Raw genomic sequence first — 104,525 nt, 5'->3', positions numbered from 1 at the left:
GCTAGCGATCAGCGCCCGACCACCTTGGGCTTGTAGGCACAAAACCCCGGCCGCGGCCCGACCTTGGGGTGGTTGCGGCAGGTGTCCGGCCGCTTGTCATAAATGGTGCACAGCCGGCTTTTACGATCCAGGTACAGGCAGTCGTCGTTGCTCATGCGGGTCAGGGTGAAGATTCCCGATTTCTGGTTGAAGCGTTCGATGATGCCTTCTTTCTGCAGGCGCTTGGCGATGTTCTTCGGCGGTTCGTCTTTTTCGAATTCGTCGACCACGCCGATACGGATCAGATCCTTGATCTTCACCTCCACTGGCAAGGTGCAGCAGGTCGAATGGCAGCCATGGCACATGTTGCTGGTGTAGCGCTGCCAGGTCTCCAGGCGGTCGACTTCGGCCGCAGCGATCAGGGTCGTTTTCATCATCGTTATGAGGGTGTATCACGGTCTTGGGCGCGCGATCATACCGGAATTGTTCAATTTATGAACAACCTTTTGCCGGAATCGCAGAGTGGGCATGAAAACTGCGAACGGTAACTGTCACTCCCTGTCGAAGGGTCTAGGCTCAGAAGTCTCCCTCCGTTTTCGTCAACTTGCCCGAGGATGCCGCATGTCCCAGGAACCCAAAGCTCGTGACGCCGAGGTGGCCGAATTTCGCGCCGCTGTACTGGACAAGCTGACCTACGCGGTCGGCAAGGACCCGGAACATGCCTTCGACCACGACTGGTTCGAAGCCATCGCCCTGGCCGCGCGCGATCACATGGTCGATCACTGGATGGACCACACCCGGCAGGCATATCGCCGTAGCCAGAAGCGGGTCTATTACCTTTCCCTCGAATTTCTCATCGGCCGCCTGTTGTATGACAGCCTCAGCAACCTGGGCCTGCTCGACATTGCCCGCGATGCGCTGGAAGGCCTGGATGTGGACCTGGAGCGGATCCGCCTGCTCGAGCCCGATGCAGCGTTGGGCAACGGCGGCCTGGGCCGCCTTGCAGCGTGCTTCATGGAGAGCATGTCGACCCTCGGTATTGCTGCCCACGGCTACGGTATCCGCTATGAGCATGGGCTGTTCCGCCAGGCCATGGTCGATGGCTGGCAGCAGGAACAGACCGAGAACTGGCTGGATTTCGGCAACCCCTGGGAATTCGAGCGCGCCGAGGTGATCTACCCGATCAGCTTTGGCGGCAGCGTCGAAACGGTGCATGACAGCCACGGCCAGCAACGCCAGGTATGGTGGCCGGGCGAGACCGTGCGGGCGGTGGCCTATGACACCCCGGTGGTCGGTTGGCGCGGGTCCAGCGTCAATACCCTGCGCCTGTGGCGTGCGCGGGCGCTGGAAGAGCTGCACCTGGAGCGCTTCAATGCCGGTGACCACCTCGGCGCGGTAGCCGAGGTGGCCCGGGCCGAAAGCATCTCGCGGGTACTTTACCCGGCCGACAGCACCGAGGCCGGCCAGGAGCTGCGGCTGCGCCAGGAGTACTTTTTCGTCTCGGCGTCGCTGCAGGACCTGCTGCGTCGTCACCTGAACATGCATGACAACCTGCTCAACCTGCCCGACGCGGCGGCCATCCAGCTCAACGACACCCACCCGTCGATCGCCGTGGCCGAGCTGATGCGCCTGTTGGTCGACCAGCATGAAATTCCCTGGGATACCGCCTGGGAACTGACCGTGGGCACCCTGGCCTACACCAATCACACCCTGCTGCCGGAAGCCCTGGAAACCTGGCCGGTGGCGCTGATGGAGCGGATGCTGCCACGGCACATGCAGATCATCTACCTGATCAACGCCTACCATATCGATGCGCTACGGGCCAAAGGCCTGCATGACTTCGATGTGTTGCGGGCGGTGTCGCTGATCGAGGAAGACAACGGCCGTCGGGTGCGCATGGGCAACCTGGCATTTCTCGGCTCGCACAGCGTCAACGGGGTTTCGGCGCTGCACAGCAAACTGATGAAAAGCACGGTGTTCGCCGAGCTGCACAAACTTTACCCGCAACGGATCAACAACAAGACCAACGGCATCACCTTCCGCCGCTGGCTGTACCAGTCCAACCCGCAGCTCACGGCCATGCTGGTCGAGGCGCTGGGCCCTGAGCTGCTGGATGACCCTGAGGGACGCCTGGCCGGCCTGGTGCCGTTCGCCGATAAAGGCGCTTTCCGCAAGCAGTTCGCTGCCCAGCGCCTGCACAGCAAGCGTGCCCTGGCCAGCATCATCCAGGACCGCCTGGGCGTCACGGTGAACCCCGAGGCGCTGTTCGACGTGCAGGTCAAGCGCATCCACGAGTACAAGCGCCAGTTGCTCAACCTGCTGCACACCGTGGCGCTGTACCAGGCCATGCGCAACGACCCGGGTAGCGACTGGGTGCCGCGGGTCAAGATCTTCGCCGGCAAGGCCGCGGCCAGCTATCACCAGGCCAAGCTGATCATCAAGCTGGCCAACGACATCGCCCGGGTGGTGAACAACGACCCGACGGTGCGCGGCCTGCTGAAGGTGGTGTTCCTGCCCAACTACAACGTCAGCCTGGCCGAATGCATCATTCCGGCGGCGGACCTTTCCGAGCAGATTTCGACCGCCGGCTACGAAGCGTCCGGTACCAGCAACATGAAGTTCGGCCTGAACGGCGCGCTCACCATCGGCACCCTGGATGGCGCCAATGTGGAAATGAGCGAGCAGGTCGGGGCCGACAACATGTTCATCTTCGGCCTCACGGCGCAGCAGGTGGAAGCGCGGCGGCGCGCCGGGGACTTCGGCGCCACTGCGGCGATTGCCGCGTCCAGCCGCCTGAACGATGTGCTGCAAGCCATTCGCAGCGGGGTGTTCTCGCCGGATGATCCGTCGCGCTACACCGCCCTGATCGATGGGCTGGTGGCCTATGACCGCTTTCTGGTGTGTGCCGATTTCGACGCCTACTGGGACGCCCAGCGCCGGGTCGAGGAGTTGTGGCACAAGCCGCAGGAGTGGTGGCGCATGGCGGTGCTGAACACCGCGCGGATGGGCTGGTTCTCGTCGGACCGGACCATTCGTGAATATGCCAGCGAGATCTGGAAGGCTCTGGATTGATTCAAGCCTGAATGGCCTGTTCGCGGGCATGCCCGTGAACAGGCCCATGACCAGACCGTCGGCCTGGCGCACGCTGAACTACCGACCTATTGTGCCGTCTGAGAGCCGTGGCGAATCTCATCACTCGCTAGCCTGCAACTCTCCCTGTAAACTGCGTGGGTTTTTTATCCCGCCAATCCTTTCGGAGCCATACATGTCCCGCGTTACCCTGAGTCGCTATCTGATTGAGCAGACCCGCAGCAACAATACCCCTGCCGATCTGCGCTTCCTGATCGAGGTGGTGGCGCGTGCGTGCAAGGAAATCAGCCATCACGTGTCCAAAGGCGCCCTCGGTGGTGTGCTGGGCAGCATGGGCACTGAAAACGTGCAGGGCGAAGTCCAGAAGAAGCTGGACGTGATTTCCAACGATATCCTGCTGGAGGCCAACGAGTGGGGTGGCCACCTGGCCGGCATGGCCTCCGAAGAAATGGACAATGCCTACCAGATCCCGGGCAAGTACCCGAAAGGCGCCTACCTGCTGGTCTTCGATCCGCTGGACGGCTCGTCCAACATCGACGTCAACGTGTCGGTCGGCACCATCTTCTCGGTACTGCGTTGCCCTAACGAGTACCTGAGCCAGAACGAAACCCTGAACGAAAAAGCCTTCCTGCAGCCAGGCACCCAGCAGGTCGCCGCCGGTTATGCCATCTACGGCCCGCAGACCATGCTGATCCTGACTCTGGGCAACGGCGTCAAGGGCTTCACCCTGGACCGCGAGCTGGGCAGCTTCGTCCTGACCCACGAGAACATCCGCGTGCCGGAAAGCACCGCCGAGTTCGCCATCAACATGTCCAACCAGCGCCACTGGGAAGCACCGGTCCAGCGCTACGTGGGCGAACTGCTGGCCGGCGAGACCGGCCCGCTGAAAAAGAACTACAACATGCGCTGGATCGCCTCGATGGTGGCCGACGTGCACCGCATTCTGACCCGTGGCGGCCTGTTCATGTACCCACGTGACGCCCGCGAGCCGAGCAAGCCGGGCAAACTGCGCCTGATGTACGAAGCCAACCCGATGTCGTTCATCATCGAACAGGCCGGCGGCGCCTCCACCAACGGTTACGATCGCATCCTCGACATCCAGCCTGAGAGCCTGCACCAGCGCGTGTCGGTAATCCTCGGCTCGAAGGAAGAGGTCGAGCGCGTCACCGCCTACCACAAGGAGTAAGTCATGCTCGCACCTTGGCAGCCGTTGCTGGAGTGGTGGTTCGGTTGGGGCACCAGTCCCCAGGCCGTGGCTGACGAGAAGAGCACGCTGTGGTTCGGCAAGCATCACGATGCCGAGGCCCATGCGCTGTTTGGCGAACTGGTCGAGCACGCCCTGGCCGGCGGGCTCGACGAGTGGCAGCAGAGCCCGCAGGGCTGGCTGGGCCTGCTGATCCTGCTGGACCAGCTGCCGCGCATGATCTATCGCGACACGCCACGCGCCTTCGAGGGTGACCGGCGCGCTCAGGTAGTGGCCATGCAGGGCCTGCAGAAGGGCTGGGACTACCAGTTGCTGCCGATCCAGCGGGTGTTCGTGCTGCTGGTGCTTGAGCATGCCGAAGTGCTGGATTGGCAGAACCTGTGTGTCGAGCGCTACCAGATGCTGCTGGACGAGCAGCCAGAGGCCAACCGCCGGTTGTTCGAAGGTTTTCTCGATTATGCCGAGCAGCACCGGCGGGTGATCGAGCGGTTCGGGCGCTTCCCGCACCGCAACCTGGTATTGGAACGGCCCAGTACCAGCGAAGAGATGGACTTTCTGCTGGAGCCCGGGTCGAGGTTCTGAGGCCACGGGGCGCACTGCGCAAGCCGTCACGACGCAAGGCCGCTTCTGCACAGAAGCGGCCTTTTTATTGCTCGCGCGACTAATGCTTTGTGATTAATCGCACATTAGTGGCCATCCGACCAATGGTGTAGGGGGAAAGGGGGTAGGGCAGGGAACCTGGGAGGGATTTTTCCGTCGAAGGTCACTGCAGGCCACTCGCCTGTATCCCCTGTCCAGGAGTGTCCTTCATGTCGTTGCGTTCCCTCGCCCTGTTGTCGCTGTGCGTCGTCCTGACTGCCTGCAGCAAGATCAATCAGGAAAACTATTCCAAGATCAAGGCCGGTATGAACAAGGCCGAGGTCGAGCAGTTGCTCGGCACGCCGACCGAGTGTTCCGGCGCACTGGGCATGAGCAGCTGCACCTGGGGGGACGAGAAGAGCTTCATCAGTGTGCAGTACGCGGCTGACAAGGTGCTGATGTATTCCGGGCAGGGCCTCAAATGAAGCACCTGTACCTGCTGATGGGGGTATGCCTGGCGTTGCTGCTGGGTGGCTGTGCCGGCTCGGTGCACGACCCGCTTGCGCCGAAGACCGCTGGCAATGTCGACCTCAAGCGCTACCAGGGAAAATGGTACGAGCTGGCACGCCTGCCGATGCAATACCAGGACGGTTGTGAGCAATCCGAGGCGCACTACAACCTCAGGGTCGATGGCAGCCTGGGCGTGCTCAACCGTTGCCGCACCATGGGTGACGAATGGCTGCGTGCAGAAGGGCACGCGAACATTCAGGAGCCGGGCCACACCGACAAGTTGTGGGTCGAGTTCGACAACTGGTTCACCAAGCTGGTGCCAGGCGTGGCCAGGGGCGAGTACTGGATTCTGTATGTGGACGAGCGTTACCGCACGGCGGTGGTTGGCAGCCCCGACCGCAAGCACTTGTGGCTGCTGTCACGGACGCCGACACTGCCGGCCTGGGAGCGCGAGAACCTGATGTCCAGGGCGCGACAACAGGGGTATGACACCAGCCGCTTGATCTGGCGCGCTTCGGACCAGCAGATCGTCAAGATGCATTGAATTCCGGGGCTGCGAGGCAGCCCCGATTCACCGCTACCGCAACAGCTGGCGCAACACCCCGGCGAACGCCCGCCCGCTTTCCTCTTCCTGCGCATGGCGCCCCTGGCGCACCACCCACTGTCCGTTCACCATCACATCGCGCACCTGCCGGTCACCGCCAGCAAACAGCCAGCGGTTGAGAATGGCATCACCCTCGGCCACGGCGATGTAGGGGTCCTGCCCATCGAGCACCAGCCAGTCGGCACGCTTGCCCACTGCCAGCTCCCCGACCGCCTGCCCCAACGCCTGTGCGCCACCGCTCAGGGCGGCGTCATACAAGGTGCGCCCGACCATCGGCTGGTCGCCGCGATACAGGCGGTTGCGCCGCTGGTCACGCAGCCGCTGGCCGTATTCCAGCCAGCGCAGCTCCTCCACCACGCTGAGCGATACATGGCTGTCCGAGCCGATGCCCAGGCGACCGTCCTGGGCCAGGTAGTCCACCGCCGGGAAGATCCCGTCGCCCAGGTTGGCTTCCGTGGTCAGGCACAGCCCCGCCACCGCGCCGCTGCGGGCCATGGCGGTGACTTCATCCGGCTCGGCATGGGTGGCATGTACCAGGCACCAGCGCGGGTCGACGTCCACATGCTGGTACAGCCACTGCAACGGGCGCTGGCCGCTCCAGGCCAGGCAGTCATCGACTTCCTTCTGCTGCTCGGCGATGTGGATATGTACCGGGCAGTGCTTGTCGCTGGCTGCCAGCACCTCGGTAATCTGCCCAGGTGTCACCGCCCGTAGCGAGTGGAAGCACAAACCCAGTTGCTGTGCCGGTTGGCCGGCCAGCAGCGGGGCCAGTTGTGCTTGCAGCTGCAGGTACCTTTCGGTGGAGTTGATGAAACGCCGCTGCCCGTCATTCGGCGCCTGGCCACCAAACCCGGCATGGCTGTACAGCACCGGCAGCAAGGTCAGGCCGATACCGCTGTCGCTGGCAGCCGCGCTGATGCGGCGCGACAGCTCCGCCGGGTCGGCATAGGCCTGGCCGGCCTGGTCGTGGTGCACGTAATGGAACTCGGCCACCGAGGTGTAGCCAGCCTTGAGCATTTCGATGTACAGCTGGCGGGCGATGACCTGCAGTTGTTCCGGGCTGATCTGGCCGACCAGGCGGTACATCAGGTCGCGCCAGGTCCAGAAGCTGTCGTTGGGGTTGCCGGCCACCTCTGCCAGGCCCGCCATGGCCCGCTGAAAGGCGTGCGAGTGCAGGTTGGGCATGCCTGGCAGCACAGGGCCGCCAAGGCGCTCTGCGCCTTCGGCACTGGCCTCGGCTGCGACTGCCGCCAGAGTGCCGTCGGCGGCTACCTCGAAACGGACATTGTGAACCCAACCGCTGGGCAGGAGGGCACGTTCGGCGTAATAGGCGGGCATTGCGCTATCCTGTTATTGTTCAACTTGTATATACATATACAGGCGTTTGCCTGCCGGGTAAACTGCGGCAAGCTACCATCAATCTATTCGCACAAGGATCAAAGCCGTGCCGACACCTTCTGTTTCCGCGCTGGTGGCCCAAATGGGCGAGGGCCCGGCGCCGCTGTACGCCCGGGTCAAGCAGATGATCGTCCAGCAGATCGAGAATGGCAGCTGGCCGCCGCACCACCGCGTGCCGTCCGAAAGCGAGCTGGTCAGCCAGCTGGGCTTCAGCCGCATGACCATCAACCGCGCATTGCGTGAGCTTACCGCCGAAGGGCTGTTGGTGCGCATGCAGGGGGTCGGCACCTTCGTTGCCGAGCCCAAGACTCGTTCGGCGCTGTTCGAAGTCAACAACATCGCTGACGAGATTGCCGCCCGTGGCCACCAGCATAGTTGCCAGCTGATTACCCTGGCCGAGGAGACCGCCGGCTCCGAACGCGCCCTGGCCCTCGATATGCGTGAAGGCCAGCGGGTGTTCCATTCGTTGATCGTGCATTACGAAAACGGCGTCCCGGTGCAGATCGAAGACCGTTACGTCAATGCCCAGATCGCCCCGGACTACCTCAAGCAGGATTTCACCCTGCAGACGCCCTATGCCTACCTGTCCCAGGTAGCGCCGCTGACCGAGGGCGAGCACGTCGTCGAAGCCATCCTCGCCGAGCCTGACGAATGCAGGCTGCTGCAGATCGAGCAAGGTGAGCCGTGCCTGTTGATCCGCCGCCGCACCTGGTCCGGCCGCCAGCCTGTCACCGCGGCGCGGTTGATCCACCCCGGTTCCCGTCATCGCCTGGAAGGACGTTTCAGCAAATGAGCCAAATGCACTGGTTGCGTGCCAAAGACTACCCGCGCATGCCGTGGAAGAACGGTGGTGGCTTCACCGAGGAAATCACCCGCGATGCCGGTGACGGGCTCGAGGGCTTCGGCTGGCGCTTGTCGATAGCCGATATCGAGGCCTCTGGTGGGTTCTCTACCTTTGCCGGTTACCAGCGCATCATCACCGTGCTGCAAGGCGATGGAATGCGCCTTACGGTGGATGGCCAGCCCAGCCGGCCGCTGGTGCCCTTCGATGCCTACGCGTTCAGCGGTGAAAGCCAGGTGAGCTGCGCGCTGCTGGGCGGGGCGATTCGCGACTTCAACCTGATCTACGCACCACTGCGTTACCGTGCGCGACTGCAGTGGTACCACGGCGACAGCCGGCTGTTCAGTGCCGCCGGCACCGTGCTGGTGTTCAGTGGCCAGGCGCAATTGCAGGTGAGTATCGACGGCCAGCTGCAGCCGGCGCTGGGGCTGTATGACTGCTTGCAACTGAGCGGTAACGACCACCTGCTGGAAGTGGAAGTGCTCGGACGTTGCTGTGTGATCGAGCTGACTGCGCTTTCGTAATACCCACCGGCCCTTTGCAACCCGGCGAAAGGGCCGCACCACCCCACCAGGAGTTACCCGGTAACGCCCCGAAAAGGTCTGGCCTGTTACCGAATGCCCCAAGTTGGCGCAATGCCCACGGGCCCTCATCCTCCTCGCCAATTGCCTCGCCAGGTTTTTTCCATTTTCTGCAGCCCTTGCGCCATGCGGCCTGCAACGCCATGAGCCGGCCCATGAACACGCCCGGCGAAGCGACTTGGCCGTTCAATTGCATATGCTTGTATGTACAAGTAAAGCCAAGTAGGCGAAAGTGGATAGGCCGTCCACTTCGCGCTGTACAGACCGCACCACTGGCCCGCCGATCGCGTCGGGTTTTGGATAGATCGCTCGAGGAGCACTTTTCGTGACTGACAACAAGCTGAACAAATTCCGTGACGTCGAGATCCGCGCCCCGCGTGGCAACAAGCTGACCGCCAAGAGCTGGCTGACCGAAGCGCCGCTGCGCATGCTGATGAACAACCTCGACCCGCAGGTTGCCGAAAACCCGAAAGAACTGGTGGTGTATGGCGGCATCGGCCGCGCCGCACGCAACTGGGCTTGCTACGACAAGATCGTCGAGAGCCTGACCCAGCTGAACGATGATGAAACCTTGCTGGTGCAGTCCGGCAAACCGGTCGGTGTGTTCAAGACCCACGCCAACGCCCCGCGCGTGCTGATCGCCAACTCCAACCTAGTACCGCACTGGGCCAACTGGGAGCACTTCAACGAGCTGGATGCCAAGGGCCTGGCCATGTACGGCCAGATGACCGCCGGCAGCTGGATCTACATCGGCAGCCAGGGCATCGTCCAGGGCACCTACGAAACCTTCGTCGAGGCTGGCCGCCAGCACTACGGGGGCAGCCTCAAAGGCAAGTGGGTGCTGACCGCGGGCCTGGGCGGCATGGGCGGCGCCCAGCCACTGGCCGCCACCCTGGCCGGCGCCTGCTCGCTGAACATCGAGTGCCAGCAGAGCCGAATCGATTTCCGCCTGCAGACCCGCTACGTCGACGAGCAGGCCCACGACCTTGACGACGCCCTGGCGCGCATCGCCCGGTACACCGCCGAAGGCAAGGCCATTTCCATCGCCCTGCACGGCAACGCCGCAGAAATCCTGCCCGAACTGGTCAAGCGCGGCGTACGCCCGGACATGGTCACCGACCAGACCAGCGCCCACGACCCGCTCAACGGCTACCTGCCGGCGGGTTGGACCTGGGAACAGTATCGCGACCGTGCGCAGACCGAGCCGGCCGCCGTGGTCAAGGCCGCCAAGCAGTCGATGGCCGTGCACGTGCAGGCCATGCTCGACTTCCAGAAGCAGGGCGTGCCGACCTTCGACTACGGCAACAACATCCGCCAGATGGCCAAGGAAGAGGGCGTCGCCAATGCCTTCGACTTCCCGGGGTTCGTCCCGGCGTACATCCGCCCACTGTTCTGCCGCGGTATCGGCCCGTTCCGCTGGGCCGCGCTGTCCGGCGAGGCCGAGGACATCTACAAGACCGACGCCAAGGTCAAGGAACTGATCCCGGACGACGCCCACCTGCACCGCTGGCTGGACATGGCCCGCGAGCGCATCAGCTTCCAGGGCCTGCCGGCCCGTATCTGCTGGGTTGGCCTGGGGCTGCGGGCCAAGCTGGGCCTGGCGTTCAACGAGATGGTGCGCAGTGGCGAGCTGTCGGCACCGATCGTGATCGGTCGCGACCACCTCGACTCGGGTTCGGTGTCCAGCCCCAACCGCGAGACCGAGGCCATGCAGGACGGTTCGGATGCCGTGTCCGACTGGCCGCTGCTCAACGCGCTGCTGAACACTGCCAGCGGTGCCACCTGGGTTTCGCTGCACCATGGTGGCGGCGTGGGCATGGGCTTCTCCCAGCACTCTGGCATGGTCATCGTATGTGACGGCACCGACGCGGCGGCCGAGCGTATCGCCCGCGTGCTGACCAACGACCCGGCCACCGGGGTGATGCGTCACGCCGACGCGGGTTACCAGATCGCGATCGATTGCGCCAAAGAGCAGGGTCTGAACCTGCCGATGATCACTGGCTGACAGGCCATGGGGTGCTGCGGGCTGAGCCACGCAGCACCTTCATGGCGCCAGCTTTTTTCTTGCAAGGACTGCCGAATTCCACTTTCAAGTTTGGGAGCGTCACGCAATGAAAACCAACAAGACCTTGCTTGCTTCGCTGTTCGCCCTTGGCCTGCTCGGTGCTGCCGGTAGCAGCCAGGCCGCTGGCTGGTGCGAGTCTGGCAAGCCGGTGAAGTTCGCCGGATTGAACTGGGAAAGCGGCATGCTGCTGACCGACGTGATGCAATTCGTGCTGAAGAATGGCTACGGCTGTTCGACCGACAGCCTGCCCGGCAACTCCATCACCATGGAGAACGCGCTGGGCACCAATGACATCCAGGTGTTCGCCGAAGAGTGGGTTGGCCGCAGCGAGGTCTGGAACAAGGCCGAAGCCGCCGGCAAGGTGGTCGGCGTCGGCGCTCCGGTCGTGGGCGCGGAGGAGGGCTGGTACGTACCGCGCTACGTGATCGAGGGCGACGCCAAGCGCAACCTCGAGGCCAAGGCACCGGACCTCAAGCGTGTGGCCGACCTGGCCAGGTATTCCAGCGTGTTCAAGGACCCGGAAGAGCCCAGCAAAGGCCGCTTCTACAACTGCCCGGCGGGTTGGACCTGCGAGCTGGACAACACCAGGATGCTCAAGGAATACGGCCTGGAGAGCAGCTACACCAACTTCCGCCCCGGCACCGGCCCGGCGCTGGATGCCGCCGTGCTGTCGAGCTACAAGCGCGGCGAGCCGATCCTGTTCTACTACTGGACACCCACCCCGCTGATGGGCCAGGTCGACCTGGTCAAGCTGCAGGAAAAGGACGGCGTGGACAAGACCGTGTCGATCAAGGTCGGCCTGTCCAAAACCTTCCACGACGAGGCGCCGGAGCTGGTCGAGGTGCTGCAGAAGGTCAACTTGCCGATCGACCTGCTGAACCAGAACCTGGCGCGCATGACCAAGGATCGGATCGAGTCGCCTGCGCTGGCCAAGGCGTTCCTCAAGGAACATCCTGAAGTCTGGCAGGCCTGGGTCAGCGAAGAGGCTGCCAAGAAGATCAACGCGGCGCTCTGAGCGTCCTCAGCTGATGAGTGGAACCTATGTTTCCTGACAACCTGACATTCTCCATTGCCGATTGGGTCAACGGCTGGGTCGACGCCCTGGTGACCAACTATGGGGATGTGTTCCGGCACATCTCCGACACCCTGCTGTGGGCGATCGTCAGCCTCGAAGGCGCGCTGCGTGCAACGCCGTGGTGGTTGATGCTCGGCGTGGTGGCTGTCATCGCCTGGCACGCCACCCGGCGTGTCCTGCCGACCCTGGTGATTACCGGCCTGCTGTTCCTGGTGGGTGCCGTCGGCCTGTGGGACAAACTGATGCAGACGTTGGCGCTGATGCTGGTGGCCACGCTGATCTCGGTCCTGGTGGGCATCCCCCTGGGCATCCTGTCGGCGCGCAGCAACCGCCTGCGCGCGGTGCTGATGCCGCTGCTGGACATCATGCAGACCATGCCCAGCTTCGTGTACCTGATCCCGGTGCTGATGCTGTTCGGCCTGGGCAAGGTGCCGGCGATCTTCGCCACGGTGATCTACGCGGCGCCACCGCTGATCCGCCTGACCGACCTGGGTATCCGCCAGGTCGACGGCGAAGTGATGGAAGCGATCAACGCCTTCGGCGCCAACCGTTGGCAGCAACTGTTCGGCGTGCAACTGCCGCTGGCGCTGCCGAGCATCATGGCCGGTATCAACCAGACCACCATGATGGCCCTGTCGATGGTGGTGATCGCCTCGATGATTGGTGCCCGTGGCCTGGGCGAGGACGTGCTGGTTGGTATCCAGACCCTCAACGTCGGCCGTGGCCTGGAAGCGGGCCTGGCCATCGTGATTCTCGCGGTGGTGATCGATCGCATTACCCAGGCCTATGGCCGGCCACGCCATGAGGTGAGCAAATGAGCATGCAGCCGATCAGCAAGATCGAAGTGAAAAACGTCTTCAAGATCTTCGGCGACCGTGCCGACGAGGCCCTGCAGTTGATCCGCAACAACCACGGCAAGGACCAGGTACTGGCGCAGACCGGTTGCGTGGTGGGCGTCAACGACCTGTCGTTGTCCATCGGCAGTGGCGAGATCTTCGTGATCATGGGCCTGTCCGGTTCGGGCAAGTCGACCCTGGTACGCCATTTCAACCGCCTGATCGACCCCACCAGCGGGCAGATCCTGGTCGATGGCGAGGACATCCTGCAGTACGACATGGACGCCCTGCGCGAATTTCGTCGACGCAAGATCAGCATGGTGTTCCAGAGCTTCGGCCTGCTGCCGCACCGCAATGTGCTGGACAACGTCGCCTATGGCCTGAAGGTGCGCGGCGAGAGCAAGCAGCTGTGTGCCGAACGCGCCCAGCAGTGGATCGAGACCGTCGGCCTGAAGGGCTACGAGAAGAAGTACCCGCACCAGCTGTCCGGCGGCATGCGCCAACGCGTCGGCCTGGCTCGGGCGCTGGCGGCGGATACCGACATCATCCTCATGGACGAGGCATTCAGCGCCCTCGACCCGCTGATCCGCGCCGAAATGCAGGACCAGCTGCTGGAGCTGCAGAAGACCCTGCACAAGACCATCGTGTTCATCACCCATGACCTGGACGAGGCCGTGCGCATCGGCAACCGCATCGCCATCCTCAAGGATGGTCGCCTGATCCAGGTCGGCACGCCGCACCAGATCCTCCACGACCCGGCCGACGAATATGTCGACCGCTTTGTCCAGCGCCGCGCGGTCGCGGTATGAGAGGCAGCATGTCGCAGCTCGATACGGTCATTCTCAGCGGTGCTGCACTGCGCTGGCAGGACATCGCTGCGGTCGCCCGCCAGGGGGCACGCCTGGAGCTGGCCCCGCAGGTGTGGGCGCGCATCGACAATGCCCAGGCGATCGTCCGCCATATCGTCGCCAGCGGTGAACGCGCCTATGGCGTGAACACCGGGCTGGGCGCGCTGTGCAATGTGTCGCTGCAGGGCGAGCAGCTCAGCCAGCTGTCGCGCAACACCTTGCTCAGCCATGCCTGTGGCGTCGGCCCGGCGCTGCCCGATGAACAGACCCGGGCGATCATCTGCGCGGCCATCTGCAACTACAGCCATGGCAAGTCCGGTATCCAGCGCAGTGTGGTCGAGGCATTGCTGGCATTGCTCAACCACGGCATCACGCCGCAGGTACCGGCACAGGGCTCGGTAGGCTACCTGACCCATATGGCCCATGTCGGCGTGTGCCTGTTGGGCATCGGCAAGGTCAGCTACCGGGGGCAGGTTGTCGACGCCGCACAGGCGCTGGCCGATGAAGGCCTGGCGCCGGTACAGCTGGGCGCCAAGGACGGCCTGTGCCTGGTCAATGGCACGCCGTGCATGACCGGGCTGGCCTGCCTGGCCCTGGACGATGCCAGCCGGCTGCTGCAATGGGCCGACGTGATCGGCGCCATGAGCTTCGAAGCGCTGCGCGGCCAGATCGATGCCTTCGATCCCGAGATCATTGCCCTCAAGCCGCATCCGGGCATGCAGGTGGTGGGCGCGAACCTGCGGGCGCTGCTGGCCGACAGCGAAGTGATCGCTGCCAGCAAAGGTATCCGTACCCAGGACGCCCTGAGCATCCGCTCGATCCCGCAGGTGCACGGCGCCGCCCGCGACCAGTTGGTGCATGTGGTGCAGCAGGTCGAGGCCGAACTCAACGGCGCCAACGACAACCCGCTGCTGCTGGGCACGCCGGACGACTTCCGGGTGGTCTCCCAGGCCAACCCGCACGGCCAGTCGGTAGCCCTGGCGGCCGACCTGCTGGCGATTGCCATGGCCGAGATCGGTGCCATCGCCGAGCGCCGCCTGGACCGTCTTGTCAACCCGCTGGTCAGCGGCCTGCCGGCGTTTCTGGTCAGCAACCCAGGGGTCAACTCTGGGATGATGATCGCCCAGTACGTGGCCGCCGCGCTGTGTGCGCAGAACCGCCAGCTGGCGCAACCGGCAGTGCTCGACAACTACGTCACTTCCGGGTTGCAGGAAGACCATCTGAGCCTGGGCACCAATGCCGCGCTGAAACTGCACCAGGTGCTGGAGAACTGTTTCCAGATTCTGGCCATCGAGTACCTGCTGGCCGCCCAGGCCTTCGAATTCTTCAATGGCCAGCGCTTTGGCGTTGGCACCCATGCCGCTTGGTGCCTGCTGCGAGAGCAGGTGCCGGCGTACCTGGAAGACCGCTGGCTGGCGCCGGACATCGCCCGCGCCGCAGCCCTGTTGAAATCCTCGTTCGCGCCGCAGCCTGTGCTGCCGGCCGCGCACTGAACAATAAAAAGGAGACTCTACGTGGAAGCCCTTAACCTCATTCCTGGCCAGCTGACCCTGGCCCAGCTGCGCCGTATCCACCAGGCGCCACTGCACTTGAGCCTGGATGCCAGCGCTGCGCCTGCCATCGACGCCAGTGTTGCCTGCGTCGAGCAGATCATTGCCGAAGACCGTACCGCCTATGGCATCAACACCGGTTTCGGCCTGCTGGCCTCGACCCGCATCGCCAGCCACGACCTGGAAAACCTGCAGCGCTCGCTGGTGCTGTCGCACGCTGCCGGTGTTGGCGCGCCGCTGGACGATGACCTGGTCCGGCTGATCATGGTGCTGAAGATCAACAGCCTCAGCCGTGGTTTCTCCGGCATCCGCCGCAAGGTCATCGATGCGCTGATCGCCCTGGTCAACGCCGAGGTCTATCCGCATATCCCGCTCAAGGGCTCGGTGGGCGCCTCCGGCGACCTCGCCCCGCTGGCGCACATGTCGCTGGTCCTGCTAGGCGAAGGCAAGGCCCGCCACAAGGGCCAATGGCTGCCGGCCACCGAAGCCCTGGCAGTCGCCGGCCTCGAACCGCTGACCCTGGCCGCCAAGGAGGGCCTGGCCCTGCTCAACGGTACCCAGGCTTCCACCGCCTATGCCCTGCGTGGCCTGTTCCAGGCCGAAGACCTGTATGCCGCGGCCATCGCCTGCGGCGGCCTGAGTGTCGAAGCGGCCCTGGGCTCGCGCTCGCCGTTCGATGCGCGTATCCACGAAGTGCGTGGCCAGCGTGGCCAGATCGATACCGCTGCCTGCTTCCGTGACCTGCTGGGCGATTCCAGCGAAGTCTCGCTGTCGCACAAGAACTGCGACAAGGTTCAGGACCCCTACTCGCTACGCTGCCAGCCACAGGTCATGGGTGCCTGCCTGACCCAGCTGCGCCAGGCCGCCGAAGTGCTGGGCATCGAGGCCAACGCCGTGTCGGACAACCCGCTGGTGTTCGCCGCCGAGGGTGACGTCATCTCCGGCGGTAACTTCCACGCCGAGCCGGTGGCCATGGCCGCCGACAATATCGCCCTGGCCATCGCCGAAATCGGCTCGCTCAGCGAGCGCCGCATCTCGCTGATGATGGACAAGCACATGTCCCAGTTGCCGCCGTTCCTGGTGGAGAACGGCGGGGTCAACTCCGGCTTCATGATCGCCCAGGTCACCGCTGCCGCCCTGGCCAGCGAGAACAAGGCCCTGTCGCACCCGCACAGCGTCGACAGCCTGCCGACCTCGGCCAACCAGGAAGACCACGTGTCGATGGCCCCGGCCGCTGGCAAGCGTCTCTGGGAAATGGCCGAGAACACCCGTGGCGTGCTGGCCATCGAATGGCTGGGTGCCTGCCAGGGCCTGGACCTGCGCAAGGGCCTGAAGACCTCGGCCAAGCTGGAGCAGGCACGCCAGGCGCTGCGCAGCGAGGTGCCGCACTACGACCGTGACCGTTTCTTCGCGCCCGACATCGAAAAGGCCGTGGAACTGTTGGCCAAGGGTTGCCTGACCGGGCTGCTGCCGACGGGTGTGCTGCCAAGCCTGTAATGCCCCTGGGGCCGCACAGCGGCCCCTTCGATCTCACGACCACAAAAACAACTCAAGGACGTGACATGCAACAAGCTCAAGGTCTAAAGCGCGGCCTGTCAGCCCGCCATATCCGTTTCATGGCCCTCGGTTCCGCCATCGGCACCGGCCTGTTCTACGGTTCCGCCTCGGCCATCCAGATGGCTGGCCCGGCCGTGCTGCTGGCCTACCTGATCGGTGGCGCCGCCGTGTTCATGGTCATGCGCGCGCTCGGTGAAATGGCCGTGCACAACCCGGTTGCCGGCTCGTTCGGCCATTACGCCAGCACTTATCTGGGCCCCATGGCCGGCTTCATCCTTGGCTGGACCTACGCCTTCGAGATGGTCATCGTCGCCATTGCCGACGTCACCGCCTTCGGTATCTACATGGGCTTCTGGTTCCCGGAGGTGGCCCGCTGGATCTGGGTGCTGGGCATCGTCTTTGTGATCGGCGGCCTCAACCTGTGCAACGTCAAGGTGTTTGGCGAGATGGAATTCTGGCTGTCGCTGCTCAAGGTCGGCGCCATCGTGGCGATGATCCTGGCCGGCCTCGGCATCATGGCCTTCGGCTTCAGCCAGGCAGGCAGCGCGCAGGCGGTGGGCATCGGCAACCTGTTCGAGCACGGCGGCTTCATGCCCAATGGCGTGGGTGGCCTGATCGCCTCCTTTGCGGTGGTGATGTTTGCCTTCGGCGGCATCGAGATCATCGGCGTCACCGCCGGTGAGGCCAAGGACCCGCAACGCGTGATCCCCAAGGCGATCAATGCCGTGCCGCTGCGCATCCTGCTGTTCTATGTGCTCACCCTGCTGGTGCTGATGTGCCTGTACCCGTGGCCGCAAATCGGCAGCCAGGGCAGCCCGTTCGTGCAGATCTTCAGCAACCTGGGCATCGGCTCTGCCGCCGCGGTGCTGAACGTCGTGGTGATTTCCGCGGCGATCTCTGCCATCAACAGCGACATCTTCGGCGCAGGCCGCATGATGTATGGCCTGGCCCAGCAAGGCCACGCCCCGCGCGGCTTCGGCAAGCTGTCGAAACATGGCGTGCCGTGGATGACCGTGGTGGTGATGGGCGCTGCACTGCTGATCGGCGTGTTGCTCAACTACCTGATCCCGGAAAACGTGTTCCTGCTGATCGCCTCGATTGCGACTTTCGCCACTGTCTGGGTGTGGCTGATGATCCTGCTTACCCAGGTGGCCATGCGCCGCAGCATGAGCCGCGACCAGGTGGCCAAACTGCAATTCCCGGTACCGTTCTGGCCTTACGGCCCGGCCATGGCCATTGCGTTCATGGTATTCATCTTTGGTGTGCTCGGTTACTTCCCCGATACCCAGGCGGCGTTGTTCGTCGGCGTGCTGTGGGTGGTGTTCCTGGTGGCGTCCTACCTGCTGTGGTGCAAGCCGCGCGCCGGGCAGGGCCAGCCGGCAGCGGAGCCGGCCGAGCTACACCGTTAGCAAAGGAGATTGTGCATGACAACCCTCTGGCAGCACTGCCATGTGGCAACCATGGCCGAGGGCCGTTACTCGGCCATCGAGGACGCGGCCATCGTCACCCGTGACGGGCTGATCGAATGGATCGGCCCGCGCGCCGAGCTGGCGCCGGTCGAGGCTGAGCGCACGGTGGACCTGGGCGGCGCCTGGGTCACCCCCGGGCTGATCGACTGCCACACCCACGCGGTGTTCGGCGGCAACCGCAGCGGCGAGTTCGAGCAGCGCCTGCAGGGCGTGAGCTATGCCGAAATCGCTGCCCAGGGTGGTGGTATCGCCAGCACCGTGCGGGCGACCCGCGCAGCCAGCGAAGACGAGTTGTTCGCCAGTGCCCGTCAGCGGGTCCAGGCGCTGATGGGCGATGGCGTGACCACTATCGAGATCAAGTCCGGCTACGGCCTGGACCTGGCCAACGAACGCAAGATGCTGCGCGTGGCCCGGCGCCTGGCCGACGAGCTGCCGCTGGCAGTGCGTACCACCTGCCTGGCGGCACACGCCCTGCCGCCAGAGTATGCCGGTCGGGCCGACGACTATATCGCCCACATTTGCGACGAAATGCTGCCGGCCCTGGCCGCCGAAGGCCTGGTGGATGCAGTCGACGCCTTCTGTGAGCACCTGGCGTTCTCCCCGGCGCAGGTCGAACGGCTGTTCATCAAGGCCCGCGAGCTGGGTCTGCCGGTCAAGCTGCACGCCGAACAGCTGTCATCGTTGCACGGTTCCAGCCTGGCGGCGCGCTACCAGGCGCTGTCGGCCGACCACCTGGAGTTCATGACCGAGGAAGATGCCATTGCCATGGCCAGGGCTGGCACGGTCGCCGTGTTGCTGCCGGGGGCGTTCTACTTCCTGCGCGAGACCCAGTTGCCGCCGATGGACGCGCTGCGCCGCCACGGGGTGAAGATAGCTCTGGCCAGCGACCTCAACCCCGGTACCTCGCCAGGGCTGTCGCTGCGGCTGATGCTGAACATGGGCTGCACCTGCTTCCGCATGACCCCGGAAGAAGCCCTGGCCGGCGTCACCCTGCACGCCGCCACGGCGTTGGGCCTGGGCGACAGCCACGGCTCGCTGGAAGTGGGCAAGGTGGCCGACTTCGTCGCCTGGCAGATCGACCGTCCTGCCGACCTGGCCTACTGGCTGGGCGGCGACCTGCCCAAGCGCGTGGTGCGCAAGGGCTTCGAGATTACCCACTGAGAGAGGCACGATGGACAAGGTACTGAGTTTTCACCAGGGCCACCTGCCGCTGCTGGTCAGCATGCCGCATGCCGGCCTGAAACTGTCGCCGATGGTACGTGATGGCCTGGTCGAACAGGCACGCAGCCTGCCGGACACCGACTGGCATATTCCACGGCTGTATGACTTTGCCCGTGAGATGGGCGCCAGTGTGGTGGCAGCGGAGTACTCGCGCTTCGTCATCGACCTGAACCGCCCGGAGGACGACAAGCCGCTGTACGCCGGTGCCACCACCGGCCTGTACCCGGCCACGCTGTTCGAGGGCGAGCCATTGTTCAAGGACGGGCTGGAGCCGACTGGCGAGGAGCGCAAGCAGTATCTGGAGCAGATCTGGCGACCCTACCACGACACGATCCGTCGCGAGCTGGCGCGGCTGCGTGAGCAGTTCGGCTACGCCCTGCTGTGGGATGCCCATTCGATCCGCTCGCGGATCCCGCACCTGTTCGAAGGCAAGCTGCCGGACTTCAACCTGGGCACCTTCAACGGCGCCAGTTGCGACCCGGCTCTGGCTGAACAGCTGAAGGGGGTCTGCGCCCAGGCCCAGGGCTACAGCCATGTGCTCAATGGCCGCTTCAAGGGCGGGCATATCACTCGGCATTACGGCGATCCGGCCAACAACATCCATGCGGTGCAGCTGGAGCTGGCGCAAAGCACCTACATGGAGGAAGTCGAGCCGTTCGCCTACCGCGAGGACCTGGCGCCGCTCACTCAAAAGGTGCTGGCCCGGCTGTTGGATTCTGCGCTGGGGTGGGGAAAGGCGCGATACGGCGTTTAGCCAGGTATCGCGCCTTGGGTTCAATCGTCAGATTCGGTCTGGGTTGGCAAGCTGGGTGAGTTCACGGATCAGTTGTCTTTCCTGCTCGATCTTTATGCGTTGCAGCGCATCGAACTCGGCAGACAGGTCTTCGATGGGGGTGTCTGCCGGGTAATGGCTGGGCAGGTCGATCACGTTCGCCTGGTACGTCCGCTCGATGGCGTTGAACCGATCTGCATGGGCATGACGCAGATAACGCCCCCACTCCTGATTGTTCACCGCATACTCCAGGAAGCCTTCGCCCCGCTCGTCCTGCAGCACCTGCTCGATCACGCGTGTCAGCTCATTGTGGCTGACCTCGGCGATAGCCTCGAAGAGCATGTTGTCGTTGGGTACGCCTAGCTTCAATGGCTGGTTCGCACCCCGGCGATAAGCCAGGCGTACTTCCGCCTCGTCGCGTTCGCGGGTGCCGTCACGGGCCATTTCATCCAGGCGGCTCAGGCGGTAAAGCCGCCTGAGCTCCTGATACAGCATTGGCTCGGTGTCGGCATGTTCGCTGAGCAGTCGCCGTTCGGCGATGAGAAACTCCAGGTTCTGGAAGACCAGCAGTACGCCGTCGTGGCAGGTCTGGTTGCCAGTGTCCTGCTGGACCAGCCCCTCTTGTGCAATGTGCTCGAACAAGGCGCGCTCTTCCTGGTTGACCAGGGCTTGTATCAGGACCAATCGCACCCGTTCGGCAAACGCCACGCGGGTGTCGCCATTACGGTATGGCGCCGACTGTTGCAGACGCCCCACCAATGCCAGCAAGTTGCTTGCATCACCTGCCTCTTTAAGTCGCTGCCAGGCATCGCGCAGCGCTTCTTTCTGCAATGGGTTGCCGAGCAGCCAGCGTGCCAGGTCTGGCCTGTCTTCAGTGTCGATGGGGAAGGGATCATGCATGTGTCCCCCCGCGGGAGCATCTCCAGGCGGGCTGAAGGCGAAGGTGAACCGCCGCTGGGTCGCTGAGGACCTCCTGGCTCGGTCCATGGTCTCGGCGTTGAGTGGGTTGTCGAATAACGCAATCGACGTTACCTGAGCATCGGTGTCAGGGTTGCTGAGGATGTGTTCGGGCAGATTGGTCAGCTGATTGTCGCTGAGGTCGAGCACTTCCAGGGGTAACAGGGCATCGACCCAGTTGGGCCACTGGGTCAGGCCCATGTTGTTCAGGTCGAGACGGCGGAGGTTGCGCAATGCTCGCGGCACTTGTGTGATGTCGCCCAAGTGGTTGCCAGACAGTTCCAGCGTCTGCAGATTGCTCAGCTGGCCGAAGATGGCGAGGATCTGGTTATCGATCGTCAGGCCCATTTCATTCAAGGAAAGGTAGGTGAGTTGCGGTAGGTGCAGCAGGGTCGCGGCGAGTGCCTGGTCCGGTTGCAGGTAATTGCCCAGGGTGAGAACTTCTACCGAGCTGAAGCGCTGGAAGAATGCACTCAGTTGCGCAGCCGTGCCGCTGTTCCGCTCCATGGACAAGGCGCGAACCTGCGATTGAAAGAATGACGGTAGCCGTGGAGGAAACTGATCCAACGCGACGTCATGCAGACGTAGCGGGCTCCGCGAACCGAGTTCCACGCCGTGCCAGTAGGCATTGAGGGTCATGGCGATGCGATTGCGCATCTGCATGACCAATGGGCTCAGCGGTGCCGTCGAGGTCGATGCATTGGCCCAGCTGTGAGTGGCCCCGTGCAATTGCTCGCGTTGCTCGGTATAGGGGCGCATGCGTTCGTTCAGGGATGGCGACCGATCGAAGTGGATACGTTCAGGGCTGCGCTCGTGGTTGAGCAGGATGCGCAGCAACTGATCTTCCATGATGTCATTCCCTTCCAGGTGAACGACGGTATGGGTGAGTGTGGACTGCTCGTTACCTATGAGAAAGCCGGGCAGTGACCGGATTCGGTTGTTGCGCAGTGAAAGCTCACCGATTTGCCGCAAGGTTCGTTGAGTCAGGCTTCGAGGCCAGCTATCCAGCGACATGCTTTCAAGGCTGAGGTAGTCGAGGGTGAATCGTCCGAATTCCTCCATCACGAACGGCGAAATCTGGTTGCCATCAAGTGTGAGTCGACGCAGCTGACGCATTCCCAACAGCGCCTCGAAATCCTGGCCGGTCAAGGTCAGGCCTTGATAAGGCAGACTGAGCGACTCCAGCTGCGGGAGGTTTACGGCGATCAATTCCACGGTATGGAGGGGTGCCCTGACGCTTGCTCCATCTTCGTCGGTGCTCTGGGTGATCTCCAGTGAGCGCAGCCCGGGGAACTGCTCCAGCAGTCTTGCAAGGTTACGCTGGCGTCGCTGCATGCCTGTGGTGGCGTTGTAAAAGGGGGCGATCAGCTCAAGGCGTGTGACCCGTTCGCCAAAAAAGGTGGGTAGATTGGTTGGGAACGTGCCCATCGGGAAATGTTCCAGGCGCAGGCTTGGCGATTCGTTATTCGCCAGTTGCGGCGCATGATCATACCAGCACTGCATGAGCCGCTCGCGCAGTGAAAGGATCGCTTCGGCGTTCGCTTCTGAGCCGCGCAAGGCGGTTTGCCATGCGTCCAGGTACAGGGTCAGCGTATTCCGCTCTCGGAGCAGATCCAGCAGCAGGTCATTTACCTGACGTAAGCTCAACCCCCTTCGCTCCAAGGTATCAAGTATGCCTTCGGCAGTATTTGACGTGTGCCGAGGCAGGCCTAGCTGGTTGATCATGCGCATCAAGGTAGGCCTTCTGATGTAGTTCCCGGCTCCGCTCCCCCCTCCCAGCGGGTAACCCAGGCGACCATCAGCCAGGCGCATCGGCGATTGGTAACCCGGACGCACAGGCTGCATGCGTAACAGCTGTCTCAGCTGCGCGCGCTCAGGCAGTGGCCTCGTTTGTAACATCTGCTTGAGCGCCTGGGTATTTTTCACACCTGTTATCGCGATTGCCTGGCGCACCGAGGCAGGCAGGGCCGCTGCAAGCGCGCTGAACAGGGAATCATGAACCCGCGCCGGGTCAATCGCGTGGGTGTCGCCGACCACCACGTAGCCGTCCTTCGCGCTGAGAATGCTGGTTCGAGGCGCGCCGTTGCTATCGCCTATGCGCATGATTTCAGCGGGCATGTGACCAACTTGCTGCAGCTCGATGATCATGTCCGCTGGCCATTCGGGTATCTGCCCGAGCGTGTGCAGAATCAGCCGGTCGGCATCCCAGCTGCGTACCGTGTCCAGGTAAAGCCCCTCGCAGGCACGTGCCAGGCGCACTTGTTGCTGGTAGTGGCGCAGCTCTTGACCCATGCGCGATGGCATCCTGCCTTCGTTCAGTAGCTGAATTTCAGAGGTGGAAGCATGGCGTAGCAACTCATCGATCACAGGCTCTGGCAGACCGGGATAGATACGCCGAATCAATCGTGCCTGCGGTGCCTGGCTGCCGGGAAGTGAGCGATACTGGCGCAGGAACTCGCTGTGCAGCCTGCTGGCCGGCCAGTCGGGGTGCATCGTCCTGATATCCTGATCCAGCTTGAAACGCTGCAGGGTGTCTTGCAACAAGGCTGGCAGCCGCCCGTTTTCCACCAGGGTGCGGCGCAGGGTGTCTTCATGAAGAGCACTGACTTCGAGTATTCGCTGCAAGGTCGTTTCGTCGAAATGCGCGCTCAGGTGTCCCATGCGGTGCAGCAGGCGCGGGGCGCTCCAGCTTAGCGGTCGTTCGGTTTCGAGTAGCCAGGCACCGGCACCATTATGCAAGGCCTTGGGTTGGTAGCCCTGGGGGCGGTTCGGGTGCTCCAGGCGATAGCCATTCTCTGCCCGCTTGACCGAGAACACCCGGTCCTCGACGGGTAACCAGCTTTTGCCATCGTGGTGGAGCAGGCCGAACTCATCGGCCTTGAGCCCTGCCGGTAGTACCCGGTCATGGGCAAAGGGTGTCAGGTCGGGATACCACAGTCGGCGGTCACCGTTGGGCAACTCGACGGGCTTGAGCTCTTCGATGAAAGACGGGGTCTCGACTGGTATACGCTCGATCACGGGGCGGCCGTTGGCGGTGGAGGCCGCCGCGAGCGCAGCCATGATGCCAACGTTTTCTATCACATCCATCAGGTAGTCGAACGCTTGTTGGCGGTCGCCGTCGAGCCAACTGCCGATCCCTTCGAATGTTTCATTGGCCAATTGCACTGTCGCTACGCTGAACATCACGGCGGCTAACGGCGGTATGTAAAGACTCGCTATGTTAGCGATGGTGAGCGAGATGAACTTGAAATAGCCAAGCTGCCGCTTGGTGGTCTGGTCGTCCAGCGTCGCTGTTGGCGCGGCATGGAAAAGGCCATCATCCCTCAGGCGCTCTTGTCTTTGGGTGACTCGTTGTTCAAGAAATGGCTGTGTGAAAGGGTGCACGTATAGGGTGACCCGTGCATTGGGGTCGGGCACGCGTTCCTGGTACTGCCCATTCGCGACCCAGGTAAAAGGCTCGAGCGTGTCGGTGAGCTTGTCGAGAAAACTGTGCTTATGCCGCTCTGGTATCAGCTGCAGGCCTGCTGCGCTGCGAAATGCTGGCAGCTGTTTGAGCAGGAATGCTTCAGCATCAGCCCTGGAGGCGTGCTGGCTCAACGGCTCGGGCATGCCTGGGAGATAGAGGACCAGCCAGCCACCATAGGGGTAAGAGGCAGGCGGGAATCGCCCTGCTCCCCTTGGGATACGGGTATCGACGCCAATCGCCATCGCGCCGGTGAGCGAAGCGTGCAGCAGCTCGACGCTAGCACATAGCACGGGGTGCCCGTCGTGTTCGACCTTACTGTCGCTGTCGAGCTTGAGTAATGTTTCATGGATGGCCTTGTCGATCTTGCCCAAGAGCAGGGCCTGGTGGACGTGAAGGCGGAAAGTCGCGCGTTCTGCGGCAGCAAACACCGAGTAGACAGTCTTGGCATCAGCATGGGTGGCAGGAGGATCGAGCGAATCGAGCAGCACCTGGTACTTGCCGCCGATATCAAGCTCGCGTGCCAGCGCCGCGAAATCCTCTGCGACGATGGGCAGCTTGGCTGCCGTGGATAGCAGACTGACGTCCTGGCGATCCAGGATGGCGGATTCGTTGCTACCGGCGCTCAAGCCGCCAGGCTCTGCCTCGTAGGCCTCGAAGTTCTGCAAGGCGCTGTGCAGCAATGATTGAGTCGCCAGCTTCAGCGCGCTGGAGGAGGTTGCTAACGGATCTTCGCCGGGGCTGGAGAGCGCCTGCCTGAACGTTTTGGCCCGGTTCAGGTTCATCAGGTAAGTCTGTGAAACATCAAGCGTCGTGCCGAAGCGCTCGCTGATCGCTGTCGACAGCAGGTCTGTGGCGTACTGTTGCAGTGGCGGCACTGTCGCCAGGAGTGCCTGCAGCCTCGTTTCGGCCTGCAGGTGGTGGCCATAGGTCTGCACCAGCGCCTGGGCGACCTCCGGGTGCTCCTGGCATGCACGTTCGATCTGTGAGTCGCGCCGGGTCGCCTGGGCGCGCATGAGTTGTCGCTGTGCTGGCGTAGCATTGACAACCCAGTCGGGTAACTTGCTGGCAACAAGTTCATAGTGGAGCGGCGGGGCAGTGGTGGAAGGCTGGGTCGGGTCGATCATGGGGAAACCTCGTTTCTACAGGGATCCCCGATGCTAGTGGGCCGAGTCTGCGGCCTGTACATAAGATGATCTTGCTTATACACATGCTCTGAGGGCAATTCAGGTTTATGATGGCCCACGGCCGAATAATCCTCACACGGAGTGCGTAATGCAGACCCTGTACCCGCAGATCAAACCCTACGCCCGGCACGATCTGGCCGTGGAAGCGCCGCATGTGCTGTATGTCGACGAAAGCGGCTCGCCAGAAGGTCTGCCTGTGGTGTTCATCCACGGCGGCCCTGGGGCCGGCTGCGACGCCCAGAGCCGCTGCTACTTCGACCCCACGTTGTACCGCATCATCACCTTCGACCAGCGCGGCTGCGGCCGCTCCACGCCGCACGCGAGCCTGGAGAACAACACCACCTGGCACCTGGTCGAGGACCTGGAGCGTATCCGCGAGCACCTCGGGATAGACAAATGGGTGCTGTTCGGCGGCTCGTGGGGGTCTACCCTGGCCCTGGCATACGCCCAGACGCACCCCGAGCGGGTGCACGGCCTGATCCTGCGCGGCATCTTCCTGTGCCGGCCGCAGGAAATTCACTGGTTCTACCAGGAGGGCGCCAGCCGCCTGTTCCCCGACTACTGGCAGGACTATATCGCGCCAATCCCGCCGGAAGAGCGCGGCGACCTGGTCGCGGCCTTCCACAAGCGCCTGACGGGCAACGACCAGATCGCCCAGATGCACGCCGCCAAGGCCTGGTCCACCTGGGAAGGCCGCACTGCCACCCTGCGCCCCAACCCGCTGGTGGTCGACCGCTTCTCCGAGCCGCAACGCGCCTTGTCGATCGCCCGCATCGAATGCCACTACTTCATGAACAACGCGTTCCTCGAGCCGGACCAGCTGATCCGCGACCTGCCGAAGATCGCCCACCTGCCGGCAGTGATCGTGCATGGCCGTTACGACGTGATCTGCCCGCTGGACAACGCCTGGGCATTGCACCAGGCCTGGCCGAACAGTGAGCTGAAGGTGATCCGCGACGCCGGCCACGCGGCTTCCGAGCCTGGTATCACCGATGCCCTGGTGCGCGCTGCCGACCAGATGGCTCGGCGCTTGCTCGACCTGCCCCTGGAAGAAGCATGAAGGGCCTGCTGCAGCGTGTGCGTGGCGCACGGGTCGAAGTGGCAGGGGAAGTCGTCGGCGCCATCGACCAGGGGTTGCTGGTGCTGGTGGCGGTCGAGCCTGAAGATTCACGTGAAAAGGCCGACAAGCTGTTGCACAAACTGTTGAACTACCGCGTGTTCAGCGACGAGCAGGGCAAGATGAACCTGTCGCTGAAGGATGTTGCCGGTGGGCTGTTGCTGGTTTCCCAGTTCACCCTGGCAGCAGACACCCGCAATGGCATGCGCCCGAGCTTCTCGACGGCGGCACCACCGGCCCTTGGTGCCGAGTTGTTCGACTATCTTCTGCAGCAGGCGAAGGCCCTGCATGGTGACGTCGCGAGCGGGCAATTCGGCGCGGATATGCAGGTGCACCTGGTCAATGATGGCCCCGTAACATTTATGTTACAAATATGAGGTCGAAAAACCCCGTGTTCACAGGAAAACAAGGGGTTTTGTACGATAAATAGTTGTTCCAGCCTGATGCGTTGTAACGCGACCTGCTGGATAATCGCGCGCTGCATGGACCTGCGTTCGCAGGTTCGTTTCACTCTGACTCGAGCATTGTCTGGATCCGTTTGGGGAATCATTACGCCCTCACGGGGTCCGAACAGTGCTCGCCAACCCGGCATTTGTCGCTGGCCGTTGGTTTCATGATCTGTTTTCGGCGAGGGTTGCTCGTGATTGTTAGTCCCCAAAAAGCATCAAGAATCCCCGGTGTTCGGTTACGCAAGGCCTTGATGGCCGGCGTGGCAGTGGTCGGCCTGATGAGCGCGGGCCAGCTGTGGGCATTCAATCTTGACGATGTTGCAGCCAAGGCAAAGGATCTGGCCGGCCAGAAGTACGAAGCACCGAAAAGCAACCTGCCGGCGGTGTTCCGCGACATGAAGTTCGCGGACTACCAGAAGATCCACTTCCTGCAGGAAAAGGCCGAATGGGCCAAGGACAAGACCCCGTTCAAACTGTCGTTCTATCACCAGGGCATGCATTTCGACACGCCTGTGAAGATCAACCAGGTCACCGCCACCAAGGTCGAGGAAATCAAGTACGACCCGAGCCGCTTCGAGTTCGGTGACGTGCCGCACGACCCGGAAACCACCAAGAACCTCGGTTACGCCGGTTTCCGCGTGCTGTACCCGATCAACAAGGCCGACAAGCAGGACGAGATCATGACCCTGCTTGGCGCCAGCTATTTCCGTGTGGTCGGCAAGGGCCACGTGTACGGCCTCTCGGCCCGTGGCCTGGCCATCGACACGGCGCTGCCGTCGGGTGAGGAGTTCCCGCGCTTCACCGAGTTCTGGGTCGAGAAGCCCAAGCCGGCCGACAAGCACCTGGTGATCTACGCACTGCTGGACTCGCCACGTTCCACTGGCGCCTACAAGCTGACCCTGCGTCCGGGCAACGACACGGTGGTCGACGTGCAGTCCCGCGTGTTCCTGCGTGACCACGTCAGCCGCCTGGGCATCGCCCCGTTGACCAGCATGTACCTGTTCGGCCCCAACCAGCCGTCCAAGGTCCTCAACTATCGCCCGGCCCTGCATGACTCCGAAGGCCTGTCGATCCATGCGGGTAACGGCGAGTGGCTGTGGCGTCCGCTGAACAACCCGAAACACTTGGCCGTCAGCAACTTCAGTGTCGAGAACCCGCGCGGCTTTGGCCTGATGCAGCGTCAGCGCGCCTTCAGTGACTACGAAGACCTCGATGACAACTACCAGAAGCGCCCGAGCGCCTGGATCGAGCCGAAGGGTGACTGGGGCAAGGGCACCGTCGACCTGGTCGAAATCCCGACTGCCGACGAGACCAACGACAACATCGTGGCGTTCTGGAGCCCGGAAAAGCTGCCTGAGCCAGGCAAGCCGTTCGAGTACGCCTACCGCTTGCACTGGACCATCGACGAGCCGAAGTTCCAGGCGCCTGAGCTGGGCTGGGTCAAGCAGACCCTGCGCTCTACCGGTGACGTCAAGCAATCCAACCTGATCCGCCAGCCTGACGGTAGCGTGGCCTTCCTGGTCGACTTCGCCGGCCCGACGCTGGCGGCCTTGCCGGAAGACACCGCGGTGCGCAGCCAGATCAGCGTCGGCGACAACGCCGAGGTGGTCGAGAACAACTTGCGCTATAACCCAGAGACCAAGGGCTGGCGCCTGACCCTGCGTCTGAAGGTCAAGGAAGCCAACAAATCGACCGAAATGCGTGCCGCGCTGGTGCGTGACGTGCCGGTCGAGACCGCCAAGCCTGCCGCGGATGCCAAGCAGGACAAGGCCGCAACCAAGCATGCCAAGGCCGACAAAGCCGCCAAGGCCGAACAACCTGCCGCCGATGCGGCACCCACCAACGGGACCCCGGCCACCACCGAGAAGGTGCTGACCGAGACCTGGAGCTATCAGTTGCCTGCCGATGAGTAACTCAAGCGCAAGGCCGGAATCGCTGCGCGAATATCTGGCCCACCTACCACTGAGCGACGAGCAACGGGCGGAACTCGCCAGTTGCACGTCCTTCAGTGAGCTGCACCAACGCCTGGCGGCCAACCCGGCCGCCAGCTCTGCCGAGGCCGTGCAGGCCTCGGTGGGCCCGCGCCTGACCGTAGGCAGCGCCGCCGAGCTGGAAGACGCCGAAATGCTCGGCGTCGACGGCAGCGGCCGGCTGTGCCTGAAGATCGCCCCGCCGATCAAGCGCACCAAGGTCGTGCCCGAGCCATGGCGCACCAACATCCTGATCCGCATGTGGCGACGCATGACCGGCCGTGCCAATGCGCCACAGCCGCCCAAGCGCGAGCTGCCGCCGGCACGCTGGCGCACGGTCGGCTCGATCCGCCGTTACATCCTGCTGGCACTGATGATCGGCCAGACCATCGTCGCCGGCTGGTACATGAAGGGCATCCTGCCTTACCAGGGCTGGTCGTTCGTGGACTTCGACGAAGTCGTCAACCAGCCGCTGTGGGACACCGTGGTACAGGTGTGGCCGTACGCCTTGCAGACCTCCATCCTGGTACTTTTCGGCATCCTGTTCTGCTGGGTGTCGGCAGGTTTCTGGACCGCACTGATGGGCTTCCTCGAGTTGCTCACCGGGCGCGACAAATACAAGATCTCGGGGAGCAGCGCCGGTAATGAGCCGATTGCGCCCGAGGCGCGTACCGCGCTGGTGATGCCGATCTGCAACGAAGACGTCCCGCGGGTGTTTGCCGGCCTGCGCGCAACGTTCGAGTCGGTAGCCGCCAGCGGCAACCTCGACCGCTTCGACTTCTTCGTGCTCAGCGACACCAACGACACCGACATCGCCGTGGCCGAGCAACAGGCCTGGCTGGACGTGTGCCGCGAAACCAAAGGCTTCGGCCGCATCTTCTACCGTCGCCGCCGGCGCCGGGTGAAGCGCAAGAGCGGCAACCTCGACGACTTCTGCCGTCGTTGGGGTGGCGAGTACAAGTACATGGTCGTGCTTGACGCCGACAGCGTCATGAGCGGTGAGTGCCTGAGCAGCCTGGTGCGTCTGATGGAGGCAAACCCGGACGCCGGTATCATCCAGACCGGGCCGAAGGCCTCGGGCATGGACACCCTGTATGCGCGCCTGCAGCAGTTCGCCACCCGCGTGTATGGCCCGCTGTTCACCGCCGGCCTGCACTTCTGGCAGCTGGGCGAGTCGCACTACTGGGGCCATAACGCGATCATCCGCATGAAGCCGTTCATCGAGCACTGCGCCCTGGCGCCGTTGCCGGGCAAGGGCGCGTTCGCCGGTGCGATCCTGTCCCACGACTTCGTCGAGGCCGCGCTGATGCGCCGTGCCGGCTGGGGCGTGTGGATCGCCTACGACCTGCCGGGCAGCTACGAAGAATTGCCGCCGAACCTGCTCGACGAGCTCAAGCGTGACCGCCGCTGGTGCCACGGCAACCTGATGAACTTCCGCCTGTTCCTGGTCAAGGGCATGCACCCGGTGCACCGCGCGGTGTTCCTGACCGGGGTGATGTCGTACCTGTCGGCGCCGTTGTGGTTCCTGTTCCTGGTGCTGTCGACCGCGCTGCTGGCGACCAACACGTTGATGGAGCCGCAGTACTTCATCGAACCGTACCAACTCTACCCGCTGTGGCCGCAGTGGCACCCGGAGAAGGCCGTGGCGCTGTTCTCCACCACCATCGTGCTGTTGTTCCTGCCCAAGCTGCTCAGCGTCATCCTGATCTGGGCCAAGGGCGCGACCGAGTTCGGTGGGCGGATCAAGGTCACCCTGTCGATGCTGATGGAGATGTTGTTCTCCATGTTGCTGGCGCCGGTGCGCATGATCTTCCACACCCGCTTCGTGCTGGCCGCGTTCCTCGGCTGGGCAGCGACCTGGAACTCGCCGCAGCGTGACGACGACTCCACGCCCTGGAGCGAAGCCGTGCGCCGCCACGGTCCCCAGACCCTGCTGGGTATTGCCTGGGCGGCGCTGGTGGCCTGGCTGAACCCTAGCTTCCTGTGGTGGTTGGCGCCGATCGTCGGTTCGCTGGTGCTGTCGATTCCGGTTTCGGTGATTTCCAGCCGCACCCGCCTGGGCCTGGCGGCCAAGGATGAGAAGCTGTTCCTCATCCCTGAGGAATACGCAACGCCGCAGGAGTTGCTGGCCACCGACCAGTACACCCACGAAAACCGCTGGCATGCCCTGCATGATGGCTTCGTGCGCGCTGTGGTCGACCCGCGGCAGAACGCCCTGGCCTGCGCCATGGCCACGGCCCGTCACGGCCAGGCGGCACCGATCGAGGCGCTGCGTGCCGAGCGTGTGGCCAAGGCGATGGAGGTAGGGCCGAAGGGGCTGGACCTTAACACCCGCCTGGCCCTGCTCAGCGACCCGGTGGCGTTGAGCCGCCTGCACGAGCAGGTGTGGGCCGAGCACAACGCGGCGTGGATCGATGTGTGGCGTGCATCGATAAAGAACGACCCGCATTCGCCGCTGTTGCCGCTGCATCCGGAGAATGAAGGCCAACCGGCACTCGTCGGCGCCTGATCGGGCCTCTTCGCGGGCACGTCGGATCGCCGCACCGCCGCTCCCACAGGTACAGCGCATGCCTCAAAGGCTGTGCAGTAACTGTGGGAGCGGCGGTGCGGCGATCCGACGTGCCCGCGAAGCTTTTAAGGCCTTGCCTCGATTTTGGCCAACAAAGTCCCCCCCAGCTCTAGGTCCCCGGGCCGCCATGCGTTAGCATCCCTCTCCGACATGCCGCATCGGCCAGTACGGCCGTGCCAACAATAAGATTCGCTACTTTTCTTGCTAGGGGACCTGGTGATGATCAAGAAATACCTTTCGCGACTGCTGGTCGGTGTCACCGCCCTGGTCGCCGTGACTGCGGCCCAGGCCGGAGCCATTGATGACGCGGTCAAGCGCGGCACCCTGCGGGTGGGCATGGATCCGACCTACATGCCGTTCCAGATGACCAACAAGCGTGGCGAGATCATCGGCTTCGAAGTGGATATCCTCAAGGCCATGGCCAAGTCCATGGGCGTCAAGTTCGAGCCGGTGTCCACCGCCTATGACGGCATCATCCCGGCCCTGCTGACCGACAAGTTCGACATGATCGGCAGCGGCATGACCCTGACCCAGGAACGCAACCTGCGCCTGAACTTCAGCGAACCCTTTATCGTGGTCGGCCAAACCCTGCTGATCCGCAAGGAGCTGGCGGGCGAGATCAAGTCGTACAAGGACCTGAACAACGAGAAGTACCGCCTGACTTCCAAGCTGGGTACCACCGGTGAAATGGTCGCGAAGAAGCTGATCGGCAAAGCCAAGTACCATGGCTACGACAACGAGCAGGAAGCGGTGATGGACGTGGTCAACGGCAAGGCCGATGCCTTCGTCTACGACGCGCCTTACAACGTCGTGGCAGTGGAGAAAGCCGGTGCCGGCAAGCTGCTGTTCCTCGAAGAACCCTTCACCTACGAGCCGCTGGCCTTCGGCCTGAAGAAAGGCGATTACGACAGCATCAACTTCATCAACAACTTCCTGCACCAGATCAAGCATGACGGGACCTACGATCGTATTCACGACAAGTGGTTCAAGAACAAGGACTGGCTGAAGGAAATGGAGTAAGGCCCAGGCCACAAGCCCGGCTTTATGACCCCGACGCGCAGGCAAACCCTGCGCGTTCGCATTTACGGAAGTACCCCACGTGATCAAACACAAGAAAGCCCAGTGGCCCTGGCATGGGCTGACCGCCCTGGTCCTGGTGGGCCTGGCGTTCAGCCTGTACCTGGCCACCTCGATGATTTCCTACGAGTGGCGCTGGAACCGCGTCCCGCAGTACTTCGCCTACAAGGCCGAGGAAGCACAGCGCGCCGCCGGTTACGGCACCGTTCAGGAGATCGTCGTCTCCGGCGACAATGCCCGTGTCACGCTGAAAGACGAGAACGGTGGCGAGCAGGTGCTCGACGTGGCCAAGGACAGCCTGCAACTGAGCCGCGGCGACGACGTCTCCGAAGGCGACCAGATTGGCGTGACGCGCCATTGGGCTGCCGGTCCGCTGGCCTGGGGCCTGTGGACCACGCTATGGATTTCGGTGGTATCCGGTGCCCTGGGCCTGGTGATCGGCCTGTTTGCCGGCCTCTGCCGCCTGTCCAGCAACCCGACCCTGCGTGACTTGTCGACGGTATACGTCGAACTGGTGCGCGGTACCCCGCTGCTGGTGCAGATCTTCATCTTCTACTTCTTCATCGGTACGGTGCTTAACCTCTCCCGCGAGTTTGCCGGGGTCGCCGCGCTGGCGCTGTTCACCGGCGCCTACGTGGCGGAAATCGTGCGTGCCGGCGTGCAGTCCATCGCCAAGGGCCAGAACGAAGCCGCCCGCTCGCTGGGCCTGAACGCGGGCCAGTCGATGCGTCATGTGATCCTGCCGCAGGCGTTCAAGCGTGTGCTGCCGCCTCTGGCCGGGCAGTTCATCAGCCTGGTCAAGGACACCTCGCTGGTGTCGGTGATCGCCATCACCGAACTGACCAAGAGCGGCCGCGAGGCCATCACCACCTCGTTCTCGACTTTCGAGATCTGGTTCTGCGTGGCAGGCCTGTACCTGCTGATCAACCTGCCGCTGTCGCACCTGGCCAGCCGGCTCGAGCGGAGGCTTGCGCAAAGTGATTGAAGTCCGTGACCTGCTGAAAGTCTTCGACACCCGTGGCCACGTGGTACGCGCTGTGGATAACGTCACCACCCAGGTCGCCAAGGGCGAAGTGGTGGTGGTGCTCGGCCCGTCGGGTTCGGGCAAGTCGACCTTCCTGCGCTGCCTCAACGGCCTGGAGCATTTCGACGAAGGCCATGTGGCCATCGATGGCCTGCAACTGGCCGACCCGAAGACCGACATCAACGCCTACCGCCGCGAAGTCGGCATGGTGTTCCAGCACTTCAACCTGTTTCCGCACATGACCGTGCTGGAAAACCTGTGCCTGGCGCAGAAAGTGGTGCGCAAGCGCAACAAGGCCGAGCGCGAGGCCAAGGCCCGAGCGCTGCTGGAGAAGGTCGGCATCGCGCAGAAGGCCAACGAATATCCGTCACGCCTGTCCGGCGGCCAGCAGCAGCGGGTGGCGATCGCCCGCGCCCTGGCCATGGACCCGAAAGTGATGCTGTTCGACGAGCCGACTTCGGCGCTGGACCCGGAAATGGTCGGCGAGGTGCTGGACGTGATGAAGACCCTCGCTCAGGAGGGCATGACCATGGTCTGCGTGACCCACGAGATGGGCTTTGCCCGCGAAGTGGCGGACCGCGTGCTGTTCTTCGACCATGGCAAGTTGCTGGAGGACTCGGCGCCAGCGGCATTCTTCGCTGCGCCGAAGGACCCGCGCGCGCAGGCCTTCCTGCGTCAGGTGCTGTAACCACCAGGGGCGCTTTGCGCCCCTTTCGCGCCGCAAGGCCAGTCCTGCAGAGGTAGGCGATCTCGTGCAGGAGCGGCCTTGCGTGGCGAAAGGGCTGCAAGGCAGCCCCGGCAAACTCAAATGCTGAACCGCCTCACCATCCCCCGCAGCTGTTGCCCCAACTGCTCCAGTTCCCCGCTCGAAGCCGCCGTCTGCTCGCTGGCCGCGCTGGTCTGATCCGAAACGTCCCGCACATTCAGCACGCTACGGTTGATCTGTTCGGCGACCACGCTCTGTTCTTCACTGGCCGTGGCGATCTGCTGGTTCATGCCCTGGATGCTCGATACCGTGTCGGTAATCTGGCCTAACGCATGCCCGGCCCTGCGGCTCAGTTCCACGCTTTGCTCGGTCAGGCTCTTGCTGTTGTCCAGCAGCCGGGTCACTTCATCGGTACCGCTGTGCAAGCTGTCGATCAGTTGGCCGATTTCTTCTGTCGCGGTCGAAGTGCGCTGGGCCAGGCCACGGACTTCGTCGGCCACCACGGCAAAGCCGCGCCCGGCTTCACCGGCCCGTGCCGCTTCGATCGCTGCGTTCAGGGCGAGCAGGTTGGTCTGTTCGGACACCGACTTGATCACATCGAGGATGCTGCCGATGCGCTGGCTTTCGCCGGCCAGGTGCTGCATGGCCGCCAGGCAGTGGTCCATCTGCCTGGCCAGTTGCTCGATCCGGCCGATGGCCTCTGCCACCACCTGGTCGCCCATCTGCGCCTGCTGATCGGCATTTGTCGCGGCCAACGAGGCCTGTTCGGCGTTCTGTGCGACTTCTTGCACCGTGGCGCTCATCTGGTTCATGGCGGTGGCCACCTGGTCGGTTTCCTCGCGCTGCTGGTTGATGCGCAGCTTGGTATCCTCGCTGCTGGTCGCCAGCTCCGAGGCGGCCTGTGAAAGCTGGCCGACGCCTTGGTCTATGCCGCCGATCAGCTCGCGCAGGCTCAAGGTCATGTCGCGCATGCTGCCTTGCAACTGGCCCATCTCGTCACGTCGCTGCACGGCTTCGACCTGGCTCAGGTCGCCTTTGGCAATGCGCGCAGCCACGCCCAGGGTCTGGCGCAGGGGCTGGGTAATCTGCAAGGTGATCAGCCAGCTGGCCAGCACACCCACCACCAGCGCCAGCAATGCCACGCTGGTCAGCAGCGAGCGGGCGGCCAGGGCTTCGCTGTCGCGTTGCTCGATCTTGCGCTTGCCCAGTTCCAGGCTTACGGCACGCAGCTCGTCGCCCATTGTTTCCAGGTTGTTCTGTAGCTGCTCGACGCGCACGGCGGCGCGGCGGTATTGCTCCAGGCTGGTGCGGTACCTGGCCAGTTCGGCTGTCGGCTGTTCGGTCAGGGTACGGGGCAAGCCTAGCGGGACAAGGCCTTTGAGCAACTGCTCAAGGCTGCTGTCGGCGGCAGCCAGGGCGCTGTTTCCGACCTTGGCGAAGTCTTCGACAGGGGAAAAGGTGTAAGCCGGCACCAGGCTCTGCTGGTTGGCGCCGTCGATGTGCCGGCTTACCGTGTCCATCAGGCCGAGTATGCCTCTTTGCTGGCTGTCGGCGCCCATCCTCAGCAAGGCCTGGGTCTGCAGTTCGTCGATCGCGTCGTTGAGTTTCTGCTCCTGGGCCTGCATGGCCTGGCGCAGGGCGGTACGGGCGGCGACGCTGCGTTGCAGTTCGCTGAAGTCGTCACGCAGGCGCTGCAACAGTGCCAGTTTTTCACTGAGTATCTGCCGGGATTCGTTGACGTTGCTGCGTTGCAGCAGGGTGGTCAGCCTGTTGTTCAGCTGGTCGAGGATGGTGCTGATCTGTGCTTTGCTGGTGTCATCGCTGAGGACGCGGTAGGTAATGCGTTCCGCGCGCAGGTCCTTGGTCAGGTCGTTGATCAGGCCTATTTCGCTGAGTTGCTGCGAGCGCACGATGGCGCCATCCAGCGCGCGCCAGCCGCTGATCGTGGTTGCCATGGTAAGCAGCAACACCACGGCGAAGCCGAGGGCGAGCTTGGCACCGACACTGATGTTGCCGAGCTTGCGGTTGAGGTAGCCGAGCATGGTGAGTCTCCGTGCAATTGGGGAGGGGATGCGGGCGCAGTGCCACATCACACCTCTGCCAATCGGCAGCGGAGTTGTAGGACTTGACCTGAAAATCAGGTAGGAAATTTCACCCTAGCAGGTAGGAATGATCAGCCTGCGCTGGCCCCCTCGTGGGTAAACCCACTTCCACAGGTACAGCACAGGCTACTCATTCACCCAATCAGAGCTTGAATCGCCCCACCAACCCCTGCAGGTGGGTACCCAGCCGCGCCAGCTCCACGCTTGAGCTGGCCGTCTCTTCACTGGCTGCCGAGGTCTGGTCGGAAATGTCCCGCACGTTCATCACGCTGCGGTTGATCTCCTCGGCCACTGCCGTCTGCTGTTCCGCGGCGGTGGCGATCTGCTGGTTCATCGCCTGGATCGACGACACGGTCCGGGTAATGGTCTCGAGTGAACTGCCGGCGCGGCGGGTCAGTTCGACGCTGCTGTCGGTCAACTGGCGGCTGCTGTCCATCACGCTGGCCACACGCTGGGTGCCGCTCTGCAGGCCGGCGATCAGCTCTTCGATTTCCTCGGTGGATTGTTGCGTTCGCTGGGCCAGGCTGCGCACCTCATCGGCAACCACGGCAAAGCCACGCCCGGCCTCACCGGCACGGGCGGCCTCGATCGCCGCGTTGAGGGCCAGCAGGTTGGTCTGCTGGGCTACCGACTTGATCACATCGAGCACGCTGCCGATCTTGTCACTCTCGGCCTTGAGCTGGTTCATGGCCTCGCTGGAGTTGACCACTTCGCCCGCCAGGCGCTCGATCTGCGCCACCGCTTCGCCCACCACGCGGTCGCCTTCGCGGGCCTGCTGGTCGGCTACCAGCGCGGCTTCCGAGGCCTGCTCGGCATTGCGGGCCACTTCGTGCACGGTCGCGGTCATCTGGTTCATGGCGGTCGCCACCTGGTCGGTTTCGACCTTCTGGTTGTTGACCCCGGCGCTGGTCTGCTCGGTCACCGCCGACAGCTCCTCTGCGGCGCTGGCGATCTGCGTGACGCCATCGCCGATGCCGCCGATCAGTTCGCGCAGGCCCTGGGTCATGCGCTGCATGCTGGCCTGCAGCTGGCCGAGTTCGTCGCGGCGTTGCACCTGGGGTTGCTGGGTCAGGTCGCCACTGGCCACCTGTTCGGCGGCGCGCAGGGTCTGGCGCAGCGGGATGATGATCTGCCGGGAGATGGTCCAGGCCGCCAGCAAGCCCAGGGCCAGGGCCAGGGCGGTGGCCAGGGCGAGCAGGCTCTTGGCCTGGGCGGCGCCGGCGTTGCGTACCTCGGTCTGCGAAGCGGTCATCGCCTGGCTGGTCTGCAACAGCACCGTGCCGTGCGCGACCATGTCTTGCAGGGCCTGCTCGGTAGCGGCCTGGGCGTTGCCGAACTGGGTTACCGCGTCACGGTAGCCAGCCATGGCAGTGGCGGCGTCGTCCAGGCTGGCGGCATGTTCGGCAGGCACCTTGGCCGGCAACGCGCGCAACTCGGCGAGGGCCTGGTCGATGGCCTTGAGTGCGGTTTGCTGGAAGTCGGCATTGCCGCTGTAGGTGTAGCCGCGCACCTGGAAGCGCGCCTGTTGCAGCAAGGCACTGACCTCAACAGCGTACTGGTATTGGCTGATATCGCCACCTTGCAGCAGGCTACGCTGTACGCGGCCGACCAGTTCCGTGGCCTTGTCGGCTGTGTCGCCAAGCAAGCTGCGGCTGGCCTCGCGACGTTGCCCGGCCTGTTTCAGCTCGCTGAATGCCTGCTGGTAGCCGCGCACGGCCTCGCGCTGTTGCTCCAGGCGCTGGCGGTCGGCGGGTTGTTCGATCTGCGTGAGCATCAGCTGAACCTGGCGGTCGAGGTTGGCCAGGGCTTTTTCCAGCTCTGCCACCGACGCGTCGTCACGCTGGCGCTGGTATTGCTGGCGGGCGATGCGCAGATCCTGGGTATATTCCAGAATGACCGAGATGTTACCCAGCTTGTCGCCACGGTTGACGATGCTGTCCATGCCGTACCAGCCAGTCAGGGTGGTGGCCAGGGTCAATAGCAGCACGAGACCAAAGCCCAGGCCCAGTTTGCGACTGACGCTCACGTTGCCCAACGATTGGGCGATCCATTGATACATGTGAAATCCCCTGGCCGGCTTGGCAGCACGAATATGTGTTGTTGTTGCCAAGGCCATCGGCGCGGGGGAGGGAAACTTTATGGGTAAAAGTTGACTTGTTTGTCAGAATATCCGTGAAAGCAGGGCGGTCACAGCGGTCTCTACCCGCAGGATGCGCTCACCCAGTTGCACCGGCGTCAGGCCGGCCTGGCCCAACAGCTCCACTTCGTAGGGGATCCAGCCGCCCTCCGGGCCGATGGCCAGGGTCACGGTTTGCTCCACGGCACGTGGGCAGGCAGGGTAGGGGCCGGGGTGGCCGACCAGGCCCAGGGTGCCTGCGGCGATGGATGGCAGGCGATCTTCGACGAACGGTTTGAAGCGTTTCTCGATGATCACCTCGGGCAGCACAGTGTCACGTGCCTGTTCCAGGCCGAGGATCAGGTTCTCGCGAATGCTGTCGGGGTGCAGGAAAGGGGTTTGCCAGAAGCTTTTCTCGACCTTGTAGCTGTTCACCAGGATCAGCCGCGGTACGCCCAGGGTGGCTACGGTCTGGAACAGCCGACGCAGCATTTTCGGACGAGGAACGGCCAGCACCAGGGTCAACGGCAGTTTGGCCGGTGGCTGCTGGTCGAAGACGACTTCCAGTTCGGCCTCGTGGGTTTCCAGGCGCAATACCGTGGCCTTGCCCATCAGGCCGTTGATACGGCCAACGCGCAGATTGTCGCCCACCGTCACGCGGTGGATCTCCTGCATGTGGGTGAAGCGCCGGTCAGCAAGAACGACGCGGTCGGCCGCGACGAAGTCGGCCTCTTCAAGAAGCAACAGGTTCACGGCTGGGTCGCTGGCGGCTGGTCGTTGTGGTCATTGGCGGCGTTGTCGTCGGCTTCGCTGCGCTTGCGGATCAGGCTGCCGCACAGCACGCCGATCTCGAACAGCAGCCACATGGGTACGGCCAGCAGGGTCTGGGAGAAGATGTCCGGCGGGGTGAGAACCATGCCGACCACGAAGCAGCCGATGATCACGTAGGGGCGGATCTTCTTCAGGTATTTCACGTCGACCACGCCGATCCACACCAGCAGTACCACCGCCACCGGGATCTCGAAGGCCACGCCGAAGGCGAAGAACAGCGTCATCACGAAGTCCAGGTAACTGGCGATGTCGGTCATCATCGATACGCCTTCCGGCGTGGCACTGGCGAAGAAACCGAAGATCAGCGGGAATACCAGAAAATAGGCGAAGGCCATGCCGGCGTAGAACAACAGGATGCTCGACACCAGCAGCGGGATGGCGATGCGCTTTTCATGACGGTACAGCCCGGGTGCGATGAAGCCCCAGATCTGCTGGAGGATGAACGGGATCGCCAGGAACAGCGAGACGATCATGGTCAGCTTGAACGGTGTCAGGAACGGCGAGGCCACGTCGGTGGCGATCATCGTCGCATTCGCCGGCAAGTGCTCGCGCAGCGGCGCCGAGACCAGCGTGTAGATCTGCTGGGCGAAGGAGAACAGCCCGGCAAAAATGAGGAAAATGACGGCAACGCAGCGCAACAGGCGCGTGCGCAGTTCGGTCAGGTGCGATACCAGCGGCATCGGCTGGTCGTGTTCCGGGTTCTCGCTCATGGGGCTCGCGGCGGTTGGGGCGGTTCGGAAGGTGTGGCCGGGGCGGCAGCTGTCTCGACTGGCCGGGCTTCAAGCCCCGCAGGGGGCTGCACGACTGCAGTGGTGACCGGCGGCTGTGCCGGTGGGGTCATCGGGTTGAGGATGCGTCTGGCTTCCTCTTCCATCTGCAGGATGTGCTCGTTGTGCAGCTGGCGACGGATTTCGTCGGCGCCGATTTCGCGCTCTACTTCCATCTTGATGCTGTTGAAGCTGCGCTTGAGCCGACCGACCCACAGGCCCGCCGTGCGCGCGGCACCGGGCAGGCGCTCGGGGCCGAGCACCAGCAGGGCGACCAGGCCGACGAGCAGCAGCTCGCTGAAACTGATGCCGAACATGGGTCAGTCTTTCCGCTGCGGCTCTTGGACCGGCTGGGCCTGGCCTTCGATGGTATGGCCCTGGTTCGGCTGGGCAGTGTTCTGCACCGGTGGGACGGGCTGGGCTGGCGGCGGAGTCTGCTCGGCCGGCTTGTTCTCTTCGTCGCTCATGGCCTTGCGGAAGCCTTTGATCGACTCGCCCAGGTCGCTGCCGAAGTTCTTCAGCTTCTTGGTGCCGAACACCAGGACCACGACGACCAGCAGGACGATCCAGTGTTTCCAGTCAAAGATACCCATTTCGTACTCCTGAAAAATGTGTGTACAGCAAATCGATCCGGCAACACGCTCCCACAGGCGCCCGTCAGGCAGAAGGCGTTCGTGCTGCCTTCTCATCGTGCCCGGACAGCCCGAAACGGCGTTCCAGTTCATCGAGCACGGCTTGCGGATGCTGGCCCAGCGCGCTGAGCATTACCAGGCTATGAAACCACAGGTCGGCGGTTTCATAGATGACATCGCTGTAATCCTTGCTGACTGCAGCATCCTTGGCGGCAATGATCGTCTCGACCGATTCTTCGCCGAGCTTTTCCAGAATCTTGTTCAGGCCCTTGTGGTACAGGCTGGCCACGTAGGAGCTGTCGGGCGCCGCTTGCTTGCGTTCTTCAAGCACGTCGGCCAGGCGATTGAGGGTGTCGCTCATGTCAGTGTCCTACGCTGTAGATGGCATCCGGGTCCTTCAGGACCGGGTCGACGGTTTTCCACCGGCCGTCTTCGAAAACGCGGTAGAAGCAGCTTTCACGGCCGGTATGGCAGGCGATATGGCCCAGTTGCTCGACCATCAGGATGATCACGTCGGCATCGCAGTCCAGGCGCATTTCATGCAGCTTCTGCACATGCCCGGACTCCTCGCCCTTGCGCCACAGCTTGCCACGCGAACGCGACCAGTAGATGGCACGCTGTTCGGCGGCGGTCAGGGCCAGCGATTCGCGGTTCATCCAGGCCATCATCAGCACGCGTCCGGTCTTGTGGTCCTGGGCGATCGCCGGTACCAGGCCTTCGCTGTTCCACTTGATCTCGTCCAGCCAGTCTTTCATCGTCGACTCCAAAGCGGGCCCGCTCCTGTGCCGGGCCCTTTGCGCTAGTGTGCCAGCCATGCGCGCGGCTGGCTATTGGCGCACGATCAGGTAAAGGCCAGCAGCCAGCATCAGCCAAGCCGGCCAGGCAGTCGGGGCGGCCAGGCTGGCGGCCTCGGCAGGACCCGCCGCCAGCACCGCACCGCCGCCCAGCAGGCCGGCACCCAGCAGGCGCAGCGGCCAGCGGTCGCCCTGGCGCCGGCGCTCGGGGAGTTGCGGATCGTGCAGGTGCGGTTGTGACAGGCGTTCGAGCACGTCACGGGCCATGTCGGCCAGGTGCGGCAGCTGTTCGACCTGGCTGTGGATGTTGCCTAGCACGGCTTTCGGGCTCATGCGCTCACGCATCCAACGTTCCAGGAACGGCTTGGCGGTGCTCCACAAGTCCAGGTCGGGGTACAACTGGCGGCCCAGGCCTTCGATGTTGAGCAGGGTTTTCTGCAGCAGTACCAGCTGCGGCTGCACTTCCATGTTGAAGCGCCGGGCAGTCTGGAACAGGCGCATCAGCACCTGGCCGAAGGAAATATCCTTTAACGGTTTTTCGAAGATCGGTTCGCACACAGTGCGGATCGCCGCTTCGAATTCATTGACCTTGGTGTGCGCCGGGACCCAACCCGAGTCGATGTGCAACTGTGCAACGCGGCGGTAGTCACGCTTGAAGAAGGCGATCAGGTTGCGCGCCAGGTAGTCCTGGTCCTCGTCCGTCAGGCTGCCGACGATGCCGCAGTCGATGGCAATGTACTGTGGGCTCCAGGGCCGCACCGTGCTGACGAAGATGTTGCCGGGGTGCATGTCGGCGTGGAAGAAGCTGTCGCGGAACACCTGGGTGAAGAACACCTCCACCCCGCGCTCGGCCAGCATCTTCATGTCGGTGCGTTGATCGGCGAGGGTCGCCATGTCGGTTACCGGGACGCCGTAGATGCGTTCCATCACCAGCACCTTCGGCCGGCACCAGTCCCAGTACACCTGCGGCACATACATCAGCTCGGACCCTTCGAAATTACGTCGCAGCTGGCTGGCGTTGGCCGCTTCGCGCAGCAGGTCGAGTTCGTCGTAGATGGTCTTTTCATAATCGCCGACGATTTCCACCGGATGCAGCCGGCGGGCATCGGCAGAGGCACGCTCGGCGCCTTTGGCGATCAGGAACAGCCAGGCAATATCCGCAGCGATTACCGGCTTGAGGCCCGGCCGAACCACCTTGACCACCACCTCTTCGCCGCTTTTCAGGCGGGCTGCATGCACCTGGGCTACCGAGGCGGAGGCCAGGGGCTCGACGTCGAAGCGGCTGAACACTTCGCCCACCTTGGCACCGAGCTGTTCCTCGATCAGCGCCACGGCGTGTTGCGGGTCGAATGGCGGGACGCGGTCCTGCAGCAACATCAGCTCGTCGGCGATGTCGGTTGGCAGCAGGTCACGCCGGGTCGACAGCAACTGGCCGAACTTGATGAAGATCGGCCCCAGGTCCTGCAGCGCCAGGCGCAGGCGTGCGCCACGGCTGAGTTCGGACGGCTTGCGTGGCAGCCAGCGCCACGGCATCAGCAGCCGCAGGCTCATCAGCCACCAGGGCAGCGGGTAGTCGAACAGCAGGTCATCCAGCCGGTACCGGATGACGACGCGCTGGATGCGGAAAAGACGGCGGACGGCGAGCAGCTTCATGCGTTATCGCTGGTATCAAGGGATCGGGAGAGGCGCTTGATGCGCGCCTCGAGGCGTTCGGTATCAAGCTTGAGGGCATCGAGTTCGCTGAAGGCGGCTTCGGCTTCGCGTCTGCCGACCAGGGTGCGGGACTCTTCGGCCAGGTACTCGGAAAGGTTCTGGCTGAAGCGCGCCAGGCCCTGGCGGGTCCAGCGCGCACGCAGGCGGATGTGCCCGGCCAGCATGGCCGTGGCGACCGGGCCGAGCCAGCGCTGCAGCTCGTGTTCCCAGTCCAGTTCCAGGTCCTGCAGCACGCCGAACAGGTCGAGCAGCACGGCACTGTCGCCATGCAGCTCGACCTGAGGGCTGTGCAGCACCGCCGTCTTGTCCCTGGCCAGCGCCAGTTGCGCCAGGCTGCCGGCCGGGGCGCGCAGGCTGCAGTCGACCTCGCCTTCCCAGTGGGCGGCCAGCATCAGGCCCTGTTCATCGGGCAGGATGAATACCTGCAGGGCCGGTTGACGGCAGTCGATCTCGATGACCTTGCCTTCCAGCGCGGCCAGCCGCGGCAGGGCCGTGCTGTCCATGCGCAGGACGCGGTTCAGGCCATGTTCGACGCTGGCGAACAGCCCGGCCAGCAGCATCAGGGCTTGATTCCCCGGTGTACGGCGACAATGCCGCTGGTCATGTTGTGGTAGGTGACGCGGTCAAAGCCGGCGTCGACCATCATGGCCTTGAGGGTTTCCTGGTCGGGGTGCATGCGGATCGACTCGGCGAGGTAGCGGTAGCTGTCCGCGTCGTTGGTGATCAGCTTGCCGGCCAGGGGCATGAAGGCGAACGAGTAGGCGTCGTAGGCCTTGGACATCAGCTTGTTGGTCGGCTTGGAGAACTCCAGCACCAGCAGGCGGCCGCCCGGCTTGAGCACACGCAGCATCGAGCGGATGGCCTCGTCCTTGTGGGTGACGTTGCGCAGGCCGAAGGCGATGGTCACGCAGTCGAAATGGTTGTCCGGGAACGGCAGCTTCTCGGCATCGGCCTGGACGAACTCGATGTTGCCGGCCACGCCACGGTCGAGCAGGCGGTCACGGCCAACCTTGAGCATCGATTCGTTGATGTCGGCCAGCACCACCTGCCCGGTCGGTCCGACCAGCCGCGAGAACTTGGCGGCCAGGTCACCGGTACCGCCGGCGATGTCCAGTACGCGGTTGCCGGCGCGTACACCCGACAGCTCGATGGTGAAGCGCTTCCACAGGCGGTGCATGCCGCCGGAAAGCACGTCGTTCATCAGGTCGTACTTGGCCGCCACCGAGTGAAACACTTCGGCGACTTTCTTCGCCTTCTGGCTTTCAGGGACGTCCTGGTAACCGAAATGGGTGGTGGGTTCGGCTTGGTCGCCTTTGCGCTGGTCGTTCATATCGCTTCACCGGAAAAAATTACCGCCATTCTAGGGCGAACGGGCGGATTTGTCTTGGCGGGGTGTGCCAGTGGGCAGGGGCGGGCATAATGCCGATTATGTCTTCATCTCCAGGAACACCTGCATGACTCAGATCAGCGTCGAACGCAAACATTCCCTCGGCCGTGATGCCGCCCGTGCCAAGGCCGAGGCGCTGGTGGAAAGGCTGGTCCGTGAATACGACCTCAAGGCTACCTGGAACGGTGACCGGGTCGATGTGGCGCGCAGCGGTGCCAACGGCAGCGTGCATATCGGCGAAGACAGCATCCGCGTGGAGCTGAAGCTCGGCATGATGCTGTCGATGATGAGCGGCACGATCAAGGGCGAGATCGAGCGGGCACTGGACAAGGCCCTGGCCTGATCCCGTGCCGTGCTCTGCCTTCACCTTAGGGTGAAGATTCTAATTTCCCTCTCTACCTTGTGCTCAAGCCCAACCTCCATGGGCGGTTCCTCCTCCACTCATGAGCATGAGGTACAGAGCATGGCCAAAGTGACTGTGAAGAAAAAGGACGACGCCCCGGGTACGCTGGGCGAGGTGCGCGGCTACGCGCGCAAGATCTGGCTGGCGGGTATCGGCGCCTATGCGCGCGTGGGCCAGGAAGGCTCCGACTACTTCAACGAGCTGGTCAAGGCCGGTGAAGGCGTCGAGAAACGGGGCAAGAAGCGTATCGACAAGGAACTGGATGCGGCCAACAGCCAGATCGATGAAGCGACCCAGGCCGTTAGCCGCGTCCCGGGGCGGGTCGAAATTCAACTCGACAAAATCGAAAAAGCTTTCGACGCACGGGTAGGGCGCGCCTTGAATCGCCTGGGCATTCCGTCTAAACATGACGTTGAGGCGTTGTCCATCAAGCTTGAACAGCTGCACGAGCTGCTTGAGCGCGTCGCGCACAAACCATAAGGAGAGCAGGATGGCTGGCAAGAAGAATTCCGAGAAGGAAGGCAGCTCCTGGGTCGGCGGGATCGAGAAGTACTCCCGCAAGATCTGGCTGGCAGGGCTGGGTATTTATTCGAAGATCGACCAGGACGGCTCGAAGCTGTTCGACTCGCTGGTGAAGGATGGCGAGAAGGCCGAGAAGCAAGCGAAGAAGACGGCTGAAGACGTGGCGGAAACCGCCAAGTCGTCGACCACTTCGCGTGTGTCTGGCGTCAAGGACCGTGCCCTGGGCAAGTGGAGCGAACTCGAAGAGGCCTTCGACAAGCGCCTGAACAGCGCCATCTCGCGCCTTGGCGTGCCGAGCCGCAACGAAATCAAGGCGCTGCACCAGCAGGTGGACAGCCTGACCAAGCAGATCGAGAAACTGACCGGTGCGTCGGTTACGCCGGTCTCGTCGCGTGCGGCCGCCAAGCCGGCTGCGAGCAAGGCAGCGGCCAAGCCACTGGCCAAGGCGGCAGCGGCCAAGCCTGCGGCGAAAACCGCGGCGGCCAAGCCGGCAGCCAAGGCAGCCGCGGTAAAACCGGCAGCCAAGACGGCAGCGGCGAAGCCTGCAGCCAAACCAGCGGCAACCAAGCCCGCAGCAAAACCGGCAGCGGCCAAGCCTGCGGCAGCGAAGAAGCCAGCGGTGAAAAAGGCTCCGGCCAAACCGGCCGCCGCCAAGCCGGCAGCGCCTGCCAGCAGTGCTGCGCCAGCTGCAACCGCCGCCCCGGCACCTGCCGCCGCCCCAGCCAGCAGCACGCCGTCGGCAGCCAATGGCAGCGGTACCCTGATCTGATACCGCGTCACCTGCTTCGCGGGCTCGCCCGGTCCCACAAGTATCGCGCCGATCATCTGCTCAGCGCAGGCCTTGTGGGAGCGGGCTTGCCCGCGAAGGCCGTGGTGCCGAAACACCAGGCCTACCCCTCCAGGTAGCGCACCGCCAACTGCTCTGCCGCCGCCCGCGCCTGGGCGTGCAGATGCGGCGCCACCAGCATCATCACCTGGTACACCACGATCCCCACATCCCCCTCGCGGCCAAGCACGCGCTGATAATCCAGCGAGAACATCAGGGTCAGGGTGATCTGTTCCACAAGTTGGCCCAGCGCCTGGGTTTCGCTTTCCACCTGCCCCTGGCCCTTGAGGCTGGCCAGCAACGCTGCCAGCGTACGCTTCAGCGCGTTGATCAGGCTGCGTATGCCGCGTGCCAGCTTGGGCAGGCGCCCGGTCAGGTTCGACAGGTCCTGGAACAGGAAGCGGTACTGCGCCATGCGTTCGACGATCAGGTGCAGGAACAGCCAGTAGTCTTCCGCCTCCAGGCGCACCTCGAGCGGTGGGTCGAGCAAGGGCATCAGCGCCTCTTCGAAGCGCTCGAACAGGCCCAGTACCAGTGGCTCCTTGCCGTGGAAGTGGTAGTACAGGTTGCCCGGGCTGATGCCCAGTTCATTGGCGATCTCCAGGGTGGAGACGTTCGGCTCGCCCTGCTGGTTGAACAGCTGCAAGGCGCATTCGAGGATACGGTCGCGAGTCTTCATCCCGTCGGCAGGCTCAGCGGGTCATCACGTAGGTACCCGGTGCGGGCCCCAACGGAGGATAGGTGGCATTGCCCAGCTCGCTGCGCGGTGCCTTGAGCGGGCCGGAGCGCTGGGTGATCCAGTCCAGCCACAACGGCCACCAGCTGCCCTCGCTGCGCTTGGCGTCGTGGAACCAGGCGCGCGGGTCACCGGGCAGCTTGGGGTTCGCCAGGTAATAGGCCTTGGGGTTGCCAGGCGGGTTGATGATGCTCTGGATATGCCCGCTGTTGGCCAGCACGAAGCGCCGGTCGCCACCCAGCAGCAAGGCCGAACGGTACACCGCGTCCCAAGGGGTGATGTGGTCGTTGCTGCCGGCGACGGTGAAACTGTCGAGATCGACCTTCTGCAGGTCGATGGGAGTACCGCACACCTCCAGGCCGGCCGGATAGGTCAGCGGGTTGAGCTTGAAGAAGTCCAGCAGGTCACCATGCAGGGCAGCGGGCAGGCGCGTGCTGTCGGCGTTCCAGTACAGGATGTCGAAGGCCGGTGGCGTCTTGCCGAGCAGATAGTTGTTGACCCAGTAGTTCCAGATCAGGTCATTGGGCCGCATCCAGGCGAATATCCGTGCCACCTCGGCGCCGTCGAGCACGCCACGCTGGTAGGAGCGGCGTTTGGCCGCCTCGATGGTCTGCTCGTCGGCGAACAGGCTGGCCGGGCTCTCGAACTTGCTGTCCAGCAGGCTGACCAGGTAGGTAGCGCTGCGCACCCGGCGCAGTTGCTGCCTGGCCTGCAGGTGGCCTTGCAGCGCGGCCATGGTCAGGCCGCCGGCGCAGGCGCCCATCAGGTTGGGGTCGCGGTTGCCGCTGATACTGCGGCAGGTGTTGAGCGCTTCTTCCAGCGCTTGCACGTAGCTGGACAGGCCCCATTCGCGGTGGCGCGGGTCGGGGTTGCGCCAGCTGATCATGAATACCTGCAGGCCGCTCTTCAGCATGTACTGCACGAAGCTGTTGGTCGGGCTGAGGTCGAATATGTAGAACTTGTTGATTTGCGGCGGCACCACCAGCAGTGGCCGGGCGTGCTGCTTTTCGCTCATCGGCTTGTACTGGATCAGCTCCAGCAGCTCGTTGCGAAACACCACTGCGCCTGGGGTCGCGGCCAGGTTGCCGCCCACCTCGAAGGCACGCTCGTCGACCTGGCGCGGCAGGCCGTCGTTGTGGCGCAGGTCGTCGAGCAGGTGAGCCACGCCGCGCAGCAGGCTCTGCCCGCCGGTGTTGAACAGCTCCTTGACCGCCAGTGGGTTGAGCAGCGAATTGCTAGGCGCCAGGGCGTCGTTGATCAGGTTGAACAGAAAGTGCGCCCGGGCCCGGTCATCGTCGTCCAGGTGGCTTTCCTCGATCCACAGGCGGGTCTGCTTCTGCCAGGCCAGATAAGCCTGCAGGCCGCGGCGGTAGAACGGATTCTGGCTCCACGTAGGGTCGTTGAAGCGTGGGTCGCGCGGGTTCGGCTGGTGCGGTGTGTCGCCCAGCAGCACGCGGCCCAGTTGGCCGCCCAAGGCCAACAGATGGTGTGCGGTATGCAGCGGGTGACGCAGGCCATGACGGCTGACATTGCGCAACGTGGACAACAGGTCACGCCCGCGCAGGCCGAGGATGGCGTTCTGTACGTTCATGCGGGTGGCGGGAAGCGTTGGCGTTCCTTTGGCCGGCTTGTCTTTCATGGCAACACTCCCTCGTCTGAGCCGTTCCGCTGTCGAGACCTTCGCGGGCATGCCCGCCCCCACGGGGTCAGCGCCGTCCCTGTGGGGCGCGGGCGTAACCGCGCAGAAGGCCGCGTCGATCTACCCGCCCGAAACCGGGCGAGGGTGCATGACGGCGCGCTGTCGTTCTTGCTGAAGGAAATTCATGATGATCGGGGCGACGGCCTCGGCCCGGGTGATCAGGAACAGATGGCCGTCGTCGATAATGTGTAGCTGGGCATTGGGAATCCGCCAGGCCAGCAGGCGCATGTTGATCAGCGGGATCAACGGGTCGTCGTCGCCGGCCAGCACCAGGGTTGGCTGCTGGATCTTGTGCAGCCAGTGGATGCTGGTCCAGCCAAGCCCGGCGAACAGCTGCCAGTAGTAGCCCATCTTGCCGCCGGAGCGCACCTTGGCGGCATGTTTCATGGCCAGCTCCGGGTCGCGTCGGAAGCCGCCACCATAGATCAATGGCGCAATCCGGATGACGTGCGACGGCTGTACGTAGCGCCGCGGGCTGGCCATCATCCACAGCACCTTGGGCTTGCCGGGCACCATCACCGCACCGGCTGCGGTGGCGGCCAGCACCAGCTTCTTGCAGCGCTCGGGGTAATCGTGGGCGAACTGCTGGGCCAGGGCGCCGCCCCAGGACACGCCAATGACATTGACCTGGCCGTAGTCGAGGTAATCCAGCATGCGTGCGGTCAGCTTGGCCAGCCCGGGAAAGCGGTACGGGTGGCGCGGGGTTGACGAGCCGCCGACCCCGGGTACGTCGAAGGCGATGACTTCCAGGTCCGGGTCCAGTGCTTCGATGAACGGGAACACCAGCTCCAGGTTGGCGCCGATACCGTTGAAGATCAGCAACGGCGTCAGGTGTGGCTTGCCCGGGCGGACGGCGGTGCGGATGGACTGGTCGTCCAGTTCGACGGTCCTGAAGATATAGGGTTGCGGCATGCGCGTGACTCTTGGGTGAATGAACACCGTGGCGCCCCGCAGGTGGCCACGGCGCTGCAGCTTTATCGCTCGTGGACGTAAGTCCCCGGTGCAGCCTCGCCGGCACCGTAGGCCCGGTTGCCCAGGCGTGTCGGTGCCTTCTTCAGCTCACCGGCCCGCTCGGCCAGCCAGCTTTGCCAGTGCAGCCACCACGAGTCGGCATGCTTGGTGGCGTTTTCCTGCCAGGCCACCGGGTCACCCGGGCGATCCGCACCGGTCATGAAGCGCGCCTTGGGGTTGCCTGGCGGGTTGAGGATGCTCTGGATATGCCCGCTGTTGGACAGCACGAACTCGATCTTGCCACCGAACAGGTGTGCCGAACGGTAGCACGACTGCCACGGGGTAATGTGGTCGGCGGTGCCGGCCACGCTGAAGATGTCGCACTGCACTTGCTTCAGGTCGATCGGCGTGCCGCACACTTCCAGGGCACCGGGGCGGGTCAGCGGGTTGGTCTTGAACATCTCGATCAGGTCACCGTGGAACGCGGCCGGCAGGCGCGTGGTGTCGTTGTTCCAGAACAGGATGTCGAACACAGGGGGCTCGTTGCCAAGCAGGTAGTTGTTGACCCAGTAGTTCCAGATCAGGTCGTTGGGGCGCATCCAGGCGAATACCTTGGCCATCTCGCTGCCTTCGAGCACACCGGCCTGGTAGGAGTGGCGCTTGGCGGCTTCCAGGGTCTGCTCGTCGACGAACAGCGCGACCTGGGTATCCATGGTCGTGTCCAGCACGCTCACCAGCAGGGTCAGGGCATTGACCTTGTGCTCGCCAAGGGCGGCATAGTGGCCCACCAGGGCGGTGCAGGTAATACCGCCTGAGCAAGCACCGAGCATGTTCAGGTCCTTGCTGCCGGTAATCGCCAGTACCGCGTCGACGGCTTCCTTGAGCGCATCGATGTAGGTCGACAGGCCCCACTCACGCTGGGCCTTGGTCGGGTTGCGCCAGCTGATGATGAAGGTCTGTTGCTGCGAGCGCAGGCAAAAGCGCGCCAGGCTCTTTTCCGGGCTGAGGTCGAACACGTAGAACTTGTTGATCTGCGGCGGCACCACCAGCAGCGGACGCGCATGCACCTGCTCGGTGATGGGCTTGTACTGGATCAGCTCCAGCACATCGTTGCGGTACACCACGGCGCCTTCGCTGGTGCCCAGGTTCTTGCCCACTTCGAAGGCGTCCATGTTCACCTGGCTGGGCATGCCACCGTTGTTGACCATGTCCTTGGCCAGGTTGGACAGGCCGTCGAGCAGGCTCTTGCCACCGGTTTCGAAGAAACGCTTGATCGCCGCGGGGTTGGACAGGGTATTGGTTGGGGCCATGGCTTCGGTCATCAGGTTGATGACGAACTGGCCGCGGCTGATGTCCTGGGGCGACAGGTCGCTGCTGCCGATCCAGTCTTGCAGCTCCTTGCGCCAGGCCAGGTAGGTTTGCAGGTAGCGGCGGTACAGCGGGTTGTGGCTCCAGGCCGGGTCGGTGAAGCGACGGTCGTCGCTTTCCGGGGCCAGGCTGGACTTGCCCAGCAGCACATTCTTCAGTTCCAGGCCAAAGTGGGCCACATGCTTGGCGCTGTGCAGCGGTTGGCGCATGGCCTGGCGCAGCACGGTACGTGCCGAACTCAACAGGTCCTTGCGGCGGATACCGATGACCGGGTTGAGCCCCAGGGTGTTTTCCGAGGCTTGCCGCTGCAGCTCATCGTTGTTCTTGTTACTCATCTACGACGCTCCGTTGTCCTGAGACGAGTACCGGTTTGCTGTGGCGGGTGCACAGTGCTGAGCCCGGTACTGCTACTCGGGTGACCAGTGATAAGGAACAGCGGTGCTGCGAGGGTTGTTGCTACCTGCAAAGTGATGCAGGGAACTTGCCACTCCCCATTGGTTACCCGACTTTCATGTAATGCGCAAGACAGCCCTTCACTGGGTGTCTATAAGGCATTCAAACAGATGATTCTAGAAAATGCGCTCTAAACGCTGGGGGCCTTGCGCTAGAGCATGAGTTTCACCACCGATTCGGCGGGGTCGCGGGATTTTCCGGCCTTGTGCAGTTCGTCGAGGTACTCGGCCCACAGCTGTTCCTGGCGCAGGCACAGCTGTTCGAGGTATTCCCAGGTGAACAGCCCGCTGTCATGGCCATCGTCGAAGACCAGTTTCAGTGCATATTGGCCGGCAGGTTCCAGGCCGCTGAGGCCGACATTGATCTTGCCGAACTGCAGGATGGGGTTGCCATGGCCCTGGACCTCGGCCGAGGGGGAGTGCACGCGCAGGAATTCGGCGGGCAGGTGGTAGACCTCGCCAGGGGCATAGGTGAGGCTGAGGGTTTTCGAGGCTTTGTGCAGGTTGATGGCGGTGGGCAGGCGGGCCATGGGCGGAATCTCTCGGGAGCTGATGAAGCAAGCTTCCAGCTTATGATGGAGGGATTCAAGGGCCTCTTCGCGGGCACGCCCGCTCCCGCAGGATCATCACATGCTCTGGGTCTGTGGTGATCCTGTGGGAGCGGGCGTGCCCGCGAAGCAGTCGACGCCGTTTTTACAGGATGTAACGCGACAAGTCTTCGTTCTGCGCCAGCTCACCCAGGTGGCTGTTCACATACGCTGCGTCGATCTGGATCGGCGCTTCGTCATGGGTGCTGGCCAGGTCGCCGGCACTGAACGACACCTCTTCGAGCAAGCGCTCGAGCAGGGTGTGCAGGCGGCGGGCGCCGATGTTCTCGGTCTTCTCGTTGACCTGGTAGGCGATCTCGGCCAGGCGCTTGATACCGTCCGCCAGGAACTCGATGTTCAGCCCTTCGGTCTTCAGCAGGGCCTGGTACTGTTCGGTCAACGACGCGTGCGGTTCCTGCAGGATGCGCTCGAAGTCTTCCGGGGTCAGGGCCTTGAGTTCCACGCGGATCGGCAGGCGCCCTTGCAGCTCGGGCACCAGGTCGCTCGGCTTGCTCAGGTGGAACGCACCCGAGGCAATGAACAGGATATGGTCGGTCTTGACCATGCCCAGCTTGGTGTTGACGGTGCAGCCTTCGATCAGTGGTAGCAGGTCGCGCTGCACGCCTTCGCGGGACACGTCGGCGCCGCCAACGTTGCCACGCTTGGCAACCTTGTCGATTTCGTCGATGAACACGATGCCGTGCTGCTCGACCGCTTCCAGGGCCTTGGCCTTGAGTTCTTCCTCGTTGACCAGGCGGCTCGCTTCTTCATCGCGAACCATCTTCAGCGCTTCCTTGACCTTCAGCTTGCGTGCCTTGCGCTTGCCTTTGCCCATGTTGGCGAACAGGCTCTGCAGCTGGTTGGTCATTTCTTCCATGCCGGGTGGTGCGGCAATCTCGACGCCCACGGCATCGGCCACTTCGATCTCGATTTCCTTGTCGTCCAGCTGGCCTTCGCGCAGGCGCTTGCGGAACAGCTGGCGGGTGTTGGAATCGGTGCTGGTCTGCGCGGCTTCCTCGGCGAAGCTGCTGACCCGCGCCTGCGGCAACAGGGCGTCGAGAATGCGGTCTTCGGCAGCGTCTTCGGCGCGGTGGCGCACGCGTATGATTTCTTGCTCACGGAGCATTTTCAGCGCGGCATCGGCCAGGTCGCGGATGATCGACTCGACGTCGCGGCCGACGTAGCCCACTTCGGTGAACTTGGTGGCTTCGACCTTGAGGAACGGCGCGTTGGCCAGCTTGGCCAGGCGGCGGGCGATCTCGGTCTTGCCGACGCCGGTAGGGCCGATCATCAGGATGTTCTTCGGCGTGACTTCGGCACGCAGCTCGGCAGGCAGCTGCATGCGCCGCCAGCGGTTGCGCAGGGCAATGGCCACGGCGCGCTTGGCGTCATCCTGGCCGATGATGTGACGGTTGAGTTCGTGGACGATCTCGCGGGGGGTCATGGACATGATCAGTTGGGTCCTTGGGCAGATGAGTCAGCGTGGAAAAGCCCCCGCACCGGGCGGGGGCGCCAGAACAGCTGAATCACTCGGCCAGGTCCTGCTCCTCGATGGTCAGGTTGTGGTTGGTGAAGACGCAGATGTCGCCAGCGATGTTCAGGGCGGTCTCGGCGATTTCCCGGGCGGAAAGGTCGGTCTTGTTCAGCAGGGCGCGTGCAGCGGCCTGGGCGTACGCACCGCCGGAACCCATGGCGATCAGGCCGTCTTCCGGTTCGACCACGTCGCCGTTGCCGGTGATGATCAGCGAAGCATCCTTGTTGGCTACCGCCAGCATGGCTTCCAGGCGGCTCAGGGAACGGTCGGTACGCCATTCCTTGGCCAGTTCCACGGCAGCACGAACCAGGTGACCCTGGTGTTTTTCCAGCTGGCCTTCGAAGCGCTCGAACAGGGTGAAAGCATCGGCGGTAGCGCCGGCGAAGCCCGCGATGACCTGGCCGTGGTACAGGCGGCGCACTTTCTTGGCGTTGCCTTTCATCACGGTGTTGCCGAGGGATACCTGGCCGTCGCCGCCCATGACGACTTTGCCGTTACGGCGGACAGAAACGATGGTGGTCAAGGGGAGAGTCTCCACGCAGCGGGGCGAAAGTGCCTGATGCAGACTCATATGGGGGTGGGGGGAAGGATTTCAACCGCAGGGGATGAATGGTCGCGCTTGGCAGGGGGCACCGTGCAAGAGCGTTCGCGGGCATGCCCGCTCCCACAGGGGACAGTGATCTGCTGTGGGAGCGGGCGTGCCCGTGAATGGCTTTTACTCAGGCCTCGTGGCAGACATGCCCGTCGACCAAGGTGTAACGCACCGCACCCGGCAGGCAGTGGCCGATGAACGGGCAGTTCTCGCCACGCGAGAACCACTGCTCGCCGGCCACGGTCGAGGCTTGCGGGTCGAACAGCACCAGGTCGGCGGCGCCGCCCGCCTTCAGCTCACCGGCCGGCAGGCGCAGGGCTGCTGCCGGGCCGCTGCTCAGGCGCGCCAGCAGGGTTGGCAGGTCGAGCAGACCGTCCTGTACCAGGGTCATGGCCAGCGGCAGCAGCAGCTCGACGCTACTGATGCCCGGCTCGGTGGCACCGAACGGGGCCAGCTTGGCGTCGCGCTCGTGTGGCTGGTGGTGGCTGGAAATCGCCTGGATCACCCCCGACTTCACGGCCTCGCGCAGGCCGTCACGGTCGGCGGCGGTGCGCAACGGCGGCTGCACGTGGTACAGGCTGGAGAATTCACGCAGCGACTCGTCGGTGAGTATCAGCTGATACAGCGCGACATCGGCGGTGACCGGCAGGCCCAGGGCCTGGGCCTGGGCAATCAGCCGCGCGCCACGGGCACTGGTGATCTGGCTGAAGTGCGCACGTACGCCGGTCTGTTCCACCAGCAGCAGGTTGCGCGCCAGGGCCACGGTCTCGGCGGTTTCCGGGATGCCCGGCAAGCCGAGGAAGCTGGCCATGGCGCCTTCATGGGCCAGGCCGCCCTGGGCCAGGTCGCGGTCCTGGGAGTGGAACACCACGGTCAGGTCGAAGGTGGCGGCGTATTCCAGGGCACGCGCCAGGGTACGGTTGTTGGGGATTTCCTTCAGGCCGTTGCCGAAGGCCACGCAGCCGGTGTCGCGCAGGGCCACCAGCTCGGCCAGCTGCTCGCCTTCCAGGCCCTTGGTCAGCGCACCGATCGGGTAGACCTTGCTGTTGGCGGCCTCGCGGGCGCGGTCGAGGATCAGCTCGGCCACCGCCGAGGTGTCCAGCACCGGCTTGGTCTGCGGTGGGCAGCACAGGCTGGTGACGCCGCCGGCCACGGCGGCGCGGGTTTCGCTGGCGATGTTGCCTTTGCGGCTGTAGCCCGGCTCGCGCAGCGACACGCCGAGGTCCACCAGGCCTGGCGCGGCGACCAGGCCGGCGGCGTCGATCGTGCGGCTGGCGCTGAGCCCGGCCGGGGCGGCGCCGATGGCGGCAATGCGGCCGCCGTCGAGGTGCAGGTCGGTGACCTGGTCGAGGCCACTGTTCGGGTCGATGATCCGGGCGCCAAGAATACTGACGGTCACTGGGCGTTCTCCTGGTCGAATTGACGTTGCGCGTTCTGCCCGCTCATGGCCATGGACAGCACGGCCATGCGCACGGCGATACCATAGGTGACCTGGTTGAGGATCACCGAATGCTTGCCGTCGGCCACCGCCGACTCGATTTCCACACCGCGGTTGATCGGGCCAGGGTGCATGACGATGGCATCGGGCTTGGCGCCGGCCAGGCGCGCGGTGGTCAGGCCGAACAGGCGGTAGAACTCGCCTTCGCTGGGCAGCAGGCCGCCGGCCATGCGCTCACGCTGCAGGCGCAGCATGATCACCACATCGACGTCTTTCAGGCCTGCAGCGAGGTCGGTGTAGACCTTCACGCCATACTGCTCGATACCGACCGGGATCAGGGTTTTCGGGCCGACCACGCGAATGTCCGGGCAGCCCAGCGCTTTCAGCGCGAGCATGTCGGAGCGGGCTACGCGCGAGTGCAGGATGTCACCGACGATGGCCACCGACAGGTTCTCGAAGCTGCCCTTGTGGCGACGAATGGTGAGCATGTCGAGCATGCCCTGGGTCGGGTGCGCATGGCGGCCATCACCGCCGTTGATCACTGCAACCTCGGGGCACACGTGCTCGGCGATGAAGTGCGCGGCGCCGGAATCCGAGTGGCGTACCACGAACATGTCGGCGGCCATGGCTTCGAGGTTGCGCAGGGTGTCGAACAGGGTCTCGCCCTTGCTGGTCGAGGAAGTCGACACGTTCAGGCTGATCACGTCGGCCGACAGGCGCTGGGCTGCCAGTTCGAAGGTGGTACGGGTACGGGTCGAGTTCTCGAAGAACACGTTGCACACGGTCTTGCCGCGCAGCAACGGGACTTTCTTCACGGCCCGGGCACCGACTTCGAGGAACGAGTCGGCGGTGTCGAGGATCTCGGTGAGCAGTTCGCGGGGCAAACCGTCGAGCGAGAGGAAGTGGCGCAGCTGGCCCTGGTCATTGAGCTGCAGCGGGCGCTTGGCGTCGATTGGCGTCATCGCGGGGGGACTCTTAAAGGGCGGAAGCGTTGGCGAGGTCCTGGCGCTCGAGGGCGAGCGGTGCGGGTCCGGTCAATTTTACCCGTTCATGGGCGGCCAGCGACAGGGTGGCGCCGAGTACATTCGGGCGGATTGGCAGTTCGCCGGCATCCAGGTCCAGCAGGCAGACCAGGGTAACGCTGGCCGGGCGGCCGTAATCGAACAGTTCATTGAGTGCGGCGCGGATTGTGCGGCCGCTCATCAGCACGTCATCCACCAGTATCAGGTGCTGGCCCTCGACCTCGAACGGCAGCTCGGAAGGACGCACCTGCGGGTGCAGGCCGTTCTGGCTGAAGTCGTCGCGGTAGAACGAGACGTCCAGGGTGCCCATCGGGCTGCTGTCGCCCATGGCTTCCTGCAGGGCCTGGGCAACCCAGACGCCGCCCGTGCGGATACCGATATAGCGTGGCTCGGTAATTGCCCGGCGGGCCAGGTGGGCGCGAAGGTCGACAGCCATCTGCCGGATCAGCTCGGCGGGATTGGGTAGGCTCATTGCGGGCTCCTTGGAAGGGTGCGCCGGGCGGGGCCCGGCGGCAAAGATGATCAGGTGTTGGCCTCCAGCCAGCCTTGCAGCAACAAGGCGGCGGCAATGGCATCGACCGGGTTGTCACGGTAACTGCCGCGCTGGCCGCCACGGGCCATGCGTTCGCCCTTGGCCTCGAACGTGGTCAGGCGCTCGTCATGGGTGTGTACCGGCAGGTTGAACCGGCCGTTCAGGCGGCGGGCGAACTTTTCGGCGCGGGCGCTCATTTCGCTGGGGGTGCCATCCATGTTCAGCGGCAGGCCGACAACGATGGCGTCAGGCTTCCATTCGGCAATCAGCTTCTCGACCTGAGCCCAGTCCGGCACACCGTTCTGCGCCTTCAGGGTGCACAGCTCGCGGGCCTGGCCGGTAACCACCTGGCCAACGGCCACGCCGATCTGTTTGCTGCCGTAGTCGAAGCCCAGCAGCAGCCGGGGTTCGCTCTGCACTTCGGCCATCAGGCGTGGCCCGCCTGGCTGGTCAGCAGGTTCAGGTTGATACCCAGGCTGGCGGCTGCGGCTTCCAGGCGCAGGTCGCTGGCCAGGCCGAAGATGATTTCCGGGTCGAACGGGCAGTTGAGCCAGGCATTGTCGGCAAGCTCGGCTTCCAGCTGGCCCGCTTCCCAACCGGCATAGCCCAGGGTGATCAGGCTCTTCTGCGGCCCCACGCCTTCGGCGATGGCGAACAGCACGTCCTGCGAAGTGGACAATGACAGGCCCTGCAGTTCGACGGTGGCCTGGTAGCTGCATTCGCTGCTATGCAGCACGAAGCCACGGTCGGTCTGCACCGGGCCACCTTGGTAGATCGGCACCTGCAGGGTGCTGGCTGGGGGGGCTTCGTCCGGGCGCAACTGCTCGAGGATGTCGGCCAGGTTGAGTTCCTGTGGCCGGTTCACCACCAGGCCCATGGCACCATGGGCATTGTGCTCGACGATGTAGGTGAGGGTCTGGGCGAAGTTCGGATCGGCCATGTGCGGCATGGCGATCAGGAACTGATGCTTGAGGTAGCTCGGCGTGAGGGTTTTCATGGGGGATAGTGTGGCGCCAGGTGGCGAGGCTGACAAGGTGCGGTTTTGTGTCGATCGTGCAGGCCTCTTCGCGGGCACGCCCGCTCCCACAGGAACCTCACAGTAGCTGAACCCAGCGGAGATCCTGTGGGAGCGGGCATGCCCGCGAAAGGGCCGGTACAGCCAGCAAATCAGTTACTGGACAAACGGTCCCCACGGGCAAAGCGCCAGGTACGGATGATCTCCAGCCGGTCGAACTCGGCCAGGTCCCCGGTAAACGGCGCAAACGGCGCCGCCAGCCGCACGATGCGCTGTGCCGCCTGGTCGAGCACCGGCTGCCCGGACGATTCCAGCACCAGCACCTCGTACAACGAGCCATCGCGGTTGATCGACACCATCATCCGCAGGTTGCCGTAGATCTGCTGCCGACGCGCCTCCTCGGGGTAGTTGAGGTTGCCCACCCGTTCGACCTTCTTGCGCCACTCTTCCTTGTACCAGGCGCCCTTGTCACGCATGGTCGATGCAGCATTCAGGCGGTGGATGCGTGGGCGCTTGGCGTACATCTGCTGTTCATTGGACAGCTCGGCTTCGAGGCTGGCGATCTGGCTCGACAGCTGCGAACTGTCGAACTCCGGCGTGGCGGCCGCAGGTTTGGGCTGCGGCTTGCTTTCCTTGGGCTTGGGCTCGACCTTCTGGGCTTTCGGCGCCTTGGTCGCCACGGCGGACTTTTCCGGCACAGGCGGTGGCGTCACTTCGGGCTTGGCCGCAGGCGGCGGGGTGACCTTGTTGATCTTGCTGTCCTGGAACGGTGCCACCTCGGTGGTGGTGGGCACTGCTTTCTTGTCCAGGGTGCCGCTACCCTGCTGGTTGTCCTGGGCCTGGAAATCGGCCTTTTCCGGCCGCTTCTCGCTCTTGAACGTGGCCAGGGTGATGTCCATGGTCTGACGGATTTCCGCCGGCTTGACCACGGTGAAACCCACGCCAAGGATCAGCGCCAGGTGCACCAGGGCAGCCAGGAACAGGGTAAAGCCAAGCCTGTCCACCGGGCGAACGCGCGGTGGCAGCAAGTCGGCGGGGATGTCGGCAGGCAGCGTCATCGGGTATCCAGCAACCGCGGGGCGGGGCAGCAGCTCAGTCGAAAAGGACCGGCATCATACCCCACTCCGCAAATTTGCTCCGCGTCGGCGGTCAGCGCGCCTTGAGCTTGCGATCAATGGCATCCATCAGCTTGCCGCCAATGTCGGTGTTGTAGGCGGCGTCGATCTCACGAATGCAGGTGGGGCTGGTGACGTTGATTTCGGTGAGGTAGTCGCCGATCACGTCGAGGCCGACGAACAGCAGGCCCTTCTCGCGCAAGGCCGGGCCGACCTGGGCAGCGATCCAGCGGTCGCGCTCGCTCAATGGGCGCGCCTCGCCACGGCCGCCGGCCGCCAGGTTGCCACGGGTCTCGCCGCTGGCCGGGATGCGCGCCAGGCAGTAGTCGACCGGCTCGCCGTCGATCATCAGGATGCGCTTGTCGCCGTCCTTGATCTGCGGCAGGTATTCCTGGGCCATGATCTGCTGGTTGCCATGCTGGGTCAGCGTTTCGAGGATGACCGACAGGTTGGGGTCGTCCTTGCGGTGGCGGAACACCGAGGCGCCGCCCATGCCGTCCAGCGGCTTGAGGATCACGTCGCCGCGGCTGTCGGCGAACTCGCGCAGGATGTCCACGCGGCGGCTGACCAGGGTCGGCGCCATGCACTGCGGGAACTGCGTGGCGAACAGTTTTTCGTTGCAGTCGCGCAGGCTCTGCGGGCGGTTGACCACCAGCACGCCTTCGCGCTCGGCCTGCTCCAGCAGGTAGGTGCTGTAGACGAACTCCATGTCGAAGGGCGGGTCCTTGCGCATGAGGATCACGTCCAGCTCGGCCAACGCACTGTCCTGCTCCTCGCCCAGCTCGAACCAGCGTGCCGGGTCGGCGAACACTTTCAGCGGGCGCATCTGCCCGCGGGCCTGGCCGGCACCCAGGTACAGGTCGCGCTGCTCCATGTAGAACAGGCTCCAGCCGCGCGCCTGGGCGGCCAGCAGCATGGCCAGCGAGCTGTCCTTCTTGTAGGAGATGGACGCGATGGGGTCCATGACAATGCCGAGGCGAACGCTCATGGGGTGGTTCCTCTTGGCGGCGTGCGGCCGCGGTGGATCGAAAGTAAAGTGGCTCAGGGTGGCGCCGTGAACGCCGCTGGTCAAGGGGCGCGGCAGATGGAACGGGCACCCGGAGTGTGCTAAAAATGCCAGTCATAGTGCTGTACAACAGGCCTTTGCGGCTGCTGCGCAGCCCGATCGCGACGTAGCGGCCCTACGATTTCGGCATTATCAGCGACGGTAGCCCAACAGATGGAACAACCCCTGAAGGTGATGGTGATCGACGATTCGCGCACGATCCGCCGCACCGCGCAGATGTTGCTCGGTGAAGCGGGCTGCGAGGTGATTACCGCCAGCGATGGCTTCGATGCCCTGGCCAAGATCGTCGACCACCAGCCGAGCATCATCTTCGTCGATGTACTGATGCCGCGCCTGGACGGCTACCAGACCTGTGCCGTGATCAAGCACAACAGTGCCTTCAAGGACACCCCGGTCATTCTGCTGTCATCGCGCGACGGCCTGTTCGACAAGGCCCGCGGCCGGGTGGTCGGGTCCGACCAGTTCCTGACCAAGCCGTTCAGCAAGGAAGAGCTGCTCGATGCGATCCGGGCCCACGTGCCCGGTTTTGCCGCAACCCAACAACACGCACCCTGACCGCGCCTCGCCATGGCACGGTCTTTCTTTCCTGATGGGGAAACAGCATGGCCCGAGTTCTGATTGTCGACGACTCGCCGACAGAGATGTACCGATTGACCGGATGGCTGGAAAAGCACGGCTTCCAGGTGCTCAAGGCCAGCAACGGTGCCGATGGCGTGGCCCTGGCCCGGCAGGACAAGCCCGATGCGGTGCTGATGGACATCGTCATGCCCGGCATGAACGGCTTCCAGGCTACCCGGCAGCTCAGCAAGGACCCGGAAACCAGCGCCATCCCGGTGATCGTGGTCACCACCAAGGACCAGGAAACCGACCGGGTCTGGGCCACGCGCCAGGGCGCCCGTGACTTCCTGACCAAACCGGTGGAAGAAGACGCCCTGATCGCCAAGCTCAAAGAGGTGCTGGGGGCTTGACCACCCGCCCGCAGGGCGCGTCGCTGACCGCCTTCGAATTGTTGCTGGACATCGACCGGCGCTGTCGCCTGCTGGTCGCCGACCAGCCGCCGCAGGACAGCCGCCTGCAACAGTGGAGCGGCATCGGCTTCCGCATCGCCGGCCAGTGGTTCGTGGCGCCCATGGGCGAGGTCGCCGAGGTGCTGCGCGAACCGCGCAGCAGCCGCGTTCCCGGTGTACAGCCCTGGGTGTGCGGGGTGGCCAACCTGCGTGGCCGGCTGTTGCCGGTGATGGACCTGAGCAGCTTCCTTGGGCTGGGCCAGGCCGCCCCGGGCAAGCAGCGGCGGGTGCTGGTGCTGGACCACGAGGACCTGTTCGTCGGCCTGCTGGTGGACGAGGTGCTGGGCCTGCAGCACTTTGCCCTGGACAGCCTGCAGCTGGCGCCGCCGCAACCGCTGATTCGCGCCGCTGCACCGTTCGTGCAGGGGCACTTCCCGCGTGAGCGCAACTGGGCAATCTTCAGCCCCTTCGCCCTGGCCCAGGCGCCGGGCTTTCTCGATGTGGCGTTATAGGACCTGCGAACGTGAACAAGCCTGCCCCACCCGTCACCGCGACCACCGTGACCCCACGTACCCGCAGCATCGCGCAGATCACCCTGCTGTTCCTGATCCTGATCCTGTCGATCATCCTGCTGTTCGCCAACTTTGCCTACCTCAACACCCAGTCCAACTACGACAAGCAGTACATCGGCCATGCCGGCGAACTGCGGGTGCTGTCGCAACGTATCGCCAAGAACGCCACCGAGGCCGCCACGGGCAAGGCGCTGGCGTTCAAGCTGTTGTCGGACTCGCGCAACGATTTCGAACGGCGTTGGGGTTACCTGCGCGAAGGGGACAAGTCCACCGGCCTGCCGCCCGCGCCGCCAGCGGTGCGTGACGAGATGGAAGCGGTACGCCGTGACTGGGAGAACCTGCGCCGGAACACTGACACCATCCTGGCCAGCGAACAGACCGTGCTATCGCTGCACCAGGTGGCGGCGACCCTGGCCGAGACCGTGCCGCAGTTGCAGGTGGAATACGAAAAGGTGGTCGAGATCCTGCTGCAGAGCGGGGCCCCGGCCAGCCAGGTGGCGGTGGCCCAGCGCCAGCTGCTGCTCGCCGAACGCATCCTCGGCTCGGTCAACACCGTGCTGGCCGGCGACGACAGTGCCGCCCAGGCGGCCGACGCCTTTGGCCGCGATGCCGGGCGTTTCGGCCAGGTGCTGGAGGGCATGCTCAATGGCAACGCGGCCATCCAGGTGACCCGTGTCGAGGATGCCGATGCCCGCGCGCGCCTGGCCGAAATCGCCGAGCTGTTCCAGTTCGTCGCCGGCTCCGTGGACGAGATCCTCGAGACCTCGCCCGAGCTGTTCCGTGTACGTGAAGCCGCGGGCAACCTGTTCAGCCTGTCGCAAACCCTGCTTGACGAAGCCTCGCACCTGGCCAACGGCTTCGAGAACCTGGCCGGCGGGCGTACCCTCGACACCGTTGGCGGCTACATACTCGGTCTGCTGGCGCTGGCCTCGATCATTCTCATCGGCCTGGTCATGGTGCGTACCACCAACCGCCAGCTGCGCGAGACGGCGGAAAAGAACGAACGCAACCAGCAGGCGATCATGCGCCTGCTCGACGAAATCGAAGAACTGGCCGACGGTGACCTGACGGTGACCGTGTCGGTGACCGAGGACTTTACCGGCGCCATTGCCGATTCGATCAACTATTCGGTGGACCAGTTGCGCGACCTGGTCGCCACCATCAACCACAGTGCCATGCAGGTCGCTGCCGCCGTGCAGGACACGCAGAACACCGCCCGCCAGCTGGCCAAGGCCTCCGAACACCAGGCCGAACAGATCAGTGAAGCCTCCGAGGCGGTCGGCGACATGGTCGAGTCGATCGACCGGGTTTCGGCCCACGCCTACGAGTCGGCCAAGGTGGCCGAGCGTTCGGTGGCGATCGCCAACAAGGGCAACGAGGTGGTGCACAACACCATCAATGGCATGGACAACATTCGCGAGCAGATCCAGGACACCGCCAAGCGGATCAAGCGCCTGGGCGAGTCCTCCCAGGAAATCGGCGATATCGTCAGCCTGATCGACGATATTGCCGACCAGACCAACATTCTTGCCCTGAACGCGGCGATCCAGGCCTCGCTGGCCGGTGAAGCCGGGCGGGGTTTTGCCGTGGTCGCCGATGAAGTACAGCGCCTGGCCGAACGTTCATCGTCGGCCACCCGGCAGATCGAGGCGTTGGTGCGCACCATCCAGGCCGACACCAACGAGGCGGTGATCTCCATGGAACAGACCACCGCCGAAGTGGTACGCGGTGCGCGCCTGGCCCAGGACGCGGGCGTTGCCCTGGCCGAGATCGAAGGGGTATCGCAGAACCTCGCCGACCTTATCCACAGTATTTCCGACGCTGCCCAGTTGCAGACTTCGTCGGCCGGGCAGATTTCCCACACCATGGCGGTGATCCAGCAGATCACCGCGCAAACTTCCGCCGGCTCCAGCGCCACTGCGGACAGCATCCGCCACCTGGCCCGCATGGCCAGCGAGATGCGCCGTTCGGTGTCCGGGTTCACCCTGCCGCCACCTGCAGAGCCGATGAAGAGCGCTGGTGACACGCCGCGCTGAGGAAAGCCAATGGCTGTAGTTGCGATAAGCCCCGAACGCCACGACACCGTGGCGCTGGCCTGGACCAAGGCCGCCATCCTCGACTGCCTGGCCCAGGCGCGCCAGGCGCTGGAGCGCTTTGCCGGCGAACCGGGCGACCTGTCGATGCTGGCCTTCGTGGTCGACAACCTGCACCAGGTGCACGGTTGTCTGCGCATGCTCGAACTGCGCGGGGCCACCCGCCTGGCCGAGGAGCTGGAACTGTTCGCCAAAGCCTTGGCCGACGGCCAGGTCAGCCCCCGGGGGGATTGCCTGGGCGCCTTGTTCCGGGGCCTGGAACAGCTGCCTTCGTACCTGGAGCGCCTGCGCGGTGCCCGCCACGACCTGCCACTGGTCATGCTGCCGTTGCTCAATCAGCTACGTGCCTGCCGTGGCGAGGAACCGCTGGCCCAGGCCAGCCTGATCAGCGGCGCCGCCCAACGGTTCGCCGGTGCCGACGACCTGGCCAACCTCGACCTGTCGCTGGGCAACTGGCGTGAACAGATGCAGGCCGGGGCGGGACGTGACGCGCTGCGCTCGGTAGTGACCGCGCTGTGTGACGACCTGATGCGCATCAAGGAGCGCCTGGACCAGTTCGTGCGTGGCGACCGCCAGCACAGCGAGCAGCTGGATGCCCTGCTGGCCCCCCTGCGCCACGTGGCCGATACCTTGGCGGTGCTGGGTTTCCAGCAGCCGCGCCGGGTGATCATCGACCAGGTGCTGGCGCTTCAGGCGTTGGCCCAAGGCGAACGAGCAGCGGATGACGCAGTGTTGATGGATGTGGCGGGCGCCCTGCTGTACGTCGAGGCCACGCTTAACGGCATGGTCGGCCCGCTGGAAGAAAACGGCCAGGGCGGCCTGCCGGGCTCGGACCTCGCCGAGATTCGCCAGTTGGTGTTGCACGAGGCACTGAATGTGCTGCAACAGGCCAAGGACCTGATTGGCGATTGCCTGGAGTCCGGTTGGCCGCGGCAACGCCTGCAACCTTTGCCGGGGTTGTTGCAGCAGGTTCGCGGGGCGCTGGCGATGTTGATGCTGCCGGCCGTGGCCGAGCTGTTCGAAGGCTGCGCCAGTTATGTACAGCGCTGGCTGCAGCACCTGGAGGTGGAGCCGCCAGCCGATGAGCTGACGCACCTGGCCGAGGCCCTGAGCGCAGCCGAATGCTACCTGCAGTGGCGAGTGGCCGACCCGTTGGCAGATGCCCAGCCGTTCATCGACATGGCCCGCGCCAGTCTGGCGACGCTGGGCGTGCAGTGCACGCAGGATGACGCCAGTGCAAGCCGCGATGGCAGCGCTGATGGCATCGATGACGAATTGCGCGAGGTGTTTCTCGACGAAGCCGGTGAACTGCTGCCGGAGATCGAGCGCCACTGGCTGCGCTGGCGTGCCGACAACCAGCAGCACGAGGCATTGAAGGAAATGCGTCGCGCGCTGCATACCCTCAAGGGCAGCGGCCGCATGGTGCATGCCGAGGTGGTAGCCGAGCTGGCCTGGGGCGCCGAACACCTGCTCAACCGGGTACTCGAAGGCCGCAGCGCGCTGAGCCCGGAGGGCGTGGTGGCGTTGCAGCGGGTATTCGTCTACCTGCCCGACCTGCTGGCCGACTTCGCTGCTGGCCATCTGCCGCAGCTGAGCGAAATCGAGCAGCTGGCCGGGCACCTGCATGCGCTGGCGGAAAACGCCGCGCCGGTGGCAGCGGAGCTGGGCGGCTTCGACCCGCAATTGCTGGACATCTTCCGCAGCGAGGCGCAGGGCCACCTGGCCAGCCTGGATGCGTTCCTGCGCGATGCTGGCGACCACGACACGCCGGTCAGCGATGGCCTGCAGCGTGCCCTGCACACGCTCAAGGGCAGCGCGGCCATGGCCGGGGTGATGCCAGTCGCCGAACTGGCGACTGCCTTCGACCGCCTGGCCCGCGAGTACAAGGGCCACCAGTTGCCGCTGCAAATGGCGGAAATTGAATGGCTGCAAGCGGCGCGAGCGCTGTTCCAGCAGGGCCTGGCCCAACTCGACAGCACGCCGCTGGCGGCCATCCCCGGTGCCGCCGAGCTGATCGAGCAGGTTGGCCAGGCGGTAGACGAACGGCTGGCCAGCTTGCATGACGGCCCGCAGCATGCACGGCGCAACAAGCGCGACCCACAGCAGGTCGCCGGCTTCCTGGCCCAGGCCATGGACATCCTGCTGGATGCCGAGTCGTCGCTATCTCGCTGGCAGGAGCAACCCGGCCAGCGCGACGCGCTGGACACTCTGCTCGACCAACTCACCACCCTGGGCCATGCCGCACACCTGGCCGACCTGTGGCAGATGGACGATCTGTGCGAGGCCCTGCTCGACCTGTACGGTGCCGTGGAGGAAGGCAGCCTGCCCGCCGATGCGCGTTTCTTCGCCCAGGCCCAGCGGGCCCATGAAACGTTGCTGGACATGCTCGACGAGGTGGCGGCGGGGCAGGACATCACGCCGCGCCCGGCGCTGGTCGACAGCCTGCGCAACCTGCTGGGGCAGGCCCTCGCGCCGGAGGCCACCGGCCTGGTCGGCATCGACACGGTCACGCCGCTGCACCCGGACATGGACCTGGCCGATAGCCTGGGCCTGGGGCTGGCGCCCAGCCCTTTGCAGCCCGCTGCAGCGGAGCCGCTGGTGGAAGAACCGGAAAGCCCTGGTGAAGAACTGCTGGAAGTGTTCCTCGAAGAAAGCTCGGATATCGTCGAGAGCGCCGCCGCAGCGCTGGCACGCTGGCAGGCCGACCCGCGCAGCAGCGTCGAGGTGGACAACCTCATGCGCGACCTGCACACCCTCAAAGGTGTGGCACGCATGGTCGAGATCGCGCCAATCGGCGACCTGGCCCATGAGCTGGAGTTTCTCTACGAGCTGCTGGCCGCGGGGCGCCTGCCGCCGAGTGCGCCGTTGTTCGCCCTGTTGCAGAACTGCCATGACCGCCTGGCGCACATGCTCGATGCCGTGCGCCTGGGCCAGCCGCTGCATGCCGCCACGGCGCTGATCGACTACATCCGCAACTTCAGCAGCGCGGCGCTGACCGACAGTGCTGCCGGCCAGGGACCGGTCGGTGCGGCTGCCAGCGAGGCGCCAGCGGCGGTTCCGGAGCGGGCGCCAGGCGACATGGTCAAGGTCGATGCCGAGCTGCTCGACGAGCTCGGCAACCTGGCCGGTGAACACTCCGTCATCCGCGGGCGCATCGAACAGCAGGTCAACGATGCCCAGTTCACCCTCCACGAGATGGAAACCACACTCGAGCGCATGCGCGACCAGTTGTTGCGCCTGGACATCGAGACCCAGGGGCGGATTTCCAGCCGGCAGCAGATCGAAGGCGATGCCTATGACGACTTCGACCCCCTGGAGATGGACCGTCATTCACAGCTGCAGCAGCTGTCGCGGGCCCTGTTCGAATCTGCCTCGGACTTGCTCGACCTCAAGGAAACCCTGGCCCAGCGTGCCCAGGAGGCGCACAGCCTGCTGCAACAGCAGGCGCGGGTGAACAGCCAGTTGCAGGAAGGCCTCACCGCCACCCTGATGGTGCCCTTCGAACGCCTGGTGCCGCGCTTGCAGCGTGTGGTGCGGCAGGTGGCCAGCGAGCTGGGCAAGCAGGTGGAACTGGTGGTCGGCAACGCCGAAGGCGAGCTGGACCGCAGCGTGCTCGAACGCATGGTGGCACCGCTGGAGCACATGCTGCGCAACGCCGTCGACCACGGCCTGGAGAGCCGGGAAGTGCGCCTGGCCGCCGGCAAGCCGGAGCAGGGCACCATCCACCTGAATCTGTTGCATGAAGGCGCCGACATCGTCATCGAAATGACCGATGACGGCGCCGGCGTGCCGCTGGAAGCGGTGCGACGCAAGGCCATCAAGCGCGGCCTGCTGGACCCGCAGGCGCACTTGAGCGATCACGAGATCCTGCAGTTCATCCTGCGCCCGGGCTTTTCCACTGCGGAGAAGATCACCCAGATTTCCGGGCGTGGCCTGGGCATGGACGTGGTGCACGAGGAGGTCAAGCAACTGGGCGGCTCGATGAGCATCGAGTCGGCCCAGGGCAAGGGCGCGCGCTTCCTGATTCGCCTGCCGTTCACCGTGTCGGTCAACCGTGCGTTGATGGTGCACCTGGGCGAAGAGCAGTACGCCATTCCGCTGAACACCATCGAAGGCATCGTCCGCGTGCCGCCCGCTGAACTGGCGGCGTGCTACCAACTGGATACACCGCGTTATGTGTACGCCGGTCATGAATACGAACTGCGTTATCTGGGCGAGTTGCTGCAGGGCATGCCGCGCCCGGCCTTGCTCGGGCAAAGTGTGCCGCTGCCAGTGCTGCTGGTGCATTCCCAGGAACAATCGTTCGCGATCCAGGCAGATGCCCTGTCGCCCAGCCGCGAAATCGTGGTGAAGAGCCTGGGGCCGCAGTTTGCTGCGGTTGCCGGGTTGTCGGGGGCGACATTGCTGGGCGATGGTCGGGTGGTGCTGATTCTCGACCTGTTGGGCCAGTTGCGTGGCCAGCAGCGGCGCCTGGCGCGCCTGCCGGGTGGTGGTGCGGCGCAGCGCCAGGTGCTCGGGCCGGCACCACGGCGGGCTGTGCTGGTGATGGTGGTGGACGACTCGGTCACCGTGCGCAAGGTCACCAGTCGCCTGCTCGAGCGTCACGGCATGAGCGTGCTGACGGCCAAGGACGGGGTCGATGCCATGGCCCTGCTGGAAGAGCACCGCCCGGATGTGCTGCTGCTGGATATCGAGATGCCGCGCATGGATGGTTTCGAGGTCGCCACGCGCATCCGCCGTGACGTGCGGCTGAAGGACCTGCCGATCATCATGATCACCTCGCGCACCGGGCAGAAGCACCGCGACCGCGCCATGGCCATCGGCGTCAACGAATACCTTGGCAAGCCGTATCAGGAGTCGGTCCTGTTGCAGAGCATCGCCCACTGGAGCCAGACCCATGCTTGAACTGATCGCCGGCCAGCGCAGCAGCCTGACCGGGTTGTTGCTGCCGTTGGGCGACCGCACCCTGGTGTTGCCCAACGTCGCGGTGGCCGAGTTGAGCGGCCAGCGCAACGTACTGTGCCAGCGCGGCGAACCGGCCTGGCACCTTGGCTGGATCGATTGGCGTCAGCAACGCCTGCCGCTGATCGGCTTCGAGGCTGCCTGCGGTGGCGAAACGCCTTGCGGTGAGCGGGCGCGTGTGGTGGTGCTGAATGCCCTGGGCGATACCGGCCTGCGCTACCTGGCGCTGCTGCTGCAGGATATCCCGCGCTCGTGCAAGCTCGACAGCCAGCTCAACTACGTGGATGTGGCGCTGGGCCGGCTGGAGCTGGCGGCCGTGCAGGTGGGCGAGCAGGTGGCGCGGGTGCCGGACCTGGTCGGGCTGGAGCGGCTGGTGCGTGACGCTGATTTGCAACCTGAGCTTGGCTAGGATGTGAGACAAAGCGTTTGGACGTTTGGCTGAGGTCGTTGTAGGCGCGTCCTGGCCTGACGGGGCGCGATAGGGCCGGAGCGGACTGGCGCAGGAACCCAGCCCAGCGCAGGAGGTCTGTGTTTGCATGTACTACGGTGAACGCTTCAACGCCTGGACCCACCTGATCGGTGCCGTCCTGGCCTGTATCGGTGCCATCTGGCTGATCGTGGCCGCGGGCCTGCAAGGTGACCCGTGGAAGATCGTCAGCTTTTCCATCTACGGCAGCACCCTGCTGTTGCTGTACAGCATCTCTACCCTGTACCACAGCACCCGCGGGCGGGCGAAGGTGATCATGCGCAAGCTCGACCACCTGTCGATCTACCTGCTGATCGCCGGCAGCTACACGCCGTTCTGCCTGGTCAGCTTGCGCGGCCCGTGGGGCTGGAGCCTGTTCGGCATCGTCTGGGGGCTGGCGCTAATCGGCATGCTGCAGGAGATCAAGCCGCGCTCCGAAGCGCGGGTCCTGTCGATCATCATCTATGCGCTGATGGGCTGGATCGTGCTGGTGGCGGTGCAGCCACTGCTGCATGCGCTGGGTACCGCCGGTTTCGCCTGGCTGGCCGCCGGTGGTGTGTTCTACACCGTCGGCATCATCTTCTTTGCTTTCGACAGCCGCTTCCGCCACTGGCACGGCATCTGGCACCTGTTCGTGATTGCCGGCAGCCTCATGCACTTCGTGGCGGTGTCGTTCTATGTGCGTTAGTCAGAAGTCGCCCCACAACTGCTGCGCCACCGACAGGGCCACCACGGGCGCGGTTTCGGTGCGCAGGACCCGTGGGCCGAGACGCGCGGCATGGAAACCGGCGGCTTTGGCCTGGTCGATCTCTGCTTCGCTCAAGCCGCCTTCGGGGCCGATCAGGAAGGCCAGGGTGGCCGGCCTGGCATGGCGGGTGAGCGGCTCGGCAACCGGGTGCAGCACCAGTTTCAGGTCGGCCCTGGTGCTGCTGAGCCATTCGTCCAGGGTCCCTGGCGGGTGAATGAGCGGCAAGGTCGAGCGACCGCATTGCTCGCAGGCGCTGATCGCTACCTGGCGCCAGTGGGCCAGACGCTTGTCGGCACGCTCGTCCTTCAGCCGTACTTCGCAACGTTCGCTGACGATCGGGGTGATTTCTTTTACCCCCAGCTCGGTGGCCTTCTGGATCGCCCAGTCCATACGCTCGCCACGGGACAGCCCCTGGCCGAGGTGGACATGCAACGGTGAATCAGCCTGGCCGGCGAGGGCCTGGTCGAGGCTGACGCGTACGGTCTTCTTGCCCACTTCGAGCAACTGGCCACGGTACTCCTGACCGCTGCCGTCAAACAGCTGCACGGCGTCGCCGGGGGCCATGCGCAGCACGCGGCCGATGTAGTGGGCCTGGGCTTCGGGCAGGTCGTGCTCGCCGAGGCTCAGGGGGGCGTCGATGAAGAAGCGGGACAGTCTCATGGGGGGCTCGTAGGAAATGGTGTACTCGTCCCTTGCAGGCGCGACCCAAGGCCGCGCCTGCAGGGGGTATGCGGTCAGGCGAGCAAGCCTAGCCCGGGTCGCGGAAGTCGGGGTGGAAGTTGGCCGGTACCGCCACGCTGACGCTTTCGCGGGTGGCGATGTCGATACCTTCGCTGGCCACTTCGGCCAGGAAGTCGATCTGCTCCGGGGTGATCACATAGGGCGGCAGGAAATACACCACGCTGCCCAGCGGGCGCAGCAGGGCGCCACGGGTCAGGGCATGCTCGAATACCTTCAGGCCGCGTCGCTCCTGCCACGGGTAGGCGACCTTGCCAGCCTTTTCCTTGACCATCTCGATGGCCAGGGCCATGCCGGTCTGGCGGATTTCCGCGACATGGGCATGCTCGGCCAGGTGCGCGGTGGCGCTGGCCATGCGCGCAGCCAGGGCCTTGTTGGCTTCGATCACGTTGTCCTGTTCGAAGATGTCCAGCGTCGCCAGTGCCGCAGCACAGGCCAGCGGGTTGCCGGTATAGCTGTGCGAGTGGAGGAATGCGCGCAGGGTCGGGTAGTCGTCGTAGAACGCCTGGTAGACCTTGTCGGTGGTCAGGCAGGCGGCCAGCGGCAGATAGCCACCGGTCAGGGCTTTGGACAGGCACAGGAAATCCGGGCGGATGCCAGCCTGCTCGCAGGCGAACATCGTGCCGGTGCGGCCGAAGCCCACGGCGATCTCATCGTGGATCAGGTGCACGTCGTAGCGGTCGCAGGCCTCGCGCAGCAGCTTGAGGTACACCGGGTGGTACATGCGCATGCCGCCGGCGCCCTGGATCAACGGCTCGACGATCACTGCACTGATCGAGGCGTGGTGTTCGGCCAGGGTCTGCGCCATGGCCTGGAACATGTTGCGCGAGTGCTCTTCCCAGCTCATGCCGTCGGGGCGCAGGTAGCAATCGGGGCTGGGCACCTTGAGGGTATCGAGCAGCAATGCCTTGTAGGTTTCGGTGAACAGCGGCACATCGCCGACCGACATGGCAGCGATGGTTTCGCCGTGGTAGCTGTTGGTCAGGGTGACGAAGCGCTTCTTGTCTGGTTTGCCGACGTTCTGCCAATAGTGGAAGCTCATCTTCAGCGCCACTTCGATGCACGACGAACCATTGTCGGCATAGAACACCCGGTCGAGCCCGGCCGGGGTCATGGCCACCAGGCGCTCGGACAGCTCGATCACCGGCTGGTGGCTGAAACCGGCCAGGATCACGTGCTCCAGCTGGTCGACCTGGTCCTTGATGCGCTGGTTGATACGCGGGTTGGCATGGCCGAACACGTTGACCCACCAGCTGCTCACCGCATCCAGGTAGCGCTTGCCTTCGAAGTCTTCCAGCCACACGCCTTCGCCGCGCCGGATCGGGATCAGCGGCAGCTGCTCGTGGTCTTTCATCTGGGTACAGGGGTGCCACAGGACCTTGAGGTCACGTTGCATCCACTGGTCATTGAGGCCCATCGGCACTTCTCCTGGCTTGCGGCTTGGTTCGACCGCGTAAGCCTAAGCAATGCCGCAGGGCAGGACAACCGCTGCGCTTCAACGGCGGTGGGGGCCGCCGCCTTCGACCGTGCCGGTGACCGCGCTAGCGGCAAAAAAGTGATCTGGCAAAGGCACTTGATGTCGCTGTGCTGGCAGGGCTGACAGACCTGACGTATTCTTAACGCATTTCTCTCGGGGCATTCCCGCCTCTACTCGTTACTGTAACCCCTGACTCGGAGTTCGCCGACATGGCTGCTGCTTGGGTGCGCCTGTGCGCGTTGGTATTGATTGGTGTGTCCAGCGGCGCCGCGCTGGCAAAGGACAAGACACCCTCGGCGATCGTCGTGGGTGGCGGCCTGGCGGGCCTGACGGCCGCCTATGAGCTGCAGAACAAGGGCTGGCAGGTAACGCTGCTGGAAGCCAAGCCAGGCATGGGCGGGCGCTCGGGCCTGGCCACCAGCGAGTGGATCGGCAATGCCAAGGCGCAGCCGGTGCTCAACCAGTACCTGGACCGTTTCAAGCTTGAAACACTGCCGGCACCTGAATTCGTGCGTACCCCCGGCTACCTGATCGACGGTGAGTATTTCAGTGCCAACGACTTGGCCAGCAAGCAGCCGGCCACTGCCGAGGCACTCAAGCGCTACGAGAAAACCCTCGACGACCTGGCCCGCTCGATCGATGACCCGCTGAATCCGCAGGCCACCAGCACGCTGTTCGCCCTCGACCAGATCAACGTTTCCACCTGGCTGGACAAGCTGCAGCTGCCGGCCACTGCCCGCCAGCTGATCAACCAGCAGATCCGTACCCGCTACGATGAACCGTCGCGCCTGTCGCTGCTGTACTTCGCTCAGCAGAACCGCGTTTACCGAGGCGTCAGCGACCGTGACCTGCGCGCTGCGCGCCTGCCGGGCGGCAGCCCGGTGCTGGCCCAGGCCTTCGTCAAGCAGCTGAAGACCATCAAGACCAGCTCGCCGGTGACGGCCATCGTCCAGGACAAGGACGGCGTCACGGTCAAGGTCGGCAGCGTCGGTTACCAGGCGGATTATCTGGTGATGGCCGTGCCGCTGCGCGCGCTGGCCAAGATCCAGATGACCCCGAGCCTGGACGGCCAGCACCTGGCGGCGGTAAAGGGCACCAATTATGGCTGGCGCGACCAGCTGATGCTGAAGTTCAAGAAGCCCGTCTGGGAAAGCCGCGCGCGCATGTCGGGTGAAATCTTCAGCAACGCCGGCCTGGGCATGCTGTGGATCGAGCCAGCGCTCAAGGGTGGCGCCAACGTGGTGATCAACCTGTCGGGGGACAATGCCCGCCTGTTGCAGGCGTTCGGCGACAAGCAGATGGTCGACCAGGTGCTGATCCGCCTGCATGCGTTCTACCCGCAGGCCCGCGGCGCGTTCACCGGCTACGAGGTCAAGCGCTACAGCACCGACGCCGGTACCGGCGGCGCCTACCTGGCCTACGGGCCGGGGCAGATCAGCAAGTACTGGCGCTTGTGGGAGCGCCCGGTGCAGCGCATCACCTTTGCCGGTGAGCATACCGACGCCCTCTACCCGGGCACCCTGGAAGGTGCCCTGCGTAGTGGCCAGCGCGCGGCGAGCCAGGTCCAGGACTTGCTGGCGGGCAAGTCGTTCGACCCGGCCAAGGCGGCACCGGTGGCAGCAGCTGCAGCGGCAGGCGCCGGGGCGGCCAAGCAGAGCAAAGGTGGGTTCTTCTCGAACATGTTCGGCGGTGCTTCCGACAAGGACGACAAGGCTGACAAGGCCCCTGTCAAAGCCGAGCCGAACAAGCCCGAAGAGGCCAAGCAGGACAAGTCGGACAAGCCGGGCTTCTTCTCGCGCCTGTTCGGTGCGGCGGACAAGCCTGAGGTGAAGGCCGAGCCGGTTGCCAAGGCCGAGGAAGTGGCACCGGCACCTGCGCCAGCGCCGCAAGCCGCGCCAACCCCGGTTGCACCAGCACCTGTGGCCAAGGACGCGGCGGCCAAGCCTGCTGCGACCAAAGCGGCACCGGCCAAGCATGCCCCGGCGCACAAGCCGGCGCACAAGCCAGCCGAGCCCCGGAAGGCAACGGCCAAGTCCGAGCCGGCCAAGAAAGCTGTGGCCAATTCCCAGGCCAAGGCTGGTTGATCGATTGCCCGTGCCGGACTCTACAGCTCCGGCACGGGCGGGTTTCCCCACGAAAGGGCCGACACTGGCAACCAGCAACGTCCCGGCTATCGTTAATGTTTCCTTAATAGGAAGGTTTCAGAATTCATATCGGATTTACTGATAATCCGAAGCAATTTTTTCCGCTTTTCTTCGATACGTTACGCGTTAGTCTGTGCACAGCTTTCACGGGGAACACGTCAACATGCAACTGCGCAACTCACCTTCTCGCTACGGCGTAGTCAGCATCGTCCTGCACTGGGGCGTGGCTCTGGCAGTCTTCGGCCTGTTCGGCCTGGGCCTGTGGATGGTCGGCCTCGACTACTACAGCCCTTGGCGCAAGGCTGGCCCGGACCTGCACAAGAGCATCGGCCTGGTGCTGCTGGCGGTGATGCTGCTGCGGGTGGTCTGGCGTTTCATCAGCCCGCCGCCACCGGCACCGGCCACTCACGGCGCATTCACCCGCCTGGCCGCCAAACTGGGCCATTTGGCACTGTACCTCGGGCTGTTCGCGGTAATGATCGCCGGTTACCTGATCTCTACCGCCGATGGCGTCGGTATTCCGGTGTTCGGCCTGTTCGAAGTGCCGGCACTGGTCAGCGACCTGCCGGACCAGGCAGACCTGGCTGGCGTGATTCATCTGTGGCTGGCCTGGGGCCTGGTGATTTTTGCCGTACTGCATGCCTTGGCAGCCCTCAAGCACCATTTCATCGACCGTGACGCGACCCTGACCCGCATGCTGGGCCGCAAAGCTTGACTCTCAACCTCAATTGCATAGGAAGGAAGTAAGGATGTTGAAAAAGACTTTTGCCGCTCTGGCGCTCGGTACCGCACTGATCTCCGCTGGCCAGGCCATGGCGGCCGAGTACAAGATCGACAAGGAAGGCCAGCACGCCTTTGTCGACTGGAAAATCAGCCACCTGGGCTACAGCTTCATCCACGGTACTTTCAAGGACTTCGACGGCAACTTCAGCTGGGACAGTGCCAAGCCTGAAGCCAGCAAGATCAACGTCGACCTGAAAACCGCCAGCCTGTGGTCGAACCACGCCGAGCGTGACAAGCACATCGCCAGCGCCGACTTCCTCGACGTGAAGAAGTACCCGGAAGCCAAGTTCGTCTCCACCAGCGTCAAGCCGACTGGCGACAAGACTGCTGACGTGACCGGCGACCTGACCCTGCACGGCGTGACCAAGCCGGTGACCTTCAAGGCCACCTTCAATGGTGAGGGCAAGGACCCATGGGGTGGAGAGCGTGCCGGTTTCAACGCCACCACCACGCTGAACCTGAATGACTTCGGTATCAAAGGGCCGGGCGCTACTTCGCAGACCCTGGACCTGGATATCAGTCTCGAAGGTGTCAAGCAGAAGTAATTCAGACCTGCTGAAGACCGAGGGGCCGCTTTGCGGCCCTATCGCGACACAAGGCCGCTGCTACAGGAATAGCGTAATCCTGTAGCAGCGGCCTTGTGTCGCGATAGGGCTGCGGGGCAGCCCTTCGGTATTTGTAACTGTCAGCCCTTGCGGGTCAGCAGTGCCGGGCGCTCACCGCGCGGGCGGCTTGGCAGGTCATCCAGTTGCTCCGGCGTCGGGTAACGGTCGAGCTTGGATTCCTTGCGGATGATCACCGGTTGTTTTTCCGGCTGGCGCGGGTTACGCACGGCCGGTTCCTGCCGGGCTGCATCATCACGGGCCGGGCGGCCACGGCCAGCGCCGCCATCACGACGGGCACCGCCACCGTTGTTGGCGCGGGGCGGGCGCTTCTCGCCGCCGCCGCCGCTGCCGCTACGCTGCTGACCACCTGTACGACCTTGGCCGCCGCTGTTGCTGCGCTGGCCGTTGCCTTGGCCGGCATTGCCGCCCGGACGGCGGTTAGGGCCCTGGCTCTTGCCATTTTGATACGGGCTGACGTAGTCGGCACGGTTACCGAAATTGTCGATATCGTCATCCAGGAACTCTTCCGGATCCCGGTCGGCAGGCACTTTCGGCACGCTGGCGCTGGCTTGTTGCTGCTGACGCGGCTTCTTGTCGCGCGGTTTGCGTTGTTGTGGCTTGTCGCCGGCCTTTTCCTTGTCAGCGGGCTTGTCCGCAGCCTGCTGCTTGGCCTTGCCTTTATCCTTGCCCTTGTCCTTGCGGCCACCGTTGGCGTCTTTGCTACCTTCGCCACGGGCCTGCTGGTTACGCCCGCCACGGCCGTTGTTCTGCGGGCGTTCGCGTACTTCCGGCTTTTCCGCTTCTACCTGGCTGGCGTCGAAGCCCATCAGGTCGCCATCCGGGATCTTCTGCTTGGTCACCCGTTCGATGCTCTTGAGCAGCTTCTCTTCATCCGGCGCGACCAGGGAAATGGCCTCGCCCGAGCGCCCGGCACGGCCGGTACGGCCGATACGGTGAACGTAATCTTCCTCGACGTTCGGCAGCTCGAAGTTGACCACGTGGGGCAGCTGGTCGATGTCCAGGCCACGGGCGGCGATGTCAGTAGCGACCAGAACCCGCACGCTGTTGGCCTTGAAGTCGGCCAGGGCTTTGGTACGGGCATTCTGGCTCTTGTTGCCGTGGATCGCGGCAGCGGTCAGGCCGTGCTTTTCCAGGTATTCGGCCAGGCGATTGGCGCCATGCTTGGTGCGGGTGAATACCAGCACCTGTTCCCAGGCACCCAGGGTGATCAGGTGCGCCAGCAGGGCGCGCTTGTGGCTGGCGGGCAGGCGGTAGATACGCTGCTCGATACGCTCGACGGTGGTGTTCGGCGGGGTCACCTCGATTCGCTCCGGGTTGTGCAGGAGCTTGTCGGCGAGGTCGGTGATGTCCTTGGAGAAAGTGGCCGAGAACAGCAGGTTCTGGCGCTTGGCCGGCAGGCGGGCGAGGACCTTCTTGACGTCATGGATGAAGCCCATGTCGAGCATGCGGTCGGCTTCGTCGAGCACCAGGATTTCCACGTGGGCCAAGTCGACCTTGCCTTGGCCGGCCAGGTCGAGCAGACGCCCCGGGCAGGCGACCAGTACGTCGACACCCTTGGCAATGGCCTGGATCTGCGGGTTCATGCCGACGCCGCCGAAAATGCAGGCGCTGACCAAAGGCAGATCACGGGCATAGACCTTGAAGCTGTCATGCACCTGGGCCGCCAGTTCGCGGGTCGGGGTCAGGACCAGCACGCGGGGTTGGCGTGGGCCGTGGCGCTGCGACTTGTCGGGGTGGCCGGCCGGGAACAGGCGCTCAAGGATCGGCAGGGCGAAACCGCCGGTTTTACCAGTACCTGTCTGTGCGGCGACCATCAGGTCGCGGCCTTGCAACACGGCGGGAATCGCCCGCTGTTGCACGGGGGTCGGCTGGGTGTAGCCCGCAGCCTCGATAGCGCGGACAAGAGCCTCGGAGAGACCGAGGGAAGCAAAGGACATGGGCAATCCTGTTCTCGTGTGGGCTGGGCCCGTGTGGGATGTTCTGCCTGGCGCGACGGGCATCGGTGGGATGCGATCGCGTCCGGTCCAGCTGGGCTTTCACTGCACATCCAAGTAACGGAGGGTGGACGCCAAAAGGTGCGTCGATGCCGATCGGGATGCCTGTTGCGAGGCCGAGCGTCCGGGCGTGAGCCGGGCGGGAAGGCCCGAGTATAACAGAGCTATCGCGCCGTGCTGCTTTCCTGCTGCTCAACGGCGTTGGGAATGTTCCCGATGTCGCCTGTGTAGCGCCGGCTGATTGCCGCGTAGGCCGGTTCCTGCTTGAAACGCCGCAGTTCCTTGGCAAAGGCCTGGGCCAGCAACTCGCGCCCCGGCTTGCGTACCAGGGCCAGGTATTGCGCCTGGCGGTTGATCACCAGCGGCAACACCTCGACCTGCTGTTGCAGGCCCAGGTGCTGCAGCAGGTAATGGCCGACCCTGCGGTCGGTGACGGCCAGGTCGATGCGGCCCAGGACCAGCTTGCCGAAGTTGGCTTCGTGGCTAGGGGCGGCTTCGCGTTTGAAGTAGGCGGCCTCGTTGAACGCTGCACCATAGCTGTAGCCGGGCGAAGTGCCGACGGTGAAGCCGGCGAGATCCCCCAGCGTGCTGACCGGATGGCGACGTGCGCTGGCCTGGAACAGGACGAACTCGACATCCGACATCGGCTCGGCGGCGTAAACCAGGTAGGGCTGGCGTGACTCGTTCTGGAATACGTCGAGGATGCCGTCGGCCAGGCCCTGCTCGATCATTGCCAGGCAGCGCTTCCACGGCAGGATCTGCACGTCCACCTCGACGCCGAGGCGTGCGAACACCCGGGTGGTGACTTCGTAGTCGATGCCGCGCAGCTGACCGTCATGCAGGTAGACATAGGGGGCCCAGTCATCGGTCACCAGGCGCAGGCGCTCGCCCAGGGCCAGGGGGCTCAGGCAGGCGAACAAGAGGATCCACAACAGACGGGCGACGTACGGCATGGCCGGAGATTACAAGCTCGGTCTGTTCAAGACCAGCGCCCCGACCTCCAGAGTGGGCGGGGCTGCAACGCGGCCTCGGCGGGATCTGGGGCCGCTCTGCGGCCCGATTGCGACGCAAGGCCGCTCCGGCAGGCGCTTCAGCCCTGCGAAGATCGCAGCAGATGCGCCTCGATGTCCTTGCGTCGCTCGCCCAGTGTCAGGCGCAACCCAGGGTGGCGCAGGCACTGACGCAGTTGCTCGGGCTGCATGTGGCCATTACGCGCATTGAGGTTTTCCAGGGCCTTGTCCCACCAGGCCGGTGCGCAGGCGCGGTCGAACTCGTTGGGGTAGGGGTAGCAGCCATACAGCAGCTCGCGGGCGAACTGCCGTTCATGGCTGGGCAGGGTCATGCTCAGTGCCTTGTAGCCCAGGCGTTGCAGGGCCGGCGGCCGTGGCAGCTGGTCGTTGACCAGGGGTACGTCGGCCAGCGCCGAGTGGCTCAGCGGGTCGTGGCCGTGCTTGCGCAGCCAGGCCTGGATCTTGGCGCGGAACTGCGCCTTGCGGCTCCAGTAGTGGTGGATGACATCGGTGCATTCGGCCAGCTCCAGCGTGCGGTAGGCCGCCACCGCCAGGCAGAACTCCTCGAGGGTATAGGCCTCGCGGGCCAACGGGTGGAACTCGTCCATCATGGCGATGGAGCGGTCCAGGGTGCCTGCATCTTCGGCGGTGAGGCCGATCACCCCGGAGTTGACCAGCGGCATCTGGCAATCGGCAAGGCCGCGGGATTCGAGGATGGCCAGCAGGTTCTTGTACAGCAGGCATTTCTGGTTGCTGCCGTAGCGTGCGCCGATGGCGTTGCACAGCAGGCGGCCCGGGGCTACCCGGGCGAACAGCTCGAGCGGCGACTTGCGGAAGAACGTATCGGTGTCGATCAGCACGGCCAGCGGGTGCTGCTGCAATACCTGGCGCAACAGCACGTGCTTGCTGCGGAAATGGTAGCCGTGAGGGGCGTTCCATGCCTGGCGCGTCGCTTCGTCCAGCAAGTGCACGGTGACCGGCAGGCCGGCATAGGGTTGCGGATTGTCGGTATAGACCTGGATGTCCATGGCTTCGCCTGCTGCCGAGTCCAGATGGGCCAGGGCGCTGATGATGCTGAAGCAGGCTTCTTGGTGGTAGGTCGCCGGGCCAAAAGCCAGGTAGACGAGCTGTGGATGCGAGTGCTGCATGGCAGGCAAGACCTGTGTAACCCGAAAATGAATAAGGCTTTAGTCTATGACCAAAGCCTTAATCGGATCTTAAACAGATTTTGCAAAAAATTTCAGCGTGGCAGCTTCAGATTGTTCCAGATGGCCAGGCTCGGTTCGGCCTGGTTCAAGGTGTAGAAGTGCAGGCCCGGTGCACCGCCTTGCAGCAATTGTTCGCACATGCGGGTGATCACTTCTTCGCCGAATGCCTGGATGCTGGCGGTGTCGTCGGCATAGGCTTCCAGTTGCTTGCGGATCCAGCGCGGGATCTCGGCGCCACAGGCGTCGGAGAAGCGTGCCAGCTTGCTGTAGTTGGTGATCGGCATGATGCCGGGCACCACCGGGATATCCACGCCCAGTTTCTGCGCACGCTCGACGAAATAGAAGTAGCTGTCGGCGTTGAAGAAGTACTGGGTGATGGCGCTGTCGGCACCGGCCTTGACCTTGTGCACGAAATTGGCCAGGTCGGCCTCGAAGTTGCGCGCCTGTGGATGCATCTCGGGGTAGGCAGCCACTTCCAGATGGAAGTGGTCAGCGCTTTCCTGGCGGATGAACTCGACCAGGTCGCTGGCGTAGCGCAATTCGCCACTGGCCATGCCCATGCCCGATGGCAGGTCGCCACGCAGGGCGACGATACGCTTGATGCCTGCGGCCTTGTACTCGGCCAGCAGGCCGCGCAGTTCAGCCTTGGTGTCGCCCACGCACGACAGGTGCGGTGCGGCAGGTACCTTCACTTCGCTTTCCAGCTGCAGCACGGTGTTCAGCGTGCGGTCGCGGGTCGAGCCACCGGCACCGTAGGTACAGGAGAAGAAATCCGGATTGTAGGCGGCCAACTGGCGGGCGACGCCCATCAGCTTTTCATGGCCGGCATCGGTCTTGGTCGGGAAGAACTCGAAACTGTAGCGGCGTTCCTGGGACATCGGACGTTCCTCTGGCAGCCAGCTGCAAGCGGCAAGCTGCAAATAGAAGCCAGATCGGTGATGGCCGATCTGGCTTGGGCATCGTTCAAGAAGTTTGAGCCTGGGCTTCAGGCGGCATCGGCGCGGTCTGCACCTGCCTGCCGCCTGAAACTTGCCGCTTAGTAGCGGTAGGCGTCCGGCTTGAACGGGCCTTCCACGGTGACACCGATGTAGTCGGCCTGCTGCTGGGTCAGCTGGGTGACCACGCCGCCGAAGCCGCGGACCATTTCCAGGGCCACTTCTTCGTCAAGCTTCTTCGGCAGCACTTCAACGGTCAGGCGTTCGGCTTTCTTTTCGGCCGACAGGTCGGCGAACTTCTGCTGGAACAGGAAGATCTGAGCCAGTACCTGGTTGGCGAACGAGCCGTCCATGATGCGGCTTGGGTGACCGGTGGCGTTACCCAGGTTGACCAGGCGGCCTTCGGCCAGCAGGATCAGGTAGTCGTCATTCTGGGGGTCGAAGCTGCCGGCGCCGGTGCGGTGGATCTTGTGCACCTGCGGCTTGACCTCTTCCCAGGCCCAGTTCTTGCGCATGAAGGCGGTGTCGATCTCGTTGTCGAAGTGGCCGATGTTGCAGACCACGGCGCGCTTCTTCAGGGCCTTGAGCATGTTGGCGTCGCAGACGTTGACGTTGCCGGTGGTGGTCACGATCAGGTCGATCTTGCCCAGCAGGGCCTTGTCGATGCTGGCTTCGGTGCCGTTGTTGATCCCGTCGATGAACGGCGAAACCACTTCGAAACCGTCCATGCAGGCCTGCATGGCGCAGATCGGGTCGACCTCGGTGACCTTGACGATCATGCCTTCCTGGCGCAGGGACTGGGCCGAGCCCTTGCCCACGTCACCGTAGCCGATCACCAGGGCTTGCTTGCCCGACAGCAGGTGGTCGGTACCCCGCTTGATGGCGTCGTTCAGGCTGTGACGGCAACCGTACTTGTTGTCGTTCTTGCTCTTGGTGACCGAGTCGTTGACGTTGATCGCCGGGACTTTCAGCTCGCCCTTGGCCAGCATGTCCAGCAGGCGGTGCACGCCAGTGGTGGTTTCTTCGGTGATGCCGTGCACGCGCTCCAGTACCTGCGGGTACTTCTTGTGCAGCAGTTCGGTCAGGTCGCCACCGTCGTCGAGGACCATGTTGGCGTCCCATGGCTGGCCATCCTTGAGGATGGTCTGCTCCAGGCACCACTCGTACTCTTGCTCGGTTTCACCTTTCCAGGCGAACACCGGGATACCGGCGGCGGCGATGGACGCGGCGGCCTGGTCCTGGGTGGAGAAGATGTTGCACGACGACCAGCGCACTTCGGCACCCAGGGCGACCAGGGTTTCGATCAGCACGGCGGTCTGGATGGTCATGTGGATGCAGCCCAGGATTTTCGCACCCTTGAGCGGTTGCTCGGCCAGGTACTTGCGGCGCAGGCCCATCAGTGCAGGCATTTCCGATTCGGCGATGATGGTTTCGCGACGGCCCCAGGCGGCCAGGGAGATGTCGGCGACTTTGTAATCGGTAAAACCAGCAGGCATGTTTGCAGCGCTCATGAGAGCCTCCATTCGTAGTGTGCGAATGGGCGCCGTTGTGCGTTGAGCGTCCGCGGGAGCGGACAACGCCCCATCCGAGCCTGACAGGCCTAGCCTGCTGCAGCGCCCCTCGGACAGGTGGCGGGCATGGCACCGCTGTGGGCAACCATGTGAAGCGGCGGAGATTATAGCCGTGACCGCCGGCTTGCCCAAGGTTTTCTGTCGATTAATCGCGACGATAGTCGATGTTCAATGGAGCGACGCCGGCCGCTCTGCCATCATTGCTACACCGTAGCCAAGCAGGTCAGGAGTACAGATGAACTTTCATACCCGCAAGTGGGTTAAACCCGAAGACCTCAACCCCAATGGCACGCTGTTCGGTGGCAGCCTGTTGCGCTGGATCGACGAAGAGGCGGCGATCTACGCCATCGTCCAGCTGGGCAACCAGCGCGTGGTGACCAAGTACATATCGGAAATCAACTTCGTCAGTGCCTCGCGCCAGGGCGACATCATCGAACTGGGTATCACAGCCACCGAGTTCGGCCGTACCTCGATCACCCTCAAGTGCGAAGTGCGCAACAAGATCACCCGCAAGAGCATTCTGACGGTCGACAAGATGGTCTTCGTAAACCTGGGCGAGGATGGGTTGCCGGCGCCGCATGGGCGGACCGAGATCAAGTACATCCAGGACCAGTTCCCGGACAGTGCAGTCGAATAGATCTCGGTTGTCGGTGCTGGCCTCTTCGCGGGTAAACCCGCTCCCACAAGGTTTTCACTGCCCGAAAGGTAGTGGAGATTCTGTGGGAGCGGGTTCACCCGCGAAGAGGCCGGCACTATTGCTCACGGCTGGTCGCTGACCTTGCGCACCACCCGTCCGATGCTCAACCCCTGCACCAGGATCGACGACAGCACCACGATGTAGGTAATCGACAGCAGCAGGTCACGTTCCGCGCCCAGTGGCAGCGACAGAGCCAGGGCCACCGACACCCCACCGCGCAGGCCACCCCAGGTCAGCACACGCACCGTGCCTTTGGGTACCGGGCGCCAGCGTCGCAGCAGCACGATTGCCGGGGCCACGGTCAGCAGCCGCGACAGCAGCACCGCCAGCGCCAGCACGCTGCCGGCCGCCAGGTGCATCCAGTTGAATGGCAGCAGCAACAGTTCCAGGCCGATCAATGCGAACAGCAGTGCGTTGAGCATGTCGTCGATCAGTTCCCAGAAGCCATCCATGTAGCGGCGGGTCATGTCGTTCATCGCCAGGTTGCGCCCCAGGTTACCGATGATCAGCCCGGCCACCACCATGGCGATCGGCGCCGAAACGTGCAGCTCGTAGCACATCGCCGAGCCGCCGATGACCAGCGCCAGGGTCAGCATCACTTCCACCTGGTATTGCTCGACACTCTTGATCATGCGGTAGGTGGCGTAGCCGATCAGCCCTCCGAACACTACGCCGCCGATGGCCTCGCGGGCGAACAGAACGGCCGTATCGGCCATGCTTGGCGTTTCGCCCAGCTGGATGATGCCCAGCAACACGGTGAACACCACCACGGCGGTGCCGTCATTGAACAGTGACTCGCCGACGATGGTGGTTTTCAACGGTTTGGAGGCATTCGCGGTACGCAGCGCGCCCAGTACGGCAATCGGGTCGGTGGGCGAGATCAGCGCACCGAACAGCAGGCAATAGATCAGCGGCACCTGCCAGCCGAACAGGGCGAACACCCAATGCGACAGGTAGCCGATGACGACGGTGGCGATCAGCACACCGACGGTGGCCAGCAGGCCGATCGGCCAGCGGTAGCTGCGCAGGTCGGAGAGGTTGACATGCAAGGCGCCGGCGAACAGCAGGAATGCCAGCATCCAGTGCATCAGCAAGTCGTTGAAGTCGATCTGGTTCATCAGCCCTTCGACGCGCGCTTCCAGGCCAGGGAAGCCGATCAGGCTCAGGCCCTGCAGCATCAGGGAAAACAGCAGCGCCGTTACCATCACGCCAATGGCGGGGGGCAGGCCGATGAAACGGTAATTTACATAGGTGAGGAGGGTGGTAAGGCAGATAAACGCGGCAACTAATTCAAGCATCCCGAATCCTGTAAGAGTGGCTTCCAAGTCGTAACCCGAATGGCTCGGGCAGTTCTTTGATGACCTGGCGCGGGGTTCGGGACACAAGGTTTGACCGGATCCGTTCCAATCGTTCCCGTCAACCCGCCTCACCGAGGTCCCCTGTGGAAGCGGGCGTGCCCGCGAACACCGGCAAAGCCGGTGCCATACACCTAGTCGCAGCTTCGCGGGCGTGCCCGCTCCCACAACGGCCCCCTGAGCGCTGTATAGTCCCAGCAAGAAACAGCCATAAGGACAACAAGGCGTGTTGGCAACATCCCTGGTGCTGGTCGCTGCCCTGCTGCATGCGACCTGGAATACCCTGATCAAATTCAGCGGCGAACGCTTGCTGGTGATTGGCAGCATGGACACGGTGGCGCTTGCCTTCGCGGTGCTGGCAGTGCCCTTCGTCGAGCTGCCGCCAGCCAATATCTGGCCCTGGTTGCTGGCATCGGCACTGGCCGAGCAGCTGTACCGCTTCCTGCTGATCCAGGCCTATCGCGTGGGCGACCTGGGGCTGGTCTACCCGTTGATGCGCGGGCTGTCGCCCTTGGTGGTGCTGGCACTGACCCTGGCCTTTGCCGGCGAGTCGCTGAGCCAGCAACAGATCATCGGCATCCTGCTGATCCCCTGTGGCATGGCCTGCCTGTTGTGGCAGGGCGGTGGCGGCGACCGGCTGCCCTGGTCGATGCTGCCGGTGGTTGCCCTGATTGGCCTGTGCATCGGCTGCTACACCTGGTTTGATGGCCAGGCCGTGCGCCTCTGGGGCAAGCCCTGGGATTACCTGGTGTGGCTGACCTTGCTCAGCGCCTGGCCGTTCCCCTTGCTGGCCAGCGTGGCACGACGTGCGCCGTTCGTGTTGTTCTGGCGCCTGCAGTGGCGCCTGGGGCTGGCGGTAGGGCTGTGCGTCCTGCTCAGTTACGCCCTGGTGCTGTGGGCGATGCACCTGGGGTCGGTGGCTGAGGCGGCAGCACTGCGGGAATTGAGCGTTATCCTGGTGGTACTGCTGGGCATGCGCTACCTCAAAGAACCTTTTGGCGGACCCAGACTCCTAGCTTGCGGGCTGGTGTTGGCCGGCATGTTGATAATGAAGCTTTGACCCGAAGACTGAACAAGGAGTCCTGCCTATGACCGTTGCCCTGTGGTGCATCCTTATCGCGCTGGTCCTGCCGCCGCTGTGCGCGCTGCTCGCCAAGGCGAGCAGTGGCCGTTTCGGCCTGAGAGACAACCACGATCCGCGCGCTTTCCTGGATACGCTTTCCGGCCTGCCACGCCGCGCGCATGCCGCCCAGCAGAACAGTTACGAAGCCTTTCCGGCCTTTGCCGCGGCGGTGCTGGTGGCAGATATCGTCGGCAATGCCGAACAGGTAACCCAGGATGTGCTGGGGGTGATGTACATCACCAGCCGCCTGCTTTACATCATCTGCTACCTGGCGGACTGGGCCATGCTGCGCTCTCTGGTGTGGTTTGCCGGGATGGCGATGATCGTGGCGTTTTTCGTGGTTTCCATCTGAGAAGTGCCGCAGTCCCTGTGGAGGACGGCTTTGGCCGCGAACACCGGCGAAGCCGATGTCATGCGCCGCGTGGTCTTGCTCGCCGGTAAACCCGCCCCCACAGGGCTCGCTTGACCTTCAGGGTACCTTGGGCACCTCAGGCAACGGCTTGCCCTTGGGCCACAGCATCCAGATCTGCCCTTGCTGCTTCATGTTCCCGGCCAGTTCCCCGGCCTCCGGCCCGGTGCCCCAGAACAGGTCGGCCCGCACCTCGCCCGTAATCGCCCCTCCAGTATCCTGGGCGCCCACCGGGCGTACCACCGGGGTTCCGTCCGGGCGGGTGGTGGACAGCCACAGCAGACTGCCCAGCGGAATCACCTTGCGGTCGATGGCTACGCTGTAGCCGGCGGTCAGCGGTACGTTCAGCGAACCGCGCGGGCCTTCGTTGCTGTCCGGGCGGGTGCTGAAAAACACGTAGCTGGGGTTGCTGGCAAGCAGCTCCGGCACGCGCTGCGGGTTGGCCTGGGCCCAGGCGTGGATGGCGCCCATGCTCACTTCTTCCTTTTTCAGCTGGCCTTGTTCCACCAGCCAGCGCCCGATCGGCCGGTACGGATGGCCGTTCTGGTCGGCGTAGCCCAGGCGCAGCTGGCGGCCGTCTTCCAGTTGCACCCTGCCGGAACCCTGCACCTGCAAGAACTGCAGGTCCATAGGGTCGGTCAGCCAGGCCAGCACCGGCGCCTTGACGCCGTCGCGGTTGATGACCTCGGCGGTGTCGTAAGGCTTGAGCACCCGCCCGTCGAGGCGCCCGCGCAGGCGTTTGCCCTTGAGCTCGGGGTACACGCTGGCCAGGTCGACCACGATCATGTCATCGGGAATGCCGTAGACCGGCACATGATTGCTTGCCGACGGCTTGAGGCTGCCGGGGTAGACCGGTTCGTAGTAGCCGGTAATCAGGCCATGGGCGTTGTTCTCGGCGGAACGCAGGCCATATACCTCCAGGTTCTGCTCCAGGAAGGTGCGCACCTGGGCAGCGCTGGCCGTGGCATTGCCGGCGGCTTCGCAGGTAGCCGCCCACACCGGGTCGCGCTTGAGCTTCTCGCAGCCGTTGCGCCAGGCATGGAAGCCGGCCAGCAGGTCTTCGTCACTGACAGCCGGCAGGTCCTTCCAGGTGGTCGGGACATAGGTGGCGATGGCGTGTGGCTCCGGCCGGGCGTTCTCGCCGCCGTTGCAGCCGGCCAGCAGAGCCAGCACCGGGAGCGTCCAGGCCAGATGGCGCAGGGCTGATTTCATGTGTGTATTCCTGTCGCGGCGAAGATGAATATTCGCCCTTGTTTTTTATGTGGCTATTGGTCTTTGGCCCGTGGGCGGCGATACTGGCCGCCCATTTGCGTAGGCCGAAGTGAGCGTGATGTTGAAGCGATTGACCGTTGTTCTGCTGGCTGCAGTGGCCTTGGGCGGTGCCTTGAGTGGTTGCGAGCGGGTTGACCCGAACTCGCCGCTGGGCAAGCGCAAGGTGATCTTCAAGGACATGCTCAGGACCAGCGAAGACCTGGGTGGCATGCTGCGTGGCCGGCTGCCGTTCGACGGGGTGAAGTTTGCCGACGGTGCGCTGAAGCTCGACAACCTTTCGCATCAGCCCTGGCAGCACTTTCCACAGGCGCGTGATGCTGGCGACAGCAGTGCGCGCGCCGAGGTCTGGGAGCGCCAGGCGCGCTTTCATGACCTGGCCCGGCAGCTGGAAGGGGTCACTGGCGAACTGGTCGATGCTACCCGCAGTCAGCCACTTGACGCTGCCCGGCTGAAGGCGCCGATGGACAAGGTCGAAGCGGCGTGCAAGGCCTGTCATAGCGAGTTTCGTAATCATTGACCGCGGTTGCCGCTGGCTTTAGCGGTCCAGGTCTTCCACCGCTTCCTGCAGCTCCTTGCGCGATTCGGCCAGCTTGTCCTTGCGCTTGTTGATCTTCTCGGAATCGCCTTTCTTCTCGGCCTTCTTCAGGTCCTTTTCCCGCTGTGCCACCTCGTGACGAGCTTCGAGCACTTTCTGCTCGCGTTCCTTGCGCAGGCTGGCATCGGTGCAGTTGTCGACCCCACGCAGCGCCTCTTCCAGCCCTGAGACCTGGCCGGCGTTGCCCTGGTCACGGGCAATCTTCAACTGGTTCTCGATGGCGCTGCGCTTGGCGGCGCAACCGGTCAGGCCGGCATCCGGCTGGGCAGCCTGTACGGCGCCGGCAGCCAGGCCGAGTGTCGCGAGCAGGAAAAGGGTCGAAATACGTTTCATGAAAAGCCTCCTTGACGGGGCGGGGCAGCAAAAGTTGGGGGAAATCCTGCCTTGGTTTTGCTCATTTAGAAACCCTTGTCGGGCCTTTCCGCTTGATTCGAGGAATTTCCCTGCAAGTAAATTGGTAAAAAATCATTGCCTGGTGTGCTGGCTGTCGACCCGAAACCCTTCGATGCCGGCCATGCCGAGCTGGTTGGCGATGGTTTGAACCTCAAGGTTGGTGAAGAATTCCACAAGCTGTTGCCCGCGCTTTGCGCCGATACCGGGCAAGGCTTGCCACTCGACGGCTGCGCGCGCGGCCAGGTCCGGCCAGTCGCCGGCCAGCTGCACGCCTGCCGGGGTGGGCACGCCTAGCCCGCGCAGCCATTGGGCAAATGGCCGCGAGCGGGCTTGTTGGAAGCTGCCCAGCAACTGCGCTGCAGTGATGTCGCTGATTCCCGTGACCTGGCCCAGGCGTTCGGCATCCAGGTGCAGCCAGTCGGTCATCGAGGTCACCAGCCCGGCTGCCACCAGCCGGCGCCAGGTGCCAGGGCCGACGCGCGGCAGCGCCAGCCCCTGTTTGCCACTGAGCCAGGAGAGGCGGGCCACGAACTGCTCCTCACAGCCGACAGCGGCCCGCCAGCAACTGTGGCCGTGGTACTGGCCGGGCGTTGGCGCGGTGACCGGCTGACGCTCGACGGCGCGGTGCAGCACCTGCTCCAGGCGCGGGATGGTCAGCCCGGCAAGGCTCACGGCCACCTGGTCGCCGGGACGGATATCGAGGCCCTGCCAGCGTGCCAGCGAGCCCAGGCTTACCTGGGTGATCCGCCGGTCATCGAGGGTCACCGGAAGGAGCTGCAGCACCGGCGTGACCTTGCCGGTACGGCCGATGCGGAAGCGGACCTCGCGGACTTCCGCCAGCGCCCGTGTGAAGGGGTACTTCCAGGCTGCAATCCAGTAGGGTGCCCGGGCCTGCCAGCGCTCGGCGGGCGGCCGACTGCCCAGGCGCAGGATCACGCCGTCGCTGGCGAAAGGCAGGGCGGTGCGGTACCAATGCTCGCGCCAGCGGGCTGCGTCCTCCGCTGTATCGATGGCGACGCTGTAGTCCTGGCCTTCGGGAAAGCCCAGTTGCGCCAGCTGCGCAAGACGCTCGGCCTGTTGCGCGGGGCCTTGAGGCCAGTCCCAGACGAACAGGCCGATGCCATTGCCCTGTTCGTTGCTCAACACCTTGCGCGCCAGCAGCCCAGCCACTGTACCGCGGGCGTTGGCGCTGCCTGCCCGGGCTTGTACATGCGCGTCCAGGCGCCAGTACAGTTCGCCGTGCAACAGCAGGTCCAGGGGCTGGGGCAACTGCCGGGTGATCGCACCCAGCCGCGGGATGTGGCGGCTCCAGTCATGCCCTTGCACCCCGTCGCCGCGGCTGATCAATTGCACCAGACGGCCCTGCCGATAGACCAGGGAGACGGCTACGCCATCGACCTTGGGCTGCACCCAGACCCCGCGCTTGCCGGCCAGCCAGCGCACCACGGCCAGCTGGTCGGCCAGCTTGTCGACCCCGGTATGCGGTATCGGGTGGGGGACCGGCCCGCGGGCACTGGCCAAGGGCGCCGCAGTGGTCGCCAGGCCAAAGCACTGCTGCAGGTGTGCCAGGCGCTGGCGGCTCTGGTCGTATAACTCATCGGGCACCAGCGCAACGCCCTGGCGATGGTAGTGGTCATCCCAGCGGGCCAGCGTGGTACGCAACTGGGCGGTTTCAGCGGCAGCTTGCTGGGGGCTCCAGTCCGGGCATTGGCCGGCCTGCGTCAGTGGGGCCTGGAGTATCAACAGCAGGGCGAACAACAGCACGAGAGGCATGGCCAGCATCCTTGCATGGCGTGTGGGAGCCCTCAGCCTAGGCAGGTGAAGTGCGCGGTGCCATGCAGGGTTTGTCAGGCGATATGTCACAAAAAAGCCCCTGCCGAACACTCGGCAGGGGCTTTCGTCCAGCGCTGCAGGAAAAGTTACAGGCCGGCAGCGTCACGCAGCGACTGGGCGCGGTCGGTACGCTCCCAGGTGAAGGTGGTGAAGGTGTCGTCGCCGACGGTCTTCTGCTGCGGCTCGCGGCCGAAGTGGCCGTAGGCGGCGGTTTCCTGGTACATCGGGTGCAGCAGGTCGAGCATGGTGGTGATGGCGTACGGACGCAGGTCGAAGCACTCGCGCACCAGCTGGATGATCTTGTCGTCGGAAACCTTGCCGGTACCGAAGGTGTTGATCGAGATGGAGGTCGGCTGGGCCACGCCGATGGCGTAGGACACCTGGATCTCGCAACGTTCGGCCAGGCCGGCGGCGACGATGTTCTTGGCCACGTAGCGGCCGGCGTAGGCGGCGGAACGGTCGACCTTGGACGGGTCCTTGCCGGAGAACGCGCCACCACCGTGGCGGGCCATGCCGCCGTAGGAGTCGACGATGATCTTGCGCCCGGTCAGGCCGCAGTCACCCACCGGGCCACCGATGATGAAGTTGCCGGTCGGGTTGATGTGGTACTGGGTGCCTTTGTGCAGCAGTTCGGCAGGCAGGGTGTGCTTGACGATCAGCTCCATCACCGCTTCCTGCAGGTCTTTCTGCGAAACCTCAGGGTTGTGCTGGGTCGACAGCACCACGGCGTCGATGCCGACCACCTTGCCGTTTTCGTAACGGCAGGTGACCTGCGACTTGGCGTCCGGACGCAGCCATGGCAGCAGGCCGGACTTGCGCGCTTCGGCCTGGCGCTCGACCAGGCGGTGCGAGAAGCAGATCGGCGCCGGCATCAGCACTTCGGTTTCGTTGCTGGCATAGCCGAACATCAGGCCCTGGTCGCCGGCACCCTGGTCTTCCGGCTTGGAGCGGTCCACGCCCTGGGCGATGTCCACCGACTGCTTGCCGATGATGTTCATCACGGCGCAGGTGGCGCCATCGAAACCAACGTCGGAGCTGTTGTAGCCGATGTCGATGATGACCTTGCGCACCAGGTCTTCCAGGTCGACCCAGGCCGAAGTGGTGACTTCGCCGGCGATGATGGCGACACCGGTCTTGACCAGGGTTTCGCAGGCGACGCGGGCGTATTTGTCCTGGGCGATGATGGCATCAAGGACGGCGTCCGAAATCTGGTCGGCGATCTTGTCCGGATGCCCTTCGGACACGGACTCGGAGGTGAAAAGGGAGTATTCGCTCATCTCGAAGGTTCCTGAAATTTACCGATGGTGTATGTCGCCAGCCGTCCGCTGAAAATGGCGGACCTGGATCTGGAAACCGTTACGCAAGCCCACGTACAGGCTGTCCCCGGGGGCCAGCCCGGCTGCCGTGGCCCAACGGGCCAGGTCGTCCTGTTCAAAACCGAGCCAGAGGTCGCCGCAGGCTTCCCGCGCCCAGCCCTGGTCATGGCTGCACAGTTCGGTGACCAGCAGGCTGCCGCCTGCCTTCACCCGTTTGGCCAGCTGGCGCAGGGCCAGGGCCGGATCGCTGAAATGGTGCAGGACCATGTTCAGCACAACGCAGTCGGCTTCCACATCCGTTGCACCCAGTGCATCGGCCAACTGCAGGTTTACATTACCCAGACGCTCACGTTCGCAGACCTGGCGTGCCAGTTCGAGCATGGTCGGGCTGTTGTCCAGCGCGGTGACCCGGGCGAAGCGCCGGGCCAGGTCCGGCAGGAAGCCGCCGTCACCGGGGCCGACCTCCAGGGCGCTGGCGGCCGGGTCGAAATTCAGCTTGTCGAGCAGTGCCAGCAGGCTTTCGCGGTACTGTGGCAGGCCGGCGATCAGGTCCTGCTGGGCGCGAAACTTCTCTTCCACGCGCAGGAAGAAATCCTGGCTGGTGGCGGCACGACGCTGCTGTACCTGGGCAATGCGGGCCTGTACCTCGGCTGGCAGGGCCAGGTCGTCGACCTCTTCGAGCAGTGCCGCATGCAGCCTGCCGCCCAGGCGCAAGCTGTCGGGCAGGGCACGGCGGTAGAAGATGGCGTTGCCTTCGCGGCGGGTGGCGACCAGCTCGGCCTGGGCCAGCACCTTCAGGTGGTGGCTCATGCCCGATTGGCCAACGTCGAAGATCTGCGCCAGTTCCAGCACGCCGAACGAGTCATTGGCCAGGGCGCGCAACACGTTCAGGCGCAACGCGTCGCCACTGGCTTTGCACAAGGCAGCCAATGCTTCGCATTGCTCGGGGATCAATTGCGCACGAAGGTTCATGGGGCGGCAGTCTAGACAGGCATCGTTGCCCTAGCAAGGGCAATATCAAAAAGTTTTGATATTGGGTGATGAGCGGGACGGTTCGCCCGGTTTTGCCCCGATTTGAAAGCCAATCACAGGAAAATCCCCCGACTGCGACCATACGTCATTGCCCCAAGCCCCCCCAGTGGGCGAAAATGGCCGCCTTTTTTCGTGACACCACCTATTCAAGCCCCAGGAGATCAGCGATGCCCAGCCGTCGTGAACGTGCCAACGCCATTCGTGCCCTCAGCATGGATGCCGTGCAAAAGGCCAACAGCGGCCACCCAGGTGCCCCTATGGGCATGGCGGATATCGCCGAAGTGCTTTGGCGCGATTATCTGAAGCACAACCCGAGCAACCCGAAATTCGTCGACCGCGACCGCTTCGTGCTGTCCAACGGCCACGGTTCGATGCTGATCTACTCGCTGCTGCACCTGACCGGCTACGACCTGTCGATCGATGACCTCAAGGCCTTCCGCCAGCTGCACAGCCGCACCCCGGGCCACCCGGAATACGGCTACACCCCAGGCGTCGAGACCACCACCGGCCCGCTCGGCCAGGGCATCGCCAACGCCGTGGGCTTCGCCCTGGCAGAAAAAGTGCTGGCGGCCCAGTTCAACCGTGACGGCCACACCATCGTCGACCACAACACCTACGTGTTCCTCGGTGACGGCTGCATGATGGAAGGTATTTCCCACGAAGTCGCCTCGCTGGCCGGCACCCTGGGCCTGAACAAGCTGATCGCGTTCTATGACGACAACGGCATTTCCATCGACGGCGAAGTGCACGGTTGGTTCACCGACAACACCCCGGCGCGCTTCGAGGCGTACAACTGGCAGGTGATCCGCAATGTCGACGGCCATGATGCCGACGAGATCAGGACCGCCATCGAGACCGCCCGCAAGAGCGATCGCCCGACCCTGATCTGCTGCAAGACCATCATCGGTTTCGGCTCGCCGAACAAGCAGGGCAAGGAAGACTGCCACGGCGCACCGCTGGGCAACGACGAAATCGCCCTGGCGCGCAAAGAGCTGAACTGGAACCACGGCCCGTTCGAGATCCCGGCCGACATCTATGCCGAGTGGGACGCCAAGGCTGCCGGTGCCAAGGCCGAAGCCGAGTGGAACCAGCGTTTCGAAGCCTATGCCAAGGCCTATCCAGAGCTGGCTGCCGAGTTCCAGCGCCGTGCTGCCGGCGAGCTGCCGGCCGACTTCAGCGAGAAGGCCCAGGCCTACATCAATGAAGTGGCGGCCAAGGGCGAAACCATCGCCAGCCGCAAGGCCAGCCAGAACGCCCTGAACGCCTTCGGCCCGCTGCTGCCCGAGTTCCTCGGCGGTTCGGCTGACCTGGCCGGCTCCAACCTGACCCTGTGGAAGGGCTGCAAGGGTGTCGAGGCCAACGATGCCAGCGGCAACTACGTGTTCTACGGTGTGCGCGAGTTCGGCATGACCGCCATCATGAACGGCGTTGCCCTGCACGGTGGCCTGGTGCCTTACGGCGCGACCTTCCTGATGTTCATGGAATACGCCCGCAACGCCGTGCGCATGTCGGCGCTGATGAAGCAGCGCGTGATTCACGTCTATACCCACGATTCCATCGGCCTGGGCGAAGACGGCCCGACCCACCAGCCGATCGAGCAGCTGACCAGCCTGCGCAGCACGCCGAACCTGGACACCTGGCGCCCGGCCGACGCGGTGGAATCCGCCGTGTCCTGGAAATACGCCCTGGAGCGCAAGGACGGCCCTTCGGCCTTGATCTTCTCGCGCCAGAACCTGCAGCACCAGGCACGTGACGCCCAGCAGATCGCCGACATCAGCCGTGGCGGCTATGTGCTCAAGGACTGCGCCGGCGAGCCTGAGCTGATCCTGATCGCCACCGGTTCGGAAGTGGGCCTGGCGGTTCAGGCGTTCGACAAGCTGACCGAGCAAGGCCGCAAGGTGCGCGTGGTTTCCATGCCGTGCACCAGCGTGTTCGATGCCCAGGATGCCGCTTACAAGCAGTCGGTATTGCCGCTGGAAGTGGGCGCGCGGATTGCCATCGAAGCTGCTCACGCCGACTTCTGGTACAAGTACGTTGGCCTGGAAGGCCGCGTCATCGGCATGACCACCTATGGTGAGTCGGCACCGGCTTCGGCTCTGTTCGAAGAGTTCGGCTTCACCGTGGAGAACATCCTCGGTACTGCCGAAGAGCTGCTGGAAGACTGATGTAAGGATGGAGGGCAGTGACGCCCTCCAGGTCGTGCAAGGGGAGGGCTTCGCCCTCCATCGCGACACAAGGCCGCGCCTACAGGGTACTGCGCATGCAGCCCCTTGTAGGCGCGGCCTTGTGTCGCGATGGGCCGCAACGCGGACCCAACAGCCATCATGCGTTAGCGAGCCAACGAATGTCCCACCCGCGTCCCTACAAAGTTGCACTCAACGGTTATGGCCGTATCGGCCGCTGTGTCCTGCGCGCGCTGTTCGAGCGGGGGGCAAAGGCCGGTTTCGAGATCGTCGCGCTGAACGACCTGGCCGACCAGGCCAGCCTGGAATACCTGACACGCTTCGACTCCACCCACGGGCGTTTTCCCGGTGAGGTGAAGGTCGACGGCGACTGTCTGCATATCAATGGCGACTGCGTGAAGGTGATGCGCAGTGCCACCCCTGAAGGCATCGACTGGGCGGCCCTGGACATCGACCTGGTGCTGGAGTGCTCCGGCGCCTACCACACCCGCGCCGATGGCCAGCGTTTCCTCGACGCCGGTGCACCGCGGGTGCTGTTCTCGCAGCCGATGGCCAGCGAGGCCGACGTCGACGCCACGGTGGTCTACGGCATCAACCAGGCCTGCCTGACCGGCCGTGAGCGCCTGGTGTCCAACGCCTCGTGCACCACCAACTGCGGCGTGCCGCTGCTGCGCGTGCTGGATCAGGCGTTCGGTATCGAGTACGTGCAGATCACCACCATCCACTCGGCGATGAACGACCAGCCGGTAATCGACGCCTACCACCACGAAGACCTGCGCCGCACGCGTTCGGCCTTCCAGTCGGTGATCCCGGTGTCCACTGGTCTGGCGCGTGGCATCGAACGCCTGCTCCCGGAACTTGCCGGGCGAATCCAGGCCAAAGCGGTACGCGTACCGACCGTCAACGTCTCGTGCCTGGACATCACCCTGCAGACTGCCCGCGATACCAGTGCGGCCGAAGTCAACCGGGTGTTGCGCGAGGCGGCGCTGGAAGGCCCGCTGAAAGGCTTGCTGGCCTACACCGAGTTGCCGCATGCCAGCTGTGATTTCAACCACGACCCGCATTCGGCGATCGTCGATGCCAGCCAGACCCGTGTTGCCGGCCCCCGCCTGGTAAACCTGCTGGCCTGGTTCGACAACGAATGGGGGTTTGCCAACCGTATGCTCGACGTTGCCGAACATTATCTGCACGTCGTCCACCCCACCCGCAACAAACAGCCCTGAAGGACTGCATTCATGACCGTGTTGAAGATGACCGACCTCGACCTGCAAGGTAAACGCGTACTGATCCGCGAAGACCTCAACGTGCCTGTGAAGGACGGTGTGGTAGCCAGCGACGCGCGTATCCTGGCAGCGCTGCCGACCATCAAGCTGGCCCTGGAGAAGGGCGCGGCGGTAATGGTCTGCTCGCACCTGGGCCGTCCGACCGAAGGCGAATTTTCGGCCGAGAACAGCCTCAAGCCAGTTGCCGACTACCTGAGCAAGGCCTTGGGCCGTGAAGTGCCGCTGGTTGCCGACTACCTCGAGGGTGTCGAGGTCCAGGCCGGTTCCCTGGTGCTGTTCGAGAACGTGCGCTTCAACAAGGGCGAGAAGAAGAATGCCGACGAGCTGGCGCAGCAATACGCTGCCCTGTGCGACGTGTTTGTCATGGACGCATTCGGTACCGCCCACCGCGCCGAGGGTTCGACCCACGGCGTCGCCAAGTTCGCCAAGGTCGCCGCTGCCGGCCCGCTGCTGGCGGCCGAGCTGGATGCCCTGGGCAAGGCCCTGAAGGCCCCGGCCAAGCCGATGGCCGCCATCGTCGCCGGCTCCAAGGTGTCCACCAAGCTGGACGTGCTGAACAGCCTGAGCGCAGTCTGCGACCAGCTGATCGTCGGTGGCGGCATCGCCAACACTTTCCTCGCTGCTGCCGGCCACCCAGTGGGCAAGTCGCTGTACGAGCCTGACCTGGTCGACACGGCCAAGGCCATCGCCGCCAAGGTCAGCGTGCCGCTGCCGGTCGACGTGGTGGTTGCCAAGGCGTTTGCCGAAAGCGCCGAAGCCACCGTCAAGGCCATTGCCGACGTTGCCGCTGACGACATGATCCTGGACATCGGCCCGCAAACCGCAGCCAACTTCGCCGAGCTGCTGAAGTCGTCGAAGACCATCCTGTGGAACGGCCCGGTCGGTGTGTTCGAGTTCGACCAGTTCGGCAACGGCACCAAGGTGCTGGCCAAGGCCATCGCCGATAGCGCGGCGTTCTCCATTGCCGGCGGCGGCGACACCCTGGCGGCGATCGACAAGTATGGCGTTGGCGCCGATATCTCCTACATTTCTACCGGTGGTGGTGCCTTCCTCGAATTCGTCGAGGGCAAGGTCCTGCCGGCCGTGGCCATTCTGGAAGAACGGGCCAAGGCCTGATGACGTCGGCGCCTGGCAAAGGGAGTGGCCTGATGGTCAAGCAATTGCCTGTGATGATGCTGGTTGGCCTGCTGAGCGCCTGCGCTGGCAGCCCGGCCTCGGATGTCGAACCGGGGCAGCCGCCAAAGGGCGGCTGTTACCAGTCCGAATGGCAAGCCGAGACCGTGCCGGTCATCAGCAAGCGCGTAGGCCCGGAAGGCCTGGAAAAGTACGACGAAGACCACCAGCGCAAGGCGCCGGGTTGCCCTTGATCGGGTAACAGGCAACCTGAAGGCTGATTTGTGGTCTTGAAAAGGGGCCGCGGTGCGGCCCCAAATCGAGGAAGCTGAATGAAAGCGCTTTTGGCCGTGACGGCCCTGGCGACACTGGCAGGATGCTCGCTGCTGCAGCCGGCGCAACCCGCCCCGGCGGAGGACTGGACCCGTTGGGTCTGCGACAGCCAGGCTGAAGTGCTGTGGCGCTTCGCCGATGCGCAACGTGACCAGGTCGATGTGCGCCTCGGGGGCGGTGACCAGGTCTACCGCCTCAAGGCCGAGCCCGGTGCATCGGGTGCGCTGTACAGCGATGGCATGCTGGCCTTCCATACCAAGGGCGAAGAGGGCCTGGTGTACTGGGTGGCAACCAACGATCTGATTGGGCGGGGCTGCAAGGCACCGTGACTGGCCGGGCCGCGAGGGCGGCCCACACTACTTGAACAGCAACCGCCCCTGCGGCAGGCTTGCACGAAACAAACGACGCTTGTCGGGAGAGAGATACACCATGGCACTCATTAGCATGCGCCAGATGCTGGACCACGCCGCCGAGTTCGGTTACGGCGTTCCAGCTTTCAACGTCAACAACCTCGAGCAGATGCGCGCCATCATGGAAGCGGCCGACAAGACCGACTCCCCGGTGATCGTCCAGGCCTCGGCCGGTGCCCGCAAATACGCCGGCGCGCCGTTCCTGCGTCACCTGATCCTGGCGGCCATCGAAGAATTCCCGCACATTCCGGTGTGCATGCACCAGGACCACGGCACCAGCCCTGACGTCTGCCAGCGTTCGATCCAGCTGGGCTTCAGCTCGGTGATGATGGACGGCTCGCTGGGCGAAGACGGCAAGACCCCGACCGACTACGAGTACAACGTGCGCGTAACCCAGCAGACCGTTGCCATGGCTCACGCCTGCGGTGTTTCGGTAGAAGGCGAGCTGGGCTGCCTGGGTTCGCTGGAAACCGGCATGGCCGGTGAAGAAGACGGCATTGGCGCCGAAGGCGTGCTGGACCACAGCCAGATGCTGACCGACCCGGAAGAGGCTGCGGACTTCGTCAAGAAGACCCAGGTCGACGCCCTGGCGATCGCCATCGGTACCAGCCACGGTGCCTACAAGTTCACCAAGCCGCCAACCGGTGACGTGCTGGCTATCGACCGCATCAAGGAAATCCACAAGCGCATCCCCAACACCCACCTGGTGATGCACGGTTCCTCCTCGGTACCGCAAGAGTGGCTGGCGATCATCAACCAGTACGGCGGCGACATCAAGGAAACCTACGGTGTACCGGTCGAGGAAATCGTCGAAGGCATCAAGTACGGCGTGCGCAAGGTGAACATCGACACCGACCTGCGTCTGGCCTCCACCGGCGCCATCCGCCGTCACATGGCCATGCACCCGAGCGAGTTCGACCCACGCAAGTTCTTTGCCGAAACCGTGAAGGCCATGCGTGATGTGTGCATCGCCCGCTACGAAGCCTTCGGCACCGCCGGCAATGCCTCGAAGATCAAGCCGATCTCCCTGGAAGGCATGTTCCAGCGCTATGCCAAGGGCGAGCTGGCCGCAAAGGTCAACTGATCGACTGGCAACACGAAAGACCCGCAGAAATGCGGGTTTTTCGTTTTCGGGGTTCAGAAAACCTGCTGCTCCTGCAGGCCTGGTCAATCGGCAGCATGGAAGGCCCGGAGAACCGACCGTTAGTCGGCTACGGTACAGTTGAGTCGCTGATAGCGTTCTGATTGCATTGCGTGTTATTCGCTCAGAGCTAGAGTACTAATGGATCCAAGTGTATTTTTGAAGTCGGTCACATAATAGAGAAGCAGCATGGATGGCGCTCCCGCTCTACCACAGCCACTGGATGGCAACTCGGTTCTCCTGGTGGTAGACGATTACCCCGAGAACCTCATCAGCATGCGGGCATTGCTGGCCCGTCAGGATTGGCAGGTACTAACGGCAAGTTCGGGTATGGAAGCCTTGAACGCACTGCTTGAACATGAAGTCGATCTGGTCTTGCTGGATGTACAGATGCCGGAGATGGATGGCTTCGAAGTCGCCCGGCTGATGCGCGGCAGCCAGCGTACCCGGCTGACGCCGATCATCTTCCTCACCGCCAACGAACAGTCCGAAGCCGCCGTGCTCAAAGGCTATGCCAGCGGCGCCGTGGACTACATGTTCAAGCCGTTCGACCCACAGATCCTCAAGCCCAAGGTCCAGGCCTTGCTCGAGCAGCAGCGCAACCGGCGCATGCTGCAACGCCTGACCCGTGAGCTGGAAGCGGCCACGGCGTTCAATGCGTCGATCCTGGAAAACGCCGCCGAGGGCATTCTGGTGGTGGATGCGCAGGGCATCATCAGCTTTGCCAACCCAGCCATATCCAACCTGTTGTCCACGCCAGTAGCGCAGCTGCAGGGCGCCCGCCTGCTCGATCTGGTGCAACTGGCCAATGCCAGCCTGTGGGAGGACTCGGGCTTCTACCAGGCCTACCTGGGCAGGCAGATCTTCCGTGTGCATGATGCCCAACTGCGTTCCTCTGGCGGTGAGCTGCGGCCCGTGGCGTTGTCCTGCGCGCCGCTGCCGGTCGACCAGCAGGCCATGGTGGTGACGGTGCTGGACATGTCGGTGGTGCGCAACCTGCACCAGCAGCTGGAGTACCAGGCCGTGACCGACCCGCTCACCGGCCTGCTCAACCGTCGCGGTTTCTACCAGGCCGCTGAAGGCGTGCTGTTGCGCAACGAGCGCTCGGACAAGGCGCAGGCGCTGATGTACATGGACCTGGACGGCTTCAAGCGGATCAATGACTCGCTTGGCCACGACGCCGGTGACCGGGTGTTGCGCTGGGTGGCCGAGCAGCTCAAGGACTGCCTGGGCAGCGAGGCGCTGCTGGCGCGCATGGGCGGGGATGAATTCACCGCGCTGTTCGACGGCCTGCCGTATCCGGAGCAGGCCGGGCGTTACGCCGAACGGCTGCTGGAGCGCGTTTCCATCAGCCACGAGGTGGACGGCTTCGACGTGTGCCTTGGGGTCAGCATCGGCATCGCCACCTACCCGGACTGCGGCGCCAACGTCGAAGGCCTGTTGCGTGCCGCCGATGCGGCGATGTACGCGGCCAAGCAGGCGGGGCGCCAGCAGTACCGCTTCTATGACCAGGAGCTCAATGGCCGGGCACGTTCGCGGCTGATGCTCGAAGATAGCGTGCGCGCGGCCATCGAGCAGCAGGACTTCACCTTGGTGTACCAGCCGCAGGTCGCCTTCAATGGCGGCCAGTTGCGCGGTTTCGAGGCGTTGCTGCGCTGGCAGCACCCCAGTGTTGGCGATGTGCCGCCCGGGTTGTTCATCCCGCTGCTGGAAGAGGCGCGCCTGATCAACCGCCTGGCCAGCTGGATCTACCGCCAGGGTGCGGCCCAGCGTCAGGCCTGGTGCCAGCGCTTTGCCACGGACCTGGTGCTGGGTATCAGCCTGAGCCGTGCACAATTCGTCATGCCTGGCCTGGTCGAGGAGTTGCAGCGGGTGATCCAGCTGTACCAGCTGGACCCGGCACAGCTGGAAGTGGAGGTGGCGGAAACCTCGCTGATGTACAACATAGATGCGGCGGTGAAACAGATCCACCGCTTGCGCGACCTGGGGGTGCGGGTGGCGCTGGACGATTTCGGTGCCGGCGATTGTTCGTTGCGCATGTTGCGCGACCTGCCGATCGATACCCTCAAGCTCGACCGCCACCTGGTGGCGCGCCTGCCCGATTCGACAGTGGACGCCGCGCTGGTGCGCAGCGTCATCAGCCTGTGCGGCGACTATCGCATCACGGTGATCGCCGAGGGTGTTGAAACCCCGGCCCAGGCGGCCTGGCTGAAGGCCAACGGTTGTGAATACGTGCAGGGCTTCCTGGTGGCGTACCCGATGACCGCCGCGGATGCCAGCAGTTTTCCGGCGATTTTCTCCTGGCCAACGCCCTGATTGGCTAAAATCGGCATTCGTCATACCGAAAGCCGCGCCATGACTGTATTACGTTACCTGCAAGCCTACCCCCCGCACCTGCAGCAGCAGGTGCGGCAGATGATCGACAGCGGCCGCCTGGGCGAGTATCTGCAGCGCCGTTACCCTGGCCGCCATGACGTGCAAAGCGACAAGGCGTTGTACGGCTATGCCCAGGATCTGCGCCAACAGTACCTGCGCAGCGCGCCGCCCCTGGACAAGGTTTTGTTCGACAGTCGCCTCGACCTGACCCACCGGGCCCTGGGCCTGAACACGGCGGTATCGAGGGTGCAGGGTGGCAAGCTCAAGGCGAAGAAGGAAATCCGCATTGCCTCGCTGTTCAAGGAAGCAGCGCCGCAATTCTTGCGCATGATCGTGGTGCACGAACTGGCACACCTGCGCGAGCGCGATCACAACAAGGCGTTCTACCAGCTCTGCCAGCACATGGAGCCGGACTACCACCAACTGGAATTTGACCTGCGCGTCTACCTGACCTATCGGGAGCTGCCGGGCAACTGTTAAGGACCACGCAGCATGGAAGTGAGCAAGACCAAGAGCAGCTTCTACCGGCGCCTGTACGTGGCCTGGCTGATCGACAGCCAGACCGCTACCAGCGTGCCCGCCCTGATGGAGGCCACCGGCATGCCACGGCGCACCGCCCAGGACACCATCGCCGCGTTGGCCGACCTGGATATCGTCTGCGAGTTCGAGCAGCAGGAAGGCGCGCGCAATCACGCCGGCCATTATCGCATCCGTGACTGGGGGGCGATCGACAAGCAGTGGATCATCCGGCACTTGCGGCAGATCCGTGAAGTGCTGGGTTATCCCTGAACAAATCGCAGCTTTATGCGGCAAGATAGAAGCTTCGGCCAAAATAGAGGCTAAATGACACTATTGGCCGCTGTCCTGAGCAGAGGCTTTGTGTAATCTCATCGGCAGTTGCGAAGAAGACCGCCCTGACAATGTGTGCTCCCCCATTGCGAAAAGGACTTGAGCATGCGGCCACTGCTTTGTGTTCTGGGATTACTGGCAACGCTGCTGGCGGCGCCTGCCCTGGCTGCTGACCGGCTGCGCCTGGTGGCGGACAGCTGGCCGCCGTTCACCGACGCCGGCATGCCCGGCGGCGGCCTGGCGACCAGCATCGTCACCACCGCGCTGACTCGGGCCGGCTACACCAGCGGGTTCGAGGAGGTGCCATGGGCGCGGGCGTTGCTCGGGGTCAGCGAAGGGCGCTACGACGTGCTGATCAACGCCTGGCACAACGACTCGCGCGAGCGTATCGGGCAGTTTTCCTCAGCCTACCTGACCAACCGCGTTCGCCTGCTGCAGCGCAAGGGCGAGGCGTTTCGCTACCGGCGTCAATCCGACTTGTACCCCTACAGCATCGCCGTGGTGCGTGACTACGCCTATTCCCCGGCGTTCGATGGTGACAGCCGTCTGCACAAAGTGCCGGTGCGCAACTTTTCATCAGCGGTGCGCATGTTGGCCGCTGGGCGGGTGAACCTGGCGGTGGAAGACGAATACGTGGCCCGTTACAACCTGCAGCGCGAGCCGCAGGAAGTGCGTGATGGGGTGATGCTGGTGGAGCCGCCGCTGGGCGAGAACACCCTGCATATCCTGGTCAGCCTGAAGCACCCCGAGCATGCACAGATCGTCGAACGGTTCGAGCGGGCGATCGCGGCGATGAAGGCCGATGGCAGCTATGCCCGGCTGCTGCGTCAGCATGGCTTCTGATCGCTCAGGCCTCCCAGCAAATCAGCTTGGAGCACCTTCCTTGATCAGGTGCGCGGCCAAGGTCCGCAACGGGGCCAACTGTCGGCAGATCAACGCCAGTTGCGTCTGTACCAGGCGCTGGTGCTCATCCAGGTCGTCCGGCATCTGCTCCAGGGCATTGGCCAGCGCTTCTTCGGCATCACTGTGAATCGCCACCGGCGCGCGCGCGGCCAGGCCGTTGGCAATCTCGTCCAGGCTGCTGGCCAGGCTCTGCCCGGCACCTTCGATCAACTGTTCCTGCACTTCCGCGGGCAAGGCGGTATCGCGGTGCGCGCCCAGCCCGGAGAGGTAGCTGAGCAGGGTGTGTGACAGCACCAGGAAGCGGAAGCCGACGTCGGCCTCCTTGCGGAAGTGCCCCGGCTCCATGAGCATGTTGGCCAAGGTGGTGGACAGTGCCGCGTCGGCGTTATGGGCATTGCGCCGGGCCAAGCGGTAGGCCAGGTCGTCGCGCTTGCCGTGGGCGTACTGTTGCATGATCTGGCGCAGGTAGAGGCTGGCGCAGGTCAGGGTATTGGCCAGCACCTTGTTCAGGCGCCGTCCTTGCCAGTCGGGCAGGAACAGGAACACCGCGAGTATGGCGATCAGGCTACCCACCAGGGTATCGAACAGGCGTGGCAGGAACAGGCCGTAGCCATCGCCGATCTGGTTGAAACAGAACAGCACCATCAGGGTGATGGCTGCCGTGGCCAAGGTGTAGC

92 protein-coding genes, 2 pseudogenes and 1 riboswitch (1 of these 95 cut by a window edge) are annotated in these 104,525 nt (G+C 64.2%); of the genes and pseudogenes, 50 read left to right on the top strand and 44 right to left on the bottom strand.

Annotated features, from left to right (window positions below):
- Positions 1 to 8 precede the first annotated feature (8 nt).
- On the bottom strand, positions 9 to 413 hold the full coding sequence (locus ACLEJP_RS11860; RefSeq protein WP_440806585.1) for a YkgJ family cysteine cluster protein: 405 nt from the start codon (positions 411 to 413) through the stop codon (positions 9 to 11).
- Between the two features lie 187 nt (positions 414 to 600).
- Between ACLEJP_RS11860 and ACLEJP_RS11855 the strand changes: the two genes are divergently transcribed.
- The 5 genes from ACLEJP_RS11855 (at position 601) to ACLEJP_RS11835 (ending at position 5,906) form a co-directional block, all read left to right on the top strand.
- Positions 601 to 3,051, top strand: coding sequence for a glycogen/starch/alpha-glucan phosphorylase (locus tag ACLEJP_RS11855; protein ID WP_440806583.1), 2,451 nt, complete (start codon positions 601 to 603; stop codon positions 3,049 to 3,051).
- A gap of 193 nt (positions 3,052 to 3,244) precedes the next feature.
- Entirely contained in the window at positions 3,245 to 4,255 is a 1,011-nt protein-coding gene (locus ACLEJP_RS11850; RefSeq protein WP_051099541.1) for a class 1 fructose-bisphosphatase, read from the top strand.
- Positions 4,256 to 4,258: 3 nt separating this feature from the next.
- On the top strand, positions 4,259 to 4,855 hold the full coding sequence (locus ACLEJP_RS11845) for a DUF924 family protein (protein ID WP_225779560.1): 597 nt from the start codon (positions 4,259 to 4,261) through the stop codon (positions 4,853 to 4,855).
- 227 nt (positions 4,856 to 5,082) lie between these two features.
- Positions 5,083 to 5,337 carry an outer membrane protein assembly factor BamE domain-containing protein gene (bamE, locus tag ACLEJP_RS11840; protein ID WP_003249234.1) on the top strand — a complete coding sequence of 85 codons (255 nt, stop codon included), beginning with the start codon at positions 5,083 to 5,085 and terminating at the stop codon, positions 5,335 to 5,337.
- Positions 5,334 to 5,906, top strand: a complete 573-nt coding sequence (locus ACLEJP_RS11835; RefSeq protein ID WP_440806579.1) for a lipocalin family protein — start codon at positions 5,334 to 5,336, stop codon at positions 5,904 to 5,906. The genes bamE and ACLEJP_RS11835 overlap by 4 nt, the downstream gene beginning before the upstream one ends.
- 33 nt (positions 5,907 to 5,939) lie before the next feature.
- On the opposite strand, the gene ACLEJP_RS11830 is transcribed toward ACLEJP_RS11835, so the two are convergent.
- On the bottom strand, positions 5,940 to 7,304 hold the full coding sequence (locus tag ACLEJP_RS11830) for a formimidoylglutamate deiminase (protein ID WP_440806578.1): 1,365 nt from the start codon (positions 7,302 to 7,304) through the stop codon (positions 5,940 to 5,942).
- A 142-nt stretch (positions 7,305 to 7,446) separates the two neighbouring features.
- On the opposite strand from ACLEJP_RS11830, the gene hutC reads away from it, so the two are divergent.
- The 11 genes from hutC to hutG all read left to right on the top strand — a co-directional run bounded on the left by hutC (position 7,447) and on the right by hutG (position 20,161).
- Positions 7,447 to 8,157 carry a histidine utilization repressor gene (gene hutC, locus ACLEJP_RS11825; RefSeq protein ID WP_225780760.1) on the top strand — a complete coding sequence of 237 codons (711 nt, stop codon included), beginning with the start codon at positions 7,447 to 7,449 and terminating at the stop codon, positions 8,155 to 8,157.
- Positions 8,154 to 8,729: a HutD/Ves family protein gene (locus ACLEJP_RS11820; protein WP_440806576.1), complete on the top strand. Its 576-nt coding sequence runs from the start codon at positions 8,154 to 8,156 to the stop codon at positions 8,727 to 8,729. Before hutC ends, ACLEJP_RS11820 begins: the two co-directional genes overlap by 4 nt.
- A gap of 382 nt (positions 8,730 to 9,111) precedes the next feature.
- Positions 9,112 to 10,791, top strand: coding sequence for a urocanate hydratase (gene hutU, locus ACLEJP_RS11815; protein ID WP_440806574.1), 1,680 nt, complete (start codon positions 9,112 to 9,114; stop codon positions 10,789 to 10,791).
- A 106-nt stretch (positions 10,792 to 10,897) separates the two neighbouring features.
- Positions 10,898 to 11,866, top strand: a complete 969-nt coding sequence (locus ACLEJP_RS11810) for an ABC transporter substrate-binding protein (RefSeq protein WP_440806573.1) — start codon at positions 10,898 to 10,900, stop codon at positions 11,864 to 11,866.
- Positions 11,867 to 11,892: 26 nt separating this feature from the next.
- Positions 11,893 to 12,744, top strand: coding sequence for an ABC transporter permease (locus ACLEJP_RS11805; protein ID WP_170033255.1), 852 nt, complete (start codon positions 11,893 to 11,895; stop codon positions 12,742 to 12,744).
- Complete coding sequence (locus ACLEJP_RS11800) at positions 12,741 to 13,571, top strand: quaternary amine ABC transporter ATP-binding protein (RefSeq protein WP_170033254.1); 831 nt, start codon at positions 12,741 to 12,743, stop codon at positions 13,569 to 13,571. The genes ACLEJP_RS11805 and ACLEJP_RS11800 overlap by 4 nt, the downstream gene beginning before the upstream one ends.
- Positions 13,572 to 13,579: 8 nt before the next feature.
- Positions 13,580 to 15,103, top strand: coding sequence for an HAL/PAL/TAL family ammonia-lyase (locus ACLEJP_RS11795; RefSeq protein ID WP_440806569.1), 1,524 nt, complete (start codon positions 13,580 to 13,582; stop codon positions 15,101 to 15,103).
- A 21-nt stretch (positions 15,104 to 15,124) separates the two neighbouring features.
- Positions 15,125 to 16,657: a histidine ammonia-lyase gene (hutH, locus tag ACLEJP_RS11790; RefSeq protein ID WP_440806567.1), complete on the top strand. Its 1,533-nt coding sequence runs from the start codon at positions 15,125 to 15,127 to the stop codon at positions 16,655 to 16,657.
- 65 nt (positions 16,658 to 16,722) lie between these two features.
- Positions 16,723 to 18,126, top strand: coding sequence for an amino acid permease (locus ACLEJP_RS11785; protein ID WP_440806566.1), 1,404 nt, complete (start codon positions 16,723 to 16,725; stop codon positions 18,124 to 18,126).
- A 15-nt stretch (positions 18,127 to 18,141) separates the two neighbouring features.
- Positions 18,142 to 19,347 (top strand): imidazolonepropionase, encoded by a 1,206-nt coding sequence (hutI, locus tag ACLEJP_RS11780; protein WP_440806565.1) that lies wholly within the window; start codon positions 18,142 to 18,144, stop codon positions 19,345 to 19,347.
- 10 nt (positions 19,348 to 19,357) lie between these two features.
- Complete coding sequence (gene hutG / locus ACLEJP_RS11775) at positions 19,358 to 20,161, top strand: N-formylglutamate deformylase (protein ID WP_440806563.1); 804 nt, start codon at positions 19,358 to 19,360, stop codon at positions 20,159 to 20,161.
- Between the two features lie 27 nt (positions 20,162 to 20,188).
- On the opposite strand, the gene ACLEJP_RS11770 is transcribed toward hutG, so the two are convergent.
- Entirely contained in the window at positions 20,189 to 25,726 is a 5,538-nt protein-coding gene (locus ACLEJP_RS11770) for an NEL-type E3 ubiquitin ligase domain-containing protein (RefSeq protein WP_440806561.1), read from the bottom strand.
- Positions 25,727 to 25,874: 148 nt separating this feature from the next.
- Between ACLEJP_RS11770 and pip the strand changes: the two genes are divergently transcribed.
- From pip to ACLEJP_RS11735, 7 genes are all read left to right on the top strand, one after another.
- A complete protein-coding gene (gene pip / locus ACLEJP_RS11765) occupies positions 25,875 to 26,846 on the top strand; it encodes a prolyl aminopeptidase (RefSeq protein WP_186672301.1) in 972 nt (323 codons plus the stop codon).
- Positions 26,843 to 27,280, top strand: a complete 438-nt coding sequence (gene dtd / locus ACLEJP_RS11760; RefSeq protein ID WP_440806558.1) for a D-aminoacyl-tRNA deacylase — start codon at positions 26,843 to 26,845, stop codon at positions 27,278 to 27,280. The genes pip and dtd overlap by 4 nt, the downstream gene beginning before the upstream one ends.
- 263 nt (positions 27,281 to 27,543) lie before the next feature.
- Positions 27,544 to 29,265 (top strand): glucan biosynthesis protein G, encoded by a 1,722-nt coding sequence (locus ACLEJP_RS11755; protein WP_318782834.1) that lies wholly within the window; start codon positions 27,544 to 27,546, stop codon positions 29,263 to 29,265.
- Positions 29,258 to 31,831, top strand: coding sequence for a glucans biosynthesis glucosyltransferase MdoH (mdoH, locus tag ACLEJP_RS11750; protein ID WP_289133606.1), 2,574 nt, complete (start codon positions 29,258 to 29,260; stop codon positions 31,829 to 31,831). Before ACLEJP_RS11755 ends, mdoH begins: the two co-directional genes overlap by 8 nt.
- 282 nt (positions 31,832 to 32,113) lie before the next feature.
- A complete protein-coding gene (locus ACLEJP_RS11745; RefSeq protein ID WP_225780759.1) occupies positions 32,114 to 32,911 on the top strand; it encodes a transporter substrate-binding domain-containing protein in 798 nt (265 codons plus the stop codon).
- A 79-nt stretch (positions 32,912 to 32,990) separates the two neighbouring features.
- Positions 32,991 to 33,953, top strand: coding sequence for an amino acid ABC transporter permease (locus ACLEJP_RS11740; protein ID WP_225779544.1), 963 nt, complete (start codon positions 32,991 to 32,993; stop codon positions 33,951 to 33,953).
- Complete coding sequence (locus tag ACLEJP_RS11735; protein ID WP_085677999.1) at positions 33,946 to 34,680, top strand: amino acid ABC transporter ATP-binding protein; 735 nt, start codon at positions 33,946 to 33,948, stop codon at positions 34,678 to 34,680. Before ACLEJP_RS11740 ends, ACLEJP_RS11735 begins: the two co-directional genes overlap by 8 nt.
- A gap of 116 nt (positions 34,681 to 34,796) precedes the next feature.
- Here the strand turns inward: ACLEJP_RS11735 and ACLEJP_RS11730 are convergent, their stop codons facing one another.
- From ACLEJP_RS11730 to ubiE, 13 genes and pseudogenes are all read right to left on the bottom strand, one after another.
- Positions 34,797 to 35,501, bottom strand: coding sequence for a methyl-accepting chemotaxis protein (locus ACLEJP_RS11730; RefSeq protein ID WP_440806601.1), 705 nt, complete (start codon positions 35,499 to 35,501; stop codon positions 34,797 to 34,799).
- Positions 35,502 to 35,699: 198 nt separating this feature from the next.
- Positions 35,700 to 36,653: pseudogene (locus tag ACLEJP_RS11725) on the bottom strand (methyl-accepting chemotaxis protein); the annotation flags it as partial.
- Positions 36,654 to 36,942: 289 nt separating this feature from the next.
- Positions 36,943 to 37,656 carry a methyl-accepting chemotaxis protein gene (locus tag ACLEJP_RS11720; RefSeq protein ID WP_440806600.1) on the bottom strand — a complete coding sequence of 238 codons (714 nt, stop codon included), beginning with the start codon at positions 37,654 to 37,656 and terminating at the stop codon, positions 36,943 to 36,945.
- A gap of 141 nt (positions 37,657 to 37,797) precedes the next feature.
- Positions 37,798 to 38,742: pseudogene (locus ACLEJP_RS11715) on the bottom strand (methyl-accepting chemotaxis protein); the annotation flags it as partial.
- A 219-nt stretch (positions 38,743 to 38,961) separates the two neighbouring features.
- Positions 38,962 to 39,669, bottom strand: a complete 708-nt coding sequence (locus ACLEJP_RS11710; protein WP_440806554.1) for a 16S rRNA (uracil(1498)-N(3))-methyltransferase — start codon at positions 39,667 to 39,669, stop codon at positions 38,962 to 38,964.
- Complete coding sequence (gene tatC, locus ACLEJP_RS11705) at positions 39,666 to 40,457, bottom strand: twin-arginine translocase subunit TatC (RefSeq protein ID WP_225779540.1); 792 nt, start codon at positions 40,455 to 40,457, stop codon at positions 39,666 to 39,668. The genes ACLEJP_RS11710 and tatC overlap by 4 nt, the downstream gene beginning before the upstream one ends.
- Positions 40,454 to 40,831: a Sec-independent protein translocase protein TatB gene (gene tatB / locus ACLEJP_RS11700; protein ID WP_440806552.1), complete on the bottom strand. Its 378-nt coding sequence runs from the start codon at positions 40,829 to 40,831 to the stop codon at positions 40,454 to 40,456. The genes tatC and tatB overlap by 4 nt, the downstream gene beginning before the upstream one ends.
- A gap of 3 nt (positions 40,832 to 40,834) precedes the next feature.
- Positions 40,835 to 41,107, bottom strand: coding sequence for a twin-arginine translocase TatA/TatE family subunit (locus ACLEJP_RS11695; RefSeq protein WP_225779538.1), 273 nt, complete (start codon positions 41,105 to 41,107; stop codon positions 40,835 to 40,837).
- A 64-nt stretch (positions 41,108 to 41,171) separates the two neighbouring features.
- On the bottom strand, positions 41,172 to 41,507 hold the full coding sequence (locus ACLEJP_RS11690; protein ID WP_440806550.1) for a phosphoribosyl-ATP diphosphatase: 336 nt from the start codon (positions 41,505 to 41,507) through the stop codon (positions 41,172 to 41,174).
- 1 nt (position 41,508) lies between these two features.
- Positions 41,509 to 41,901, bottom strand: a complete 393-nt coding sequence (gene hisI, locus ACLEJP_RS11685) for a phosphoribosyl-AMP cyclohydrolase (protein WP_440806548.1) — start codon at positions 41,899 to 41,901, stop codon at positions 41,509 to 41,511.
- Between the two features lie 72 nt (positions 41,902 to 41,973).
- Positions 41,974 to 43,593: a ubiquinone biosynthesis regulatory protein kinase UbiB gene (ubiB, locus tag ACLEJP_RS11680; protein ID WP_440806547.1), complete on the bottom strand. Its 1,620-nt coding sequence runs from the start codon at positions 43,591 to 43,593 to the stop codon at positions 41,974 to 41,976.
- Complete coding sequence (locus tag ACLEJP_RS11675; protein ID WP_440806544.1) at positions 43,590 to 44,213, bottom strand: ubiquinone biosynthesis accessory factor UbiJ; 624 nt, start codon at positions 44,211 to 44,213, stop codon at positions 43,590 to 43,592. The genes ubiB and ACLEJP_RS11675 overlap by 4 nt, the downstream gene beginning before the upstream one ends.
- Positions 44,213 to 44,983 (bottom strand): bifunctional demethylmenaquinone methyltransferase/2-methoxy-6-polyprenyl-1,4-benzoquinol methylase UbiE, encoded by a 771-nt coding sequence (ubiE, locus tag ACLEJP_RS11670; protein WP_225779533.1) that lies wholly within the window; start codon positions 44,981 to 44,983, stop codon positions 44,213 to 44,215. The genes ACLEJP_RS11675 and ubiE overlap by 1 nt, the downstream gene beginning before the upstream one ends.
- 124 nt (positions 44,984 to 45,107) lie before the next feature.
- Between ubiE and ACLEJP_RS11665 the strand changes: the two genes are divergently transcribed.
- The 3 genes from ACLEJP_RS11665 (at position 45,108) to ACLEJP_RS11655 (ending at position 46,734) form a co-directional block, all read left to right on the top strand.
- Positions 45,108 to 45,383, top strand: coding sequence for a polyhydroxyalkanoic acid system family protein (locus tag ACLEJP_RS11665; RefSeq protein ID WP_440806540.1), 276 nt, complete (start codon positions 45,108 to 45,110; stop codon positions 45,381 to 45,383).
- 120 nt (positions 45,384 to 45,503) lie between these two features.
- Positions 45,504 to 45,923, top strand: a complete 420-nt coding sequence (locus tag ACLEJP_RS11660; protein WP_440806538.1) for a phasin family protein — start codon at positions 45,504 to 45,506, stop codon at positions 45,921 to 45,923.
- A gap of 10 nt (positions 45,924 to 45,933) precedes the next feature.
- The gene (locus ACLEJP_RS11655; RefSeq protein WP_440806537.1) at positions 45,934 to 46,734 is read left to right on the top strand and encodes a phasin family protein; all 801 of its coding nucleotides are present in this window, start codon (positions 45,934 to 45,936) and stop codon (positions 46,732 to 46,734) included.
- A gap of 121 nt (positions 46,735 to 46,855) precedes the next feature.
- Here ACLEJP_RS11655 and ACLEJP_RS11650 read toward each other — a convergent pair whose 3' ends face one another.
- The 14 genes from ACLEJP_RS11650 to gshB form a co-directional block, all read right to left on the bottom strand.
- Positions 46,856 to 47,470, bottom strand: a complete 615-nt coding sequence (locus ACLEJP_RS11650) for a TetR/AcrR family transcriptional regulator (protein ID WP_440806535.1) — start codon at positions 47,468 to 47,470, stop codon at positions 46,856 to 46,858.
- Between the two features lie 13 nt (positions 47,471 to 47,483).
- Complete coding sequence (gene phaC, locus ACLEJP_RS11645) at positions 47,484 to 49,166, bottom strand: class II poly(R)-hydroxyalkanoic acid synthase (protein ID WP_440806533.1); 1,683 nt, start codon at positions 49,164 to 49,166, stop codon at positions 47,484 to 47,486.
- 120 nt (positions 49,167 to 49,286) lie between these two features.
- Complete coding sequence (gene phaZ / locus ACLEJP_RS11640) at positions 49,287 to 50,138, bottom strand: poly(3-hydroxyalkanoate) depolymerase (protein WP_440806532.1); 852 nt, start codon at positions 50,136 to 50,138, stop codon at positions 49,287 to 49,289.
- 62 nt (positions 50,139 to 50,200) lie between these two features.
- Positions 50,201 to 51,880 (bottom strand): class II poly(R)-hydroxyalkanoic acid synthase, encoded by a 1,680-nt coding sequence (gene phaC, locus ACLEJP_RS11635; protein WP_440806529.1) that lies wholly within the window; start codon positions 51,878 to 51,880, stop codon positions 50,201 to 50,203.
- 269 nt (positions 51,881 to 52,149) lie between these two features.
- Positions 52,150 to 52,527, bottom strand: a complete 378-nt coding sequence (locus ACLEJP_RS11630) for a gamma-butyrobetaine hydroxylase-like domain-containing protein (protein ID WP_085621741.1) — start codon at positions 52,525 to 52,527, stop codon at positions 52,150 to 52,152.
- 163 nt (positions 52,528 to 52,690) lie between these two features.
- Entirely contained in the window at positions 52,691 to 54,034 is a 1,344-nt protein-coding gene (gene hslU / locus ACLEJP_RS11625; RefSeq protein WP_015272084.1) for an ATP-dependent protease ATPase subunit HslU, read from the bottom strand.
- 76 nt (positions 54,035 to 54,110) lie between these two features.
- A complete protein-coding gene (gene hslV / locus ACLEJP_RS11620; protein ID WP_025340909.1) occupies positions 54,111 to 54,641 on the bottom strand; it encodes an ATP-dependent protease subunit HslV in 531 nt (176 codons plus the stop codon).
- 196 nt (positions 54,642 to 54,837) lie between these two features.
- Positions 54,838 to 56,109 (bottom strand): dihydroorotase, encoded by a 1,272-nt coding sequence (locus ACLEJP_RS11615; protein WP_440806525.1) that lies wholly within the window; start codon positions 56,107 to 56,109, stop codon positions 54,838 to 54,840.
- Positions 56,106 to 57,110 (bottom strand): aspartate carbamoyltransferase catalytic subunit, encoded by a 1,005-nt coding sequence (locus ACLEJP_RS11610; protein ID WP_170033196.1) that lies wholly within the window; start codon positions 57,108 to 57,110, stop codon positions 56,106 to 56,108. The genes ACLEJP_RS11615 and ACLEJP_RS11610 overlap by 4 nt, the downstream gene beginning before the upstream one ends.
- Before the next feature lie 13 nt (positions 57,111 to 57,123).
- The gene (pyrR, locus tag ACLEJP_RS11605) at positions 57,124 to 57,642 is read right to left on the bottom strand and encodes a bifunctional pyr operon transcriptional regulator/uracil phosphoribosyltransferase PyrR (protein WP_440806522.1); all 519 of its coding nucleotides are present in this window, start codon (positions 57,640 to 57,642) and stop codon (positions 57,124 to 57,126) included.
- A 50-nt stretch (positions 57,643 to 57,692) separates the two neighbouring features.
- The gene (gene ruvX, locus ACLEJP_RS11600; protein WP_440806519.1) at positions 57,693 to 58,130 is read right to left on the bottom strand and encodes a Holliday junction resolvase RuvX; all 438 of its coding nucleotides are present in this window, start codon (positions 58,128 to 58,130) and stop codon (positions 57,693 to 57,695) included.
- On the bottom strand, positions 58,130 to 58,699 hold the full coding sequence (locus tag ACLEJP_RS11595; RefSeq protein ID WP_289133625.1) for a YqgE/AlgH family protein: 570 nt from the start codon (positions 58,697 to 58,699) through the stop codon (positions 58,130 to 58,132). The genes ruvX and ACLEJP_RS11595 overlap by 1 nt, the downstream gene beginning before the upstream one ends.
- Before the next feature lie 170 nt (positions 58,700 to 58,869).
- The gene (locus tag ACLEJP_RS11590) at positions 58,870 to 59,775 is read right to left on the bottom strand and encodes an energy transducer TonB (protein WP_289133626.1); all 906 of its coding nucleotides are present in this window, start codon (positions 59,773 to 59,775) and stop codon (positions 58,870 to 58,872) included.
- Positions 59,776 to 59,866: 91 nt separating this feature from the next.
- Complete coding sequence (gene gshB, locus ACLEJP_RS11585; RefSeq protein WP_440806516.1) at positions 59,867 to 60,820, bottom strand: glutathione synthase; 954 nt, start codon at positions 60,818 to 60,820, stop codon at positions 59,867 to 59,869.
- A gap of 231 nt (positions 60,821 to 61,051) precedes the next feature.
- Here gshB and ACLEJP_RS11580 point away from each other — a divergent pair, with 231 nt between their 5' ends.
- From ACLEJP_RS11580 to trhA, 7 genes are all read left to right on the top strand, one after another.
- Positions 61,052 to 61,453, top strand: coding sequence for a response regulator (locus tag ACLEJP_RS11580; RefSeq protein ID WP_170033184.1), 402 nt, complete (start codon positions 61,052 to 61,054; stop codon positions 61,451 to 61,453).
- 47 nt (positions 61,454 to 61,500) lie between these two features.
- Positions 61,501 to 61,866 carry a twitching motility response regulator PilH gene (gene pilH / locus ACLEJP_RS11575; RefSeq protein WP_296235161.1) on the top strand — a complete coding sequence of 122 codons (366 nt, stop codon included), beginning with the start codon at positions 61,501 to 61,503 and terminating at the stop codon, positions 61,864 to 61,866.
- Positions 61,863 to 62,417, top strand: a complete 555-nt coding sequence (locus ACLEJP_RS11570; protein WP_225779519.1) for a chemotaxis protein CheW — start codon at positions 61,863 to 61,865, stop codon at positions 62,415 to 62,417. The genes pilH and ACLEJP_RS11570 overlap by 4 nt, the downstream gene beginning before the upstream one ends.
- Positions 62,418 to 62,464: 47 nt before the next feature.
- A complete protein-coding gene (locus ACLEJP_RS11565; RefSeq protein WP_440806598.1) occupies positions 62,465 to 64,513 on the top strand; it encodes a methyl-accepting chemotaxis protein in 2,049 nt (682 codons plus the stop codon).
- Positions 64,514 to 64,522: 9 nt separating this feature from the next.
- A complete protein-coding gene (locus tag ACLEJP_RS11560; protein WP_440806514.1) occupies positions 64,523 to 69,475 on the top strand; it encodes an Hpt domain-containing protein in 4,953 nt (1,650 codons plus the stop codon).
- On the top strand, positions 69,468 to 69,941 hold the full coding sequence (locus ACLEJP_RS11555; protein WP_440806512.1) for a chemotaxis protein CheW: 474 nt from the start codon (positions 69,468 to 69,470) through the stop codon (positions 69,939 to 69,941). The genes ACLEJP_RS11560 and ACLEJP_RS11555 overlap by 8 nt, the downstream gene beginning before the upstream one ends.
- A gap of 127 nt (positions 69,942 to 70,068) precedes the next feature.
- Positions 70,069 to 70,686, top strand: a complete 618-nt coding sequence (gene trhA / locus ACLEJP_RS11550; RefSeq protein WP_440806510.1) for a PAQR family membrane homeostasis protein TrhA — start codon at positions 70,069 to 70,071, stop codon at positions 70,684 to 70,686.
- On the opposite strand, the gene ACLEJP_RS11545 is transcribed toward trhA, so the two are convergent.
- Together ACLEJP_RS11545 and ACLEJP_RS11540 are read right to left on the bottom strand one after the other, a co-directional pair.
- Positions 70,687 to 71,406, bottom strand: a complete 720-nt coding sequence (locus ACLEJP_RS11545; RefSeq protein WP_440806509.1) for a 16S rRNA (uracil(1498)-N(3))-methyltransferase — start codon at positions 71,404 to 71,406, stop codon at positions 70,687 to 70,689.
- An 88-nt stretch (positions 71,407 to 71,494) separates the two neighbouring features.
- On the bottom strand, positions 71,495 to 72,901 hold the full coding sequence (locus tag ACLEJP_RS11540) for an adenosylmethionine--8-amino-7-oxononanoate transaminase (RefSeq protein ID WP_440806506.1): 1,407 nt from the start codon (positions 72,899 to 72,901) through the stop codon (positions 71,495 to 71,497).
- Positions 72,902 to 73,170: 269 nt separating this feature from the next.
- Here ACLEJP_RS11540 and ACLEJP_RS11535 point away from each other — a divergent pair, with 269 nt between their 5' ends.
- The 3 genes from ACLEJP_RS11535 (at position 73,171) to ACLEJP_RS11525 (ending at position 76,433) form a co-directional block, all read left to right on the top strand.
- On the top strand, positions 73,171 to 75,045 hold the full coding sequence (locus ACLEJP_RS11535; protein WP_440806505.1) for an FAD-dependent oxidoreductase: 1,875 nt from the start codon (positions 73,171 to 73,173) through the stop codon (positions 75,043 to 75,045).
- A gap of 223 nt (positions 75,046 to 75,268) precedes the next feature.
- Positions 75,269 to 75,820 carry a cytochrome b gene (locus ACLEJP_RS11530; RefSeq protein WP_289133634.1) on the top strand — a complete coding sequence of 184 codons (552 nt, stop codon included), beginning with the start codon at positions 75,269 to 75,271 and terminating at the stop codon, positions 75,818 to 75,820.
- Positions 75,821 to 75,854: 34 nt separating this feature from the next.
- Positions 75,855 to 76,433 carry a YceI family protein gene (locus ACLEJP_RS11525; protein WP_225779511.1) on the top strand — a complete coding sequence of 193 codons (579 nt, stop codon included), beginning with the start codon at positions 75,855 to 75,857 and terminating at the stop codon, positions 76,431 to 76,433.
- A gap of 140 nt (positions 76,434 to 76,573) precedes the next feature.
- On the opposite strand, the gene ACLEJP_RS11520 is transcribed toward ACLEJP_RS11525, so the two are convergent.
- From ACLEJP_RS11520 to ahcY, 5 genes are all read right to left on the bottom strand, one after another.
- Positions 76,574 to 78,451, bottom strand: a complete 1,878-nt coding sequence (locus ACLEJP_RS11520; protein ID WP_440806501.1) for a DEAD/DEAH box helicase — start codon at positions 78,449 to 78,451, stop codon at positions 76,574 to 76,576.
- Positions 78,452 to 78,672: 221 nt separating this feature from the next.
- Positions 78,673 to 79,461, bottom strand: coding sequence for a substrate-binding periplasmic protein (locus ACLEJP_RS11515; protein ID WP_440806499.1), 789 nt, complete (start codon positions 79,459 to 79,461; stop codon positions 78,673 to 78,675).
- 137 nt (positions 79,462 to 79,598) lie between these two features.
- Positions 79,599 to 80,666 (bottom strand): hypothetical protein, encoded by a 1,068-nt coding sequence (locus tag ACLEJP_RS11510; protein ID WP_440806497.1) that lies wholly within the window; start codon positions 80,664 to 80,666, stop codon positions 79,599 to 79,601.
- Between the two features lie 92 nt (positions 80,667 to 80,758).
- Positions 80,759 to 81,604: a methylenetetrahydrofolate reductase [NAD(P)H] gene (gene metF / locus ACLEJP_RS11505; RefSeq protein ID WP_225779507.1), complete on the bottom strand. Its 846-nt coding sequence runs from the start codon at positions 81,602 to 81,604 to the stop codon at positions 80,759 to 80,761.
- A 158-nt stretch (positions 81,605 to 81,762) separates the two neighbouring features.
- Positions 81,763 to 83,172: an adenosylhomocysteinase gene (gene ahcY, locus ACLEJP_RS11500; protein WP_289133639.1), complete on the bottom strand. Its 1,410-nt coding sequence runs from the start codon at positions 83,170 to 83,172 to the stop codon at positions 81,763 to 81,765.
- A 20-nt stretch (positions 83,173 to 83,192) separates the two neighbouring features.
- A riboswitch (S-adenosyl-L-homocysteine riboswitch) is annotated at positions 83,193 to 83,289 on the bottom strand.
- A 178-nt stretch (positions 83,290 to 83,467) separates the two neighbouring features.
- On the opposite strand from ahcY, the gene ACLEJP_RS11495 reads away from it, so the two are divergent.
- Positions 83,468 to 83,869 carry an acyl-CoA thioesterase gene (locus ACLEJP_RS11495; RefSeq protein ID WP_318782833.1) on the top strand — a complete coding sequence of 134 codons (402 nt, stop codon included), beginning with the start codon at positions 83,468 to 83,470 and terminating at the stop codon, positions 83,867 to 83,869.
- A gap of 122 nt (positions 83,870 to 83,991) precedes the next feature.
- Here ACLEJP_RS11495 and ACLEJP_RS11490 read toward each other — a convergent pair whose 3' ends face one another.
- Positions 83,992 to 85,227: a cation:proton antiporter gene (locus ACLEJP_RS11490; RefSeq protein ID WP_112249374.1), complete on the bottom strand. Its 1,236-nt coding sequence runs from the start codon at positions 85,225 to 85,227 to the stop codon at positions 83,992 to 83,994.
- A gap of 283 nt (positions 85,228 to 85,510) precedes the next feature.
- Here ACLEJP_RS11490 and ACLEJP_RS11485 point away from each other — a divergent pair, with 283 nt between their 5' ends.
- Together ACLEJP_RS11485 and ACLEJP_RS11480 are read left to right on the top strand one after the other, a co-directional pair.
- Positions 85,511 to 86,344 carry an EamA family transporter gene (locus ACLEJP_RS11485; RefSeq protein WP_440806493.1) on the top strand — a complete coding sequence of 278 codons (834 nt, stop codon included), beginning with the start codon at positions 85,511 to 85,513 and terminating at the stop codon, positions 86,342 to 86,344.
- Between the two features lie 28 nt (positions 86,345 to 86,372).
- Positions 86,373 to 86,759: an MAPEG family protein gene (locus ACLEJP_RS11480; protein WP_440806491.1), complete on the top strand. Its 387-nt coding sequence runs from the start codon at positions 86,373 to 86,375 to the stop codon at positions 86,757 to 86,759.
- A gap of 117 nt (positions 86,760 to 86,876) precedes the next feature.
- Here ACLEJP_RS11480 and mltA read toward each other — a convergent pair whose 3' ends face one another.
- On the bottom strand, positions 86,877 to 88,028 hold the full coding sequence (gene mltA, locus ACLEJP_RS11475) for a murein transglycosylase A (protein WP_440806489.1): 1,152 nt from the start codon (positions 88,026 to 88,028) through the stop codon (positions 86,877 to 86,879).
- 118 nt (positions 88,029 to 88,146) lie between these two features.
- Between mltA and ACLEJP_RS11470 the strand changes: the two genes are divergently transcribed.
- On the top strand, positions 88,147 to 88,605 hold the full coding sequence (locus tag ACLEJP_RS11470; RefSeq protein ID WP_440806486.1) for a c-type cytochrome: 459 nt from the start codon (positions 88,147 to 88,149) through the stop codon (positions 88,603 to 88,605).
- 18 nt (positions 88,606 to 88,623) lie between these two features.
- On the opposite strand, the gene ACLEJP_RS11465 is transcribed toward ACLEJP_RS11470, so the two are convergent.
- The 4 genes from ACLEJP_RS11465 to ACLEJP_RS11450 all read right to left on the bottom strand — a co-directional run bounded on the left by ACLEJP_RS11465 (position 88,624) and on the right by ACLEJP_RS11450 (position 93,197).
- Positions 88,624 to 89,016 (bottom strand): DUF1090 domain-containing protein, encoded by a 393-nt coding sequence (locus tag ACLEJP_RS11465; RefSeq protein ID WP_225779500.1) that lies wholly within the window; start codon positions 89,014 to 89,016, stop codon positions 88,624 to 88,626.
- A gap of 132 nt (positions 89,017 to 89,148) precedes the next feature.
- Positions 89,149 to 90,849 (bottom strand): NAD-dependent DNA ligase LigB, encoded by a 1,701-nt coding sequence (gene ligB, locus ACLEJP_RS11460; protein ID WP_440806484.1) that lies wholly within the window; start codon positions 90,847 to 90,849, stop codon positions 89,149 to 89,151.
- Positions 90,850 to 90,995: 146 nt separating this feature from the next.
- Positions 90,996 to 92,186, bottom strand: a complete 1,191-nt coding sequence (gene metK, locus ACLEJP_RS11455; protein ID WP_016489516.1) for a methionine adenosyltransferase — start codon at positions 92,184 to 92,186, stop codon at positions 90,996 to 90,998.
- A gap of 18 nt (positions 92,187 to 92,204) precedes the next feature.
- Positions 92,205 to 93,197, bottom strand: a complete 993-nt coding sequence (locus tag ACLEJP_RS11450; RefSeq protein WP_406820176.1) for an ArsR/SmtB family transcription factor — start codon at positions 93,195 to 93,197, stop codon at positions 92,205 to 92,207.
- Positions 93,198 to 93,424: 227 nt separating this feature from the next.
- Between ACLEJP_RS11450 and tkt the strand changes: the two genes are divergently transcribed.
- The 10 genes from tkt (at position 93,425) to ACLEJP_RS11400 (ending at position 103,788) form a co-directional block, all read left to right on the top strand.
- On the top strand, positions 93,425 to 95,422 hold the full coding sequence (gene tkt / locus ACLEJP_RS11445; protein WP_289133647.1) for a transketolase: 1,998 nt from the start codon (positions 93,425 to 93,427) through the stop codon (positions 95,420 to 95,422).
- A 179-nt stretch (positions 95,423 to 95,601) separates the two neighbouring features.
- Positions 95,602 to 96,663, top strand: coding sequence for an erythrose-4-phosphate dehydrogenase (gene epd, locus ACLEJP_RS11440; protein WP_440806480.1), 1,062 nt, complete (start codon positions 95,602 to 95,604; stop codon positions 96,661 to 96,663).
- A 12-nt stretch (positions 96,664 to 96,675) separates the two neighbouring features.
- A complete protein-coding gene (locus ACLEJP_RS11435) occupies positions 96,676 to 97,839 on the top strand; it encodes a phosphoglycerate kinase (protein ID WP_440806478.1) in 1,164 nt (387 codons plus the stop codon).
- Positions 97,839 to 98,090 (top strand): hypothetical protein, encoded by a 252-nt coding sequence (locus tag ACLEJP_RS11430; protein ID WP_289133650.1) that lies wholly within the window; start codon positions 97,839 to 97,841, stop codon positions 98,088 to 98,090. The genes ACLEJP_RS11435 and ACLEJP_RS11430 overlap by 1 nt, the downstream gene beginning before the upstream one ends.
- Before the next feature lie 78 nt (positions 98,091 to 98,168).
- The gene (locus ACLEJP_RS11425; RefSeq protein ID WP_440806477.1) at positions 98,169 to 98,498 is read left to right on the top strand and encodes an MliC family protein; all 330 of its coding nucleotides are present in this window, start codon (positions 98,169 to 98,171) and stop codon (positions 98,496 to 98,498) included.
- A gap of 100 nt (positions 98,499 to 98,598) precedes the next feature.
- Positions 98,599 to 99,663 (top strand): class II fructose-bisphosphate aldolase, encoded by a 1,065-nt coding sequence (fba, locus tag ACLEJP_RS11420; protein WP_170033124.1) that lies wholly within the window; start codon positions 98,599 to 98,601, stop codon positions 99,661 to 99,663.
- A 246-nt stretch (positions 99,664 to 99,909) separates the two neighbouring features.
- Positions 99,910 to 102,036, top strand: a complete 2,127-nt coding sequence (locus tag ACLEJP_RS11415) for a putative bifunctional diguanylate cyclase/phosphodiesterase (protein ID WP_440806474.1) — start codon at positions 99,910 to 99,912, stop codon at positions 102,034 to 102,036.
- Between the two features lie 39 nt (positions 102,037 to 102,075).
- Positions 102,076 to 102,576 (top strand): M48 metallopeptidase family protein, encoded by a 501-nt coding sequence (locus tag ACLEJP_RS11410; RefSeq protein ID WP_225779493.1) that lies wholly within the window; start codon positions 102,076 to 102,078, stop codon positions 102,574 to 102,576.
- A 12-nt stretch (positions 102,577 to 102,588) separates the two neighbouring features.
- Positions 102,589 to 102,885: a winged helix-turn-helix domain-containing protein gene (locus tag ACLEJP_RS11405; protein ID WP_440806472.1), complete on the top strand. Its 297-nt coding sequence runs from the start codon at positions 102,589 to 102,591 to the stop codon at positions 102,883 to 102,885.
- Positions 102,886 to 103,050: 165 nt separating this feature from the next.
- A complete protein-coding gene (locus tag ACLEJP_RS11400) occupies positions 103,051 to 103,788 on the top strand; it encodes a substrate-binding periplasmic protein (RefSeq protein ID WP_440806470.1) in 738 nt (245 codons plus the stop codon).
- 21 nt (positions 103,789 to 103,809) lie between these two features.
- Here ACLEJP_RS11400 and yccS read toward each other — a convergent pair whose 3' ends face one another.
- Positions 103,810 to 104,525: the final stretch of a YccS family putative transporter gene (gene yccS, locus ACLEJP_RS11395; RefSeq protein WP_289134215.1), read on the bottom strand. Its footprint extends 1,468 nt past the window's final position; only the last 716 of its 2,184 coding nucleotides appear in the window; the start codon falls outside the window, past its right edge — the gene reads right to left on this strand; it ends in the stop codon at positions 103,810 to 103,812.

The organism is Pseudomonas sp. SMV7, assembly GCF_052041995.1.
In the GTDB taxonomy this organism is placed as follows: domain Bacteria; phylum Pseudomonadota; class Gammaproteobacteria; order Pseudomonadales; family Pseudomonadaceae; genus Aquipseudomonas.
Note: the sequence above shows the minus strand (reverse complement) of the source record. Positions and strands in the feature narration are given on the sequence as shown.

Bases quoted from the DNA above. Each gene is read 5' to 3' on its own strand.
- ACLEJP_RS11860 (WP_440806585.1), bottom strand. From the start codon at position 413: ATGAAAACGACCCTGATCGCTGCGGCCGAAGTCGACCGCCTGGAGACC.
- ACLEJP_RS11855 (WP_440806583.1), top strand. From the start codon at position 601: ATGTCCCAGGAACCCAAAGCTCGTGACGCCGAGGTGGCCGAATTTCGC.
- ACLEJP_RS11850 (WP_051099541.1), top strand. From the start codon at position 3,245: ATGTCCCGCGTTACCCTGAGTCGCTATCTGATTGAGCAGACCCGCAGC.
- ACLEJP_RS11845 (WP_225779560.1), top strand. From the start codon at position 4,259: ATGCTCGCACCTTGGCAGCCGTTGCTGGAGTGGTGGTTCGGTTGGGGC.
- bamE (WP_003249234.1), top strand. From the start codon at position 5,083: ATGTCGTTGCGTTCCCTCGCCCTGTTGTCGCTGTGCGTCGTCCTGACT.
- ACLEJP_RS11835 (WP_440806579.1), top strand. From the start codon at position 5,334: ATGAAGCACCTGTACCTGCTGATGGGGGTATGCCTGGCGTTGCTGCTG.
- ACLEJP_RS11830 (WP_440806578.1), bottom strand. From the start codon at position 7,304: ATGCCCGCCTATTACGCCGAACGTGCCCTCCTGCCCAGCGGTTGGGTT.
- hutC (WP_225780760.1), top strand. From the start codon at position 7,447: ATGGGCGAGGGCCCGGCGCCGCTGTACGCCCGGGTCAAGCAGATGATC.
- ACLEJP_RS11820 (WP_440806576.1), top strand. From the start codon at position 8,154: ATGAGCCAAATGCACTGGTTGCGTGCCAAAGACTACCCGCGCATGCCG.
- ACLEJP_RS11810 (WP_440806573.1), top strand. From the start codon at position 10,898: ATGAAAACCAACAAGACCTTGCTTGCTTCGCTGTTCGCCCTTGGCCTG.
- ACLEJP_RS11805 (WP_170033255.1), top strand. From the start codon at position 11,893: ATGTTTCCTGACAACCTGACATTCTCCATTGCCGATTGGGTCAACGGC.
- ACLEJP_RS11800 (WP_170033254.1), top strand. From the start codon at position 12,741: ATGAGCATGCAGCCGATCAGCAAGATCGAAGTGAAAAACGTCTTCAAG.
- ACLEJP_RS11795 (WP_440806569.1), top strand. From the start codon at position 13,580: ATGTCGCAGCTCGATACGGTCATTCTCAGCGGTGCTGCACTGCGCTGG.
- ACLEJP_RS11785 (WP_440806566.1), top strand. From the start codon at position 16,723: ATGCAACAAGCTCAAGGTCTAAAGCGCGGCCTGTCAGCCCGCCATATC.
- hutI (WP_440806565.1), top strand. From the start codon at position 18,142: ATGACAACCCTCTGGCAGCACTGCCATGTGGCAACCATGGCCGAGGGC.
- hutG (WP_440806563.1), top strand. From the start codon at position 19,358: ATGGACAAGGTACTGAGTTTTCACCAGGGCCACCTGCCGCTGCTGGTC.
- ACLEJP_RS11770 (WP_440806561.1), bottom strand. From the start codon at position 25,726: ATGATCGACCCGACCCAGCCTTCCACCACTGCCCCGCCGCTCCACTAT.
- pip (WP_186672301.1), top strand. From the start codon at position 25,875: ATGCAGACCCTGTACCCGCAGATCAAACCCTACGCCCGGCACGATCTG.
- dtd (WP_440806558.1), top strand. From the start codon at position 26,843: ATGAAGGGCCTGCTGCAGCGTGTGCGTGGCGCACGGGTCGAAGTGGCA.
- mdoH (WP_289133606.1), top strand. From the start codon at position 29,258: ATGAGTAACTCAAGCGCAAGGCCGGAATCGCTGCGCGAATATCTGGCC.
- ACLEJP_RS11730 (WP_440806601.1), bottom strand. From the start codon at position 35,501: ATGAGCGCCACGGTGCAAGAAGTCGCACAGAACGCCGAACAGGCCTCG.
- ACLEJP_RS11720 (WP_440806600.1), bottom strand. From the start codon at position 37,656: ATGAACCAGATGACCGCGACCGTGCACGAAGTGGCCCGCAATGCCGAG.
- tatC (WP_225779540.1), bottom strand. From the start codon at position 40,457: ATGAGCGAGAACCCGGAACACGACCAGCCGATGCCGCTGGTATCGCAC.
- tatB (WP_440806552.1), bottom strand. From the start codon at position 40,831: ATGTTCGGCATCAGTTTCAGCGAGCTGCTGCTCGTCGGCCTGGTCGCC.
- ACLEJP_RS11695 (WP_225779538.1), bottom strand. From the start codon at position 41,107: ATGGGTATCTTTGACTGGAAACACTGGATCGTCCTGCTGGTCGTCGTG.
- ACLEJP_RS11690 (WP_440806550.1), bottom strand. From the start codon at position 41,507: ATGAGCGACACCCTCAATCGCCTGGCCGACGTGCTTGAAGAACGCAAG.
- hisI (WP_440806548.1), bottom strand. From the start codon at position 41,901: ATGAAAGACTGGCTGGACGAGATCAAGTGGAACAGCGAAGGCCTGGTA.
- ubiB (WP_440806547.1), bottom strand. From the start codon at position 43,593: ATGAAGCTGCTCGCCGTCCGCCGTCTTTTCCGCATCCAGCGCGTCGTC.
- ACLEJP_RS11675 (WP_440806544.1), bottom strand. From the start codon at position 44,213: ATGCTGCTGGCCGGGCTGTTCGCCAGCGTCGAACATGGCCTGAACCGC.
- ubiE (WP_225779533.1), bottom strand. From the start codon at position 44,983: ATGAACGACCAGCGCAAAGGCGACCAAGCCGAACCCACCACCCATTTC.
- ACLEJP_RS11665 (WP_440806540.1), top strand. From the start codon at position 45,108: ATGACTCAGATCAGCGTCGAACGCAAACATTCCCTCGGCCGTGATGCC.
- ACLEJP_RS11660 (WP_440806538.1), top strand. From the start codon at position 45,504: ATGGCCAAAGTGACTGTGAAGAAAAAGGACGACGCCCCGGGTACGCTG.
- ACLEJP_RS11655 (WP_440806537.1), top strand. From the start codon at position 45,934: ATGGCTGGCAAGAAGAATTCCGAGAAGGAAGGCAGCTCCTGGGTCGGC.
- ACLEJP_RS11650 (WP_440806535.1), bottom strand. From the start codon at position 47,470: ATGAAGACTCGCGACCGTATCCTCGAATGCGCCTTGCAGCTGTTCAAC.
- phaC (WP_440806533.1), bottom strand. From the start codon at position 49,166: ATGAAAGACAAGCCGGCCAAAGGAACGCCAACGCTTCCCGCCACCCGC.
- phaZ (WP_440806532.1), bottom strand. From the start codon at position 50,138: ATGCCGCAACCCTATATCTTCAGGACCGTCGAACTGGACGACCAGTCC.
- phaC (WP_440806529.1), bottom strand. From the start codon at position 51,880: ATGAGTAACAAGAACAACGATGAGCTGCAGCGGCAAGCCTCGGAAAAC.
- ACLEJP_RS11630 (WP_085621741.1), bottom strand. From the start codon at position 52,527: ATGGCCCGCCTGCCCACCGCCATCAACCTGCACAAAGCCTCGAAAACC.
- hslU (WP_015272084.1), bottom strand. From the start codon at position 54,034: ATGTCCATGACCCCCCGCGAGATCGTCCACGAACTCAACCGTCACATC.
- ACLEJP_RS11610 (WP_170033196.1), bottom strand. From the start codon at position 57,110: ATGACGCCAATCGACGCCAAGCGCCCGCTGCAGCTCAATGACCAGGGC.
- pyrR (WP_440806522.1), bottom strand. From the start codon at position 57,642: ATGAGCCTACCCAATCCCGCCGAGCTGATCCGGCAGATGGCTGTCGAC.
- ruvX (WP_440806519.1), bottom strand. From the start codon at position 58,130: ATGGCCGAAGTGCAGAGCGAACCCCGGCTGCTGCTGGGCTTCGACTAC.
- ACLEJP_RS11595 (WP_289133625.1), bottom strand. From the start codon at position 58,699: ATGAAAACCCTCACGCCGAGCTACCTCAAGCATCAGTTCCTGATCGCC.
- ACLEJP_RS11590 (WP_289133626.1), bottom strand. From the start codon at position 59,775: ATGACGCTGCCTGCCGACATCCCCGCCGACTTGCTGCCACCGCGCGTT.
- gshB (WP_440806516.1), bottom strand. From the start codon at position 60,820: ATGAGCGTTCGCCTCGGCATTGTCATGGACCCCATCGCGTCCATCTCC.
- ACLEJP_RS11580 (WP_170033184.1), top strand. From the start codon at position 61,052: ATGGAACAACCCCTGAAGGTGATGGTGATCGACGATTCGCGCACGATC.
- pilH (WP_296235161.1), top strand. From the start codon at position 61,501: ATGGCCCGAGTTCTGATTGTCGACGACTCGCCGACAGAGATGTACCGA.
- ACLEJP_RS11560 (WP_440806514.1), top strand. From the start codon at position 64,523: ATGGCTGTAGTTGCGATAAGCCCCGAACGCCACGACACCGTGGCGCTG.
- ACLEJP_RS11555 (WP_440806512.1), top strand. From the start codon at position 69,468: ATGCTTGAACTGATCGCCGGCCAGCGCAGCAGCCTGACCGGGTTGTTG.
- trhA (WP_440806510.1), top strand. From the start codon at position 70,069: ATGTACTACGGTGAACGCTTCAACGCCTGGACCCACCTGATCGGTGCC.
- ACLEJP_RS11545 (WP_440806509.1), bottom strand. From the start codon at position 71,406: ATGAGACTGTCCCGCTTCTTCATCGACGCCCCCCTGAGCCTCGGCGAG.
- ACLEJP_RS11540 (WP_440806506.1), bottom strand. From the start codon at position 72,901: ATGGGCCTCAATGACCAGTGGATGCAACGTGACCTCAAGGTCCTGTGG.
- ACLEJP_RS11535 (WP_440806505.1), top strand. From the start codon at position 73,171: ATGGCTGCTGCTTGGGTGCGCCTGTGCGCGTTGGTATTGATTGGTGTG.
- ACLEJP_RS11530 (WP_289133634.1), top strand. From the start codon at position 75,269: ATGCAACTGCGCAACTCACCTTCTCGCTACGGCGTAGTCAGCATCGTC.
- ACLEJP_RS11525 (WP_225779511.1), top strand. From the start codon at position 75,855: ATGTTGAAAAAGACTTTTGCCGCTCTGGCGCTCGGTACCGCACTGATC.
- ACLEJP_RS11520 (WP_440806501.1), bottom strand. From the start codon at position 78,451: ATGTCCTTTGCTTCCCTCGGTCTCTCCGAGGCTCTTGTCCGCGCTATC.
- ACLEJP_RS11515 (WP_440806499.1), bottom strand. From the start codon at position 79,461: ATGCCGTACGTCGCCCGTCTGTTGTGGATCCTCTTGTTCGCCTGCCTG.
- ACLEJP_RS11510 (WP_440806497.1), bottom strand. From the start codon at position 80,666: ATGCAGCACTCGCATCCACAGCTCGTCTACCTGGCTTTTGGCCCGGCG.
- metF (WP_225779507.1), bottom strand. From the start codon at position 81,604: ATGTCCCAGGAACGCCGCTACAGTTTCGAGTTCTTCCCGACCAAGACC.
- ahcY (WP_289133639.1), bottom strand. From the start codon at position 83,172: ATGAGCGCTGCAAACATGCCTGCTGGTTTTACCGATTACAAAGTCGCC.
- ACLEJP_RS11495 (WP_318782833.1), top strand. From the start codon at position 83,468: ATGAACTTTCATACCCGCAAGTGGGTTAAACCCGAAGACCTCAACCCC.
- ACLEJP_RS11490 (WP_112249374.1), bottom strand. From the start codon at position 85,227: ATGCTTGAATTAGTTGCCGCGTTTATCTGCCTTACCACCCTCCTCACC.
- ACLEJP_RS11480 (WP_440806491.1), top strand. From the start codon at position 86,373: ATGACCGTTGCCCTGTGGTGCATCCTTATCGCGCTGGTCCTGCCGCCG.
- mltA (WP_440806489.1), bottom strand. From the start codon at position 88,028: ATGAAATCAGCCCTGCGCCATCTGGCCTGGACGCTCCCGGTGCTGGCT.
- ACLEJP_RS11470 (WP_440806486.1), top strand. From the start codon at position 88,147: ATGTTGAAGCGATTGACCGTTGTTCTGCTGGCTGCAGTGGCCTTGGGC.
- ACLEJP_RS11465 (WP_225779500.1), bottom strand. From the start codon at position 89,016: ATGAAACGTATTTCGACCCTTTTCCTGCTCGCGACACTCGGCCTGGCT.
- ligB (WP_440806484.1), bottom strand. From the start codon at position 90,849: ATGCCTCTCGTGCTGTTGTTCGCCCTGCTGTTGATACTCCAGGCCCCA.
- metK (WP_016489516.1), bottom strand. From the start codon at position 92,186: ATGAGCGAATACTCCCTTTTCACCTCCGAGTCCGTGTCCGAAGGGCAT.
- ACLEJP_RS11450 (WP_406820176.1), bottom strand. From the start codon at position 93,197: ATGAACCTTCGTGCGCAATTGATCCCCGAGCAATGCGAAGCATTGGCT.
- tkt (WP_289133647.1), top strand. From the start codon at position 93,425: ATGCCCAGCCGTCGTGAACGTGCCAACGCCATTCGTGCCCTCAGCATG.
- epd (WP_440806480.1), top strand. From the start codon at position 95,602: ATGTCCCACCCGCGTCCCTACAAAGTTGCACTCAACGGTTATGGCCGT.
- ACLEJP_RS11435 (WP_440806478.1), top strand. From the start codon at position 96,676: ATGACCGTGTTGAAGATGACCGACCTCGACCTGCAAGGTAAACGCGTA.
- ACLEJP_RS11430 (WP_289133650.1), top strand. From the start codon at position 97,839: ATGACGTCGGCGCCTGGCAAAGGGAGTGGCCTGATGGTCAAGCAATTG.
- ACLEJP_RS11425 (WP_440806477.1), top strand. From the start codon at position 98,169: ATGAAAGCGCTTTTGGCCGTGACGGCCCTGGCGACACTGGCAGGATGC.
- fba (WP_170033124.1), top strand. From the start codon at position 98,599: ATGGCACTCATTAGCATGCGCCAGATGCTGGACCACGCCGCCGAGTTC.
- ACLEJP_RS11415 (WP_440806474.1), top strand. From the start codon at position 99,910: ATGGATGGCGCTCCCGCTCTACCACAGCCACTGGATGGCAACTCGGTT.
- ACLEJP_RS11410 (WP_225779493.1), top strand. From the start codon at position 102,076: ATGACTGTATTACGTTACCTGCAAGCCTACCCCCCGCACCTGCAGCAG.
- ACLEJP_RS11405 (WP_440806472.1), top strand. From the start codon at position 102,589: ATGGAAGTGAGCAAGACCAAGAGCAGCTTCTACCGGCGCCTGTACGTG.
- ACLEJP_RS11400 (WP_440806470.1), top strand. From the start codon at position 103,051: ATGCGGCCACTGCTTTGTGTTCTGGGATTACTGGCAACGCTGCTGGCG.